The sequence below is a fragment of the Streptomyces sp. NPDC044719 genome (assembly GCF_056433405.1).
On the sequence record NZ_JBWKHE010000002.1, the window covers coordinates 57,672 to 173,014 of the forward strand.

Annotated in this window: 87 protein-coding genes and 3 pseudogenes (2 of these 90 cut by a window edge); 61 read left to right on the forward strand and 29 right to left on the reverse strand. The window is 71.6% G+C overall.

The genetic code is table 11. The features are described from left to right. The 3 genes in view from AC07DF_RS06980 to AC07DF_RS06990 are tightly spaced (at most 53 nt apart) and all read left to right on the forward strand, a layout consistent with a single transcriptional unit that may run on beyond the window. Positions 1-238 carry the 3' end of an esterase/lipase family protein gene (locus tag AC07DF_RS06980; protein WP_478967709.1) on the forward strand. 1,256 nt of this gene lie to the left of the window's left edge, so 238 of the gene's 1,494 nt are visible here — the last part of the coding sequence; its start codon lies beyond the left edge, outside the window; the stop codon is at positions 236-238. Then, positions 219-5,624, forward strand: coding sequence for a tetratricopeptide repeat protein (locus AC07DF_RS06985; protein WP_478967711.1), 5,406 nt, complete (start codon positions 219-221; stop codon positions 5,622-5,624). Before AC07DF_RS06980 ends, AC07DF_RS06985 begins: the two co-directional genes overlap by 20 nt. 53 nt (positions 5,625-5,677) lie before the next feature. Further along, positions 5,678-6,232, forward strand: coding sequence for a hypothetical protein (locus tag AC07DF_RS06990; protein WP_478967712.1), 555 nt, complete (start codon positions 5,678-5,680; stop codon positions 6,230-6,232). A gap of 91 nt (positions 6,233-6,323) precedes the next feature. Here AC07DF_RS06990 and AC07DF_RS06995 read toward each other — a convergent pair whose 3' ends face one another. Then, on the reverse strand, positions 6,324-7,271 hold the full coding sequence (locus AC07DF_RS06995; protein ID WP_478967714.1) for a methionyl-tRNA formyltransferase: 948 nt from the start codon (positions 7,269-7,271) through the stop codon (positions 6,324-6,326). Positions 7,272-7,518: 247 nt separating this feature from the next. Between AC07DF_RS06995 and AC07DF_RS07000 the strand changes: the two genes are divergently transcribed. From AC07DF_RS07000 to AC07DF_RS07035, 8 genes are all read left to right on the forward strand, one after another. Further along, positions 7,519-8,862: a lysine N(6)-hydroxylase/L-ornithine N(5)-oxygenase family protein gene (locus tag AC07DF_RS07000; RefSeq protein WP_478967716.1), complete on the forward strand. Its 1,344-nt coding sequence runs from the start codon at positions 7,519-7,521 to the stop codon at positions 8,860-8,862. Between the two features lie 82 nt (positions 8,863-8,944). Further along, the gene (locus tag AC07DF_RS07005) at positions 8,945-10,006 is read left to right on the forward strand and encodes a FecCD family ABC transporter permease (RefSeq protein ID WP_478967718.1); all 1,062 of its coding nucleotides are present in this window, start codon (positions 8,945-8,947) and stop codon (positions 10,004-10,006) included. Next, on the forward strand, positions 10,003-11,094 hold the full coding sequence (locus AC07DF_RS07010) for a FecCD family ABC transporter permease (protein WP_478967720.1): 1,092 nt from the start codon (positions 10,003-10,005) through the stop codon (positions 11,092-11,094). Before AC07DF_RS07005 ends, AC07DF_RS07010 begins: the two co-directional genes overlap by 4 nt. A gap of 38 nt (positions 11,095-11,132) precedes the next feature. Beyond that, a complete protein-coding gene (locus AC07DF_RS07015) occupies positions 11,133-11,981 on the forward strand; it encodes an ABC transporter ATP-binding protein (protein ID WP_478967722.1) in 849 nt (282 codons plus the stop codon). A 102-nt stretch (positions 11,982-12,083) separates the two neighbouring features. After that, on the forward strand, positions 12,084-13,145 hold the full coding sequence (locus AC07DF_RS07020) for an iron-siderophore ABC transporter substrate-binding protein (protein ID WP_478967724.1): 1,062 nt from the start codon (positions 12,084-12,086) through the stop codon (positions 13,143-13,145). Next, positions 13,146-14,933, forward strand: coding sequence for an ABC transporter ATP-binding protein (locus AC07DF_RS07025; RefSeq protein ID WP_478967726.1), 1,788 nt, complete (start codon positions 13,146-13,148; stop codon positions 14,931-14,933). It abuts the gene before it with no gap. A 57-nt stretch (positions 14,934-14,990) separates the two neighbouring features. Next, on the forward strand, positions 14,991-25,907 hold the full coding sequence (locus AC07DF_RS07030; protein ID WP_478967728.1) for a non-ribosomal peptide synthetase: 10,917 nt from the start codon (positions 14,991-14,993) through the stop codon (positions 25,905-25,907). Then, positions 25,897-27,597 (forward strand): ABC transporter ATP-binding protein, encoded by a 1,701-nt coding sequence (locus AC07DF_RS07035; protein ID WP_478967730.1) that lies wholly within the window; start codon positions 25,897-25,899, stop codon positions 27,595-27,597. Before AC07DF_RS07030 ends, AC07DF_RS07035 begins: the two co-directional genes overlap by 11 nt. A gap of 53 nt (positions 27,598-27,650) precedes the next feature. On the opposite strand, the gene AC07DF_RS07040 is transcribed toward AC07DF_RS07035, so the two are convergent. Further along, positions 27,651-28,757 carry an alpha/beta hydrolase-fold protein gene (locus AC07DF_RS07040; RefSeq protein ID WP_478967732.1) on the reverse strand — a complete coding sequence of 369 codons (1,107 nt, stop codon included), beginning with the start codon at positions 28,755-28,757 and terminating at the stop codon, positions 27,651-27,653. Positions 28,758-28,851: 94 nt separating this feature from the next. On the opposite strand from AC07DF_RS07040, the gene AC07DF_RS07045 reads away from it, so the two are divergent. Genes AC07DF_RS07045 through AC07DF_RS07055 form a run of 3 tightly spaced genes read left to right on the forward strand, consistent with a single transcriptional unit; the run spans position 28,852 to position 31,202 of the window. Beyond that, entirely contained in the window at positions 28,852-29,064 is a 213-nt protein-coding gene (locus AC07DF_RS07045; RefSeq protein WP_478967734.1) for an MbtH family protein, read from the forward strand. A gap of 8 nt (positions 29,065-29,072) precedes the next feature. After that, positions 29,073-30,647 (forward strand): amidohydrolase, encoded by a 1,575-nt coding sequence (locus AC07DF_RS07050; protein ID WP_478967736.1) that lies wholly within the window; start codon positions 29,073-29,075, stop codon positions 30,645-30,647. Between the two features lie 36 nt (positions 30,648-30,683). Next, a complete protein-coding gene (locus AC07DF_RS07055; RefSeq protein WP_478967738.1) occupies positions 30,684-31,202 on the forward strand; it encodes a GNAT family N-acetyltransferase in 519 nt (172 codons plus the stop codon). On the opposite strand, the gene argB is transcribed toward AC07DF_RS07055, so the two are convergent. Together argB and AC07DF_RS07065 are read right to left on the reverse strand one after the other, a co-directional pair. Beyond that, positions 31,189-31,995 (reverse strand): acetylglutamate kinase, encoded by an 807-nt coding sequence (gene argB / locus AC07DF_RS07060; protein WP_478969429.1) that lies wholly within the window; start codon positions 31,993-31,995, stop codon positions 31,189-31,191. The two genes, AC07DF_RS07055 and argB, sit on opposite strands and share 14 nt — an antisense overlap. Before the next feature lie 128 nt (positions 31,996-32,123). Continuing rightward, on the reverse strand, positions 32,124-32,750 hold the full coding sequence (locus AC07DF_RS07065; protein WP_478967740.1) for an isochorismatase family protein: 627 nt from the start codon (positions 32,748-32,750) through the stop codon (positions 32,124-32,126). A gap of 581 nt (positions 32,751-33,331) precedes the next feature. Here AC07DF_RS07065 and AC07DF_RS07070 point away from each other — a divergent pair. Together AC07DF_RS07070 and AC07DF_RS07075 are read left to right on the forward strand one after the other, a co-directional pair. Continuing rightward, the gene (locus tag AC07DF_RS07070) at positions 33,332-34,219 is read left to right on the forward strand and encodes an ATP-binding cassette domain-containing protein (protein WP_478969431.1); all 888 of its coding nucleotides are present in this window, start codon (positions 33,332-33,334) and stop codon (positions 34,217-34,219) included. Then, positions 34,216-34,875, forward strand: a complete 660-nt coding sequence (locus AC07DF_RS07075; protein ID WP_478967742.1) for a hypothetical protein — start codon at positions 34,216-34,218, stop codon at positions 34,873-34,875. The genes AC07DF_RS07070 and AC07DF_RS07075 overlap by 4 nt, the downstream gene beginning before the upstream one ends. Before the next feature lie 205 nt (positions 34,876-35,080). Here the strand turns inward: AC07DF_RS07075 and AC07DF_RS07080 are convergent, their stop codons facing one another. The 3 genes and pseudogenes from AC07DF_RS07080 to AC07DF_RS07090 form a co-directional block, all read right to left on the reverse strand. After that, entirely contained in the window at positions 35,081-35,815 is a 735-nt protein-coding gene (locus tag AC07DF_RS07080) for a response regulator (RefSeq protein ID WP_478967744.1), read from the reverse strand. 20 nt (positions 35,816-35,835) lie between these two features. Continuing rightward, a complete protein-coding gene (locus AC07DF_RS07085; protein WP_478967746.1) occupies positions 35,836-36,318 on the reverse strand; it encodes a sensor histidine kinase in 483 nt (160 codons plus the stop codon). 30 nt (positions 36,319-36,348) lie between these two features. Then, positions 36,349-36,426, reverse strand: a pseudogene (locus AC07DF_RS07090) (hypothetical protein); the annotation flags it as partial. On the opposite strand from AC07DF_RS07090, the gene AC07DF_RS07095 reads away from it, so the two are divergent. The 3 genes from AC07DF_RS07095 (at position 36,397) to AC07DF_RS07105 (ending at position 37,683) form a co-directional block, all read left to right on the forward strand. Continuing rightward, positions 36,397-36,666 carry a hypothetical protein gene (locus AC07DF_RS07095; protein WP_478967748.1) on the forward strand — a complete coding sequence of 90 codons (270 nt, stop codon included), beginning with the start codon at positions 36,397-36,399 and terminating at the stop codon, positions 36,664-36,666. The pseudogene AC07DF_RS07090 and the gene AC07DF_RS07095 overlap by 30 nt on opposite strands. A gap of 221 nt (positions 36,667-36,887) precedes the next feature. Beyond that, on the forward strand, positions 36,888-37,307 hold the full coding sequence (panD, locus tag AC07DF_RS07100) for an aspartate 1-decarboxylase (RefSeq protein ID WP_478967750.1): 420 nt from the start codon (positions 36,888-36,890) through the stop codon (positions 37,305-37,307). Positions 37,308-37,338: 31 nt separating this feature from the next. After that, complete coding sequence (locus tag AC07DF_RS07105) at positions 37,339-37,683, forward strand: GNAT family N-acetyltransferase (RefSeq protein ID WP_478967752.1); 345 nt, start codon at positions 37,339-37,341, stop codon at positions 37,681-37,683. A gap of 452 nt (positions 37,684-38,135) precedes the next feature. On the opposite strand, the gene gndA is transcribed toward AC07DF_RS07105, so the two are convergent. Further along, positions 38,136-39,575: an NADP-dependent phosphogluconate dehydrogenase gene (gene gndA / locus AC07DF_RS07110; protein WP_478967754.1), complete on the reverse strand. Its 1,440-nt coding sequence runs from the start codon at positions 39,573-39,575 to the stop codon at positions 38,136-38,138. 347 nt (positions 39,576-39,922) lie between these two features. Here gndA and AC07DF_RS07115 point away from each other — a divergent pair, with 347 nt between their 5' ends. After that, positions 39,923-41,155, forward strand: a complete 1,233-nt coding sequence (locus AC07DF_RS07115) for a transglycosylase family protein (protein WP_478967756.1) — start codon at positions 39,923-39,925, stop codon at positions 41,153-41,155. An 840-nt stretch (positions 41,156-41,995) separates the two neighbouring features. On the opposite strand, the pseudogene AC07DF_RS07120 reads toward AC07DF_RS07115, so the two are convergent. Then, positions 41,996-42,821, reverse strand: a pseudogene (locus AC07DF_RS07120) (DMT family transporter); the annotation flags it as partial. A 210-nt stretch (positions 42,822-43,031) separates the two neighbouring features. On the opposite strand from AC07DF_RS07120, the gene AC07DF_RS07125 reads away from it, so the two are divergent. From AC07DF_RS07125 to AC07DF_RS07150, 6 genes are all read left to right on the forward strand, one after another. Beyond that, positions 43,032-43,787 (forward strand): (2Fe-2S)-binding protein, encoded by a 756-nt coding sequence (locus tag AC07DF_RS07125; protein ID WP_478967758.1) that lies wholly within the window; start codon positions 43,032-43,034, stop codon positions 43,785-43,787. A gap of 39 nt (positions 43,788-43,826) precedes the next feature. Continuing rightward, a complete protein-coding gene (glgA, locus tag AC07DF_RS07130) occupies positions 43,827-44,978 on the forward strand; it encodes a glycogen synthase (protein WP_478967759.1) in 1,152 nt (383 codons plus the stop codon). Positions 44,979-45,029: 51 nt separating this feature from the next. Beyond that, positions 45,030-46,250, forward strand: coding sequence for a glucose-1-phosphate adenylyltransferase (gene glgC, locus AC07DF_RS07135; RefSeq protein WP_478967761.1), 1,221 nt, complete (start codon positions 45,030-45,032; stop codon positions 46,248-46,250). A gap of 102 nt (positions 46,251-46,352) precedes the next feature. Continuing rightward, the gene (locus AC07DF_RS07140) at positions 46,353-48,971 is read left to right on the forward strand and encodes a PA14 domain-containing protein (protein WP_478967763.1); all 2,619 of its coding nucleotides are present in this window, start codon (positions 46,353-46,355) and stop codon (positions 48,969-48,971) included. 145 nt (positions 48,972-49,116) lie between these two features. Beyond that, on the forward strand, positions 49,117-50,460 hold the full coding sequence (locus AC07DF_RS07145; RefSeq protein WP_478967765.1) for a wax ester/triacylglycerol synthase family O-acyltransferase: 1,344 nt from the start codon (positions 49,117-49,119) through the stop codon (positions 50,458-50,460). A 105-nt stretch (positions 50,461-50,565) separates the two neighbouring features. Then, positions 50,566-52,068, forward strand: coding sequence for an SDR family NAD(P)-dependent oxidoreductase (locus tag AC07DF_RS07150; RefSeq protein ID WP_478967767.1), 1,503 nt, complete (start codon positions 50,566-50,568; stop codon positions 52,066-52,068). On the opposite strand, the gene AC07DF_RS07155 is transcribed toward AC07DF_RS07150, so the two are convergent. Continuing rightward, positions 52,047-52,883 (reverse strand): SDR family oxidoreductase, encoded by an 837-nt coding sequence (locus AC07DF_RS07155; RefSeq protein WP_478967769.1) that lies wholly within the window; start codon positions 52,881-52,883, stop codon positions 52,047-52,049. The genes AC07DF_RS07150 and AC07DF_RS07155 overlap by 22 nt on opposite strands. A gap of 25 nt (positions 52,884-52,908) precedes the next feature. Further along, the gene (locus AC07DF_RS07160; protein ID WP_478967771.1) at positions 52,909-53,358 is read right to left on the reverse strand and encodes a hypothetical protein; all 450 of its coding nucleotides are present in this window, start codon (positions 53,356-53,358) and stop codon (positions 52,909-52,911) included. A 453-nt stretch (positions 53,359-53,811) separates the two neighbouring features. Here AC07DF_RS07160 and AC07DF_RS07165 point away from each other — a divergent pair, with 453 nt between their 5' ends. Together AC07DF_RS07165 and AC07DF_RS07170 are read left to right on the forward strand one after the other, a co-directional pair. Further along, the gene (locus AC07DF_RS07165; protein WP_184587767.1) at positions 53,812-53,985 is read left to right on the forward strand and encodes a hypothetical protein; all 174 of its coding nucleotides are present in this window, start codon (positions 53,812-53,814) and stop codon (positions 53,983-53,985) included. A gap of 57 nt (positions 53,986-54,042) precedes the next feature. Continuing rightward, entirely contained in the window at positions 54,043-54,525 is a 483-nt protein-coding gene (locus tag AC07DF_RS07170) for an N-acetyltransferase family protein (protein WP_478967774.1), read from the forward strand. A gap of 33 nt (positions 54,526-54,558) precedes the next feature. Here AC07DF_RS07170 and AC07DF_RS07175 read toward each other — a convergent pair whose 3' ends face one another. Both AC07DF_RS07175 and AC07DF_RS07180 read right to left on the reverse strand, forming a co-directional pair. After that, positions 54,559-54,978, reverse strand: coding sequence for a VOC family protein (locus tag AC07DF_RS07175; protein WP_478967776.1), 420 nt, complete (start codon positions 54,976-54,978; stop codon positions 54,559-54,561). 205 nt (positions 54,979-55,183) lie between these two features. Then, positions 55,184-56,527: pseudogene (locus AC07DF_RS07180) on the reverse strand (amidase). A 226-nt stretch (positions 56,528-56,753) separates the two neighbouring features. On the opposite strand from AC07DF_RS07180, the gene AC07DF_RS07185 reads away from it, so the two are divergent. Further along, on the forward strand, positions 56,754-58,610 hold the full coding sequence (locus tag AC07DF_RS07185; protein WP_478967778.1) for a family 20 glycosylhydrolase: 1,857 nt from the start codon (positions 56,754-56,756) through the stop codon (positions 58,608-58,610). Positions 58,611-58,622: 12 nt separating this feature from the next. Continuing rightward, positions 58,623-60,161, forward strand: coding sequence for an alpha-L-fucosidase (locus tag AC07DF_RS07190; protein ID WP_478967780.1), 1,539 nt, complete (start codon positions 58,623-58,625; stop codon positions 60,159-60,161). 6 nt (positions 60,162-60,167) lie between these two features. On the opposite strand, the gene AC07DF_RS07195 is transcribed toward AC07DF_RS07190, so the two are convergent. Beyond that, positions 60,168-61,226, reverse strand: coding sequence for an alpha/beta hydrolase family protein (locus AC07DF_RS07195; RefSeq protein ID WP_478967783.1), 1,059 nt, complete (start codon positions 61,224-61,226; stop codon positions 60,168-60,170). A 63-nt stretch (positions 61,227-61,289) separates the two neighbouring features. Further along, the gene (locus tag AC07DF_RS07200) at positions 61,290-62,300 is read right to left on the reverse strand and encodes a LacI family DNA-binding transcriptional regulator (RefSeq protein ID WP_478969432.1); all 1,011 of its coding nucleotides are present in this window, start codon (positions 62,298-62,300) and stop codon (positions 61,290-61,292) included. 271 nt (positions 62,301-62,571) lie between these two features. Between AC07DF_RS07200 and AC07DF_RS07205 the strand changes: the two genes are divergently transcribed. From AC07DF_RS07205 to AC07DF_RS07235, 7 genes are all read left to right on the forward strand, one after another. After that, positions 62,572-63,861 (forward strand): ABC transporter substrate-binding protein, encoded by a 1,290-nt coding sequence (locus tag AC07DF_RS07205; protein ID WP_478967785.1) that lies wholly within the window; start codon positions 62,572-62,574, stop codon positions 63,859-63,861. A 6-nt stretch (positions 63,862-63,867) separates the two neighbouring features. Next, entirely contained in the window at positions 63,868-64,761 is an 894-nt protein-coding gene (locus tag AC07DF_RS07210; RefSeq protein WP_478967787.1) for a carbohydrate ABC transporter permease, read from the forward strand. Then, a complete protein-coding gene (locus AC07DF_RS07215) occupies positions 64,758-65,663 on the forward strand; it encodes a carbohydrate ABC transporter permease (RefSeq protein WP_478967789.1) in 906 nt (301 codons plus the stop codon). The genes AC07DF_RS07210 and AC07DF_RS07215 overlap by 4 nt, the downstream gene beginning before the upstream one ends. Positions 65,664-65,692: 29 nt before the next feature. Next, positions 65,693-66,949, forward strand: a complete 1,257-nt coding sequence (locus AC07DF_RS07220) for a glycoside hydrolase 5 family protein (RefSeq protein ID WP_478967791.1) — start codon at positions 65,693-65,695, stop codon at positions 66,947-66,949. Then, positions 66,946-68,952 (forward strand): endo-beta-N-acetylglucosaminidase, encoded by a 2,007-nt coding sequence (locus tag AC07DF_RS07225; protein WP_478967793.1) that lies wholly within the window; start codon positions 66,946-66,948, stop codon positions 68,950-68,952. The genes AC07DF_RS07220 and AC07DF_RS07225 overlap by 4 nt, the downstream gene beginning before the upstream one ends. Before the next feature lie 24 nt (positions 68,953-68,976). Next, on the forward strand, positions 68,977-71,991 hold the full coding sequence (locus tag AC07DF_RS07230; RefSeq protein WP_478967795.1) for an alpha-mannosidase: 3,015 nt from the start codon (positions 68,977-68,979) through the stop codon (positions 71,989-71,991). A 92-nt stretch (positions 71,992-72,083) separates the two neighbouring features. Next, a complete protein-coding gene (locus AC07DF_RS07235) occupies positions 72,084-72,557 on the forward strand; it encodes a carboxymuconolactone decarboxylase family protein (RefSeq protein ID WP_478967797.1) in 474 nt (157 codons plus the stop codon). A 43-nt stretch (positions 72,558-72,600) separates the two neighbouring features. Here the strand turns inward: AC07DF_RS07235 and AC07DF_RS07240 are convergent, their stop codons facing one another. Next, positions 72,601-73,305: a FadR/GntR family transcriptional regulator gene (locus AC07DF_RS07240; RefSeq protein WP_399017087.1), complete on the reverse strand. Its 705-nt coding sequence runs from the start codon at positions 73,303-73,305 to the stop codon at positions 72,601-72,603. 166 nt (positions 73,306-73,471) lie between these two features. Between AC07DF_RS07240 and AC07DF_RS07245 the strand changes: the two genes are divergently transcribed. The 8 genes from AC07DF_RS07245 to AC07DF_RS07280 are packed head-to-tail and all read left to right on the forward strand — an operon-like array spanning position 73,472 to position 81,308. Then, positions 73,472-74,545, forward strand: coding sequence for a sugar ABC transporter substrate-binding protein (locus AC07DF_RS07245; protein ID WP_478967800.1), 1,074 nt, complete (start codon positions 73,472-73,474; stop codon positions 74,543-74,545). Beyond that, on the forward strand, positions 74,542-76,032 hold the full coding sequence (locus AC07DF_RS07250) for a sugar ABC transporter ATP-binding protein (RefSeq protein WP_478967802.1): 1,491 nt from the start codon (positions 74,542-74,544) through the stop codon (positions 76,030-76,032). Before AC07DF_RS07245 ends, AC07DF_RS07250 begins: the two co-directional genes overlap by 4 nt. Further along, a complete protein-coding gene (locus tag AC07DF_RS07255) occupies positions 76,025-77,053 on the forward strand; it encodes an ABC transporter permease (RefSeq protein WP_478967804.1) in 1,029 nt (342 codons plus the stop codon). Before AC07DF_RS07250 ends, AC07DF_RS07255 begins: the two co-directional genes overlap by 8 nt. Positions 77,054-77,085: 32 nt before the next feature. Beyond that, a complete protein-coding gene (locus AC07DF_RS07260; protein WP_478967806.1) occupies positions 77,086-78,429 on the forward strand; it encodes an L-fuconate dehydratase in 1,344 nt (447 codons plus the stop codon). Next, positions 78,426-79,181, forward strand: a complete 756-nt coding sequence (locus AC07DF_RS07265) for an SDR family NAD(P)-dependent oxidoreductase (RefSeq protein WP_478967808.1) — start codon at positions 78,426-78,428, stop codon at positions 79,179-79,181. Before AC07DF_RS07260 ends, AC07DF_RS07265 begins: the two co-directional genes overlap by 4 nt. Continuing rightward, entirely contained in the window at positions 79,178-80,164 is a 987-nt protein-coding gene (locus AC07DF_RS07270) for an aldo/keto reductase (protein WP_478967810.1), read from the forward strand. Before AC07DF_RS07265 ends, AC07DF_RS07270 begins: the two co-directional genes overlap by 4 nt. Continuing rightward, entirely contained in the window at positions 80,161-80,475 is a 315-nt protein-coding gene (locus AC07DF_RS07275) for an L-rhamnose mutarotase (RefSeq protein ID WP_478967812.1), read from the forward strand. The genes AC07DF_RS07270 and AC07DF_RS07275 overlap by 4 nt, the downstream gene beginning before the upstream one ends. Beyond that, a complete protein-coding gene (locus AC07DF_RS07280) occupies positions 80,475-81,308 on the forward strand; it encodes an amidohydrolase family protein (RefSeq protein WP_478967814.1) in 834 nt (277 codons plus the stop codon). Before AC07DF_RS07275 ends, AC07DF_RS07280 begins: the two co-directional genes overlap by 1 nt. On the opposite strand, the gene AC07DF_RS07285 is transcribed toward AC07DF_RS07280, so the two are convergent. Continuing rightward, positions 81,296-82,717: a lipase maturation factor family protein gene (locus AC07DF_RS07285; RefSeq protein ID WP_478967816.1), complete on the reverse strand. Its 1,422-nt coding sequence runs from the start codon at positions 82,715-82,717 to the stop codon at positions 81,296-81,298. The two genes, AC07DF_RS07280 and AC07DF_RS07285, sit on opposite strands and share 13 nt — an antisense overlap. Positions 82,718-82,849: 132 nt before the next feature. Between AC07DF_RS07285 and AC07DF_RS07290 the strand changes: the two genes are divergently transcribed. From AC07DF_RS07290 to AC07DF_RS07300, 3 genes are all read left to right on the forward strand, one after another. Beyond that, on the forward strand, positions 82,850-83,959 hold the full coding sequence (locus tag AC07DF_RS07290; protein ID WP_478967819.1) for a DUF6777 domain-containing protein: 1,110 nt from the start codon (positions 82,850-82,852) through the stop codon (positions 83,957-83,959). A gap of 76 nt (positions 83,960-84,035) precedes the next feature. Continuing rightward, positions 84,036-86,123 carry a SpoIIE family protein phosphatase gene (locus AC07DF_RS07295; protein ID WP_478967822.1) on the forward strand — a complete coding sequence of 696 codons (2,088 nt, stop codon included), beginning with the start codon at positions 84,036-84,038 and terminating at the stop codon, positions 86,121-86,123. A gap of 22 nt (positions 86,124-86,145) precedes the next feature. Further along, complete coding sequence (locus AC07DF_RS07300; RefSeq protein ID WP_478967824.1) at positions 86,146-87,009, forward strand: Fpg/Nei family DNA glycosylase; 864 nt, start codon at positions 86,146-86,148, stop codon at positions 87,007-87,009. Between the two features lie 7 nt (positions 87,010-87,016). On the opposite strand, the gene AC07DF_RS07305 is transcribed toward AC07DF_RS07300, so the two are convergent. The 4 genes from AC07DF_RS07305 to AC07DF_RS07320 form a co-directional block, all read right to left on the reverse strand. Next, positions 87,017-88,198: a PP2C family protein-serine/threonine phosphatase gene (locus tag AC07DF_RS07305; RefSeq protein WP_478967825.1), complete on the reverse strand. Its 1,182-nt coding sequence runs from the start codon at positions 88,196-88,198 to the stop codon at positions 87,017-87,019. Positions 88,199-88,314: 116 nt separating this feature from the next. Then, positions 88,315-88,974: a zf-HC2 domain-containing protein gene (locus AC07DF_RS07310; protein ID WP_478967827.1), complete on the reverse strand. Its 660-nt coding sequence runs from the start codon at positions 88,972-88,974 to the stop codon at positions 88,315-88,317. 150 nt (positions 88,975-89,124) lie between these two features. Next, positions 89,125-89,637 carry a hypothetical protein gene (locus AC07DF_RS07315; RefSeq protein ID WP_478967829.1) on the reverse strand — a complete coding sequence of 171 codons (513 nt, stop codon included), beginning with the start codon at positions 89,635-89,637 and terminating at the stop codon, positions 89,125-89,127. A 152-nt stretch (positions 89,638-89,789) separates the two neighbouring features. Next, a complete protein-coding gene (locus tag AC07DF_RS07320; protein ID WP_193477437.1) occupies positions 89,790-90,335 on the reverse strand; it encodes a sigma-70 family RNA polymerase sigma factor in 546 nt (181 codons plus the stop codon). Positions 90,336-90,557: 222 nt separating this feature from the next. Between AC07DF_RS07320 and AC07DF_RS07325 the strand changes: the two genes are divergently transcribed. Beyond that, complete coding sequence (locus AC07DF_RS07325; RefSeq protein ID WP_478967832.1) at positions 90,558-91,715, forward strand: CapA family protein; 1,158 nt, start codon at positions 90,558-90,560, stop codon at positions 91,713-91,715. 36 nt (positions 91,716-91,751) lie between these two features. Here AC07DF_RS07325 and AC07DF_RS07330 read toward each other — a convergent pair whose 3' ends face one another. Together AC07DF_RS07330 and AC07DF_RS07335 are read right to left on the reverse strand one after the other, a co-directional pair. Next, the gene (locus AC07DF_RS07330) at positions 91,752-92,189 is read right to left on the reverse strand and encodes a pyridoxamine 5'-phosphate oxidase family protein (protein WP_478967834.1); all 438 of its coding nucleotides are present in this window, start codon (positions 92,187-92,189) and stop codon (positions 91,752-91,754) included. Positions 92,190-92,284: 95 nt separating this feature from the next. Then, entirely contained in the window at positions 92,285-92,746 is a 462-nt protein-coding gene (locus AC07DF_RS07335; protein WP_478967836.1) for a universal stress protein, read from the reverse strand. Between the two features lie 87 nt (positions 92,747-92,833). Between AC07DF_RS07335 and lysX the strand changes: the two genes are divergently transcribed. Together lysX and AC07DF_RS07345 are read left to right on the forward strand one after the other, a co-directional pair. Further along, entirely contained in the window at positions 92,834-96,124 is a 3,291-nt protein-coding gene (gene lysX / locus AC07DF_RS07340) for a bifunctional lysylphosphatidylglycerol synthetase/lysine--tRNA ligase LysX (RefSeq protein ID WP_478967841.1), read from the forward strand. 89 nt (positions 96,125-96,213) lie between these two features. Then, complete coding sequence (locus tag AC07DF_RS07345; protein ID WP_478967844.1) at positions 96,214-97,047, forward strand: polysaccharide deacetylase family protein; 834 nt, start codon at positions 96,214-96,216, stop codon at positions 97,045-97,047. A 39-nt stretch (positions 97,048-97,086) separates the two neighbouring features. On the opposite strand, the gene AC07DF_RS07350 is transcribed toward AC07DF_RS07345, so the two are convergent. Continuing rightward, positions 97,087-97,755 carry a class F sortase gene (locus AC07DF_RS07350; RefSeq protein ID WP_478967847.1) on the reverse strand — a complete coding sequence of 223 codons (669 nt, stop codon included), beginning with the start codon at positions 97,753-97,755 and terminating at the stop codon, positions 97,087-97,089. 351 nt (positions 97,756-98,106) lie between these two features. Here AC07DF_RS07350 and AC07DF_RS07355 point away from each other — a divergent pair, with 351 nt between their 5' ends. Next, entirely contained in the window at positions 98,107-98,595 is a 489-nt protein-coding gene (locus tag AC07DF_RS07355; RefSeq protein WP_478967848.1) for a hypothetical protein, read from the forward strand. 117 nt (positions 98,596-98,712) lie between these two features. On the opposite strand, the gene AC07DF_RS07360 is transcribed toward AC07DF_RS07355, so the two are convergent. The 3 genes from AC07DF_RS07360 to AC07DF_RS07370 form a co-directional block, all read right to left on the reverse strand. Further along, positions 98,713-99,273 carry a hypothetical protein gene (locus AC07DF_RS07360; RefSeq protein ID WP_478969434.1) on the reverse strand — a complete coding sequence of 187 codons (561 nt, stop codon included), beginning with the start codon at positions 99,271-99,273 and terminating at the stop codon, positions 98,713-98,715. A 222-nt stretch (positions 99,274-99,495) separates the two neighbouring features. Beyond that, positions 99,496-100,260: a bestrophin-like domain gene (locus AC07DF_RS07365; RefSeq protein ID WP_478967851.1), complete on the reverse strand. Its 765-nt coding sequence runs from the start codon at positions 100,258-100,260 to the stop codon at positions 99,496-99,498. Positions 100,261-100,284: 24 nt separating this feature from the next. Continuing rightward, positions 100,285-100,413: a hypothetical protein gene (locus AC07DF_RS07370; RefSeq protein WP_454447615.1), complete on the reverse strand. Its 129-nt coding sequence runs from the start codon at positions 100,411-100,413 to the stop codon at positions 100,285-100,287. Positions 100,414-101,182: 769 nt separating this feature from the next. Between AC07DF_RS07370 and AC07DF_RS07375 the strand changes: the two genes are divergently transcribed. From AC07DF_RS07375 to AC07DF_RS07385, 3 genes are all read left to right on the forward strand, one after another. Next, positions 101,183-102,175 (forward strand): SCO0930 family lipoprotein, encoded by a 993-nt coding sequence (locus AC07DF_RS07375; RefSeq protein WP_478967853.1) that lies wholly within the window; start codon positions 101,183-101,185, stop codon positions 102,173-102,175. Between the two features lie 331 nt (positions 102,176-102,506). Then, positions 102,507-103,319 (forward strand): SAM-dependent methyltransferase, encoded by an 813-nt coding sequence (locus tag AC07DF_RS07380; protein WP_478967856.1) that lies wholly within the window; start codon positions 102,507-102,509, stop codon positions 103,317-103,319. After that, the gene (locus AC07DF_RS07385; protein ID WP_478967858.1) at positions 103,316-105,460 is read left to right on the forward strand and encodes a putative bifunctional diguanylate cyclase/phosphodiesterase; all 2,145 of its coding nucleotides are present in this window, start codon (positions 103,316-103,318) and stop codon (positions 105,458-105,460) included. Before AC07DF_RS07380 ends, AC07DF_RS07385 begins: the two co-directional genes overlap by 4 nt. Before the next feature lie 124 nt (positions 105,461-105,584). Here AC07DF_RS07385 and AC07DF_RS07390 read toward each other — a convergent pair whose 3' ends face one another. Continuing rightward, positions 105,585-106,469 (reverse strand): LysR family transcriptional regulator, encoded by an 885-nt coding sequence (locus tag AC07DF_RS07390; RefSeq protein WP_478967860.1) that lies wholly within the window; start codon positions 106,467-106,469, stop codon positions 105,585-105,587. Between the two features lie 118 nt (positions 106,470-106,587). Between AC07DF_RS07390 and AC07DF_RS07395 the strand changes: the two genes are divergently transcribed. The 6 genes from AC07DF_RS07395 to AC07DF_RS07420 all read left to right on the forward strand — a co-directional run bounded on the left by AC07DF_RS07395 (position 106,588) and on the right by AC07DF_RS07420 (position 113,125). Further along, positions 106,588-107,259, forward strand: a complete 672-nt coding sequence (locus AC07DF_RS07395) for a succinate dehydrogenase (protein WP_478969436.1) — start codon at positions 106,588-106,590, stop codon at positions 107,257-107,259. 1 nt (position 107,260) lies between these two features. Beyond that, positions 107,261-109,210, forward strand: coding sequence for a fumarate reductase/succinate dehydrogenase flavoprotein subunit (locus tag AC07DF_RS07400; RefSeq protein WP_478967862.1), 1,950 nt, complete (start codon positions 107,261-107,263; stop codon positions 109,208-109,210). Then, the gene (locus AC07DF_RS07405) at positions 109,207-109,956 is read left to right on the forward strand and encodes a succinate dehydrogenase/fumarate reductase iron-sulfur subunit (RefSeq protein WP_478967864.1); all 750 of its coding nucleotides are present in this window, start codon (positions 109,207-109,209) and stop codon (positions 109,954-109,956) included. Before AC07DF_RS07400 ends, AC07DF_RS07405 begins: the two co-directional genes overlap by 4 nt. A gap of 187 nt (positions 109,957-110,143) precedes the next feature. After that, complete coding sequence (locus tag AC07DF_RS07410; protein ID WP_478967866.1) at positions 110,144-110,911, forward strand: GNAT family N-acetyltransferase; 768 nt, start codon at positions 110,144-110,146, stop codon at positions 110,909-110,911. Next, on the forward strand, positions 110,911-111,843 hold the full coding sequence (locus AC07DF_RS07415) for a lysophospholipid acyltransferase family protein (RefSeq protein WP_478967869.1): 933 nt from the start codon (positions 110,911-110,913) through the stop codon (positions 111,841-111,843). The genes AC07DF_RS07410 and AC07DF_RS07415 overlap by 1 nt, the downstream gene beginning before the upstream one ends. 106 nt (positions 111,844-111,949) lie before the next feature. Continuing rightward, the gene (locus AC07DF_RS07420; RefSeq protein ID WP_478967871.1) at positions 111,950-113,125 is read left to right on the forward strand and encodes an alanine--tRNA ligase-related protein; all 1,176 of its coding nucleotides are present in this window, start codon (positions 111,950-111,952) and stop codon (positions 113,123-113,125) included. Positions 113,126-113,152: 27 nt separating this feature from the next. Here the strand turns inward: AC07DF_RS07420 and AC07DF_RS07425 are convergent, their stop codons facing one another. Then, positions 113,153-115,343, reverse strand: the 3' portion of a protein-coding gene (locus AC07DF_RS07425) for an excinuclease ABC subunit UvrA (RefSeq protein WP_478967873.1). 170 nt of this gene lie beyond the right edge of the window; only the last 2,191 of its 2,361 coding nucleotides appear in the window; the start codon falls outside the window, past its right edge; the stop codon is at positions 113,153-113,155.

Below are 115,343 nucleotides of genomic sequence, written 5' to 3' on the forward strand. Positions count from 1 at the left end.
TGTAGACGCCGCGCGGGCCACGGCGTGGGCCGGCGCGGAACCGGTGAGGGAAGACGCCCCGCCGCCCTGGCCCCGGGCCGATGTCCGGCTGGAGTGGGACGCCGGGCAGGGCGCCTTTCACGGCCGGCTGCCCGGACTGCCGCCCGGCCTGGTGAAGGTGAGCGTCGTCGCCCGGGACCTGACCGACGCGACCGCCGTACAGACGGTGCAGGTGCTCGATGACACCGGCCTCGAGTGACCGCCGGGCCGCGTGGCCGCCCTGGTCGGCCGACGCGGTCCCCGCCGACCTGGCCCGCTACGTCGTGCCGCACGCCGTACGCATGCACGCGCGGATTCCCGGGCCTTCGGACGCCCCGGTCCTGCGGCGGGTGCGCGTGGTCTGGGACCGGCTGCGACAGGCCGGGATCGGCTACGCGCACGAGCCCGTCGACAGCAGGCCGGACGGGCAGTGGATCAGGCCCCCGGCCGAGGTGCTCGTAGCGCCCCGCAACGGCACGTGTCTCGACCTCGCCGTCCTGCTCGCCGGCGCTTTCCGGCACGCGGGGCTGCGCACGGCGGTCGTGGTTCTGGACGCGGCCGAACCGGGGCGGCCCGGGCATGCCCTGGTGGCGATCGCGCTGACCGGTACCTGGCCCGCCGGACTGCCCGGCGAGGGCGTGTGGTCCGCCCCACCGCGGGAGTTGCCGGACGAGGTACAGGCCGGGCTGGACGGCCCGCCGCGCAGCATGCTGGTCCTGGACCCGAACGGGATCTCCCACCCCGTGGGCGTGGCCGGACCCGGCACGGACACCGACCTCGCCACAGCCGCGGCGGCGGGATACGCCCAGCTCACCTCGAACGCGTACCGCTGGCGTGTCGGTGTGCCCGCGGATCCGGACGTGACGCCCTACACCCCCGCGCCACTGCCCGCGGTGCTGCCGCTGCGAGACCCGTACCGCGAACCGGGCACGGCCGAGTCGGCACTGCGACTGCTGAGGGCCGAATTCCAGGTCACGCCCTTCCAGAGCCGCGACGAGCTGACCGTGCTGTCGGGGCTGTGCGAGGACACGGTCCGCGCTCCGCACACCACGATCGCCGTCATCACCGGTCGCGGCGGCTCCGGGAAGACCCGGCTCGGTCTGGAGCTGGTCGACCGGGCGGCCCGAGCCGGCTGGTACGCGGGCGTCCTGCGGGAGCAGGCCGGCACGGACCGGTCGTGGGAGTGGCTGGCCGAGGTCACCGCACCCCTGCTCGTCCTCGTCGACTACGCCGACGCCCGGGCCGGCTCCACGATCGACCTCCTGCGCGTGGTGGCACGCCGCCCCCGCCCGGCGGTCGTCGTGCTCACCGCGAGGGAACGCGAGGGGGAGTGGCTGACCCGGATCACCGACGCGCTGGAGTCCGACGCCCACCCCCACCGGCTGGAGAACATCGAACTGCCGGACGCCCACCCCCGGCCCGAGGACCTCTTCCTGCGTACGTGCACGGCGGTCCGGCAAGGCCCCCACGACCACCCGCCCCGTCTGCCGGACCCGGACCGGGGGACCCGGTGGACCAGCCTGGACCTGGTGCTGCTCGGCTGGCTCGCGGCCCGCGGCGGGGATCCGCTGCCGGTCACCTCCGCCGCCCTGTACGACGAGGTGCTGCGTCACGAACGCCGGTACTGGAACACCACCTTCGAGCACCGCACGGGTACGCCCCTGCGGTACACCGGCCTCATCGCCGAGGCCGCGGCATGCCTGACCCTCCTCACCCCCGCCCCGCACCGGGCCGCCGAAGCCCTCACCGCCGTGGCCCTGCTCGCCGAAGCCGACGACCTCCGGGAGCAGATCGCCGACACCCTCGTCACCTGTATGGACCCCGGGCCGGGTGAGTACGTCGCGATCCGGCCCGATCCGGTGGGCGACCACCATCTGCTGACCACCCTCGAACAACGCCCGGACCTCCTGGAGCGCTGCCTGCACATCGGCACCCGGCTCGACGAGGACGACCTCGGAGAGGGGCTGCGCGGCGCCCTCACCGTGCTGACCCGCGCCGGACGCAACGACGAACCGGCCGCCGCCGCCCACATCGAGGCGCTACTGCGTTCCGAGCCGGGGCGCTGGCCGCTGGCCGCCGCCGTGGCCGCGGCGCTGGGAGGCGCCGCGCGGAACGTGCTCGAGGAACTCGCCGCCGCCTCCGACACCCCTCTCCCTCTGGACGACATCTCCGCGGCCCTTCCGTTCGGGGCGGCCAGCCTGTGGCGGCTGGCCCTGATCGTCGACGAACGCAGGCTGGAGGAAGGCCGGGCCGGCGGCGCGGAGCCGGACGAGCTGGGTGAACTGCTGTTCCTGGCCAGCAGACGCCGTGACGACGCCGGGGACCGCTCCGGCGCACTCGAGGCGATCGAGGAAGCCGTCCCCCTGTACAGCGACCTCGCTCTCCTCGATCCCGGACTGCATCTCCCCAACCTCGCGGGCGCGTTCAACGACCTGGCCACTCACCGTGGCGCCACGGGCGATCGGTACGGTGCCGTGGACGCGGCCGAGAGTGCCGTGCGGTTGCAGCGAAGGCTCGTGGCCGAACTGGGACCGGAACACGAGGAGTCCCTGGCGAGGTCGCTGAACACTTTGGCGACCAGCCGGGCCGCGACCGACGACCGGGCCGGCGCGCTGTCCGCCGCCGACGAGGCCGTGCGGATCCACCGGGACCTCGTGCGCACGGCCTCCTCGGAAGACCTGCGCGACGCCTACGTGTCCGATCTGGCGGTGTCCCTCGGCAACCTCTCCCATTGCCGGTCGGCGATGGAGGACCGGGAGGGAGCCCGCGCCGCGGGGGAGGAGGCGGTCGCCCTGCGGCGCCGGCTGCTGTCGGGACAGACCGACGACACCGCCGCCGACCTGGCGCACGCGTTGAACAATGTGAGCGGCCACCGTTCCGGCACCGGTGACGATGCCGCCGCGCTGGAGGCTGCCGTTGAGTCCACCGCGCTGTACCGGCACCTGGTGGTCGTCAACCGCGCTGTCTTCACCGAGGAATTGGCGGCATCACTGAACAACTTGTCGGTGAGCCGCTCCCGCACCGGCGATTTCGAAGCGGCCCTGTCCGACGCCGAGGAGGCCACCGCGCTGTACCGCGCGCTGGCCTCGGACGACATGGGCGTGTTCGCCGCCGACCTGGCGATGTCGCTGAACACGCTGGGCAACCGGCGTGCCGAGACCGGCGACCGCCGGGGGGCGGTGGCGGCGGCCGGCGAAGCGGTGGACCTGTACCGGAGCCTGTACGACGGGGACGAGGACGTGTACGTGCTCGATCTCGGAGGGGCGCTAGGCAATCTGTCCGCCGGGCGGGCGGCCGACGGAGACGTCCGGGGCGCGCTGGAGGCGGCGGAGGAGGCCGCCCGGCTGTGCCGGCACGCTTCGGACACCAAGGGCGGTGCTTTCGCCGCCGAAACGGCCCGGGCGCTGAACACGCTGTCCCTCCGGCGCTCGGACGCGGGCGATCAGACGGGTGCGCTCGCCGTCGCCCGGGAGGCGGTGGCCGTACGGCGGAAGCTGGCCTTGGCCGAACCCGCCGCCTTCACCCGTGAACTGGCGATCTCGCTCAACAACCTGGCCCACCGCCTCTGGTTGGTGGGCGATCGCCCCGGGGCGGTGCAGGCGGGGGAGGAGGCCCTCACGCTGTACCGCCGTCTGGCAGCGGTCAACAGGGCGGCCGTGCTGCCGGATCTGGCCGCCGCGGTGAACAACCTGTCGGTACTGGTGGGCGATGTGGGTGATCGCGACCGTGCCCTGAACCTCGACGAGGAGGCGATCGGTCTCTTCCAGGAGCTGGCCGGAATCAACGGGGACGCCTGGAATCCCCACCTTGCCGGTGCGCTCAACAACCAGTCCGTGAAGCTGACCGAGACCGGTGACCACGAACGGGCGTCGGAGGCCGCCGAGGCGAGCGTCGCCCTCTACCGCGAACTGGCCACGGCCGACCGCGAGGGTTTCCTCCCCGACCTCGCCATGGCGGTGAACAACCTGTCCCGGTGCCGCTACGAGTCGGACCACCTCCCAGAGGCCGTGTCCGCGGCGGAGGAGGCGGTCGGTCTGTACCGGAAGACCGTGACGGAGAGAGGCGACGCGTTCACCGCCGATCTGGCCAGGGCGTTGAACAACCTGTCCGCTGTCCGGGCGGACACCGGGGACCACCAGGGGGCGCTCGACTCGGCGGAGGAAGCGGTGCGTCTGTATCGCGCGTCGGTGGCGGCCCACCCGACGGCCGTCGTGCCGGACCTGTGCAAGGCGCTGAACAACGTCTCCTCCGCTCGGCTGGCCCTGCGGGACCGCGGCGGGGCACTGGAGGCGGTCCGGGAGGCGACGGATCTGCTCCGCGCACTGGTCCTGGCCGAGCCCGCCTTCACCTCCGACCTGGCCGGCACCCTGAACGCCCTTGCCACGGCTCTCTACCTCACACAGGACTTCGAGGGAGCGCTGGCAGCCGGCCAGGAGGGTGTGGAACTCCTTCGCGGCCTCGCGGGCGACGATCCGGCGTCGTTCACTGAGGAACTGGCCGTGTCCACCTGGGACTTGGCGGAGCTGCTCATGATCCGATCGCCTGCCGAGGCGTCCGCCGCCTGGGAGGCCTCGGCGGATGCACTTCCCGAGGGTCACGGACGCGCGGAAGTCCGGGCGGGCGCGGCCGACTGGTACGCGAGCCGGGGTGACCGACCCGCGGCGGCGGAGGCCCTGGTCCGTGCCGCGGAGTCGGCCCACCGCGACGACGCCCGTTCACCCGCGTATCTGACCCGCCGGGTCCGGCAGCGGATCCGTGACGTCGCGCTGTCGTTCGAAACTCCACCGTCCGGTCTGCCCGAGTGGGCGGTGAGCCCGGTCGCCGAGGCCGATCTGGAACTGATCCGCTCGTGGCGGGCAGCCCGGAACTGGCCGGACGCGGAGGCCGTGCTGCGCGCCCGTGCCGATGTGGTCACAGGGGCCACCGTCGCCGCCGGTGTGGACCTTCACGTCATGCTGCGCCCGGACGACGACAGCCTGACGCGGCTGCGGCAGCTCGTGTCCGCCGTCGAACGCCATGGCCTCGAAGCCGTACTCGCCGAGCGCGGTGAGCGACACGCCGTCGAGGAACTCGTACGCGCCTGGATGGAGCAGCCCACCCAGGAGCAGAGGCTGGCCTATCTCGCCACGCATCGCGAGCGACTGTGCGCCGACGAGGCGGCCGAGGTCCTCGCCGCTTCGACCGCCGCGTCCGCACGAGAACACGCGGCGATGCTCGCGCTGGTCAGGACGATGTCCATGGAGACGGTGTCCGACCTCGTCAGCCACGCGGCGACGGCCGCGGACCATGCCCTGGAGGCGCTGGAGGGGGCGGAACTGACGCGGCTGAGGCTGCTCACCGAGGCCAACCCGGCGGCCTTGGACGAACCTGGCGCCGGCTGGGTGCTGCGGGCCGTTCTGGACCTGGAGCGAGGGGACGCCGAGCAGGCCGTACAGGGGATGCGGGCAGGTGCGGCCGTCGCCACGCCGATCCAGCGGCGGGCGCGAGCCGTGAACCTGGCCCGCTGGGCGGCGCGCGCGGACCCGGACCACCGGGCCGCGATCACCAAGCTCATCGACGCACTGGCCGACTCGGCCGACCCGGCCGACCCGGCCGCTCAGGAGTGAGCTCACCCACGGCCGTCGGTGCGCCCTGACGGCCGGTCAGCACAGGAGTGGCGATGTCCGACCGTCTGCACGTTCTCACCGCCATCTATCAGTCGGACCGTTCCGACCGCTCCACCGCTCTCACGGTGAGCCTCGCCACCGTCGCCGCCGCCGTCACCTACCTCATCGGCACCATCGCGTTCTACGACAAGCTCGACCTCCTGGGGTGGATCATCTGCCTGCTGCCGGCACCGCTCTTCTGCGTCGCCGCCTTCCAGGCCCACCTGGTCAACCTCGCCGCCGTCCGGGCCCGTTCCATCCTCACACTCGAACGGACCCTTCTCGACGCGGTCGAGCCGCCCGGCAGCACGCTGGACCGTGACATCATCGGTGTCACGGCGAGCGAACGAGCCGCCAACCTCCACACCGCCACGACCCCGCAGCGCGCGGTGATCCTCCTGGCCTACGGAGGCGTGGGCCTCATCTACCTCGCCTACACGGCCCTGCTGCTGGTCAAGGCGACCCGCCACATGGGCGCCTGGATCACCGTCCCGGCTGTCTCCTATGCCGTGCTGCTGGTGTTTCTCGTCCTGGCGTGGCGCGACTGTCTCAGGAGCCTCGTCCTCTGACCGGTGGGAACACGCGATCGCCGCCGCACGGACGGGAGTCCGCGCGGCGGCGATGTGCGACCGGCCCCGGGACCGTACCGGGGCCGGCACGTCAGGGGCGGTTGGTGAGGTAGCCGCCCATGGACGTGAAGTACTCGGCGGCGGGCAGTTCGCGGCCGTCCTCGGTCCGTACGCGGGTGATGGCGAGGCCCTGGTTGCGGCCGTTGCGGGCGTCGGCGCCGGCGACGATCACCACGCCGTCGCCCTCGCGGTAGAAGATCCGGCCCGGGGTGCCGCCGTAGCGGCCCTCGGACACGAACGCGGCCAGGACGTCGAGCCGCTTGCCGCGGTGGAAGGTGTAGGCGCTGGGGTACGGCTCGGACTGGGCGCGGACCAGGCGCTCCAGGTCCTCCGCGGGCCAGGTCCAGTCGATGCGGCTGTCCTCGTCGGCGCGCTTGTGGAAGAACGACGCCTGGGAGCGGTCCTGCTTGGTGAACTCGGTCCGGCCGGAGGCGATGAGGCCGAGCGCGCCGATGGTGACGGGGGCGATGAGGTCGACGGTCTTGTGGAAGAGGTCGGTGGCGGTGTCCGTCGGACCGACCGGTACCGCCTCCTGCCGGACGATGTCACCGGCGTCGAGTTCGTCGTTCATCATGTGCGCCGTGACGCCCACCTCGGGCTCGCCGTTGATGAGCGCCCAGATCAGTGGGGAGAAGCCGGCGTACTTCGGCAGCAGCGAGTCGTGCACGTTCAGCGTGCCGTGACGCGGGAGGCCGAAGATGCGCGGGGGGATCCACGTCCGCCAGTTGTTGGCCACGATGATGTCCGGGTCGGCCTCCTTGAGGCGGTCGAACAACTCGTCGTCGTCCGGGCGGTTGCGGATCAGCACCGGCACGCCGTGCTCCTCGGCGAGGTCGGCGACCGAGTCGCTCCAGATCTTCTCGTACGCGTGCTCGCTCTTGGGGTGCGTCACGACCAGCACGACGTCGTGCTCGGACTCCAGGAGGGCTTGCAGGGTGCGATGCCCCCAGGTCTGGTAACCGAACATGACGACCCGCATGGGGTTCCTCCTCAGAGCAAGGGTATGGCCGACGCAAGTAAAGCAAGCCTTACCTTAGTCTGCAACGGGTGCCCATGGTGCCCCAGTTGGGAGACCCCTGTCCGGCGGCTGTCCGTTTTGCCCTGTCGACACCTTCGCGGGTTTAGCTTAGGCTCACCTAAGTTCGCGGTGGTGCTGCTCCGTTGGCATGCCCACCACTCGTTCCTTCCACACCTGACACGCGGCTGCCCCGCACGATGGGAGTGACATGTCGCAGGTTCTTCCTGGTGACGCACAACCGGTCCACGACCTCATTGGCATCGGCTTCGGACCGTCCAATGTGGCCATGGCTATCGCGCTCCGCGAGCACAACGCGCGCGTCGGCAGGCAGGAGGCAGTCACCGCTCACTTCTTCGAGCAGCAGCCCCGCTTCGGCTGGCACCGCGGCATGCTCATCGACGACGCCACCATGCAGGTCTCCTTCCTCAAGGACCTGGTGACGCTGCGGAATCCGTCGAGCGAGTACAGCTTCCTCTGCTACCTGCAGAGCAAGGGCCGGCTGATCGACTTCATCAACCACAAGAACCTCTTCCCGCTGCGCGTGGAGTTCCACGACTACTTCGAGTGGGCGGCGGCCCAGGTCGACGACATGGTCTCCTACGGCCACGAGGTCGTCGGCGTCGCGCCCGTGACCCGAGACGGCGTCGTGGAGTACCTCGACGTGACCGTCCGGTCGGGGGAGGGGCTCGAGGTCCACCGGGCCCGCAACCTCGTCATCGGCACCGGGCTGCGCCCCCTCATGCCCGAGGGCGTGGAGCGCGGCGACCGCGTCTGGCACAACTCCGAACTGCTCGCGAAGGTCGACGAGCTGGAGGGCACGTCACCCGCCCGGTTCGTCGTCGTGGGCGCCGGACAGAGCGCCGCCGAGAACGTCGCCTACCTGCACCGGCGCTTCCCCGAGGCCGAGGTCTGCGCGGTCTTCTCCCGCTACGGCTACAGCCCCGCCGACGACAGCGCCTTCGCCAACCGGATCTTCGACCCCCAGGCGGTCGACGAGTACTTCTCGGCGCCCGAGGACGTCAAGCGCCGGCTGATGGACTACCACGGCAACACCAACTACTCCGTGGTGGACATCGACCTCATCGACGACCTCTACCGGCAGTCGTACCAGGAGAAGGTCCTGGGCACCGAGCGCCTGCGCTTCCTCAACGTCTCCAGGCTCACCGGGGTCAAGGAGACGCCGGCCGGCGCCCGGGCCACCGTGACGTCCCTCGTCACCGGCGAGGAGACCGACCTGGACGCGGACGTCGTGGTCTTCGCCACCGGCTACAGCCAGGCCGACCCGACCGGCCTGCTCGGCGAGGTCGCCGACCGCTGCGCCCGCGACGACGAGGGCCGGGTGCGCGTCGAGCGCGACTACCGCATCGCCACCGACCCCGACCTGCGCTGCGGCATCTATCTGCAGGGCGGCACCGAGCACACGCACGGCATCACGTCGTCCCTGCTGTCCAACACGGCGATCAGGGTGGGCGAGATACTGGACTCGCTCCTCGGCCAGGGCGTGGACAAGGCCCGCACGCTCGCCGACGGTACGGGCAGCACCGCCCGCTGAGCGCCGCGCCCCTTCAGGGCATGGGCGGACTGCACGGTCCTGGATCAACTCGCAGACAGCGCAAGGGATAACGTACGTCCACATGGGCACGACTGCTGTGGTTGAGCGCCCCGCGCCCGGGGGCACATCGGGGGCCCACCGACGGCGGGTCCTGGGTCTGGGCATTCTCGTGGCGGCCCTCGTGTCCGCCGCGGTGTTGTCGTTGGCCGTCGGCGCAAGGGCGCTGACTCCCGGCGAGGTATGGCACGCGCTCTTCGGAGCCCCGACGTCCGACCAGCGGCTGACCGAGATCCGGCTCATCGTGGAGACCGTCCGGGTGCCCCGGACGGTGCTCGGGATCGTCGCGGGTATCGCCCTCGGGGTCGGCGGGGCGTTGATCCAGGGGTACACGCGCAACCCGATCGCCGACACCGGCCTGCTGGGCGTGAACTCCGGAGCCTCGTTCGCGGTCGTGGTGGCCATCTCCGTGTTCGGGCTCGGCAACCCGTTCCAGTACGTCTGGTTCGGCTTCCTGGGGGCGGGGATCGCCGGAGTCGTCGTGTTCGGACTGGCGAGCATCGGCCGGGGCGCCGGCAACCCGCTGACGCTCGCACTGGCCGGACAAGGGGTCACGGTGTTCCTGGCGGCGATGACCACGGCGGTCTCGCTCTCGGACCAGCAGGCCCTGAACGCCCTGCGGTTCTGGAACTCGGGCTCCCTGAGCGGGGTCGGATTCGACGTCATCTGGCCGGTCACGGCCTTCATCGCCGCCGGTCTCGTGCTGGCCCTGACCATGCTGCCCTCCCTCAACCTGCTCAACCTGGGTGACGACGTGGCGCGGGGACTGGGCGTGAACATCGCGCTGAGCCGGACCGTCGGCATCGCGTCCATCACCCTGCTGGCCGGCGCGGCGACGGCCGCCTGCGGACCCATCGCGTTCCTCGGACTCATGGTCGCCCACGTGGCCCGGTACCTGACCGGGCCGGACTACCGCTGGCTGGTGCCGTACGCCGGTCTGCTCGGGGCGGTCGTCCTGCTGGTCTGCGACATCGTGGGCCGACTGGTGGTGCGGCCGGGCGAGTTGGACGCGGGCGTCCTGGTGGCGCTCCTCGGCGCCCCGTTCTTCGCGGTTCTGGTCTGGCGCGGAAAGTTCAGGAAAGCATGAACGTGACAGACACGAACGCGACAGACACGAACGCGACAGATGTGAAGCCGTCGGTGCTGCCGGGCGTACGGCTCGGTCGGGTGTCGTTCGTCTGGCGGCCCTGGGTCCTGTGCGTGACGCTGCTGCTGGCGATGGCGACCTTCCTGGTGTTCTGTCTGTCCATCGGCGTCGGGGACTTCCCCATCAGCCTCTCGCGGGTGATCGCGACGATCCTCGGGCGGGGCGAGCAGGTCGACCAGTTCGTGATCATGGACCTGCGGATGCCGCGTGCCCTGGCCGGGCTCGTCGTGGGCATCGCGCTGGGGGTGTCCGGTGCGATCACGCAGTCCATCGCCCGCAATCCCCTGGCCAGCCCGGACGTTCTGGGCATCATCCCGGGCGCCAGCGCGGTCGCGGTGTTCGCCGTGACCGTGTCGGGCGGAACCGCAGCCGCGGTCGTGGACGCCGTGGGCCTGTCCGCGGCGGCGCTCGCCGGCGGGCTCGGCACCGGCCTGCTGGTGTACTTCCTGGCCTGGCGGCGCGGGGTCGACGGCTTCCGGCTCATCCTCATCGGCATCTCGGTGAGCGCCGTGATGGAGGCGATCACGACCTGGTTGCTCGTCACGGCCGACATCAGGGACGTGGCCAAGGCCCAGGCGTGGCTGGTCGGTTCGCTGGAGGACCGTGCGTGGGACGAGGTCTGGGTGGCGCTCTGGTGCTCGCTCGTCCTGCTCGTCGTGGTGTCCTTCGTCGCGTTCCAGTTCAAGCCGATGCACTTCGGCGACGAGGTCGCCGCCGGCCTGGGCGTCCGGTACGCCGCGGTACGGGCGGTCCTCCTGCTGTGCGCGGTGCTGCTGGCCGGTGTGGCGGTGAGCGCGGCGGGCCCGGTCCCCTTCGTCGCGCTGGTGGCGCCGCAGGTGGCGATGCGTCTGGCACGGTGCCCGACACCGCCGATGGTGGCCTCGGGACTCGTGGGCTCGTTGCTGCTGATCGGCTCGGACCTGGTGGCGCGTACGGCACTGCCGGTCTCGCTCCCGGTCGGCGTGGTCACCGCCGCGATCGGCGGCCCCTTCCTGGTCTATCTGCTGGTGCGGGCGAACCGCAGATAGGTGTACAAGAGTCAGGCGAACCTAAGTAAGGGGGACTCGTGGTCGCACAGTCCGTCACCAAGCCCGAGTCCGGGGTCGATGACGCCTCCCGGCTGGCAGCCAGAGGCGTCACGGTCGGATACGGCGCCCGCACTGTCATCGACGAGCTCGACGTGGCGATACCGCCCGGGGTCGTCACGACGATCATCGGCCCCAACGGCTGCGGCAAGTCGACCCTGTTGAAGACGCTGTCCCGGCTGCTCAAGCCGACCGGGGGCTCCGTCGTCCTGGACGGTGAGGACATCGGCCGGCTCAGGACCCGGGACGTCGCGAAGAAGCTCGGCCTGCTGCCGCAGGCGCCGGTCGCGCCGGAGGGGCTGACGGTGGCCGACCTGGTCGCCCGGGGACGCCATCCGCACCAGAGCTGGCTGCGGCAGTGGTCCTCGGACGACGCCGACGTGGTGGAGCGCGCCCTGGCCATGACCGGTGTGTCCGATCTCGCGGACCGCCCGGTCGACGCGCTGTCCGGCGGGCAGCGCCAGCGCGTCTGGATCTCGATGACGCTGGCTCAGGGCACCGATCTGCTGCTGCTGGACGAGCCGACGACCTATCTGGACCTGGCGCACGCGATCGACGTCCTGGACCTCGTGGACGACCTGCACGAGTCGGGCTGCACGGTCGTCATGGTGCTGCACGACCTCAACCTGGCGACGCGCTACAGCGACAACCTCGTGGTGATGAGGGAGGGTTCGATCCTGGCGCAGGGCCACCCGCGCGATGTGATCACCGCCGAGCTGCTGCATGAGGCGTTCGGGCTGCGCGCCCGGGTCATCGACGACCCGGTGGGCGACCGGCCGCTCATCGTCCCGATCGGTCGCACACACGTCCAGTTGGACACATCCCGATAAAGGTGGAGAAGTGAGGCTAGGCTAACCTCACTTCCTCACGGTAAGGTTTGCCTGCCCTTAGGCGAGGGTGCAGTGAACTAGCGCGAAAGCAAGGGGTTTTGGATGCTCCTCCACCGAACGACGCTCAGAAGGCCCTGGCGGCGCATGGCGGCGACACTGGCCGCGGCCACCCTCGGCGTCGGTCTCCTCGCGGGATGCGGTTCCGACTCGCCGGACAAGACGGACCAGCAGAACGACGGCACGCAGGCCGCGGCCGCCGGCGCCTTCCCGGTGACCGTGGAGCACGCCTTCGGATCCACGACCGTCGACGAGGCGCCCAAGCGGGTCGTCTCCGTCGGCTACACCGACGACCAGAGCATCCTGGCGTTCGGCATCAAGCCCGTCGGCATGGTCGACCAGTACCCGAACCCCCCGGGCAAGAGCCCTGACATCAACACCCAGTGGCCCTGGGTGAAGGACAAGTGGGGCGACACCAAGCCCGAGGTCGTCATGGAGAACGGCGACTCCGGCCCCAACTACGAGAAGATCGCGGCCCTGCGCCCGGACCTGATCGTCGCGGTCTACTCCGAGATCGACAAGGCCGCCTACGACAAGCTGTCCAAGATCGCCCCGACGGTGGCGCGCACCAAGGCCGAGAAGGAGCCCTTCAGCGCCCCCTGGCAGGACAACGCCCTCCACATCGCCAAGGCCCTCGGCAAGGCCGACGAGGGCAAGAAGATGGTCGACGACATCCAGGGCCAGCTCGACACGGCCAAGAAGGACCACCCGGAGCTCGGCAAGCAGACCGCTGTCGCGCTGTCCTGGTACGAGAACTCGGTGGCGCCGTTCACCTCCACCGACGTGCGTGGCCGGCTCGTGTCGGGCATCGGCTACAAGTACCAGACCGAGATCGACAAGGTCGCCGACGGCAGCTTCTACACCAAGCTCTCGCCCGAGCGGATCGACCTCGTCGACGTCGACCACATCTTCGTCATCAACGACAAGGCCGACACCGAGGCGCTGAAGAAGTTCAAGCTCTTCGCCAACCTGGACGCCGTGAAGAAGGGCAACGTGTCGTACCTGCTCGACAGCGAGGGACCCGCGGTCGGCGCCGCCATCTCCCAGGGCACCCTGCTGTCCATGCCGTACGCGATCGACGAGCTCGTCAAGTCGGTCGATCAGTAAGTGAGCACCACCGCGACGCGCCCCGCCCCGGCGACCCTGCGCACGACGACCGGACGCGAGGCCACCCGATGGGTCACGGCACACTGCCGTGAGATGCCCTGGCTGACCGCCGCGACCGTGCTCACCACGGTCGCGGGGGCGGCGCTCCAGGTGCTCCCGGTGCTCCTGCTCGGCCGGGTGGTCGACGGGGTCGTCGGGGGCGAAGAACGATCGATCCTGGTCACGATCGGGGTGCTGATCGGAGCCGCCGCGCTGCTCGGCGCGGCGGCCACCGCGGTCTCGACCTATCTCATCGGGCGGCTGGGCGCGGATCTGCTCGCGCGGCTGCGCGAAGGCGCCGTCCGGGCGGTGCTCGGAATGCCGAGTGCCCGGATCGAGCAGGTCGGCAGGGGGGACGTGCTCTCCCGGGTCGGTGACGACGTGGCCGTGCTGTCCAAGGGCATCCGCACGGCCGTGCCCACCGTGTTCTCGGCGGGTGTGCTGGTCGTCATCGCCACCCTCGGCATGTTCGGTCTCGACTGGCGGCTCGGCCTGGCGGGCGCCGGGGCGCTGCCCGCGTACGCCCTGGCCCTGCGCTGGTATCTGCCGCGGTCCGCCCCGCTCTACCAGAAGCAGCGGGTGGCCCAGGCCGACCGGGCACAGGCGTTCATCAGCGGTCTGAACGGCATCGACACGGTCCGCGCGTACCGCCTGGAAGGCGCCTTCCGCGAGAAGGTCACCAGCGAATCGTGGCGGGTGCGCGACCTCGGCATCGAGGTGTTCCGCTTCTTCGGCCGGTTCGTCGGCCGGGAGAACCGCGCCGAGTTCATCGGTCTGGTCCTGATCCTCGTCGTGGGGTACGCCCTGCTGGAGGCCGACGCCGCCAGCCTCGGTGAGGTGTCGGCGGCTCCGCTGCTGTTCCACCGGCTCTTCACCCCGCTGGGCGCCATCATGTTCACCTTCGACGAGGCGCAGAAGTCCGGCGCGAGCCTGACCCGTCTGGTCGGGGTGCTGGGGGAGGCGGCCGAGGAGCGCCTGGTGGGTGACGACTCCGTCCCGGCGGCCGAGGCCGGCTCGTACCCGGTGGTGGTGCGGGGGCTGACGTTCCGTTATCCCGGCTCCGAGGATCCGGTGCTGCGGGACGTCGACCTGACCATTCCCGCCGGTGGTTCGCTCGCCCTGGTGGGGGCGACGGGCGCGGGCAAGACGACCCTGGCGGCGCTGATCGCCGGCATAGGGACCCCGGAAGCAGGGTCGGTGCGGGTCGGGCCGACCGATCTCGCCGACCTGGACGAGGCCGGGGCGCGGGCCCTGGTGAGCATCCTGACGCAGGAGACGCATGTGTTCTCCGGTCCGCTCGCCGAGGACCTGCGGCTGGCCGCGCCGGAGGCGACCGACGCCGAACTGATGGACGCCCTGCGCACCGTCGGCGCCGACGGCTGGGTCGACGCGCTGCCCGAGGGGCTGAACACCTCGGTCGGTGAGGGCGGTGAGCGCCTGGACGTCACCAAGGTCGCCCAGATCGCGCTGGCCCGGCTGGTGCTGGGCCGGGCACCGGTGGTGGTGCTCGACGAGTCGACCGCGGAGGCCGGCAGCGAGGGAGCCGCCGAGCTGGAGCGGGCCGTACTGGCCGCCTGCGCGGGCCGGACGACGCTGTTCGTGGCGCACCGGCTGACCCAGGCGATGGCCGCCGACCGGATCGCCGTACTGGACGCGGGACGCGTCGTCGAGCAGGGCACACACGAGGAGCTGGTGGCTCTGGGCGGCCGGTACGCACGACTGTGGCGGGCCTGGCGAGAGGGTAGTTAGGCAACCCTTATTTAGGTTAGCCTAACTCCACATTCTGGAAGGGACGCTGAGTCTTCGATGATGGAACCGCGCGCTCGTCTCGCACTGCTTTCTCCCACCCGCCTGGCAGATGTCCGCCGGCGCACAGGTGACTATCCGGACAGGACCATCGCCGAAGCCTGCGCCATCGGTCTGTCGTACTGGGCGACGGGGCAGAGCCCCGACGGCATCGACCTCACCCCCGGAACGCTCTTCGCCGACGTCCTCGGGTGGGTCGACAACGGCGGGACGGCGCCCGGGGGTTGGGACGTGAGCCCGGACGGCCGGAGCATCACCGTCCCGGAAGGCGTCACGCCGGCCGACGCGCAGCTCGCGCTGGACGACCTGGCCGACTTCCCCGACCGGCCCCTCGGCACCATCGGCCCGTCCAGCGTGGCCGCCCGGCTCCGCACCCTGGCCGAGTGGAACGACAACGAGGCCGACCGGGTCCGCCCGACCATCGTCGAGATGTTCCGGGAGCAGGCGCGGACCAGACCGGACGCCATCGCCATCGTGGACGAGCACCGCTCGCTGACCTACCGTCAGGCCGCCGAGCTCTCCAGCCAGCTGGCCCACCACCTCATCGCCCGCGGACTGGGCCACGAACAGGTTGTCGGCATCTCCCTGGCCCGCTCCGCCGACATGGTGATCGGACTGCTCGCCGCGCTCCAGGCCGGATGCGCGTTCGTCCCGCTCGACCCGCAGTGGCCCGCCGCGCGCCGGGCCGTCGTCATCGAGGACGCCCGGGTCGTCCTGCAGCTCAACGCCTCGGGCGAGCACGACCCGGCCGAACCGGAGGCCGTGGCCGTCGACCTCGGCGACTGGGGGTACGCCTCCTACCCCGCCGAGGGCACCGGCGTCACCGTCCTCGGCGACGCCCTGGCGTATGTGATCTTCACCTCCGGTTCGACCGGGCGGCCCAAGGGCGCGATGATCCGGCACGAGGCGATCAGCGAACGCCTGCTGTGGCAGGTGAACGAGATCCTGGGCTTCGGCCACGACGACGCCTCCCTGTTCAAGGCGCCGCTGTCCTTCGACATATCCATCAACGAGATCTTCCTGCCCCTGGTCTCCGGCGGCCGGCTGGTGGTCCTGCGCACCGGCGGTGAACGCGACCCGCACCATCTGCTGAGCGTCATCGCCGAGCAGCGCGTCACCTTCACCTACCTGGTGTCGTCCATGCTGGACGTGCTGCTGGAGATGGCCGGCGACACCGGCCGCCTGGACAGCCTGCGGCACGTGTGGTGCGGCGGCGAGGTGCTCACCCCCGAGCTGTACGAGCGGTTCCGCACCAAGCTCGACATTCCCATGTACCACGGCTACGGCCCCGCCGAGACGACCATCGGCGTCTCGCACGTCATCTACCGGGGCGCCGCGGAACGCCTGTCGACGTCCATCGGCAAAGCCAACCCCAACACCCAGCTGTACGTCCTGGACGAGGAGCTGCGCCCGGTCCCCGTCGGGGTCGGCGGCGAACTGTACGTGGGCGGCTTCCTGCTGGGCCGCGGCTACGTCAACGCCCCCGGCCTGACCGCCTCCCGGTTCGTGGCCAACCCCTTCGCCTCCGACGGCTCCCGGCTGTACCGCACCGGTGACCTCGCGCGGTTCGCCCCGGACGGATCGCTGGACTTCCTCGGCCGCGCCGACAACCAGATCAAGATCCGCGGCATGCGGCTGGAGATAGAGGACGTCGAGGCCGGCCTCGCCGAACACCCCCGGGTCCGGCACACCTGCGTCGTCGCGAAGAAGAACACGGCCGGCGGCACCTACCTCGTCGGCTACGTCATCCCGGCCGCGGGCAGCGAGGACCTGCGGGCGGACGAGGTCAAGGCGTGGGCCGGCGAGCACATGGTCGAGTACATGGTGCCGACCCACCTCGTCGTGATGGAGGAGTTCCCGCTCACCGCCAACGGCAAGCTCGACCGCAACGCCCTGCCCGAGCCCACGATCGACACGGGCTCGCTCGTCCGCCCCACCACCGACGACGAGCGCGCGGTGTGCGCCGCGGTCGCGCAGGTCCTGCGGCTCGACGAGGTCGGTGTCGACCAGGACTTCTTCCAGCTCGGCGGCGACAGCATCCTGGCGATCTCCCTGCTGAGCGCCCTGCGCGACGAGGGCCTCCATGTCACGGCACGGCAGATCTTCACCCACAGCACCGTGGGCGCACTGGCGGCGGTCGCCAGCCGTGAGGACGTCTCCACCGCGGACCACGGCGACGTCCCCACCGGAACCGTCGTCGGATCGCCCATCGTGCAGTGGCTCGGCGAGACCACCGACGCAGTCGACGGCTTCGTCCAGTCCGTGGTGCTCACCACCCCGGCGGACCTGACCGCGGACGCCCTCGACGACACCCTCTCGGCCCTCGTCCGGCACCACGACATGCTGCGCGCCAGGCTGGTCCGCGGCGACGGCTGGAGCTTCGACATCCCGGACGCGGACGGGGCGTCCGTGACCTGGCAGGAGAGTGATCTGCCGGTCGAGGAGTGCGTCGCGCTCGCCACCGAGGGGCTGGACCCCGAGGGCGGCGCCATGCTGCACGCCGTGTGGCGCCGCGCGGCACGGCAACTGGTCCTGGTCGCCCACCACGTGGTGATCGACGGTGTGTCCTGGCGCGTCCTGATGGAGGACCTGGCCACGGCCTGGCGCCAGTGCACCTCGGGCACGCCGATCGAACTGCCCCCGGTGGGCACGTCGTTCCGGCGCTGGACCCAGCTGCTGGAACGCGCCGCCTTCGACGCGGACAGCACCTACTACCGGCGCCCCCTGCCGGGAGAGGACCAGCCGATCGGCAGGCGCGCCCTGTCCGAGGCCGACACCGTCGCGCACGAGCGGCTGCGGACCGTCTCGGCCGGCCCCGAGATCACGGCCGCGCTGCTGGGCGAGATCCCCGCGAAGTTCCACGCGGGCGTCAACGACGTCCTGCTGACCGCGCTCTCCGTCGCCCTCGCCCGCTGGCGCCGCGACCTCGGCCAGGACCAGACGTTCGCCCATATCGAACTCGAGGGCCACGGCCGCGAAGGACAGTTCGTCGCGGGCTCCGCCGGCTTCGAACCGGAACTGTCCCGGACCGTCGGCTGGTTCACCACCCTCTTCCCGGTGACCGTCGACCCCGGCACCGCGGACGACCTCACCACCCCCGCGTATCTGGCCGCCGCCCTCAAGGCGGTCAAGGAAGACCTCGCCCGGGTGCCGGACAACGGCGTCTCCTACGGCGCCCTGCGCTACCTCGCCGGCAGCGAGTTCGACGCCCCCTCGCCGCAGGTGCTCTTCAACTACCTGGGCCGCTTCGCCGCCGGCGCCCCCGGCGACTGGCAGCTCGCGGGCACCACCGGCCAGTTGGGTGAGAAGCGCGACCCGGAGATGCGCCTGCCCCGCGCCCTGGAGTTCAACGCGATCGCCGAACCGGCCGCCTCCACCGGCGACTACGAGCTGGTCACCACCATCTCCTGGCCCGACGGCATGTTCACCGACGCCGACATCACGGCCATCGGCGACTACTTCCGGGAGGCCCTGGCCTCCCTCGCCGCACTCGACCAGGGCGGCCACACGCCCAGCGACTTCCCCCTGGTGCCGCTCACCCAGACCGACGTCGACGCCCTCGACGGCCCGGAGCTGCGGGACATCCTGCCGCTGACCCCGCTCCAGGAGGGTCTGTACTTCCACTCGGTCTTCGACGACGACTCGGCGGGCTCCTACGTCGAGCAGCAACTCCTCACCCTGGACGGCGAGGTGGACGCCGACCGGCTCGCGACGGCGGCCACCCGCCTGCTCACCCTGTTCCCGAACCTGGCCGCCCGCTTCACCGCCCTCGCCGACGGCCGCGTGGTCTCCGTGCTGGAGAACGGCGTAGAGGCACCCTTCGCCACGGTCGACCGTCCCGGCATCACCGACGAGGAGATACGCGACCTCGCCGAGCGGGACCGCCGCGCCGGATTCGACCTGGCCACCGGCCCGCTGATGCGGTACACGCTCGTCCGCGCGGGATCCGGCCGGAACGTCCTGGTGCAGACCGTGCACCACATCATCGCCGACGGCTGGTCGGTGCCGCCGATGCTCCGCGCTCTGCTGGCCGAGTACCACGCCCCGGGGACCGTCTACCCGATCGGCGGCTTCGCCGACTACGTGCACTGGCTCGCCGGACGGGACGACGACGAGAGCGACCGCGTCTGGCGCGCCGAACTCGCCGGCCTGCCCGGCCCCTCACTGGTCGCCGAGGACCACACCCCGTCCGACCGGTTCGCCGACACCGCCGTGGAGCCGGAGGGCGACCTCGACGCCGCCGTCCGCGAGGCCGGCGTGCCCCTGAGCGTGGCCGTGCACAGCGCCTGGGCCGTGACACTCGGCGGCATACTGCACGGCGGCGACGTCGTGTTCGGCTCCACCGTCTCCGGCCGGGACGCCGAGGTGCCCGGCATCGGGGACATGGTGGGCCTGTTCATCAACACCATCCCCGTACGGGCCCGTTGGGCCTCCGGGGCCACGGGGGGCGACCTGCTCGCCTCGGTGCGCGAGCACCAGAGCGCGGTCCTGCCGCACCAGCACGTGTCCCTGGCGAGGATCGGCCGCCAGGCCGGCGCGGGCTCCCTGTTCGACACCCTCGTGGTGTTCGACGTGGCCACCGACGTCGCAGCCCTGCGACGACCCGGCGACACCCTGGTCGTCACCGACCTCGTCAACGAGGGCGCCCCGCACTACCCGTTGACGCTGGTGGTCGAGCGCGCGCTCGACGGACGACCGCGCTTCAACCTGATCTACGACGCCGAACTGCTGCGGGAGACGACCGCCAGGGCGATCCTGCACACCTTCACCCACACCCTCACCGGCCTGCTCACCCGGCCGGACACCCCGGTCGGAGACCTGGCACCCGACAGCGAGCGGCGTCCCGCACCGATCACACCGACGACGCTGGGCGGATTGTTCGACGCCGCCGCGCACCGCGACCCCGCCGCCACCGCCGTCACCCAGTGCGGCCTCGACGGCGGCACCCGGTCCCTGACCTACGGCGAACTGGCCGACACCAAGAACCGATTGGCCTCCGCCCTGCGCGCGGCCGGCGTCGGCCCGGGCAAGCGGGTCGCGGTCGCTGTCCCGCGCTCCCTGGAGCAGGTCGTGGCCCTGGTCGCGATCGTCAGCGCGGGCGGCGCGTACGTCCCGCTCGACCTGGCGTACCCGGACGACCGGCTGGAGTACATCCTCGCCGACGCGGCCCCCCAGGTCGTCCTGGTGGACCGCGAACAGCGTGATCGCTTCACACAGCTGCTGGCCAGGGCGGAGGTACCGGCCCGGGTGCTCGTCCAGGGCGACGAGCTGCCGGTGGGCGACATCGCCACCGAGCCCGAGGTGAGCTGGCACAACCCCGCGTACGTGATCTACACGTCCGGATCGACCGGCAGGCCCAAGGGCGTGGCGGTCCCGCACTCCAGTGTGGTGACGCTGCTCGCCAACACCCAGCCCGACATGGACTTCGGCCCGCGGGACGTCTGGGTTCAGTTCCACTCCTTCTCCTTCGACTTCGCGGTCTGGGAGCTGTGGGGCGCGCTGGCGTACGGCGGTGAGCTGCTGGTGCCCGAGTACGGGCTGACGCGCTCCCCGGTCGACTTCCACCGGCTGGTCCGCGAGCGCGGGGTCACCGTGCTCAACCAGACCCCGTCCGCCTTCTACCAGTTCATCGAGGCAGACCGGCTCTCCGGCGAGCCGCTGCCCGCACTGCGCCGGATCATCTTCGGCGGCGAGGCCCTGGACCTCGGGCGGCTGCGCGGCTGGGTCGAGCGGCACGGCACGAGCGTGCCTGAGCTGGTCAACATGTACGGCATCACCGAGACCACCGTCCACGTCACCCACCGGGTGCTCACCGACGAGGACTTCGGCCCCGGCGACGACGTCAGCCCGATCGGCGGCCCGATCCCCGGCCTGGTCACCTACCTGCTCGACGACCGGCTCCGCCCGGTGCCGCCCGGCAAGGTCGGCGCCATCTACGTCGCCGGCGACCAGGTGTCGCTCGGCTACCTCGGCAGGCCCGGACTCACCGCCGGCCGCTTCGTGGCGAACCCGTTCGCGAACGACGGCTCCCGCATGTACCACACGGGCGACCTGGCCATCCGCACCCTCGACGGCGAGCTGCAGTTCACCGGCCGCGCAGACGACCAGGTCCAGCTCAAGGGCTTCCGCATCGAACTCGGCGAGGTCGAGTCCGCCGTACGGGAACTCGACGGTGTGGTGGACGTGGCCGTCACGGTGGCGGAGAGCGGCGATCACCTGGTCGCGCACGTGGTGGGCCAGATGCCGGCTGATTTCACCGAGCTGTTGTCCACGAAGCTGCCGGTGCACATGGTCCCGGGCCGGGTGATGACGGTCGACGCCCTGCCGCTGACGGTGAACGGCAAGCTGGACCGGAAGATCTTGACCGAGCGTGCGGCTATGTCCCTAAGGGGCGCGGGGAACTGCGCGACCAGCCCCCACGCACCCGCGGACAAGAACTCAGCGGTCACCACCCTCATCGAGATCTTCACCCAGACACTGCCCGGCTCGGACATAGCCGCCGACACCGACTTCTTCCACGCCGGAGGCGACAGCATCGTCGCCATCTCGGTCGTGAACAGGGCCCGAACCCTCGGCCTGCGGATCTCACCCCGGGACGTCTTCCTGCTCAAGACCCCCCGCGCACTGGCCGACAACCTGGCGACGAGCACACCGCGGACAGCCGCCCCCACCCCCGCCCGCCGCGAGGACGGCCCCCTCACCCCGACCCCGATCATCCTGCGCCAACGTGAACTCGGCGGCTCCCTCACCCGATTCGCCCAGGCCAGAACCCTCCAGGCCCCCGAAGGCGCCACCTTCACGGACGCCCGGCGCGCCGCGAACGCCGTGGTCGCCGCCCACCCGACCCTGCGACTGCGCCTGCGCACCACACACGGCGTGTGGGCCCTGCGCACCGAACCGGCCCACGAGGTCACCGTCGTACGACCGGACACCACCGACGCCACGGCCGTGGCGAACGAGGCCGCGGCACAGCTCGACCCCGAGTCCGGAAACGTCATCGCCTTCGCCTGGCTGGAAGCCACCCGCACCCTCGTCGTCACCGTGCACCACCTCGCCGTCGACTCGGTCTCCTGGCTGATCCTGCTGGACGACCTGGCCGCGGCACTCCGCGGCGAGACGCTCGCACCGCCGACCACGTCGTACGCCGAGTACGCCGAAGCACTGACGCTCCACTCCAACCACGCACTCGACGACCTCGGCCACTGGACCACCACGCTGCAGGCACCCGAACTGCTGCCCACGGTCGGCGGACTGCGCGAGACCACCGTCGTGCTCGCCCCCGACGTGAGCGACCGCCTCACCCGCACGGCACCCGCCGCACTCGGCGTCGGTCTCACCGAGCTGCTGTGCGGCGCCCTGCGCACCGCGCTGACCCGGATCCAGCCGTCGCCCACCGATCTCGCGATCGAACTGGAGCGGCACGGCCGGGTCCCGGTCCTCGAACAGCACGACTACACCCGTACCGTCGGCTGGTTCACCTCCATCGCCCCCGTACGGCTCACCGCGCACACCGACCCGGTCGCCGCGGCCCGCGAGGTCGCCGAACGACAGCCGGACGAGCGCGCCCACGTCGCCTACGGCCGGCTCAGGTACCTCGACCCGCAGACGGCCCCGCTGCTCACCGCCCGCCCGCAGGTGCTGTTCAACTACCTCGGCCGGGGCAGCGAGTCCCAGGCGCTGCACCTCACCGGCGGCGACCAGGGCAGCCCGTACGCCGTCGAGGTCAACGCCTGGACCGACGAGGCGACCGGCAGCCTGCTCGCCGAGTTCACCCTCGCCGAGGGCATACCCGACGAGATCACCGAGCACTGGCGCGGAGCGCTGGAGCACATCGCCGACGCCGCCACGACCGCCGAGCGCACCGCACAGGTCACCCCGCTCCAGCGCGGCCTGTTCTTCCAGGCCCAGCTGGCGGGCACGGCCGGACACTACGTCGCGCAGAGCTGGTTCACCTTCGACCGGCGCCTGGACACCGGCGCGCTGGCCGAGGCGATGGCGCACGTGATCGCACGGCACCCGGTCGTGGGCGCCGGCTTCACCACGGACGACGACGGAAACCCCGTCCAGGTCCTCAAGGCGGGCCGGCGGGTCGACGTCCGTACCGTCGCCCTGTCGACGGACGCGGAGGTCGACGCCCTGCGCGCCCGGGACCGCGACACCGGGTTCGACCCGGGGGAGCCGCCGCTGATCAGGCTGACCGTGGTGCGGCTGCCCGACGACCGCGACGGCCTGCTGCTCAGCTACCACCTGCTGCTGTGGGACGGGTGGTCCCGCGAGATCGTCCTGCGGGACCTGTTCGAGTCCTACCGTGCCGTCCTCGCGGGCGAGCCGCTCGACCCGACGCCGGCCACGCCGAGCTTCGAGGAGTACGCCCGGGCGCTCGACGCCAAGGACCCCGCCGTATCGGAACGCTTCTGGGCGGAGCACCTGGCGGCCCTTCCCGGCCCGACGCTGCTCGCCGGACCGGCGCCGGCCCTCTCGGACGACCTGCCGCGCGCACTCGTACACACGCTGTCCGCCGAGCAGTCGGAGACACTGCGTGCAGCGGCCAGCGTGCACGGCGTCACACTGAACTCGGTACTGACCGGCGCGTTCGGTCTGCTGCTCGGCGCGCACACCGGCCGCAGCGACGCCGTGTTCGGCGTGACCGTCTCCGGCCGCGACGGCGAGGGCCTGGACGACATCGTCGGCGTGCTGCTCAACACCGTGCCCACGTGGACGCGGGCCCGGCCGGAGCAGTCGGTCCGCGCGTACCTGTCGGCCGTACAGACGGCACGGGTCGAGGCGATGGAGCACGAACACCTGGGGCTCGGCGAGATCCAGCGGGCCAGTGGGCACGACACCCTGTTCGACAACCTGTTCGTGCTGCAGAACTTCCTGGACATGGACGCGTTCGCCGAGATGAACGCCCGGCACGGCATCACCTCGGTGAAGGCCGACGACTCCACGCACTACCCGTTCACCTGGGTCGTCACGCCCGGCGACCGGCTCACGGTCAAGCTGGAGTACCGCGACGGCGACACCGCGGGCGCCCGCCGTCTCCTCGACGACTACCTGAGCGTCCTCCAGGACCTGGCCCGGTCGACCGGGCCGGTGGGAGCGCTGCGGGGGCTGGGACCCGAGCCCGCTCCGGGCGAGCGTACGGATGTCGGTACCGACACCGTGGTCGACCGGTTCGACCAGGCCGCGGACCGAGACCCGCAGCGGGTGGCACTCGTCGCCCACGGCGCGACGATGACGTTCGCCGAGCTCCGGGACCGCAGCCGCGCGGTCGCCGGTGTGCTCGCGGCGCGCGGCATCGGCCCCGAGACGACCGTGGGCCTCGCGATCCCGCGCTCCCTCGACTGGATCGCGGCGCTGTTCGCCGTCCTGCGCGTCGGCGCCGCGTACGTGCCGCTGGAGCTGGACCACCCGGACGAGCGGATCGCCGCGATCGTCGACGACGCCCGCCCGGACGTGATCCTCACCGTGAGCGCCGTCTCGCCCCGGCTGACCGGCGACCTCATCGAACTGGACCGGCCTCTTCCCGAGGCCGAGCCGTACGTGACGTTCGCGCCGGACGACCCGGACCGGCTGCGGCACCCCGCGTACACGATCTACACCTCCGGGTCGACCGGAAAGCCCAAGGGCGTGGTGACCGAGTACGCCGGGCTCACCAACATGCTGATCAACCATCAGCGCCGGATCTTCGAGCCGGTGCTGGCGGAGCACGGCCACCGGACCTTCCGGATCGCGCACACCGTGTCGTTCGCGTTCGACATGTCGTGGGAGGAGCTGCTGTGGCTCGCCGACGGCCATGAGGTGCACATCTGCGACGAGGAGCTGCGCCGCGACGCGCCCGCGCTGGTGGAGTACTGCCTGGAGCACGGGATCGACGTCATCAACGTGACCCCGACCTACGCGCAGCAACTGGTGGCCGAGGGCCTGCTGGACAACCCGGAACGCCGGCCGGCGCTGGTGCTGCTGGGCGGCGAGGCCGTCACCCCGACGCTGTGGCAGCGCCTCGCCGAGACCGAGGGCACGGTCGGCTACAACCTGTACGGGCCCACCGAGTACACCATCAACACCCTGGGCGTCGGCACCTTCGAGTGCGAGGACCCGGTGGTGGGCGTCGCGATCGACAACACGGACGTGTACGTGCTGGATCCGTGGCTGCGACCCCTGCCCGACGGGGTGCCCGGCGAGCTGTACGTGTCGGGCATCGGGATCGCGCGCGGCTATCTCGGGCAGCCCGCCCAGAGCGCGCACCGCTTCGTCGCCTGCCCGTTCGGGGAGCCCGGGGAGCGCATGTACCGCACCGGGGACCTGGTGGTCCGCCGGCCCGACGGCAACCTGATGTACCTGGGCCGCACCGACCAGCAGGTCAAGATCCGGGGCCACCGGGTCGAACTCGGCGAGGTCGAGGCCGTGTTCGCCGCGCACCCGGCGGTCCGGTTCGCCGCCGCCGTCGCCCAGCCCGACCCGCAGGTCGACGGCGCCTACCGGCTGGCCGCGTACCTCGTGCTGGACGGCGCGGATCTGGCGGCGGTCGCCGCCGACGTGGGCGCAGGGCTGCCGGACTTCCTGCGGCCGACGCACTACGCCCAGGTCGACAGCATCCCGCTGACGGTGAACGGGAAGGCTGACACCAAGGCGCTGCCCGAGGCCAAGCCGCTCGGCGCGCTGACCACGGTGGGGGAGCGTGGCCCACGGACCGAGACCGAGACCGTGGTCTGCGAGTACTTCGCCGAGGCACTGGACCTGGACGACGACGAGGTGAGCGCGGTGAGCGACTTCGTGTCCCTCGGGGGACACTCCATGCTGGCGGTACGCCTGATCGGGCTGCTCCGCCGCGAGTTCGGCCCCGTGATCACCATCCGAGACCTGTTCACCCTGCGAACCCCCGAAGCGATTGCCCGCCACCTCGATGACAACTGACACGCAGCGGCCCCGCTTCGGGGCCGCCATCCTCCGCACGGCCCTGCGCCGCAACCTCGGCGCCATGGCCGGCGGCACCGTCCTCATGGGCCTCTACCAGGCCGGCGAGACGGCCTTCCCCATCGCGCTCGGCATGATCGTCGAGCACACGATGCGGGGTGAGCGGAGCCTCGGCGCGCTCGCCCTGTCGATCGCCGCGCTGGCCGTGATCATCACGACCGTGTCGCTGTCGTGGCGGTTCGGCATGCGGATCCTGCAGAAGGCCAACACGACCGAGGCACACCGCTGGCGGGTGAAGGTCGCGGCCTGCGGCCTGCAACCGGTGGCCAGGGACGTCGACCTCAAGTCCGGCGAGGTCCTGACCATCGCCACCGAGGACGCCGACCAGACCGCCGACATCATCGAAGTGGTGCCGCTGCTGATCAGCTCGCTGGTCGCGGTGCTGGTCGCGGCGGTCGCGCTGGGCCTCGCCGACATCCGGCTCGGCCTGCTGGTCATCGTGGGTACCGTCGCCATCCTGTCGATCCTGAGCGTGATGTCACGGCGGATCGGCAGCAGCACCCAGGAACAGCAGGCCAGGGTGGCGCGGGCCGGCGCGAAGGTCGCCGACCTGATCACCGGCCTGCGCCCACTGCACGGATTCGGCGGCAACCACGCGGCGTTCGGCTCCTACCGCAAGGTCAGCACCGAGGCGAGGCACCAGTCGATCGTCGTCGCCAAGGTGAACGGCGTGTACGCGGGCACCGCGCTGGCCCTCAACGCGGTCCTGGCCGGGGCCGTGACCCTGACGGCCGGCTGGCTGGCCTTCGACGGCCGGATCACCATCGGGGAACTCGTCATGGCCGTGGGCCTGGCGCAGTTCATCATGGAACCGCTCAAGCTGTTCTCGGAGATGCCCAAGTACGTGATGATCGCGCGCGCCTCGGCCGAGCGGATGGCGCTGGTGCTGTCGGCGCCGCCGGTCACGACCCCGGGGGCCGGGCGACCGGCCCCGGGCGCGGACCTGGAGATCGACTCGGTCCGCCATGGGTCCCTGAACAAGGTGCGTTTCCAGGTGGAGGCCGGCGAGTTCGTCGCCATCGCCGCCTACCAGCCGCGCGCCGCGGCCGACCTGGCGGCCGTCCTGGCCGTGAACGTCCCGCCCGACGCGTACGAGGGAGCCGTCCGGGTCGGCGGGCAGGAGCTGGCGGACCTGTCGGTCGAGGCGGTCCGCGAGCACATCCTCGTGAACCCGTACGACGGGGAGATCTTCGCCGGCACCCTGCGCACCAACATCGACCCCTCGGGCACCAGCGGCTCGGTCCCCGAGGCCGTCGAGGCGTCCATGCTGACCGACGTCGTAGCCCTGCACCGCGACGGCCTCGACTACGGCGTCCGCGACCGCGGCGCCAACCTCTCCGGAGGCCAGCGCCAACGCCTGTCCCTGGCCCGGGCGCTGGCGGCCGACTCGGACGTCCTGGTCCTGCACGACCCCACCACCGCGGTCGACGCGGTCACCGAACAACTCATCGCCCGCAACGTGGCGAAGCTGCGCCGGGGCCGCACGACCATCGTCATCACCAGCAGCCCGGCCTTCCTGGACGCCGCGGACCGGGTCCTGGTCCTGGACGACGGCACCATCACGGCCGAAGACACCCACCGCAACCTCCTGGCGAAGGACCAGGCCTACTGCTCGGCGGTTGCGAGGTGACCTCTCAGGGGCGCGGGGAACTGCGCGACCAGCCCCCACCGGCCCGCGGATGACTATTGCAGCGCCCAGGCCACATCCCTGACCAACGCATGCCGCCACCCCGCACGATCGTGGCCGGACGCGGCCCGCGAAACCCGCACGGTCGCCCCGGCCCGCTCGACCAGGCTCTCCACCAGGCCGCAGTGCGGCAGCATCCGCGTCTCATGCTCCCCGACATCGAACGCCACCCGTAGCCCCGACAGATCAACACCCGCCCGCAGCCGCTCGGCGATCACACCCCCCACCGGCCCTCCCAACGGATCAGCCGCCCGCAGGGCACCCGGCCGCCACCAGAACGACCCCGATTGGCAGGCAACCCGCGACACCAACTCGGGATACTCCAGTGCCGCGTACACCGCACTCAGCCCACCGAGGCTCTGCCCGGCGACCACCAGCCGGTCGAGATCGGCACGCACCCCCGACTCCGCCACCAACGGGAGCAGTTCGTCCCGCACCGCCTCCCACAACCCGGCCCGGCACGTGAACTCCTCGGCCCGGTCCTTGGCCGGCAGGAAGACCAGCGTCACCGGCGGCAACTCACCCGCCGCCACGGCCGAGTCGAACGCGGTCATGGCCGGGTGCAGATACAACCAGTCGTCCCCGTCGAGCAGCAGCACCACCGGCCCACCGCCCCCCACCGGATGGACCCGCACGGTCCGCCGCCCCCCGAGCCGTTCACTGGTCCAGCGAATCCGGGTAAGCGGCAGGGGCAGCACCTCGTCGGCACCGACAACCGGCCAGTGCGGCTGCTCCGGCGCGTCCGGCGTCGCCGCGATGGACCGGTCACCGCCCGCACCGGCCGGATTGAACGGGTCGGCGTACGCCGCGTCGTCCACCAGGAACTGGTAGGTCACCCGCAGCCGCTCGGGCATGCGCACCTCGGCGTACCAGCAGTCCGAGTCGGCCCAGCGGCGCAGGCGAACCGGCTCCGACCAGCTCTCGAAGCCGACCCTCGCCTCCGACCCGCGCCACAGGAACAGGGTCACCCAACCGCCGTCCTCGGCGGGTTTCGAGGCGGGCGCGCCCGCGGCGGCCCAGAACTCGTCGGTGCCGGGAACGCCGGGCAGCCCGAACCCGGCGAAGGCGTCGGCGTCCTCCATGTCGGCCGCGACCAGGCGCATGAACGTCTCCTTGTGAGAGGGAAGGGACAAAGGCTAAGCTCCAGTCAATTAGGCGAGCCTAACCTAATCTTGGCCTTCCGAGGAGGCATCGAGCATGAGCACCAACCCCTTCGACGACAACGAAGGCCGTTTCCTGGTCCTGGTGAACGACGAGGGCCAGCACTCACTCTGGCCGTCGTTCGCCGAGGTGCCCGGAGGGTGGACGGTCGCCTTCGCCGAGAACACCCGGGAAGCGTGCCTGGAGTACGTCGAGACCCACTGGACGGACCTGCGCCCCCGGTCCCTCGCCGCGACGATGGACGCCTGACCTCTCCGATGCTGTGCACCAGGCTGACCAACGCCCGTTTCCTCACCATGGACCCGGACCATCCGGTCGCTCATGACGTGGGCATCTGGCAGGGCCGGATCGCCGGCCTGGACGAGGCCGTGACCTCCCTGCCCGCCCGCGAGGTGATCGACCTGCAGGGTGCCACCGTGCTCCCCGGGTTCGTCGACGCCCATGTGCACCTCGCCTGGACCGGGTTCAAACAGAACACCCCGAGCATCGCGGGCCGCACCCGGATCGACGACGTACTCGAGGTCGTGGCGGAAGCCGTCACCCGCACCCGCGCGCCCGGCGACTGGGTGAGCATCGCCGGCTACGACCAGCGGGCCCTGGGACGCCATCTGACCGCCGCCGACCTCGACAAGGTCAGCGACGGACGCAAGCTCTTCCTGCTGCACGACTCCGGCCACGGCTGCGTCGTCAACACCGCCGTCCTGGACCTGCTGCCCGCCGACATCCCGCACGAGAACGGCTTCCTCGCCGAGCAGGCCATGGGCGCCGCCCGCGCACTGCGGCTGCCGCACTCCCAGGAGGACCTGGCCGAGGCGATCGGCCGGGCGGCCCGCACCTGCCTCGCGGAGGGCGTCACCGCCTGCGCCGAAGCGGGCATCGGCGGCACGCTCTTCGGCCACAGCCCCGTCGAACTCGGCGCCTACCAACTCGCCCGGGACAAGGGGCTGCTGCCGCTGCGCGTGCAGCTCATGGTGTCCGGGGACCGGCTGCGCCCGGTCGCGGCACACGAGACCGACGGCATCCCGCGGGCCCTCGACCTCGGCCTGCGCACCGGGTTCGGCGACGACCGGCTCTCCGTGGGCGCGCTGAAGATCTACACCGACGGCGGCATGATGGCCCGTACGGCCGCGCTGAGCAGCCCGTACGAAGGGCTCGACCACACCGGGCAGTTGCAGGACGACCCGCAGGCGCTCACGGACCTCATCGTGGACGGCCACCTCGCCGGCTGGCAGCTCGCCGTGCACGCGATCGGCGACCGGGCGGCCGACGTGGCCCTGGACGCCCTCGACCGTGCCCAGCGCCTGAGGCCCCGGCCCGAGGCACGCCACCGCATCGAACACGCCGGGCTGATCCGGCCCGACCAGCTCCCGCGCTTCGCGCGACTCGGTGTCAGCGCGGTGATCCAGCCCAACTTCCTGCGGTACTTCGGCGACGACTACGCGTCGATCATGGGCGCGGAACGCGCACCGTGGTTGTACCGGGGCAGGGCTTTCCTGGACCACGGCATTCCGCTGGTGGGCAGCTCCGACCGTCCCGTCGCCGACGGATCGCCCCTGCGGGCCGTCCAGTTCATGGTCGAGCGCGCCTCTGCCTCGGGACAGGTCATCGGCCCGTACGAGGCCGTCACCGTCGACGAGGCCCTGCACGCGTACACCGTCGCCGGCGCCCACGCCTGCCACTGGGAGAACAGCCTGGGGAGTCTCACCCCCGGCAAACGCGCCGACCTGGTCGTGCTCGGTGACGACCCCCGGCGCGTCGACACCTCCCGTATAGGCGACATCGAGGTGGTCGAGACCTACGTCGACGGCCGCCCGAGCCGTCCGAGCGTTTGATCCCGGGCCCGGTACCGGTACCGAGGAAGGAATCCCTTGACCACGGCTACGCCGCGCCCTGCCGCGCTGCCGCACGCACTTCTCGCGCCGTCGCCCTCGGTGCGCACCGCCCGCCCGGACGAGGCCGCCGCGCTCGCCGCCCTGTCCCGCCCCTTCGTACGCTCGGGTGCGCTGCGGGAACGCCCGCTCTCCGTCTACGCCGCTCACGCGGCCGGCTTCTTCGTGACGGAGGCCCCTGACGGCACCCTCGACGGGTGCGTGGGCCTGCGTGTGTACCCGGCCGCACCGGGGGAGGACGGGCCCGCGGGTGTCGTCTACAACTTCTGCGTCGCGGAGCACCGGCAGGGGAGCGGAGCGGGAGCCGGACTGCTGCGCGCGGTGCTGGCCACTGCCCGCGCCCGGTCGCTCCCCGCCCTGTTCACGGCGACCACGGGCGGTGGCGGCCTCTTCCTCCGCTACGGCTTCGCGCCCACGACCGCCCGACTGGCGCCCCGGGCCTGGTCGGAGTCCCTGGACCCGCGACGCAACGCCCGGGTCCTGGTCAAAACTCTGTGACGGTCGTGCCCGGGCTGGTCTCGGCGAGCACACTGCGCAGCACCGCGTGCGGCACGCGTCCGTCCACCACATGGGCCTTGCGCACGCCGCCGCGGACGGCCCGCAGACAGCCCTCCATCTTCGGCAGCATCCCGCTCGCCAGGCCGGGCAGCAGCGCGTCCAGCGCACCGGCCGTCAGCCGTCCGATCACCTCGGTGCTGCGCGGCCAGTCCGCGTACAGCCCCTCGACATCCGTGAGCATCACCAGCCGCTCGGCGTCGAGGGCGACGGCGAGGGCCGACGCCGCGAGGTCGGCGTTGACGTTGTAGACCTGCCCGTCCGCGCCGCGTGCCACGGGGGAGACGACCGGGATGTGCCCCTGCTCCAGCAGGGCGCGCACCATCGCCGGGTTCACGTCCACGATGTCGCCGACGAGCCCGATGTCCACCGGCTTGCCGTCGACCAGGGCCGGTCGCCGTACGGCGGTCATCGTGTGCGCGTCCTCGCCGGTCAGGCCCACCGCGAAGGGACCATGGGCGTTGATGTGGCCGACCAGCTCCCGCTGGACCCGGCCCGTCAGCACCATGCGCACCACGTCCATGGCCTCCGGCGTGGTGACCCTGAGACCCGCCTCGAAACGGGTCTCCAGGCCCAGCCGGTCGAGCATCGCGCTGATCTGCGGCCCGCCGCCGTGCACGACGACCGGGCGCAGACCCGCGTGCCACAGCTCCACCATGTCCTGGGCGAAGGCCCGTTGCAGACTCGCGTCCACCATGGCGTTGCCGCCGAACTTGACGACGACCGCGCTGCCCAGGAGGTCTCCCGGGGGCTGGGGAAGGCGGGGAGAGCCTGTCGCGACCGGGTCGGCCTGGGTCACGCTCACGGAGTCACTCCAATTCGGGGGTGTGTCGAGGAAGGCACCGGTGCTCCGCGCCGCGGGCGTCACGCGTTCCTCCGCTCCCGGTGCAGGAGCAGGGCGCGCAGCAGCCCGTCCGTCGTACAGACCACGCCGGTGCGCGCGGCCCACCGGAGTGCCAGGGTGTGCTCCTCGGCGGAGAAGTCGGCGACCGCGTCGGCGACGACGAACGGCTGGATGTCGTTCATGAAGGCGTCCGCCGCGGTCAGCAGGACACCGAGGTGCGCGTGCACCCCACAGATGATCAGCTGGTCCCGGTTCTGCGAACGCAGCAGCCTGCCGAGATGGCTGCGCAGGAAGGCGTTGTGGCGCACGTTCGCCAGCAGATGCTCGCCGGGCCGGGGGGTGAGGGGCGCGACGATCGCCGCGGCATCCGGCTCGTCCCCTATCCCCGGCCCCCACATGTCACCGACCAGCCCTCGCTGCGCGGGTGGCTGCCCGGCGGGCTCCGCGCTGAACACGACCGGCATGTCCAGGGTGTCGGCGAGTTCCCTGAGCGCCGCGATGTTGTCGACGAGTTCCACCACGGGGGCACGGCCGGCGGGGAAGGCCCGGACGAAGTGGTTCTGCATGTCGTGGACCAGAAGCGCGGCACGTGCCGGGTCGATCCGCCAAGAGACGTGCGACCGGGGGATCGCGGAGCGATCCGGCATGGGATAGGAGCCGATGGCCGGCAAGCCCATGGTGATTCTCTCCCCCCGATCACGCGACGCGGGTCCGGACCCCCACGAGAAATTTAGCTTAGCCTAACCTAAATTGAGCTCCGTGGGGCTGGAGTTGACGCACAACCGCCGCCGACCACACGGGTATCGGGTCCAGATCAAGCAAGACCATGCGTGATCTGTTCGGCGTCGAAGTCCTGACCGGCCTCACCAAGCCCGAAACTCCCACGGCGGACAAGGCGGGCCAGCCAATCCCGAACCGGCGGATCGCCGACAGCCAGAGCCAGTTGACCGCCATCGAGCAGCAGCACGGCACGGAAGTCGCCGCGGCGCGCAACACCATGTCAGCACGCGGGGAGCGGTCCAGATCGTCCGCCCGCGCGGCACCTCGCGGGCGGTGCCGTTCCCCGAACGAGTTGCGGCTCTCGGTGAGTGCGCTCCCCGCGGACGAGTTCGAGGACGGGCGGGACCGGCTCGCTGCCACTTTCGCGGATCGGGGCTGTGCTTCTGCCGCGAGCGCGAGGCCTAATCTGCAGGCATCCAGGGTCGCAACACCGGACAGAGGAGTTCACTTGTTACGACTTGAAGCAGTGGGCAAGCGCTATGGCCGTGGCGATTGGATTCTCAGAGACGTCGATGTCGATGCCCCGGCCGGAGAGGTCGTCGCATTCGCCGGTGGGAACGGTTCCGGGAAGTCGACACTGCTGCGCATCGCGGTGGGGCTGTCACGGCCGACCGCCGGCAGGGTGGCCGCCCGGCCACCGGTCGTGGGCTACGTCCCCGACCGCTTTTCCCCCAACGAACGCATGTCGGCCGTGGCGTACCTGACACACATGGGCCGGGTACGCGGTCTGACCACATCGGCCGCCTCGTCGCGGGCCAGCCGGCTGCTGGACCGGCTCGCCCTGGTGGGCGGCAAGCAGGCACCGTTGCGGAGCCTGTCGAAGGGCAACGCGCAGAAGGTCGCGCTGGCTCAGGCCCTGCTGCTGGAGCCGGGGCTGCTCGTTCTGGACGAACCGTGGTCGGGACTCGACGCGGACGCCCACGGCGTGCTCGCAGAGATCATGAGCGAGGTCGCGACTGCCGGAGGCACCGTGCTGTTCACCGACCACAGGGAGTCGGTGACCCGGGCCCGTGCCACGCGAACCTACGTCGTCAGCAAGGGCCGGGTCGCGTTGCGGGGCCCGGAGCCCCGGCCGATCGAGTACCGGCCCTCCTCCGACGTCGTTCTGACCCGGCTCCCGAGTGGCCCGGTGCCCAGCGACCTGGCATGGGAGGAACTGGAGGGTGTGCTGGCGGTGAGCCGGGACGTGCCCGGGGTGAGACTGAGAGTGACACGCGAGAGCACCGACGCCCTGCTGTACACCGCACTGCAGCACGGCTGGTCCGTCGAGCGGGTGACAGGGGCGGTGCTGAACCATCGTACGCAGGACGTCGCGACCGATGGAGACGTGCGGTGATCGCTCTCATCCGTTACACGTTCGCCACCGTGGTGCACACGCAGCGCTACCTCGCCCCCCTGCTTCTGTTCATGGGCCTGATGGGAGTGCTGACCGTCAACGGCAGCGGCCCGCTGCCCCCCGCCTACGCCTCTTCCGCCGGTGCGTTGTTCGTCTGCTCGACCTGGCTCACCGTCGCGCTGATGAGCCTGGACGACCCCACACAGCGGGCGATCGTCGTCGTCACCTCCGGCGGCCGGCCCCTGAGGGTCCTGCTGGCGGCTGTCGGTACGGCGCTGCTGAGCTGTCTGGTCCTGATGGTCTTCGGCTTGCTGTTCCCGTTGTGGATGGGAAGCTACGACGTCACCGTGGCCGATCTGGTCCTGGGAGTCGAGGCCCAGCTCACGTGTGCGCTCGTGGGCATTGCCATCGGCGTGCTGTGCTCCCGGCTCGTCTTCAAGCGACAGGGATACGCACTGGTGGCCGCGCTCGCCCTGGTGATGGGCGCCCTCTTCGCCAAGGGCATGCCCCCGGTGAACCGGCTGTTCACCCTGATGTCGACGACACCCGACGCGGCGGAACTGCTGGCCCCCACGAGCGGCATGCTCCTGACCTCCGTCCTGATCCTGGCCGCGTCCACGGCCGTCACACAGTTCGTCGCCGCACGCAGGGAGTAGGGCGCCGCGGGAGGCAACGCCCGCGTCCCGCGCCGAACCGAAGACCCGAAGACTGAGGGGGAGAGCCGGCGATCAGCCCTGTTCGCGCGCATCTGCTCAGGAACGTGGCGGCCCGGGAACTTGTGTGAACGCATCGCCAGCACGCTCGTACTGTCGAACAAGACCGTGCGCAACCACATCACCAGTCCGTTCGCCAAGCCGCGGGTCACCGACCGCGTGGCGGCAGCCGTCCGGGCCCGGGACGCCGGTCCGGGGTGAGGGACGGCCCCTCCGCCGCGACCAGAGCCGACTCGTAGGCGACGATGACGAGTTGGGCCCGGTCACGTGCGTCGAGCTTGGCGAGGAGCCGGCCCACGTGGGACTTCACGGTGGCCAGGCTCACGCACATCCGCTGCGCGATCTCGGGGTTGGACAGACCGCGAGCGATCAGCAGGAGCACCTCCCGCTCGTGTTCGGTCACGCCCGCCAAGTCGGCCGGGCGCACCTTCGCCGGTTCGGGCCGGGCGGCGAACTCGGCGATCAGACGGCGGGTCACCGAGGGCGCCAGCAGCGCCTCACCGGCCGCCACAACCCGGATGGCCCGCAGCAGTTCATCGGGCTGTGTGTCCTTCAGCAGGAAGCCGCTGGCCCCGGCGCGCAACGCGGCGTACACGTACTCGTCGAGGTCGAACATGGTCAGGATGAGGATCCGGGTATCAGCGCCCTCGGACGAGTCGCGGATGAGCCGGGTCGCCTCGATACCGTCCATCTGCGGCATCCGCACGTCCATCAGCAGGACGTCGGGACGCCGGCGCCGGGCGAGTTCCGCCGCCTCCGCCCCGGTCTCCGCCTCGTTGACCACCCGGAGGCCGGGCTCGCTGTCCACCAGGACCCGAAAGCTGCCCCGCAGCAGAGCCTGGTCGTCCGCCACCACGACGCGGATGTCGTCCTCGTGGCTCATGACAGCCTCATCCCGGGAACTCACCGGTCTCCCTCGGCAGCACTGAGGACACGTTCAAAGGGGATACGAGCCGCCACCCGGAACCCTCCTTCCGGCATGGTGCCTGAGGAGAACGTGCCGCCGTACGCCTCCACGCGTTCCCGCATCCCCACCAGCCCCTGCCCGCCCGGCCGCATCCGTGCGCTCACCCCGGTCCGCCCGTCATCGGTCACCTCGATGCTCACCTCGTCGGCGGCTGCCTCGACCACGACCCTGCACCGAGTGGGGGAGGCGTGCTTGACGACATTGGTCAGGGATTCCTGAACGATCCGGAAGACCGAGCGTCCCACCCCCTCCGGCAGCCGGTCCGCGTGGATGACCCGCAGGTCCACCACGACGCCCGCGGTACGCGCCTGCTCGGCCAGCTCCGGCAGAGCGTCCACGCCCAGCGCCGGGGCGGTCTCGGCGGCCACCGGGGCCTCGCCGGGGATCCCCGAGCGCAGCACCCCGAGCAGGACCCGCACATCGTTCAGCGCGCTGCGGCTGATCGACTCGATGACCCGGAGCGCGTCGTACGCCTCCTGGGGCCTGGACCGTGCGACGTGGTTGGCGATCGACGCCTTGACGACGATCTGTCGTCGCTGGTCATCCTGATCCCGCTCTTCTTCTTCGTCTCCCCCATGCTCAACAACATCTCCGCGCTGCGGCCCGTGGCACAGTTCCTGCCCGACCAGGCGGCCACGCGCATGATCGAGGTGGTGCCCAACGAGGAGTCGGTCCTGGGACCCGGCACCGGGCTGCTGGTGATGCTGGCCTGGAACGCGGTGGCCCTGCTGGGCGGTTATCTGGTGCTCAGGCGACGCGACGCCTGATCCCGTCGTCCTGGCCGCCCCGCCGTGGACGGCGGGCGAGCCACTGGGCGTGTCGAGGCGCTCCTTCAGGCGCTCTGCATCGACTGGAAGTCAGCAGTGGGTCCGTGTGAGCCCTGCGACAGCCGACGACAGCTGTCCGGACAGGCCAATCGATGTACCCTCCGGGCAACGCCTTTGACCTGCGGACGCAGGCAGGGAGCAGACAAATCGGGAGTCTTGCCGTGTTCCGTACCATGTTCAAGTCCAAGATCCATCGCGCCACCGTCACCCAGGCCGACCTGCACTACGTGGGATCGGTGACCATCGACGCCGACCTGCTCGACGCCGCCGATCTGCTGCCCGGCGAGCTCGTGCACATCGTGGACATCACCAACGGCGCCCGGCTGGAGACGTACGTCATCGAGGGCGAGCGCGGATCCGGGGTGATCGGGATCAACGGGGCCGCCGCGCATCTCGTGCACCCCGGCGATCTCGTGATCATCATCAGCTACGCACAGGTGACGGACGCCGAGGCGCGGGCACTCACCCCCAGGGTCGTGCACGTGGACCGCGACAACAAGATCGTGGCCCTGGGCGCCGACCCGTCCGAGCCAGTGCCGGGCTCGGACCAGCAGCGCAGCCCGCAGGCCGTCAGGGCCTGACCGGACGCACACGGGACAGGAGCACGTCCGTATGAAGGACCTGGAGATCCGCGACGACCGGGCGGCCGGCCGCCTGGAGGCGCTGACCGGCGGTGAAGTCGTCGGCCGTGTCGAGTACTTCGTTCTCGAGAGCCCCGAGCGAGCGCTCGTGCCCGTGCACACGATCGTCGAGCCGGCCCACGAGGGCCAGGGCATCGCGGGTTCGCTGGCACGCGAGCTCCACGCCGTCGCCGCACGTGAGCACAGCCCGGTCGTCTCGCTGTGTCCCTACGTCACCCGATGGGCCGAACGCCACCCCGACGAGGCCCGCCCGGCCGACCAGGACCTGCTGACAGCGGCGAAGGACTGGCTGGCCGCCCACCCCGGCCGCTTCTGACCCACCTGGACCCTTCCCCGTCCCGCGCCGGAGTGACTGGGGAAGCGGGTGCCGGGTAGGCGGGGGAGTAGTCCAGAGCCGGAGTCGATCGACTGGCTGGAGGGCCTCATGACGAATCCGTTTCCCGACCCCGTGCATCCGGGGCCGACGCCGGGCCCGGATCCCCAGCACCCGGAGCCCCGCCCCGACCCGGTGCCGGATCCGCAGCCACCGCCGGGCCCGGAGCCGACCCCACCGCCTCCGTCCCCGACCCCGCCCCCGGGGCCGGACCCCGTGCCGGGTCCCGACCCGTCACCGATTCCCCCGGGCCCGGAGCCCGTACCGAATCCCGAGCCGGGCCCGCCGCTGTCCTGAACGACACCGGAACGAGCACGAGAGAGAACGAGAAGGGGCCGGTGGACAGCCCATACGGCCGTCCACCGGCCCCTCACCGTTTCCTCAGCGGCGAGCGCCTACGCCGAGACCTCCGACCGGTCCCCGCCCCACAGCGTGTGGAACGACCCGTCCCGGTCCACCCTGCGGTACGTGTGCGCACCGAAGTAGTCCCGCTGCCCCTGCGTCAGCGCCGCCGGCAGCCGCTCCGAGCGCAGGGCGTCGTAGTAGGCGAGGGCCGCCGCGAAGCCCGGCGTCGGCACACCCTGCCGCGTCGCCGCGACCAGCACCTCGCGCCAGTCGTCCTGGGCGTCCGCGATCTCCTGCGCGAACGTCGCGTCCGACAGCAGGCTCGGCAGGTCCGGCCGGGTGTCGTAGGCGGAGCGGATCCGGTCCAGGAAGGCCGCGCGGATGATGCAGCCGCCACGCCACAGCGCGGAGACCGCACCGAGGTCGATGTCCCAGCCGTACTCGTCGCGGGCCGCGTCGATCTCGTGGAAGCCCTGCGTGTACGACACGATCTTCGACGCGTACAGCGCCTGCTCCACCCGGTCGGCGAAGGCCTGCGCCTCCGACTCGCTGAGCGCCTTGGCCTTCGGGCCGGCCAGCCCGCGCGAGGCCTCCCGCAGCGCCGCGTGGCCGGAGAGCGAGCGGGCGAAGACGGCCTCCGCGATACCGGACACCGGAACACCCAGGTCGAGGGCGATCTGGACGGTCCAGCGACCGGTGCCCTTCTGCTCGGCCTGGTCCACCACCACGTCCACGAACGGCTTGCCCGTCTCCGCGTCGACGTGCGACAGCACCTCGGCCGTGATCTCGATCAGGTAGGAGTCGAGACGGCCCTGGTTCCAGGTGCGGAAGATCTCCGCGATCTGCGCGGGGGAGTAGCCGGCGACATCGCGCAGCAGCTGGTACGCCTCGCCGATGAGCTGCATGTCGGCGTACTCGATGCCGTTGTGCACCATCTTCACGAAGTGCCCGGCACCGTCCGGACCGACATGGGAGACGCACGGCGAGCCGTCGGCCGCCTTCGCCGAGATCTTCTCCAGCATCGGGCCCAGCGAGTCGTACGACTCCTTCGGGCCGCCCGGCATGATGCTCGGACCGTTGAGCGCGCCCTCCTCGCCGCCGGAGACGCCCATGCCGACGAAGTGGATGCCCTGCTCGCGCAGCTCCCGCTCCCGGCGCCGGGTGTCCGCGAAGTGCGCGTTGCCGCCGTCGATGATCATGTCGCCGGGCTCCAGCAGCGGGGCGAACTCCTGGATCACCGCGTCCGTCGGCTCACCGGCCTTCACCATCACGACCAGCCGCCGCGGCCGCTCCAGCGCCGCGACGAACTCCTTGGCACTCTCGCACGCGACGAACTCCCCCTCGCCGCCGAACTCCTCCACCAGGGCGCGCATGCGCGCGGGCGTCCGGTTGTGCACCGCCACCGCGTAGCCGTTGCGGGCGAAGTTGCGGGCGAGGTTGCGGCCCATGACCGCGAGACCCGTGACGCCGATCTGCGCTGTACTGCTCATTCGGTTGGCTCCTAAAGACCTCGGTATCGGTGCTGCGGGTGTGTCCACCAGCATGCCCCCGTCGACCATCCTGACGTGCCGCTACTCCGGCCGCACGCGCGGGTCGTACGACGTCGCGCAGCGTGATACGCACGAGAGCCCCGTCCCGCTCAGTCGATGTACGCGTCCCCGCGCACGTCGCACCCGCGCACCGGGTGGCGTACACGGTGCACCGCCGTGGCGCACGTCGCGCAACAGGGGCCTCATACCGGCCATTTGGGCACCCGGGCGGCTGATAGCCGTCTTGTTCTGGCCGGTTCGCAGCGCTTACTTTTGCCCCTCCTGACGCATGTCTAGGGGGGCAATCCATGGCCGTACGCGGCCGGCACCGCCGGTATCAGCCGAACAGGATCAACCGCGCCTCACTCACCGTCACGGCGGGTGGCGCGGGCATGGCACTGCCGTTCATGGGCACCGGCGCCGCCCAGGCGGCGGACGTGGACACCTGGAACAAGGTCGCCGCCTGCGAGTCCACCAGCAACTGGAGCATCAACACCGGAAACGGGTTCTACGGCGGTCTGCAGTTCACCCAGTCCACCTGGGAGGCGTACGGGGGCCGGACCTACGCGGCACGCGCGGACCTGGCCACCAAGGACCAGCAGATCGCCGTCGCCGAGAAGGTGCTCGACGGGCAGGGTCCTGGCGCCTGGCCGGTCTGCTCGGTACGGGCCGGACTGACCCGGGGCGGAGGCGAGCCCGACATCCGGCCGGCCTCCGAGAGCACGAAGCGGGACGCGAAGAAGGATGCGAAGAAAGACGGGAAGAAGAGGGCGAAGACGTCCATCGAGGACGTGCGGCCGCAGTCCACGCCGCAGTCCCGGGCGGGCAGCGCCGAGATGTACACCGTGGTCCGCGGCGACACCCTCTCCGGTATCGCGTCCGACCAGGAGGTCAGGGGCGGCTGGCGGGGGCTGTACGCCGCGAACCGCTCGGCCATAGGAGCCGACCCCGACCTGATCGTGCCCGGTCAGCGGCTCGCGCTGAGCGGGGAGGGCGCCACGAAGACGCGTCCCGCGCACAAGCCGGCCCCGTCGGCCAAGCCGTCGCCCAAGAAGCCGGATCGTGCCAAGGAACGTGCCAGGGACCGCTCCGAGGAGGAGAGCAAGGAGCGCGCCGGAAGGTCCACGTCCGTCCGGCAGGGCCTCGTCGCTCCCGTCAGCGGCTCGCTGGGAACGCCCTACCGCAAGGCGGGCTCGTCCTGGTCGAAGGGCTACCACACCGGCGTCGACTTCCCCGTGCCCACGGGCACGTCCATCAGGTCGGTCGCGGCGGGCAGCGTCGTCAGCGCGGGCTGGGGCGGCTCGTTCGGCTACCAGGTCGTGGTCCGGCACGGCGACGGCCGCTACAGCCAGTACGCCCACCTGTCGGCGATCTCCGTACGGGACGGGCAGACGGTGACCGCCGGCCAGCGCATCGGCCGCTCCGGCTCCACCGGCAACAGCTCGGGCCCGCATCTGCACTTCGAGGTGCGGACGGGGCCCGGTTTCGGAACGGACGTCGACCCGGTGGCCTATCTCAGGGCCGGCGGCGTCACGATCTGACGCGCGTGCGGTGCCGGTCGACCATGGGCAGCGGGACGTACGGGATGCCGTAGAAGGGCACGTAGGAGAGCGGGCGGCGTCCGCCGGGACCTGAGGTCACCAGCGGTTCCCCGCTCTCGTACGGCACGTCCGGCGCGGCCTCGGACTCGGCGGCGGCCACGGCCACCGTTTCGTCCCCGGACCGGTTGAGCCCGGCCGCGCCACGGTCCCCTGCCCCGGCACGCGCCTGCGGCAGCGCACCCACGGCCACGGGCGGCGCCCCCACGGTCCCGGTCAGTGCGCCCAGGGGTTCGTCCGGACCGTCCACCGCTTCGGCCAGGCTGCCCGCGCCCGCGGCCGACGCCCCCACGATCTCGGGCCCTGCGGGCGACGCCCCCACGATCTCGGGCCCTGCGGGCGACGCCCCCACGATCTCGGGCCCTGCGGGCGACGCCCTCACGGTCTCGGGCGCTGCGCCGATCTCGGCCGGAGCGCTCCGGGGCCCGGGTGAGCCGTCCACCGCCCCGCCGGCCGCGCCCACGCCGGCGGGCGCGGCCAACACAGCCTCGCGCGGCGCGCTCAGGGGCTCCGGCAAACCGTTCACCGCACCGGCCAGGCTGCCCACTTCGACGGGCGACGCCCTCACCGTCTCGGGCAGCGAGCTCCTGCTTCCGGGCAGGCTGCCCACCGCCCCGACCGCATCGCCCTTGCCCGCGGACCCGGCACCCACCGGCTCCGGCCGGCCCCGTCCGCTTCCGGCAGGCCCGGGCAGCGATCCCGTCGCCCCGAGGCCCGTGTCGAGAGGGACCAGGCCCGTGCCCGCGACCTCCAGGCCCGTTCCCGGGCTCTCCGGCTGGGCCTGTGCGAGCCGTTCCGTCGTCAGGAGGATCAGGCCGCCCGCCGCCACCACGCCACAGCTCAGGGCGAGCGCCGTGCCCGTCGTGCCGTAGCGGAAGGTTTCTCCGAACATCGTGATGCCGACCGCGGCCGCCACCACCGGGTTCACGACCGTCAGCGTGGCCAGCGGGGCCGTGAGACCGCCGCCCCGGTACGCGGCCTGCGACAGCAGCATGCCCGCCGTGGCGAGGACACCGATCACGGCGAGCGAGGGCACGTCGGCCGCCGACACACCGCCGGTCCAGTCGACCGCGACGGTCTTGGTGAACACCGAGGACATACCGAACGCGATACCGGAGGCCGTCGCCAGCAGCATGCTGCGGACCGCCGGGTGCCGGTGCGCGGCCCGGGCGGCGATCATCAGCGCCACCACCGCACCCGCGGTGACGACGGCCACGGCCACCCGCTGGGCCGTGTCCAGCGACCGCGCGTCGGACGCGGCGACCAGGGACAGCAGACCGGCGAGCCCCACCGTCGCCATGATCGCGCCCCGCCAGGCCGTCGCACCCGCCTTGCGGCCTACGAACAGCGCCGCCATCGGCAGGGCCACCACGATCGTCAGCGCGCCCAGCGGCTGCACCAGGCTCAGCGGACCGTACGCCAGCGCCACCACGTGCAGCAGTCCGCCGAGACCGTTGAGCCCGACCGCCGCCCACCAGCCCGGCCGGCGCAGCGGCGCGTACTCCTCGCCCGGCGAGGACTCCGCCACCCGCTCCTGCACGATCGCCCCGCCCGCGTACGCGACGGCGGACACGAGGGACAGCAGGACGGACAACGCGAGGGCGCTCATCGGCTGCTCCTCTGCGTCAGGCGGGGGCTATCGGCCCGGCGCGGCGAAAGGTCGGCTTTCATGTCCAACACCCTGCCGTGTCCAGGTCTTCCCGTCGTCGTCCCTGAGCACTCATTGGGTCCTACTGCCGATGGAGTACGAGGGGAGCACCGTCATCCCCAGGGTGGGCGACCATGGTCGGGGGCCACCGGGTCGCGTCCCCTAGGGGCCTTGGTACTACTGGTCCTCGTGGACCTCGACCCCGGCCTCGCCGCGCTCCGCCCGCTCGGCGGCTTCTTCGTGCTGAGCACGGAAGGGGCGGCGGCCAGGCCTCTTCCCACTCTCGCACAGGCCTACCGCGAAACGTCACCGGACGTGTGCGGAAATCCCCTGATTTTTCGCGTCCGCAAGGTGGCCGGCGCCCTGCACGCCCCGGAGTTGCGCGTCGCGGCGTCCGTCGCCCACCTGGGCCTCGCGGCCCGTCTGTGGTCCGTCGCGCTCGGCTGCGCCGCCCTCCACGGCAGCGTCCCCGACCTCGACGCCCGGCTGCTGCGCTGGGACGCCGACGGCAGCGCCCCCGACGACCTGTGGCTCACGGACGTACGGCCGCTCCCCGGGGACGCGGCGACCGTCGCGGACACCGTCCTGCTCGGCCATCTCGAACCCCTGGCGGCGGCCCTGCGCGTCCACTACCGCCTCGCCCCCGGCCTGCTGCGCGGCAACGCCGCCTCCGCGCTGGCGGGCGCCGCCCGCGAACTCGACCGCTGGGCCCGGCGGCACGGCCGTACGGACACCGCCGCCCGGGCCCGCTCCCTGGCCGCCGAACTCCTCGCGCACCCCCTGCTCGCCGGCTCCGGAACCCGCACCGGCACCACCTTCCGGCGCCGCAGCTGCTGTCTGTACTACCGGGTGCCCGGCGGGGGCGTCTGCGGCGACTGTTGCTTCACGACACCGCCCCGCTCTTCCCCACACGCCCCATCTGGGTGACCATGAAGGGGAACGGCCGCTGAGAGCAGGGAGTTGCGGGTGCGAGTGGGACTGCTGACCCGGGAGTACCCGCCGGATGTGTACGGCGGTGCGGGCGTCCATGTCGAGTTCCTCGCCCGGGAGCTCAGAGCCCTGGTCGACCTGGACGTGCACTGCTGGGGCGAGGGCCGCGCCGACGGCGTGCGGCGCCACCGGCCCTGGTCCGCGCTCGACGGCGCCAACGAAGCGCTGCGCACCTTCTCCGTGGACCTCGCCATGGCCGCCGCCCTGGAGGGCCGGGAACTGGTCCACTCCCACACCTGGTACGCCAACCTCGGCGGCCACCTCGCCAAGCTGCTGTACGGCATCCCGCATGTGATGACCGCCCACTCCCTGGAGCCGCTGCGCCCCTGGAAGGCCGAGCAGCTCGGTGGCGGCTACGAGCTGTCCAGCTGGGCCGAACGCACCGCGATCGAGGCGGCGGACGCGGTGATCGCGGTGTCCGGGGCCATGCGCGAGGACATCCTCGGCTGCTACCCCGCACTGGACCCGGAGCGGGTCCACGTCGTGCACAACGGCATCGACACCGCCCTCTACCGGCCCGACCTCGGCACGGACGCCCTGGACCGGATCGGACTCGACCGCTCCCGTCCGTACGTGCTGTTCGTCGGCCGTATCACCCGGCAGAAGGGCGTGCCCCACCTGCTGCGCGCGGTACGGGACATCGACCCGGCCGCGCAGGTCGTGCTGTGCGCGGGCGCCCCGGACACGCCGGAGATCGACCAGGAGTTCCGCGAGCTGTTCGGGGAGCTGAGCCGGGTCCGCGACGGCGTGTTCTGGATTCCGCGGATGCTGCCGCGCCCGGAGGTGATCCAGCTCCTCACCCACGCCGCCCTGTTCGTCTGCCCCTCGGTGTACGAGCCGCTCGGCATCGTGAACCTGGAGGCGATGGCCTGCGGCACGCCCGTGGTGGCCTCGGCGGTCGGCGGCATCCCCGAGGTCGTGGACGACGGCAGGACCGGTCTGCTCGTCCCGGCGGGCGACGGCTTCGAGGCGGGTCTCGCCCGGGCCATGGACACCGTCCTGGGCGACCCGGAGACCGCGCGGCGGATGGGCGAGGCCGGGCGGGAGCGGGCGGTCGGGGAGTTCGGCTGGGACGCGGTGGCCCGCCGCACGGTCCGGCTCTACGAGGAGATCCTGAAACAGGCTTAGTACGTCCTGCTCAAGGGCAGGCATCGGGAAATCGGCGTGAGGGGAGCGGCCATGCGGCGTGGTGGTCCTTCGGTCCTGGGAATCGTGCTGGCCGGCGGCGAGGGCAAACGCCTGATGCCTCTGACGGCGGACCGCGCCAAACCCGCGGTCACCTTCGGCGGCACCTACCGCCTGGTCGACTTCGTGCTGTCCAACCTGGTCAACGGCGACATCCTGCGCATCTGCGTCCTGACGCAGTACAAGTCGCACTCGCTGGACCGGCACATCACCACCACCTGGCGGATGTCCAATCTGCTGGGCAACTACGTCACGCCCGTGCCCGCCCAGCAGCGCCTCGGCCCGCGCTGGTACCTGGGCAGCGCCGACGCGATCCTGCAGTCGCTGAACCTCGTCTACGACGAGCAACCCGAGTACGTAGCCGTCTTCGGCGCCGACCACGTCTACCGCATGGACCCCCGCCAGATGCTCGCCCAGCACATCGAGAGCGGCGCGGGCGTGACGGTGGCCGGGATCCGGGTGCCGCGCACCGAGTCCTCGTCCTTCGGGGTGATCACGCCGGGCTCGGACGGCCAGACGGTGGAGCGGTTCCTGGAGAAGCCGACGGATCCGCCCGGTCTGCCGGACGACCCCGACATGGTCTTCGCCTCCATGGGCAACTACATCTTCACCACCAAGGCCCTCATCGAGGCGCTCCGGCGGGACGCGGAGGACGAGTCCTCCGTGCACGACATGGGCGGCTCGATCCTGCCCCAGCTCACCGACCGGGGCGAGGCGGCGCTCTACGACTTCAGCGCCAACCATGTGCCCGGCGAGACCACCCGCGACCAGGGCTACTGGCGGGACGTCGGCACGCTGGACGCCTACTACGAGGCCCACATGGACCTGATCGCCGAGCGCCCCGCGTTCAACCTGTACAACCGCAGCTGGCCGATCTACACGCACTCGTACCAGCTCTCGCCGGCCCGCTTCAACGCCGGCGGCATCGCCAGCGAGTCCATCATCAGCGCGGGCTGCCTCGTGCGCGGGCAGGTCACGCGGTCCGTGCTGTCGCCGGGTGTCGTGGTGGACCCCGGGGCGGTGGTGCAGGGCTCCGTGCTGCACGACAACGTGCACATCGGCCGGGGAGCGGTGGTGCGGGGCGCCGTCCTCGACAAGAACGTCGAGGTGCCGCCGGGTGCGACGATCGGCGTCAACCCGGAGCGGGACGCCGAGCTGTACACGGTGTCCAAGGGCGGCGTCATCGCCCTGGGGAAGGGCCAGTTGGTCACCTGAGGCGGTCCCCGCCCGGGGACTTTGTCCTGCCTCTGGACGAAGAGCGGAATCCGTGTTGTCATGCCCTCGCCCGTTCATGACATCGTTGTAAACGGAGGTTCCGTGCGTACCGGACCCCTCAGAAACCGGCTCGCGTTACTGCTCGCCGCGCTCCTGGCCCTCACCGGCCTGACCGCGGCCCCCGCCCTGGCGGACGACCCCGCAGAGATCCACGGCCTCAAGGGCGAGTACTTCACCCACTCCGCCCCCGGCACCTTCGACTTCCACACTCTCAAGGCGACGACCGTCGACCAGGACCTCGACTTCGACAACCTGGAACCGCGCCTGAACTTCACCACCGGCCGCTCGGACGACGTCAGCGTCCGCTGGACCGGAAAGATCGTCCCGGAGAAGACCGGCCCCCACACGTTCTCGGTCATCGGCGACAACGGCTTCCGCCTCTGGATCGACGGAAAGCCCCTCATCGACCACTGGGTGGACGACTGGGACCGCGAACAGACGGCCCAGCCCGTCGACCTGACCGCCGGCAAGGCATACGACATCAAGGTCGAGTACTTCGAGCACTACGGCGGCTCCAACCTCCACCTCCGCTGGACCCGGCCGGGCGCCGGCAAGGAGCCGGTCCCGCAGTCGGCGTTCCGCCTCCCCGACGGCTTCGACTACGACGGAGCCCTCGCGGCCACCGTCCAGTCCACCGGCCGCACCCTGAAGCTCGACTTCGCCCAGCCCCTCGCCGTACCCCCGGCGGGCTTCACCGACCACCTCAAGGCGGTGATCGGCGGCGCCGAGTGGCCCCTGGGCGCGGCGCGACCGGACCCGTCCGACCCCACCTCGCTCCTGATCGCCCTCGACGAGCCGGTCGTCGGCAACAAGACCGGCACGGCCCGCGGCACCGCCGACCTCCGCTACGACGGGCAGGGTGGCCTCTCCGACGCCGAAGGCAACGTTGTCAGCGCGTTCATGACCAGCGGCCCGAACCGCTCCACGCACCAGCTGAGCACCCGCTGGGCGGACGAGGTCGGACCGGACAACGCCCACCCCGAGTACCCGCGCCCGCAGCTCACCCGGGACGCCTGGCAGGGCCTCAACGGCCGCTGGCAGTTCGCCGCCGCCGAGCCCGGCGAGCAGCCGCCCGCCGGCAAGAACCTGAAGGAACGCATCCTCGTCCCGTACCCGGTGGAGTCCCGGCTCTCCGGCATCGAACGCCACGAGGACCGCATGTGGTACCGCCGCACCTTCACGGTGCCCGCCGGCTGGGACATCGGCTCCGGCAAGCGGCTCAAGCTCAACTTCGGCGGCGTCGACTGGCGGTCCGAGGTGTACGTCAACGGCAGGAAGGTCGCCGAGCACGAGGGCGGCTACGACAAGTTCAGCGCCGACATCACCGACGCGCTGAAGCCCGGCCGCACCCAGGAGCTGATCGTCGGCGTCTACGACCCGACCGACGCGGCATCCGGCGAGAACCCGCCGCTCGGCAAGCAGCGCCTGGACCCCAGCGGCATCTGGTACACCCCGTCCTCCGGCATCTGGCAGACGGTCTGGATGGAGCCCGTGTCCCGCGACCACACGGACTCCCTCAAGCTCACCCCGGACGTGGCGGGCGAGAAGCTCACTGTGGAGGCCCGGGGCGTCCGGGACGGCGTACCGATCACGGCGACGGCGTACGACGGGAAGCGCGAGGTGGCCACGGCGAGCGGCCGCACCGGCCGGCCGTTGACCCTGACGATCCGCGACCCGCGCCTGTGGTCGCCCGACGACCCGTTCCTCTACAAGCTCAAGGTGAAGGTCGGCGCCGACCGGGTCGGCAGCTACTTCGGAATGCGCTCCATCGCCGTCGAGAAGGTGAACGGCGTCCCGCGCACGGTCCTCAACGGCGAGCCGGTCTTCATGATGGCCACCCTCGACCAGGGCTTCTGGCCGGACGGCCTGCACACCGCGCCCACCGACGAGGCACTCGCCTACGACCTGAAGGCGCACAAGCGGCTCGGCTTCAACTCCGTCCGCAAGCACATCAAGGTCGAGCCGGACCGCTGGTTCTACTGGGCAGACCGGCTCGGGCTGCTGGTGTGGCAGGACATGCCCGCGATGACGGCCGGGGTGAACCCGAGCGCGTCCTCCCGGGCGCGGTACGAGCGCGAGATGAAGGAGATGATCGACGAGCACATCAGCAGCCCGTCGGTCGTCATGTGGGTGACCTTCAACGAAGGCTGGGGCCAGTACGACGTGGGCCGGGTCGCCGAGCAGGCCAAGGCGTGGGACCCCACCCGGCTGGTCAACGGCCAGTCCGGGCTCAACCTGGGCGCCGACGGCGGCACCGGCGACCTCATGGACGAGCACGGCTATCCCAGCCCCGCCCTGCCACCGCGCCCCGACGGCGAGCGCGCCCTGGTCAGCGGCGAGTACGGCGGCCTCGGACTGGCGGTGCCCGGCCACGCCTGGTCGGTGCAGCAGTCCTACGTCGACGTCGACCCGGCCACCTACACCGAGGACTACCTGACCAAGCTCGACGAGGTCCGGGCCCTGGTCTGCCGGGGCAGCAGCGGTGCCGTGTACACCCAGATCGCGGACGTCGAGGGTGAGCTGAACGGCTTCCTCACCTACGACCGAGCCGTCCTGAAACCGGACACGGCCCGGCTCAAGGCGGCACACCAGGCGCTGATCCGTGACGCCTCCCGGGTGACTCCCACGGAGTGCCCGGCGCCGCAACCTGTGCTGGACTGACCACACATGCACCATAAGTCCCGCCCCTCTCGCCGGGGCGGGACTTAATCTGCTGTTAACTGTACGTAGCCTGATCGTACTTGACCGTAATCGGTTGGTGGCGGTTGACTGCTGACCCACCCCGTCGTCGACGCGAGGCAAGCCCTTGACTGCTGACCTGCTCGCTCCTCTCGACCTGGCGTTCTGGAACCTCGAGTCCGCCGAGCACCCGATGCACCTCGGGGCGCTCGGGATCTTCCCGGCCCGGTCGCCGGCCGCGGGTGCTCACGCCGCGGACCTGCTCGCGGCCCGTGCCGCCGGCGTCCCCGGACTGCGCATGCGCATCCGAGACGTGTGGCAGCCGCTGCCCTCGGCCCTGCGCCGGCCGCTCACCTTCGGCGGCGCGGCCCGGGAACCGGACCCGGACTTCGACCCCCAGCACCATGTGCGGCTGCACGACCCGACCGCGGACTTCCACGCGGCGGCGAGCCGGCTCATGGGGCGTCCGCTGGAACGCGGCCGGCCGCCCTGGGAGGCCCATGTGCTGCCGGGCGAGGACGAAGGCTCCTTCGCGGTGCTGTTCAAGTTCCACCACGCGCTCGCCGACGGGCTGCGGGCCCTGACCCTCGCCGCGGGCGTCATGGACCCGATGGACCTGCCCGCGCCCCGGCCCCGCACCGTCGAGCCCCCGCGCGGCCTGCTGCCGGAGGTGCGCGACCTGCCCGGGATGGTGCGCGGCGCCCTGTCCGACGTGGGCCGGGCCCTGGACATCGGCGCCTCGGTCGCCCGCTCCTCCCTCGATGTGCGCTCCACCCCCGCCCTCACCTGCGAGCCGAGCGGCACCCGCCGCACCGCCGGAGTGGTTCTCGACCTCGACGACGTGCACCGCGTCCGCAAGACCGTCGGCGGCACCGTCAACGACGTGCTGATCGCCGTCGTCGCGGGCGCCCTGCGCCGCTGGCTCGACGAGCGCGGCGACGGCAGCGAGGGCGTCGCGCCCCGCGCCCTGATCCCCGTCTCCAAGCGCCGTCCGCGCACCGCCTACCCACAGGGCAACCGGCTCTCGGGTTACCTGATACGGCTTCCGGTGCACGACGAGGACCCGCTGGCGCGCCTCGCCTCGGTCCGTACCGCCATGGACCGCAACAAGGACGCCGGCCCCAACCGGGGCGCGGGCGCCGTCGCCCTGCTCGCCGACCATGTCCCCGCCCTCGCCCACCGGCTCGGCGGGCCCCTGGTCGGCCAGGCGGCCCGGCTCTGGTTCGACATCCTGGTGACCAGCGTGCCCCTGCCCAGCCTCGGCCTGAAACTCGGCGGCCACCCGCTCACCGCCGTGTTCCCCTTCGCCCCGCTCGCCCCCGGCCACTCCCTGGCGGTGGCGGTCTCGACGTACCGGGGCAGCGTCCACTACGGCCTCGTCGCCGACGCCGAGGCCGTCCCCGACCTCGACCGATTCGCGACCGCCCTCTCCGAGGAGGTGCGGACACTGATCACGGCCTGCGAGTCGTGATCAGGAGCTGGTTTGGCGGTCCGGCGCGGCGCTCCGTAAAATTCGCCCTTCGAATGCGGGCGCGACCGGCGCGCCGCGACGGCAGAGCAGGGAACGACAACGGCGATGACGGTGACAGAGGACGGCCCGCAGGCCATGGACGAGGCGAGCGGGCTCTCGTACGGACCCGGCATCGACCCGGAGCGTCTGGCGGTCTGCCTCAGCGTGCTCGAGGAACTCGACAAGCTGGAGGTCGACCACCCGGACGCCATCGCCGTACGCCGGGCCACCGCGGGCATCTACCGCACGGTCAAGCAGCGCCGCCGCCAGGAGCGCCGGGCCGCCAAGACCGCCCACGACAAGGCGGTCACGGAGGCCACGGCGACCGGCTCCGCCCAGCGCATCGACGACGAGACCGAGGGCATCCTGCCGTCGTCGGCCACCGAGGCGGGCAGGATCGCGGGGATACTCCAGCGCCCGCGCTCCTGCTACACCTGCAAGTCCCGGTACGTGGAAGTCGACTACTTCTACCACCAGCTCTGTCCCGACTGCGCCCGCGTGAACCGCGAGAAGCGCGACGTCCGCGCCGACCTCACCGGCAAGCGGGCCCTGCTCACCGGCGGACGCGCCAAGATCGGCATGTACATCGCGCTCCGGCTGCTGCGCGACGGCGCGCACACGACGATCACCACGCGCTTCCCGAAGGACGCCATCCGCCGCTTCAAGGCGATGGACGACTCGGCGGACTGGATGCACCGCCTCGAGGTCGTCGGCATCGACCTGCGCGACCCGGCGCAGGCCGTGGCCCTCGCCGATCAGGTCGCCGAGGCGGGCCCCCTCGACATCCTGGTCAACAACGCCACGCAGACCGTGCGCCGGCTGCCCTCCGCCTACGCCGCCCTGGTCGACGGCGAGAGCGCGCCGCTGCCCGCCGGTGAGCTTCCCGCCCACCACGTCATCGGCGCCTTCAATTCCGGCGCGGTCGACGGCCTGGCCGCGCTGCCGCTGGGCACCAGCGGCCTCGACGCGCAGAAGGTCGCCGACCTCGCCCTGGTCGCGGGCAACGCCAGCGTCGAGCGGCACCTCGCCGGCACCGCGATCGACGCGGGCGGGCTCGTGCCCGACGTGGTCGACTCCAACACCTGGGTGCAGACCATCGAGCAGATCTCGCCGGTGGAGCTGCTGGAGACCCAGCTGTGCAACTACACGGCGCCGTTCATCCTGATCAGCAAGTTGCGGCCGGCGATGGCCGAGGCCGCGAAGAAGGCGGCGAGCGGGCGGGCCTACGTCGTGAACGTCTCGGCGATGGAGGGTGTGTTCGGGCGCGGGTACAAGGGGGCCGGGCATCCGAACACGAACGCCGCGAAGGCCGCGATGAACATGGTGACGCGGACCAGTGCGCAGGAGATGTTCCAGGGCGACGGGATTCTGATGACCTCGGTCGACACGGGGTGGATCACGGACGAGCGGCCGCACTACGACAAGCTGCGGCTCGCGGAGGAGGGGTTCCACGCGCCGCTGGATCTTGTCGACGGGGCGGCGCGTGTGTATGACCCGATCGTGCGGGGTGAGGCGGGGGAGGATCTGTACGGGGTGTTCTTGAAGGATTACGCGCCCGGGAAGTGGTAGGGGATGTGTCCGCGGGTTGAGTGTGGCTTGTCGCGCAGTTCCCCGTGCCCCTGAAAGGCCGGGCTGCGCGCTGCCCTTGCTCGGGTGCCGCCGTCGACCACCAGGTCGGCGCCCGTCACCCACTCCGCCGCGTCCGACGCCAGCCACACGACCGCCCTCGCGATGTCCTCCGGCTCCCCGATCCGGCCGAGAGGCAATCCGGCGGCCACCTGTTCCTCTCCCGGTTCCCATACGAACCGGGCCATCTCGGTGCGAACCAGGCCGGGGGAGACGGAGTTCACCCGGACCCGGGGGCCCAGTTCGCCCGCCAGTTGCTGGGTGAGGTGCAGCAGGGCGGCCTTGCTCGTGCCGTACGCGCCCACGTTCGGGCCGACGTGTCCGGCGCCCTCCGTGCACACGTTGATCACCGTGCCGCCGTGTTCCGACATCCAGGACCGCCACGCGCACTGCACGAGCCGTAGCGGTGCCTCGACGTTGACGGTGAAGGCCTCGCTCCAGGCCTCGGGGGCGGCGTCCATGAGCGGCCCGTAGGGCTGGTTCGTCGCCGCGTTGTTGACCAGGATGTCGAGGCGGCCGAACTCGCGCACGGCCAGCTCGGTCAGGCGCCGGGGATGGCCGGGGTCGGCGACACTGCCCGCGAGCCCGATGCCGCCCAGGTCCTCGGCGGTGCGCCGTACCTCGTCGGCGTCCCGCGCGGTCACACACACCGAAGCTCCGGCGTTCACCAGGTGGCGGGCGACGGCCAGCCCGATCCCGCGCGTCGCCCCCGTGACCACGGCGGCTCTGCCCTCCAGCCCGTACGACGAGGACCCCATCGACGTACCGTCTCATGACACACCGTCAGTCGACAGCCCCGAGACGGGAGTTGCGTGCCGCCAAGAGGTCCAGCACCGTGCGCCAGTCCTCCAGGACCCCGGCGTCGAACCCGGCCGTGCGGCCCTCCTCGGTCGCCTGGCGCAGGGTGAGGAGGTCGTCGTCGGCGGCGGCGTCCAGGCGGGGGCACCGGCGGACGAGACGCGAGACCCGCTCGCCCAGCAGGGAGCGCACCGCGTGCGCCGCGTGGTCGGCGCGCGCGGCCGGATCGCCGGGCCACAGCAGCCCGCCGACGGGCTGCACAAGACCCGCCACTTGGAGCTCCTTGTCGGCCGGGCGGCCGCGGCGCAGCAGCGCGGCGGTCCGCAGCGCGTGGTCGTGGAGGTCGACCGGCGGGCGGTCGCGCTCCGGGGCGTCCCTGGTGCCCCGGCAGGTGTACAGCAGATCCATCAGCTCCTCGACGCTGCGCAGCTCCATGCGTCAGTCCTCCTGCGAGACAGCCGTTGCCGTGCGGCAGCAGATCATGGCGAGCTTTCGACTCAGCCAACGGCACTTGAACTGCGCAACCGTGTCGAAAGCGCATACGCCCTTGTACGCCGTTCGGGTGGTACGCAAAACGCCTGTGAGTGAACAAATCGTTGTCTAAACCTGAGCTGAACACCAGATGACGCGCGATTGTTACCGGTCGTTTTCAGCCCCATCGAGCGGGGGGCCGCTCATTTGGTTAATCTGGTCCGGACGGACAGCAGTACGGGGTCCTACCCACACCCACGGTCCGTCATGGGACAAGCCGGAACACCACGGCCTCTCCCGTGAGTCGACCGGCGCCACCGCGACCGAACTGCTTTTGACATCAGACCCATACGGGCGTCAGGCGCAGCAGGAGCGGCGCGTGCGTCCCGAGGGTGACCGACACATAAGGAGTGCGCGGTGACACCGGAGAAGACGAATCGAGATCAGCGCCCCAAGGAACGCAGCGAGCGCGCCGGCCGGCGGGCCGACGAGCTCGGGAGCCTTGACGTGTGGGCCCGGTCGGCCCCGATCCGCCTCGCGGGCTACGAGGAGGACCTCGCAGAGCCCCACATCCTGCCCAGCGTCGACTGACGGCGGGCGCACCCCCTCCACGATCACCGAGCGCATGGGCGTGCCAGACTCGCGTCCATGCTGATCAGGGAAGCAACGGCTGACGACTGGCCGCGTATCTGGCCGTTCTGGCACCGCATCGTCGCCGCGGGCGAGACCTACGCATGGGACCCGGGTACCTCCGAGGAGGAGGCCCGGGTCCTGTGGATGAATCCGGCGAAACAGGTCTATGTCGTCGAGGACGACAGCGGCCGTGTCGTCGCCTCCGCCTATCTCACCCCCAACTACGGTGGCCCCGCCGCCCGTATCGCCAACGCCGGCTTCATGGTCGACCCCGGCCAGGGCGGCCGTGGCTACGGCCGCGCCCTCGCCGAACACCTCCTGACCGAAGCCAGGGCCGCCGGCTACCGGGGCATGGTGTTCAACGCCGTCGTCGAGACCAACCCGGCCGTGAAGCTGTGGACCTCCTTGGGCTTCACGGTCCTCGGCACGGTGCCGGAAGCGTTCGACCATCCCCGGGACGGCCGGGTGGGGCTGCACATCATGTACCGGGCGCTGTAAGGATCCGAGAGCACCGGCACCCCCGGGCCGCCGTCAGGGCCGGACGTACGGCCGGGTCATGATCTCCATGTTGTGCCCGTCCGGGTCGTCGAAGTAGGCGCCGTGCCCCCCGAAGAGGTCGTTGACGCGGCCGGGTTCGGTGTGGTTGGGGTCGGCGTAGTAGGTGACCCCGAGCGCCTCCAGGCGGCCGATCATGGCGTCGAACCGCTCCTCGGGCACGAGGAACGCGTAGTGCTGGGCCTGGATCGGCTCGTCGCGCTTCTCGTAGTAGTCGAGAGTCACGCCGTTGCCCAGGTCGATGGGCAGGAACGGTCCGAAGGGGGCACCGACCTCCAGGCCGAGGACGGCCGCCAGGAACTCCGCCGACAACCGGCGGTCCGAGGCGAAAACGGCGGTGTGATTGAGGTGAGCGACGGTGGTCGGCAGGTCAGGCGTGTGCTGTGCGGGGGACATGAGTGGGTTCGTCTCCGGTTTCGGGATCCGTGGTGAAGCGCCGTCGCGGCGCGGGGAACGGGGAAACGGAGACGGGAGGCGGGGCTCGTGCCCTCTCCGGCTCTCGGACGGGCCCGGGCGGGGTCACCCCCGCCGCGCTCACGTCGAGGCCGGGCGCCTCACTCGTGCATGGCCTACGGCCGACCCGGCAGTCACCCGGCCGACTCTAGTTCACCGGCGCCGTACGCCGCCACGGGGTTTTCTCCTCCAACTGCTCGGCCAGAGACAGGAGTCGGGACTCCGTGCCCGGGCGTCCCACCAGCTACACGGCACAGGGAGCGCCGGAGGGGAGGGTTCCGCAGGGGACGGACATGGCGGGCCATCCGGTCAGGTTCCACGCGGGCGTCAGCGGCGAGTAGTTCGTGTTCGTCAGCACATTGCGCAGCCAGCCCCGCTCGTGCCAGGGCGCGGCCTTCGGGGAGCGGCGGGCGAGCGCGGGGGTGAGCAGCACGTCGTACTCGGCGAAGAAGGGCTCCCTCCGCCGGCGCAGTTGTTCCCGGCTCGTCCCGGCGCGCGCCGTGCCCACGAAGGGCCGGCCGAGTGTGGAGTGGACCCGGGTGCGGCGCGTGAGCAGACGCCGGTCGAGGTGCCGGGCGTCCGCGGCCGTGCCCGCCGTCCAGTGGATCAGTGAGGTCAGGGCGAGCGACAACGGGTAGGGCGGGTCGGCGCGCCGGACCTGATGGCCGGCCTTCATCAGCACCTCGGCCGCCTCCCGGGCGGCGGTGGTGTACGGCCGGCTGATGGTGACCCCGGCCAGGGGGCTGCGCAGCGACACGGCGACCCGGAGGCCGCCCGGCTCCGACCGGGCCCCGGGCTCGGTGCCCGCGAGGACCGAGAGCATCAGACGGGCGTCCTCGACCGTCGTGGCGAGGGGCCCGTTCTCCGACATGCCGAACCAGTCGCTGTCCCCGACGCCCGTCGGGACCACCCCGTGGCCCGGCTTGATGGTGACGAGGCCGCAGTTGGCGGCCGGTATGCGCAGCGAGCCCATGCCGTCGTTGCCGAGGGCGATGGGCACCATCCCGGCGGCGACCGCGGCGGCGCTGCCGCCCGACGAACCACCCGCCGAACGCGTCGGGTCCCAGGGGTTGCGGGAGATGCCCAGCACGCCGTCCGTCGTGCCGAAGACACACAGTTCCGGGACGTTCGTCAGCCCCACCACCACCGCTCCCGCCGCCCGCAGCCGGGCCACCGTCACATGGTCCTCGGCCGCCGGTGTACCGGGGGTGGCGGCCGAGCCGACGCGCCGGGACTCGCCGCGCACCGTGAGGTTGTCCTTGACCGCCACGGGCACCCCGGCGAGGGGCAGACCGGCGAAGTCCCCGCGCGCGGCCACCTCCTCGGCCTCGGCCAGCGCCGCCTCGGCACGCACCGTGCGGAAGGCCCCGATCCGGCCGTCGAGCCGCCCGATCCGGTCGAGGTGCTCGGCGACCACCTCGCGAGGGGTGACCCGCTTCTCACGGACGGCGGCGGATATCTCGGCGGCGGTGCGGCCGGCCCAACTGGTCACGGAGAACTCCTCGGAGGGGAGAGGCACGGGCTTACTGGCGAGTACGTAGGGAGAACTGTGCACCGGCAGGGGGCGCACGTCGAGGTCACCGGCCGGACAGCGCCCCTCGGTACGCCCCATGCGCCCCCGGACATCCGATCAATGGCTCAACTTTCATGCCTGCATGCCCCATTGACAGCCGTCGACGCCAGCTCAATGATCAGACGTCCGATGAATGGGGAGCCGTATGACTGAGCGCAGAAGACGGCGAACGTGGTGGCCCGGAGTCCTGGCGGCACTGGCGCTGCTGGTCACCTCGGCACCGGGGACACCCGCGGTGGCGCGCGAGGAGCCGCGGACACCGGTCACCGTGCCCGCGCTCACCGACTGGTCCCCGGAATCCGGGAGTTACGCCTACGGCCGGGGCACCCGGCTGGTGGCCGGCACCGGGGCCGAGCGCCGGGTCGCCGGCACCCTCGCGGCCGACCTCCGGGCGGCCGGTCACGGCACGGTCCCCGTCGTCGGCGGCGGCGGAGCCCGGGCCGGTGACATCGTCATCGACATCCAGCCCGGCAGATCCTCGCTCGGCCCGGAGGGCTACGAACTCCACGCGGGCCGACGGCTGTCGGTGACCGGCGCGACCGAGACCGGTGCCTTCTACGGCACCCGGACCCTCCTCCAGTTCCTCGCCCAGGGCGACCGCGTCCCCGCCGGCCGCACCGTAGACGTGCCGCGCTACAAGGAACGGGGCGTCGGCGTCTGCGCCTGCTACGTCCATGTCTCCCTGCCCTGGCTGGAGAACCTGGTGCGCGAGATGGCGTACCACAAGCTCAACCAGCTGCTGCTCGAACTGAAGGTGAAGAGCGACGCCCACCCCGAGGCCAACACCTGGGGCTACTACACCAAGGACGAGATCCGCCGGCTGGTCGCGCTCGGCGCGAAGTACCACGTCGAGATCATTCCCGAGATCAACTCCCCGGGCCACATGGACCCGTGGATAGAGAACCGCCCCGACCTCCAGCTCACCGACACGGACGGCGCCAGGCAGCCCTCCCGGCTGGACATCACCCGGCCCGAGGCCTTCGCCTACTACACCAGCCTGATGGACGAGTACGCCGAGGTCTTCCCCGGGCCGGACTGGCACATGGGCGCCGACGAGTACATGCTCGGCTCCGACTTCGCCAAGTACCCGCAGGTCCTCGAGTACGCGCGGAAGAGATACGGCCCGGACGCCACCCCCCAGGACGCGTTCGTCGACTTCGTCAACCGCGTCCACGCCCACGCGGCCGCCAAGGGCAAGCGGTTGCGCATCTGGAACGACGGGCTCACCGGCGCCAACACCGTGCCGGTCGCGGCCGGTACGACGGTCGAGCACTGGCTGAACGTGGCCGTCAAGCCGAGTCAACTCATCGCCGACGGCCACCCCTTGATGAACGCGGCGTACGCGCTCTACCTCGTCCGCGGCGGCTTCCACACCGACACCGAGGCGCTCTACGACCAGAGCTGGGACCCGCGCATCTTCGAGGGCGAGAAACTCACCTCCAGCGAAGGCATCACCGGCGCGAAGATCAGCCTGTGGCCCGACAACGGCCGCGGGGAGACCGAGAACGAGGTGGCCGTCGCCCTGTGGCCCGCCCTGCGGCACATCGCCCAGGCCACCTGGGGCGACCCGCACCCCGACGCCACCTACGACGGGTTCACCAAGCGCGGTACGGCCGTGGGCCAGGCGCCCGGCTTCCGTGACCTGACCCGGGTGCCGGTCGCGGACGGGACGTACACGTTCCGGGCGTCCGGCAGGTCCTTCACCGCCGCCGTCCGGCGCACGGCCGACGGCTACGTCACCCTGCGGACCCAGGACGGCTGTCTGGAGGTGCGGGGCGGGAAGCTCACGCTCAACGTGCCCCTCCAGCCGGGCGTCGAGGTGACGCCGCAGACCTGTGACCCCGCCGGCACCCTCCAGCGCTGGGCGCTGGAGCCGGCCGGCGAAGGCGGCTACCGGCTCGTCAACGCCATCACCCGGATGACGGTGAGTGCGACGGACGACGGCCGGATCGCGCAGTACCCGCCCGACCAGCGCACCCCCGCCGTCTGGCAGCTGACCTGAGGAGTCGTCGCCATGGCCGTGTCCCGACGTGTGTTCGTCGCATCAGCCGCCGTCCTCGCCGCGACCGCCGGCATGACGGCACCCGCACTCGCGGCCCCGCCGGATCCTCGTCGCAGCCGCATCCCCGTCGGCCCCGACGACACTCCGGAGGACCTGGTCCGCAAGGCCTCCCAAGTACGCCCCACCGCAGGGCAGATCGCCTGGCAGCGTCTGGAGCGCACCGCCTTCCTGCACTTCGGCGTGAACACCTTCACCGGCCTGGAATGGGGCACCGGCGACGAGGACCCGGACGTCTTCCAGCCGGCCGGCCTCGACACCGACCAGTGGGCCCGCGCCCTGCGCGACGGCGGCTTCAAGCTGGCCATCCTCACCGTCAAGCACCACGACGGCTTCGTCCTCTACCCCTCCCGCTACACCGGCCACACGGTGGCGTCGAGCAGCTGGCGCGACGGCCGGGGTGACGTCCTGCGCGACTTCGCCGACTCCATGCGGCGGCACGGCATCAAGGTCGGCGTCTACATCTCGCCCGCCGACGAGAACCAGTACCTGCACGGTGTGTACGCCAACGGCAGCGCCCGCGCCGACCGCACGATTCCCACCCTCGTCGACGGCGACGACCGCACCCCCTCCCGCTCGTACACGCTCCCCGCGACCGACTACGGCGCCCATATGCTCAACCAGCTCTACGAGGTGCTCACCGAGTACGGCCCGGTCGACGAGGTGTGGTTCGACGGGGCCCAGGGGCACATCCCCCCGGACAAGGTCGAGAAGTACGACTGGGACAGCTGGTACGCCCTCGTGCGGTCCCTCGCCCCGGACGCCGTCGTCGCCGTGACGGGGCCGGACGTCCGCTGGGTCGGCAACGAGGGCGGGCTGGCCCGGGAGGACGAGTGGAGCGTCGTTCCCGTCCAGGAGAAGGACTACGGACGGACCGACTACGCCCTCTCCTACGACGCCCCCGACATGGGCAGCCGGGACGCTCTGGTCGCGGCCCGGCCCGTCGCCGACTACCTCCAGTGGTGGCCCGCCGAGTGCGACGTGTCGATCCGGGACGGCTGGTTCTACCACGCCGACCAGCAGCCCAAGAGCGTCGAGCAGTTGGCGGACATCTACTTCCGCTCCGTCGGCCGGAACTCGGTACTGCTCCTCAACATCCCGCCGGACACCGAGGGGTTGCTGCCCGCCGCCGACGTCACACGCCTGCGGGAGTTCCGTGAGCGCATCGACCGCGAACTGCCCGAGGACCTGGCGCACGGTGCCCGCACCAGCGGCTCGCCGGGCCGGGTCACCGTCGACCTCGGCCGGGAGCGGGAGGTGGACCGGGTCCGGCTGGCGGAGGACATCAGGTACGGCCAGCAGGTGGAGAGCTTCGTGGTGGAGGCGTATCGCGACGGCGGCTGGGGGGAGGTGGCCCGGGCGGGGGCCGTCGGCGCCTGCCGCATCCTGCTGCTGCCCAGGGCCGTGCGGGCCCGGCGGTGGCGGGTCCGGGTGACCGGGGCGCGAGGGGTTGTACGGATCGCGGAGTTCGGGCTGTACCGATCCCGGGTCTGAACGCGCTCAGCGCAGGTGGCGTGCCAAGAAGGCCTCGGTGACGTCCATTTCCGAGGCCCACCGCGGCCCGAACGTGTGCCCCTCGCCGGCGACGGTGCGGAGCTCGACGTCCTTGCCGGCCTCCTCGAACGTACGGGAGACCTCCCGCGACCAGGCGAGGGGGCAGGTGTCGTCCGCTGTGCCGTGCTGGATCAGCAGGAGATCGCTCACGCGGTCGGCGTAGGTGAGGGGCGAGACGCCGCGCCAGAAGTCCGGGTCCTCCTCGGGAGTGCCGTGCTTCTCCTCGATCTCGGCCACCAGAGGGTCGCCGTCGGGCCGCTGGAACTGGTCGATGTTCTCCTGCGGGCGCGCGCTCACCGGCGCGTACGCCACGGCCGCGTCGAAGAGACCGGGCGCCACGACCAGCGTGTTGTACACGACTCCGCCGCCCATCGACCGGCCGAACAGACCGAGGCGGTCGCCGTCGATCTCCGGGCGCCCCGAGTCGCGCAGGGCCAGGGCGGCGCCGATGACGTCCTCGGTGTAGCCGAGCCGCAGGTTCTCGTCGTTCTCGGGGTCCTTGCCGGAGCGGGCGTGGTTGCGGTAGTCGGTGTGCAGCACGACATAGCCGTCGCGGGCCAGGCGGTCCTGCTCGCGTGGCATGCCCTGGCCGCTGAAGTAGACGTCCGGGTCGATGTACCCGTGCGCCAGCACGAGCGCCGGGAAGGGGCCCTCGCCCTCCGGGATGTTCATGATCCCGGAGATCGTCAGGCAGTTGGCCTCGTACGTGACGGCGTAACGGGTGTAGGCGGAGTTCCGGTCGAGCACGTCGCCGAGACGCAGCCCGGAGCCGGTGTGCTCGCGACGCATCAGGGCGGGGAGGGAGACGGGGTCGGCGGCTGAGGGGGTGGGGGAGGGCGTGCCGCGAGGTGGTTCGCTCGTGGCGGGGGCCGAGGTTTCAGCGGCCTCGGCCGTTTCCGACGCCGGAGCGCTCTCGGGCGCGCCTTCGTCCCCACCGCCGGTGCAGCCGGTCGCGACGGCCAGCAGCAGCCCGGCGGTGGCCCAGGCGGTACCCCGTAGCCGCATACGGTCCATTGTGACTCCGCCGGGCCCAGGAGGGCAGGTCCCTGCCGCCCGGCCCGGGCAGGCTCAGGTGCCCCGCGCCACCCCCGTACTGTCCCGCTCGATCAGCCGCGGTACCGGCACCCGCACCGCCCGGGCCGGCCCGCCGTCGAGGAGGGCGGTCAGTTCCCCGGCCGCCGTGCGGCCGAACTCGACGCTGTCCCGGGACAGCGCGGACAGCCACGGTTTGACCAGACGGCACAGGGCGGAGTCCTCCCAGGCCACCACCGACACGTCGGCAGGCACCGCGTAGCCGAGCTCGGTCGCGGCGGCGACCCCGGCGACGGCCATCACGTCGTTGTCGTAGATCAGGGCCGTCGGGGCGGCGGGACCGTCCAGGACCCGGCGGGTGACGGCCGCGCCCGCCTCGTCCGAATAGTCGGTCGGCACCGACTGCACCTCCGACAGGCCCCGGCGCTCGGCCTCCGCGCGCAGCGTCCGGATGCGGCGCTCGGTGTGGGCCAGCCCGGGCAGCCCGGCGATGTGCGCGATCCGCCGATGGCCGAGCGCGTACAGCCCGTCCACCACAGCGGCCATCGCGCCCGCGTCGTCCGCCCACACCGTCGAAAGGCCCGGGTGCCGTTCGTCCGGGGCACCGCCGATCACCACGGCGGGCAGCCCGAGTTCGTCGAGGAGGCCGGGCCGGGGGTCGTCGGTGCGCGGGTCGACGACCAGCACACCGTCCACCCGGTGCTCGGCCCACCACCGCCGGTACACCGCGCACTCGTCGTCGATGTCCTCGGCGATCTGGAACAGCAGACCGAGATGACGCTCGGCCAGCACCTCCTGGATACCGGAGACCAGTTGCAGGAAGAACGAGTCCACGCCCAGCGTGCCCGCCGGCCGGGCCAGGACGAAGCCGACCGTCGCCGCGCCCTCCCCGGACAGGGCGCGCGCCGCCGTGCTGGGCCGCCAGCCCAGTTGCTCGGCGACCCGGCGCACCCGGTCCCGGGTGACCTCGGAGACCCCGGGCCTGCCGTTGAGCGCGAAGGAGACCGCGCTCTCGGAGACCCCGGCCCGCCGGGCGATGTCCTTCATCGTCGGCCGGCGCGCCGGTGAGCGCTTTCCCACGCTTGCTTCTCCATTCGACTCACGCTGTGCACTAATGCGCTTGAGCTTCCCTACCCTAAAGCGCATTAGTGATCGAACACAAGAAGTCGCCTGACTCCTCGTTGACCTGCGGGTATGCCCAACTAAAGACTTTAGCTGAGCAGAATCCATTGACTTCCCCGAAGAGAACGATGCAAGGTCTGGCCCGGCGCCATTTCCGCCGCCCTCTCCCACCCTGCCTTCGAAGGAGCCGGTCACCGTGCGCATCTCCCGCAGAGCCTTCGCCGCCGCTGCCGTCGCTGTCCTGCTGCCCCTGAGCGCCTGCGGTTCCGGGGGCGACGGAGGCGGTTCGAGCGACGCCTCGGGCAAGGTCGAGGGCGACATCACGTTCCAGACGTGGAATCTGCGCGCCAACTTCAAGCCGTACTTCGAGGGCCTGATCGCCGAGTTCGAGAAGAAGTACCCCGGAACCAAGGTGAAGTGGGTCGACCAGCCCGCCGAGGGCTACGCCGACAAGATCAGCGCCGACGCGGCGGGCGGCACCCTGCCCGATGTCGTCAACGTCTCCCCGGACCTCGTCGCCCCGCTCGCCAAGGCCGGACTCGCCCTCGACCTGGACAAGGCCGCGCCGCAGTACCAGAAGGAGTACCTGCCGGGCGCCTGGGCGGGCCATCAGATACCGGGCATGACCGGTACGTACGCCTTCCCCTGGTACCTCAACACCGGCCCGCTCTTCTACAACAAGACCCTGTTCAAGGAGGCCGGGCTCGACCCGGAGCAGCCGCCGAAGACGTACGACGAAGTCTTCTCCGCCGGCCTGGAGATGGCGGAGAAGAGCGGCGGCAAGGTCGCCACCCTCGCCAACGTGCCCACCATCGAGGACTTCGGCCGCTACGGCGTGCAACTGATGAACAAGGAGGGCACCGCCTTCTCCTTCAACGACGACAAGGGCGTGCGACTCCTCACCAAGTACAAGGAGCTGTACGACGCGAAGGCCCTCGACCCGCAGGCGCTGACCGCCACCCCGGAGTCGTCCGGCAAGAAGTTCCTCACCGGCGCCGTCGCCATGAACCCCGGCAGCGCCCTGGATCTCGGCAACTTCAAGAAGCAGGCGCCGAGCCTGTACAAGAACATCGGCATCACCGACCAGATCACCAGCACCGGGCACGTCAACATGTACGTGATGGGCGTGATGGTCAACTCGCAGTCGAAGCGGAAGCCCGCTGCCGTCGCCTTCGCGCACTTCGTCACCGACGCGGCCCACCAGATGTCGTTCGCCAAGAAGGTCGCCATCTTCCCGAGCACCGCGGGCTCGCTGGACGACCCGTACTTCACCAAGGAGGACGGAACCGACGAGACGCGCGTGCGGGTGGCCGCCGCCAAGTCCCTGAAGACGGCGGTCAACTACACGCCGGTGCTGTTCAGCGAGCAGATGAAGATCGCGCTGCGCAACCAGATCGCCAAGGCGCTGCAAGGCAAGCAGAGCCCGAAGGAAGCTCTCGACAACGCTGTCAAGGAGTGCGACCGGCTCCTGCAGCAGCAGGGCTGACCCACGATGGCTCTCACCGGCATCTCCCGGGTACGGCGCCAACTGCCCACCAGCCCCTGGCTGTTCGCCGCTCCTGGGCTGCTCGTCACCGGCGCCTTCGTCCTCTACCCGTTCGTCTCCACGCTGGTCAACGCCTTCACCGACCGCCGCACCCTGATCCCCGGGCGGTTCGTGGGGCTCGCCAACTTCCGGGAACTGCTCCAGGACGACATGTTCTGGACCGGCCTGCGCAACAGCACGCTCTACGTCCTCGGGGTCGTCCCCCCACTCGTCGTGCTGCCGCTGCTGCTCGCCCTGCTCGTGCAGAAGAACCTCCCCGGCATCACCTTCTTCCGGTCCGCCTTCTACACCCCGGTCGTCGCCTCGATCGTCGTGGTCGGGCTGATCTGGGTGTGGCTGCTCGACGACCGCGGACTGGTCAACGCCCTCCTGGAGACCCTCGGTGCCGGCCCGGTCGGCTTCCTCAGCGACCAGTGGCTGCTCCTGCTGAGCGCCATGGCCGTCACCGTGTGGAAGGGCCTCGGCTACTACATGATCATTTATCTGGCGGCGCTGGGGAACGTGCCGCGCGAGCTGCACGAGGCCGCCGCCGTGGACGGGGCGGGCGCGGTGCGCCGTTTCCTGACCGTCACCGTCCCCGCCGTCCGTTCCACCATGGTGCTGGTCGGCGCGCTCTCCTCGGTCGCCGCGTTCAAGGTGTTCTCCGAGGTGTACCTGCTGGCGGGGCCGAGCGGCGGACCGGCGGGCGAGGACACCACCCTCGTCATGCTCGTCCAGCGCACCGGCACCGGTCTGACCGGCCGCGTCGGCTACGCCTCCGCGATCTCCGTCGTCGTCTTCGCCGTCACCGTCGCCCTGATGCTGCTGGTGCTGCGCGCCGACCGGAAGGAGGACTCGTGAGCGTCCTCGAGAAGCCCCGAATCCCTGAAGCGGCGAGTGCCGTCCGCGAACCCCGGATCACCGACGAGCACGGCCGCCGCGTCCGGGTGTGGGAACTCGCCCTGCGCTACGTCCTGCTGCTCGCCGTACTGGCCCTGACCATCGGCCCGTTCCTGTGGCAGCTGTCCACCTCCCTCAAGGGCCCCACCGAGGACATCTACAGCTCCCCGCCGACGTTCCTGCCGGGCGATCCGACCCTGCACAACTACGAGCGGGTCGCCGACACCATCCCCGTCTGGGACTACGCCCTCAACTCCCTGAAGGTCGCCACCGCCAACGTCGTCACCAACTGCGTCGGCGCGGCCCTCGCCGGCTACGCCCTGGCCCGGCTCCGCTACCGGGGCCGCCGCGTCGCCACCCTGGCCTTCATCCTGGCGATGCTCGTGCCCGTCGAGGGCATCATCATCGCCCAGTTCACGACCATGCGGGAGCTCGGCCTCAACAACACCCTGATCGGCGTGGTGCTGCCCGGCTGCGTCGGCGCGATGAACGTGCTGCTGATGCGCAACGCCTTCCTCAACCTGCCCTACGAGATCGAGGAAGCGGCCTTCGTCGACGGCGCCAACGTCTGGCAGCGCTTCCTGCGCATCGCCCTGCCGTCGGTGAAGGGCACCCTCGCCGTCGTCGCGATCTTCGCCTTCATGGGCGCCTGGGACGACTTCCTGTGGCCACTCATCGTGCTGAGCGACCCGTCCAAGTTCACGCTGACCATCGGCCTCAACTATCTGCACGGCACCTTCGCCAACGACGAGCGCCTCGTGGCCGCGGGCACGATCATCGCCGTCGCACCGCTGATCGCCCTCTTCGCCTGCCTCCAGCGGTACTTCTTCCGCGGCGTGGGCGAGGGCGCGGTGAAGGGCTGAACCTCCCCCACGGACCGCAAGGACACCGCATGTCTCCAGCCGTGCGCTTCGGCGTCAACTACACCCCCAGCGAGGGGTGGTTCCACCACTGGCTCGACTTCGACCTCGACTCCGTCCGCGCCGACCTGGACTCGATCGCCGCGCTCGGCCTCGACCACGTCAGGGTCTTCCCGCTCTGGCCGTACTTCCAGCCCAACCGCACCCTGATCCGGCCCCGGGCCGTCGAGCAGCTCGTCGCACTGGCCGACGCCGCCGCCGAACGCGGCCTCGACGTCAACGTGGACGGCCTCCAGGGGCACCTGAGCAGCTTCGACTTCCTGCCCGCCTGGACCCGGACCTGGCACCGGCGCAACCTCTTCACCGACCCCGACGTCCTCGACGGCCAGGAGAACCTCCTGCGCACCCTCGCCGCCGCCCTCGCCGGCCGGCCCAACTTCATCGGCATGACCCTCGGCAACGAGGTCAACCAGTTCTCGTCCGGGCCCCATCCGGACCCCGACCGGGCCACGTCCGACGAGATCGACAGCTGGCTCGCGCGCATGCTCGCCGCCTGCGAGGAGGGCGCCCCGGGCCGGCTGCACCTGCACGCCGAGTACGACGCGACCTGGTACCAGGACGACCAGCCCTTCACCCCGGGCCAGGCCGCCCGGCACGGTGCCGTCACGGCCGTGCACTCCTGGGTGTTCAACGGCACGGCCCAGCGCCATGGCCGCACCTCCGTCCCGACCGAACACCATGCCGCGTACCTCGTCGAGCTGAGCAAGGCCTGGGCCGGCGACCCGCACCGGCCGGTCTGGCTCCAGGAGGTCGGCGCGCCCGCGCCCCTGGTCCCGGCCGAGCACGCCGCCGCCTTCACCGAGGCCACCGTGGCGAACGCCCTGGACTGCCCCGGCCTGTGGGGCATCACCTGGTGGTGCTCCCACGACGTGTCCCGCGACCTCGCCGACTTCCCGGAACTGGAGTACGGACTCGGCCTGCTGACCAACGACCGCAAGCCCAAGGACATCGCCCGGGCGCTGGAACGGGCGGCGCGCGGACCGTCGCAGGCACCCCCGGCCCGTACGACGGCGCTGGTCGTCCCCGCCGACCCTGCCGTCCGCTCGCTCTGCGCCCCCGGCGGTCCCGTCTTCGACGCCTTCTTCCGGCTGGTCGCCGACGGAGCCCGCCCCACCACCGTCCTCGATGTGCGCGCCGCCGACCAGGAACACCTGGCCGCGCGAGGCATCACCGAGGTCGTCACTCCCGACCAGGTACTTCCCCACCCACCAGGAGGCACCCGCTCGTGACACCCACCAGACGCACCGTCCTGCTCGCCGGCGCCGCGGCCGCCCTGCTCCCCTCGGTGCCGGCCACGGCGGCCCAGAAAGCCGCCGCGACCCAGCCCTACGCGTCCTACTGGTACCCGGACTCCCTCCCCGCGGGCAGTCCAGGCCCCGGTATCACCTGGCGCAGCCTGAAGTCCTGGCGTGCCGAGACCGACCCGGACCTCGCCTGCAACGCCGCGTCCGTGCCCCTGGCCGCCCGCTTCACCCCGGCCCCCGCCAACCCGACCGCCCGCGCCGGCCAGGCCCGCGTCCAGTCCCTGGTCTCCTTCGGGCCGACGGCGAGCAACCCCTCCCAGGGCTCGGCAACCGCCGACTACTACGCCCTCACCCACTGGGCCTACATCGACGAGCTGGTGTTCTGGGGCGGCTCGTCGGGCGAGGGGCTGATCCTCGCCCCGAACGCGCCGATCGTCGACGCCGCCCACCGGCACGGCGTGCCCGTCCTCGGCAATGTCTTCCTGCCGCCCGTCGCCTACGGCGGTCAACTGCGCTGGACCCGCGACCTGGTGCAGAAGGACGCCGCCGGGCGCCATCCCCTCGCCGCGCGGCTGGTCGCGGTCGCCGAGGCATACGGGTTCGACGGATGGTTCGTCAACGCCGAGACCGCAGGAGGCGACGCCGCGCTCGGCCGGGACATGCTGAGCTTCGTACGGGAGCTGAAGTCGCTCGCGGCGGCCAGGGGACAGCGGGTCACCTGGTACGACGCGATGACGGTGAACGGCTCGGTGAGCTGGCAGGGCGCGCTGAACGCGCAGAACGAGGCGTTCTTCCGGACCTGCGACGACATGTTCGTCGACTTCCGCTGGTCGGCGGGCAGTCTGGCCTCCTCGGGGCAGCGGGCGGAGCAACTCGGCCGCAGCCGCTACGAGTTGTGGGCGGGCGTCGACGTCGAGGCGAACGGCTGGAACTCCTCCGTGCGGTGGGACGCGATCGTGCCCGCCAACCAGACGCACATCGCGTCGGTCGGCCTCTACCGGCCCGAGTGGACGCGCAACCACCTGCCCTCCGACCAGCGGGGTCCAGCCGCCTTCCACGCCGCCGACGACCGGTTCTGGACCGGACGCTCCCTCGACCCGTCCCGGCCGGACGGCACCGACAGCTGGCGGGCGCCCGCCGTGTCCGTCGCCGACCGCTCCACGGTCACCTCGGTGCCCTTCGCCAGCGTGTTCAACACCGGGCACGGGCTGCGCTGGTACGAGAACGGCGAGGTGACGTCGGACGCGCCCTGGAACCACCTCGGGCTCCAGGACCGGTTGCCGTCCCGGCGCTGGGTCGTGCACACCGAAGGCCGCCGCCCGGCCGTTAACTTCGACTTCGAGGACGCCTGGCGGGGCGGAAGCAGTGTGCTGGCCGACGGCGACCTCGACGAACCCGCCGTCCTGGATCTGTACGCCACCCGGCTGCCGCTCAGCGCCGACACGGTCGTCGAACTGACCCACCGGACCGACTCCGGCCGTGTGAACGTCGAACTGGCCGTCGCCACCGCCGATCCGGACACGCCGGGGGCGACACCCCCGTACACGTACTTCCCCGTCGACTCGGCCGGCACCTGGCAGACCTCGACCGTGCGCCTCACCGGCCTGACCGGCACCGCGCACGCGATCGGCGTGCGGCTCACACCGGCGGACGGTGGCGGCCCGGTGCGGTGGCGGATCGGTGGACTCGCCGTCCGCACCGCGCCCCAGGCCACCCCGGCCGCCCCCACGGGGCTGCGCGTGAGCGCCGCGGCCGGTGGTGACCTGCGCCTGGCGTGGAACCCGGCCCCCGGCGCCGTACGCCACTACTCGCTGCACCGCCTCCTTCCCGACGGCACCCGCCGCTTTCTCGGCGGCACCTGCCAGCGGGCGTTCTTCGTCGCTGGCCTGAAGCCCGAGCAGGGCGAGCGGGCCGCACGGTTCGAAGTGCGTGCCGTGGGGGAGCTCTACACCTCGTCGGCACCCTCGACCCTGACCCACCCCTGGTAACCACCCCTCTAGGGAGCACTCCGCATGCATGACGACCGCAGCCTGGTCGAAGCCCGCCTCAAGCGCGTCCTCGACGAGCGCGTCCGCCCCGCCGTGTACCCCGAGTCCGTGCCGCTGGAGGTGGCGGTGTGGCACGCGCCCGGCGAACCGGTGCCGGTCGCCGAGGGACTCGCGGCCGAGCCCGAGCCCATCGAGACGGGCGCCCGGTGGGGTGCTCCCTGGGGCACCAGCTGGTTCCGTGTCACCGGCACCGTCCCCGAGGCGTGGGCCGGGAAGACCGTCGAGGCGATCCTCGACCTCGGCTTCGACGAGAACATGCCCGGCTTCCAGTGCGAGGGCCTGGTCTACCGGCCCGACGGCACCCCGGTGAAGGGCCTCAACCCGCGCAACCAGTGGGTGCGCGTCGGCGCGCCCGTCGAGGGTGGTGAGCAGGTGCGTCTGCACATCGAGGCCGCCTCCAACCCCGTCATCCTCGACTACCACCCCTTCCTGCCGACGCGGTTGGGCGACAAGGAGACCGCCGGAACCGAGCCGCAGTACACCCTCACCCGCATGGATCTCGCGGTGTTCGACGAGACCGTGTGGCAGCTCGTGATCGATCTGGAGGTGCTCGGCGAGCTGATGGCCGAGCTGCCGGTGGAGTCGGCCCGCCGCTGGGAGATCCTCCGGGCCGTGGACAAGGCGCTGGACGCCCTGGACCTCCAGGACGTCAACGGATCGGCGGCCCGGTCCCGTTCGCGGCTCACCGACGTCCTGGCGACCCCCGCCGCTCCCTCCGCCCACCGCATCAGCGCCGTCGGTCACGCCCATATCGACTCGGCGTGGCTGTGGCCGCTGCGCGAGACCGTGCGCAAGGTGGCCCGGACGACCTCCAACATGACCGCGCTGCTCGACGACGAGCCGGAGTTCGTCTTCGCCATGTCGCAAGCGCAGCAGTGGGCCTGGGTGCGCGACCACCGGCCCGAGGTGTGGGCCCGGGTGAAGAAGGCCGTGGCCGACGGTCGGTTCGTGCCGGCCGGCGGCATGTGGGTGGAGTCGGACACCAACATGCCGGGCTCGGAGGCGATGGCCCGGCAGTTCGTGCACGGCAAGCGGTTCTTCCTCGACGAGTTCGGCATCGAGAACGACGAGGCCTGGCTGCCCGACACCTTCGGCTTCGCCGCCGGACTGCCGCAGATCATCAAGGCGGCGGGCTCCAAGTACCTGCTGACACAGAAGATCTCCTGGTCGCAGACGAACAAGTTCCCCCACCACACCTTCCGGTGGGAGGGCATCGACGGTACGCGGATCTTCACGCACTTCCCGCCCGTCGACACCTACAACTGCTCCATGAAGGGCGGCGAGATCGCCCACGCGGCCCGCAACTTCAAGGACAAGGGCGTCGCCCGCCACTCCCTCGCCCCCACCGGCTGGGGTGACGGGGGCGGGGGCACCACCCGCGAGATGGTCGCCAAGGCGGCGCGCCTGCGCGACCTCGAAGGCTCGGCGACGGTGACCTGGGAGACCCCGCAGGCCTTCTTCGAGAAGGCCGCCGCCGAGTACCCCGAGCCGCCGGTGTGGGTCGGCGAGCTCTACCTCGAACTCCACCGCGCCACCCTCACCAGCCAGGCCAAGACCAAGCAGGGCAACCGCCGCAGCGAGCACCTGCTCCGGGAGGCCGAACTGTGGGCGGCCACGGCGGCCGTACGCACCGGCTTCCCCTACCCGTACGAGGACCTGGACCGCGTCTGGAAGACGGTGCTGCTGCACCAGTTCCACGACATCCTGCCCGGTTCGTCCATCGCCTGGGTGCACCGGGAGGCCCGGCGGACGTACGAAAGGGTGGCCGAGGAGCTGACCGGGATCATCGACGCGGCTCAGCGGGCGCTGGCGGGGGAAGGCACGCGGGACCTCGTGTTCAACTCGGCACCCCACAGCCGGGCCGGCATCCCCGCCGGCGGTGCCGGTGCCGCGCGGCTGCCGAGCCCTGCCGGGCTGTCCCCACGGGCCGAGGGCGGGTTCGTCCTGGGCAACGGCCTGCTCAGGGTCGAGATCGACGCCCGGGGACTCGTGACGTCCGTGTACGACATCGAAGCCGACCGCGAGACCGTCGCCCCGGGCCGGGCCGCCAACCTCCTCCAGTTGCACCCCGACTTCCCGAACATGTGGGACGCCTGGGACGTCGACGAGTTCTACCGCAACACGGTCACCGACCTCACCGACGCGGACGAGGTCGTGCCGGACGGGAACGGCGTGCGGATCGTACGGACCTTCGGCGCCTCCCGTGTCACCCAGCTGCTGTCCCTCGCGCCGGGGGAGCGGCGGCTGACGGTGGACACGGAGGTCGACTGGCACGAGACGGAGAAGTTCCTCAAGCTCGCCTTCCCGCTCGACGTGCACGCCGAACGGTACGCGTCCGAGACCCAGTTCGGGCACTACCACCGGCCCACCCACACCAACACCTCCTGGGAGGCCGCCAAGTTCGAGGCGTGCAACCACCGCTTCGTCCACCTGGAGGAGCCCGGCTGGGGCGTGGCGCTCGTCAACGACTCGACGTACGGCCACGACGTGACCCGCACGGTCCGCACCGACGGCGACCAGGGCACGACCACGACCGTGCGCGTCTCCCTGCTGCGCGCCCCGCGTTTCCCCGACCCGGAGACCGATCAGGGCGTCCACCGCTTCCGGCACGCGCTCGTGCCGGGCGCGGGCATCGCCGACGCGGTGCGCGAGGGCTGGCGGATCAACGTGCCGGAACGGCGGCTCACCGGTGCCGCAGAGGTGGCGCCGCTGCTGACGGCCGACCAGGACGCCGTGGTCGTCACGGCGGTGAAGCTCGCCGACGACGGCAGCGGGGACGTCGTCGTGCGGTTCCACGAGGCCTTCGGCGGCCGGACGCGCGCCACGCTCACGGCCGGGTTCGAGGTCGCGGGCGTGGCGGTCACCGACCTGCTGGAACGACCGCTGGCCGAGGCGACGGCACCGGAGGTCCAAGACGGGCGGATCGCGGTGCGGCTGCGCCCGTTCGAGCTGATGACGCTGCGGCTGCGACGCGGATAGCCGGTGACGCAGGTCACAACTGTCGATGTCACATCTCGGTGAGCCGCTGACTCATAGGGGTGTACGCAACGACAGCGACTCAGGAGTTCACCATGAACGCGCGTCTGAACGTCTTCGCCCTTCCCGGCGCCGGAAAGGTCATCAAGCAGTTCACCGCCCTCGGGCGGCTGGTCGTGGAGTCACCACTGCCGGCCGCCACCCGGGAACTGGTCTCGCTCCGCGTGAGCCAGATCAACGGATGCGCGGTCTGCATCGACATGCACACCAAGGAGGCGACCGCGGCGGGCGAGAGCTCCGTACGGCTCCATCTGGTCGCGGCCTGGCGGGAGGCCACGGTGTACACCGAGGCCGAGCGGGCCGCGCTGGAGCTGGCCGAGCAGGGGACCCGTATCGCGGACGGGGCCGGCGGCGTCCCGGACGAGGTCTGGGAGCGGGCCGCCAAGCACTATGACGAGGAGCAGCTCGCCGCCCTCGTGACCCTGATCGGCTTCATGAACACCGCCAACCGGCTGAACGTCATGCTCGAGCAGCCGGCGGGCGACTACCAGGCCGGTCAGTTCAAGTAGGACGGCGCACCGGGCCCTGGGCCGGTCCCGAGTGGGACACGGCCTAGGGCCCGAGCTGCGCCCGCAGCCACTCCTCCACCTCGCCCACGTGCGCGGCCGCCGCCGCGCGGGCCGCCTCCGGGTCGTGGGCGGCCAGGGCGCGGTGGATCGCGGCGTGTTCACGACGGGTGCGTTCGAAGGCGCCTTCCTCCTGGTAGCCGCGCCAGACCCGGGCCCGGAACGTCCGCGAGGACAGGCCCTCCAGGATCGCGGCCATGGTCTCGTTGCCCGCCGCCGCCGCGATCTCCCGGTGGAAGGCCAGGTCGTGGGCGAGGATCTCCTCCGGATCGTCCGTGGCGTTCATCGCCGCCAGATGCTTCTCGACCTCGGCCAGCCGGTCGTCGGTGATCCGGGCGGCGGCCAGCGCGGTCGCCGTCGACTCCAGGATCCGCCGGATCTCCAGCAGCTCCACCAGACGCGGACCGCGCGACAGGTCCGCCACGACGCCGAACGTCTCCAGCAGGTCCCCGGCCTCCAGCTGGGTGACGTAGATGCCCGAGCCGTGCCGGGCCTCCAGTACGCCCAGCACCGTGAGCGCGCGGATCGCCTCCCGCATCGAGCTGCGGGAGATGCCGAGCTGGGCGGCCAGATCACGCTCGGTCGGCAGCCGCTGGCCCGGCTCCAGCCGGCCCTCGCCGATCATCGCCTTGATCCGCTCGATGGCGCGCTGCGTCACGGTGCCCTTCTGCGGGGCCGTCTCGTCGTCCACGCCGTTCCTCCGATCACAGGCTCCGGCGCAGTCTAACCAGCGAGGTGGTCGGACCACTATGAGCCCGGAGCGGGAAAATATGCCGTAGAAGGGTGTTCCGGCGAGGGAGTGGTCTGATAAGTATGCGGTCATCTGCTCGAACACCGGTCGATGGGAGCCCCCTGAGATGCCCGGAAGCACAGTGCGGAAGCGGAACAGGTCCCGGACCGTCGGCGCGGTGGCGCTGGCCGCCGGTGCCTCCCTGGTGCTCGCCGCGTGCGGCAGTACCAAGGACACCGGCGCCTCCGGTGCCGGCGGCGGGGACGGCAGCGGCAAGGTCGGCGTCGTCCTGCCTCTGCTGACCTCGCCGTTCTGGCAGTCGTACAACGACTACGTGCCCAAAATGGCGAAGTCCGAGGGCGTGGACGCGATGAAGACCGTCAACTCCAACAGCGACCCTTCGCAACAGATCACCGACATCAACAACCAGCTCAACCAGGGCGTCGAGGGCCTGGTCGTCGCCCCGCTGGACAGCGCCGCCATCGAGGCGGGCCTCGACCAGGCCGAGCGCAAGGGCGTACCGGTCGTCGCCGTGGACGTGGCGCCCGACAAGGGCAAGGTCGCGATGGTGGTCCGAGCGAACAACGTGGCGTACGGCGAGAAGGCCTGCCAGTACCTCGGCGAGCACATCACCTCCGGCAAGGTCGTGCAGATCATGGGCGACCTCGCCTCGGTCAACGGCCGCGACCGCTCCGAGGCGTTCCGCGCCTGCGTGAAGAAGAACTTCCCGAAGCTCAAGGTCCTGGAGATCCCCGCCAAGTGGGAGTCCGACACGGCGGCTTCCAAACTCGACACGCTCCTCAACGCCAACCCCGACATCAAGGGCATCTACATGCAGGCGGGCGGCGTCTACCTCGCGCCCACCCTCCAGACCCTCAAGTCCAAGAAGATGCTGAAGAAGGCCGGGGAGCCGGGCCACATCGCCATCGTCTCCAACGACGGCATCCCGCAGGAGTTCGACGCGATCCGCAAGGGCGAGATCGACGCGACCGTCTCCCAGCCCGCCGACGCCTACGCCAAGTACGGCATGTACTACATCAAGGCGGCGATGCAGGGGAAGAAGTTCAAGCCCGGCCCGACGGACCACGACTCGACGATCGTGAAGCTGCCCAGCGGCATCCTGGAGGACCAGCTGCCCGCGCCGCTGGTGACGAAGGACAACGTCGACGACCCCAAGCTCTGGGGCAACACGGTCAAATGACGACGCCACTCGTTCAAGCACGGGACGTCGTCAAGCGGTACGGCCCCACCACCGCCCTCGCCGACGGACGGCTCTCTGTCCTGCCGGGCGAGTCCCACGCCCTCGTCGGCCGCAACGGCGCCGGCAAGTCGACGCTGGTCAGGATCCTCACCGGCCTGGAAGCCCCCGACGAGGGCACCGTCCGCTTCGACGGCGACCCCGCGCCCCCGCTCACCGACCGGGACGCCTGGCGCCGCAAGGTCGCCTGCGTCTACCAGCACCCGACGGTCGTCCCCGAACTGACCGTCGCCGAGAACCTGTTCATCAACCGGCAGCCGCTCAGGCGCGGGTTCATCAGCTGGCGCCGTCTGAAGTCCGAGGCGGCCCGGCTCCTCGACACCTGGGACGTGCGCGTCGACCCCGAGGCCCGCACCGCCGACCTCAAGGTCGAGGACCGGCAGATGGTGGAGATCGCCCGGGCGCTGAGCTTCGGCGCCCGCTTCATCATCCTCGACGAACCCACCGCGCAGCTCGACAACCGGGAGATCGAGCGGCTGTTCACCCGCATGCGCGCCCTGCAGGACTCGGGCGTCACCTTCCTGTTCATCTCGCACCACCTCCAGGAGGTCTACGAGGTCTGCCAGACCGTCACGGTCCTGCGCGACGCCCGCTGGATCACCACGGCGCCGGTCGCCGAGCTTCCGCGCCAGGCCCTGGTGGAGGCCATGGCGGGGGAGACGATCGCCGACCAGGCCGAGCGGCAGCGGACCCTCGGGGCCAGTGGCTCCGTCCTGCTCGACGTCAGCGGCCTCACCTCGACCGCGTACGAGGACGTCGACCTCACCGTCCGGCGCGGCGAGGTCGTCGGACTCGCCGGATCGAGCGCCAGCGGCAAGATCGAGCTCGCCGAGTCGTTCACGGGCCTGCACACCCCCACGAGCGGGACGGTCCGGCTGGACGAACAGCCGCTGCCGTTCGGCGACGTCCGCAAGGCCTTGGAAGCCGGCGTCGGCTTCGTGCCCCGCGACCGGCACGAGCAGGGCCTGGTCTTCGGCATGTCCATCGGCGACAACGCCACCCTCAGCGTCCTGGACCGGCTCGGCCGCTTCGGCTTCGTCGGCACCGACCACAGGCGCGATGTCGCCACCGCGCTGATCGAACGCCTCGACATCCACGCGGCGGGTCCCGAGCAGCCCGTCTCGGACCTGTCCGGCGGCAACGCGCAGAAGGTCGTCATGGCCAGGGCCCTCGCCTCCGACCCGCGGCTCCTGGTCCTCGTCAACCCGACCGCGGGCGTCGATGTGAAGTCCAAGGAGTCCCTGCTCGCCCGCGTCGACACCGCCCGCGAGGACGGCACCGCCGTGCTCGTCGTCTCCGACGAACTCGACGACCTCAGGCGCTGTGACCGGGTCCTCGTCCTCTTCCACGGCCGGGTCGTCGCCGAGCACCCGGCGGGCTGGCGCGACCACGAGCTCATCGCCTCCATCGAAGGAGTGGACCATGGCTGACACCAAGGCGGCCCCGCCGCTCGCGCCCGCGCGAGCCACCGACCCGCGCGCCGCCAAGGCCGTCCTGCTCCGCCGGGCCCGCGAACTGGCCCTGGTACCCGCCCTGTTGCTGCTCCTGGTGCTCGGCTCCGTCGTCAACGACTCGTTCCTCACCGAGCGCAACATCGTCTCGATCCTCGGTGCCTCCGCCGCCCTCGCGATGGTGGTGCTCGCCGAGTCGCTCGTGCTGATCACCGGCAAGTTCGACCTGTCCCTGGAATCGGTCGTCGGTATCGCGCCCGCCGTGGGCGCGCTGCTCGTCCTGCCCGCGGCCCAGTCCGGCTGGGGCACCGAACTTCCCGCCGCCCTTGCTCTGTTGGCGATCCTCGTCGCGGGCGCGGCCGTCGGCGCCTTCAACGGCATCCTGGTCGTGAAGTTCAAGCTCAACGCGTTCATCGTGACGCTGGCGATGCTGATCGTGCTGCGCGGACTGCTGGTCGGTGCGACCAAGGGCAAGACGCTGTTCGGGATGCCCGACAGCTTCTACTCGCTGGCCACCACCACCTTCCTCGGTGTGCCGCTGTCCGTGTGGCTCGCCGCGATCGCCTTCGCGGCCGCCGGGCTGGTGCTGAAGTACCACCGGGTCGGACGCGCCCTGTACGCCATCGGCGGCAACGCGGACGCGGCCCGGGCCGCGGGCATCCGGGTGGAACGCGTCATGCTCGGCGTGTTCGTGGTCGCGGGTGTCCTCGCCGCGGTCGGCGGCATCATGCAGACCGGATACGTCGGCGCGATCAGCGCCAACCAGGGCCAGAACATGATCTTCACGGTGTTCGCGGCCGCGGTGATCGGCGGCATCGCCCTCGACGGCGGCAAGGGCACCATGTTCGGCGCCCTGACCGGCGTACTCCTTCTGGGTGTCGTGCAGAACCTGCTCACCCTCGCGCAGGTGCCGTCGTTCTGGATCCAGGCCATCTACGGCGGGATCATCCTGGTCGCCCTCATGATCGCCCGGGTCACCACCGGCCGGGCCCAGGACTGACACCCCCGCCCCCTGCAACCGAAAGGCCCTCCGTGTCCTCGACGCCCGCCCGCATCATCGCGGTCGACACCCACGACATCCGCTTCCCCACCTCGCGCGAGCTCGACGGCTCCGACGCGATGAACCCGGACCCCGACTACTCGGCGGCCTACGTCGTCCTGCGCACGGACGCGGCCGACGGACACGAGGGGCACGGGTTCGCCTTCACCATCGGGCGGGGCAACGAGGTGCAGGTCGCCGCGATCGACGCGCTGCGCGGGCACCTGATCGGCCGCTCGGCAGACGACCTGTGCGCCGACCCGTCCACCCTGAACCGCGACCTGATCGGCGACAGCCAGCTGCGCTGGCTCGGGCCCGAGAAGGGCGTGATGCACATGGCGATCGGCGCGGTCGTCAACGCCGTGTGGGACCTGGCCGCCAAGCGCGCCGGCCTGCCGCTGTGGCGGCTGCTCGCCGAGGCCGAGCCCGCATGGCTGGTGCGCCAGATCGACTTCCGCTACCTCACCGACGCCCTCACCCCCGAGGAGGCCCTGACCCTGCTGCGCCGGGGCCGGCAGGGCGCCGAGGAGCGCACGGCCCGGCTGCTGGAGCACGGCTACCCCGCTTACACCACCTCACCCGGCTGGCTCGGCTACGACGACGAGAAGCTCACCCGGCTCGCGGCCCGGGCCGTCGCCGACGGCTTCCGGCAGATCAAGCTGAAGGTCGGGGCCGACCTCGAGGACGACATCCGCCGCTGCCGCGTCGCCCGTTCCGTCATCGGCCCGGACATCCGCATGGCCGTCGACGCCAACCAGCGCTGGGACGTCGACGAGGCGATCCGCTGGACCAAGGCCCTCGCCGAGTTCGACCCGTACTGGATCGAGGAGCCCACCAGCCCGGACGACATCCTCGGCCACGCGGCGGTCCGCAGGGCCGTCGCCCCCGTGAAGGTCGCCACCGGCGAGCACGTGCACAACCGCATCGTCTTCAAGCAGCTCCTCCAGGCCGGCGCACTCGACGTCGTCCAGATCGACGCGGCCCGCGTCGGCGGCGTCCCCGAGAACCTCGCGATCCTGCTGCTCGCGGCCAAGTTCGGCGTGCCGGTCTGCCCGCACGCGGGCGGCGTGGGCCTGTGCGAACTGGTCCAGCACCTGTCGATGTTCGACTACGTGGCCCTGTCCGGCACCACCGAGGACCGCGTCATCGAATACGTCGATCATCTGCACGACCACTTCCTCGACCCGGTGGTGATCCGCCAGGCTCACTACACGGCACCCACCGCGCCGGGCTTCTCGGCCGCCATGCGGCCCGAGTCACTGGCGCGATTCACCTACCCGGGCGGCGAGTTCTGGGCCGCCGACCTCGACGAGCGGAAGAAGGGCCAGGCCGTATGAGCGACTTCGAGGGCATCACAGCCCTGGTGACGGGCGGCGCCTCCGGCATCGGCCGGGCCACCGCCGACCTCCTGGCGGAGCGCGGCGCCCGGGTCGCCGTCCTCGACCTGGACCCGTCGCCGGTCGACAAGCCGCTGCTCGCCTACCGCGCGGACGTCACCGACGACGCGTCTGTGCGCGCGGCCGTGGCGTCGGCGGTCGCCGACCTCGGCGGCCTTGACGTCCTGGTCAACAACGCGGGCATCGGCGCCCAGGGCAGCGTCGAGGACAACTCCGACGACGAGTGGCACCGCGTCCTGGACGTCAATGTCGTCGGCATGGTCCGCACCGCCCGCGCCTGCCTGCCCCATCTGCGCGCCTCCGCGCACGCCGCGATCGTCAACACCTGCTCCATCGCCGCCACCGCGGGCCTGCCGCAGCGTGCCCTGTACAGCGCCACCAAGGGCGCCGTGTACTCCCTCACCCTCGCCATGGCCGCCGACCATGTCCGCGAGGGCATCCGCGTCAACTGCGTCAACCCGGGCACGGTCGACACGCCCTGGGTCGGCCGCCTCCTCGACGCCGCGCCCGAACCGGCAGCCGAACGCGCCGCCCTGGAGGCCCGCCAGCCCACCGGCCGGCTGGTCTCGGCGGCCGAGGTCGCGGGCGCCATCGCCTATCTGGCCGGCCCCCTCTCCGGCGCCACCACGGGCACCGCCCTCGCCGTCGACGGCGGCATGCAGGGCCTGCGGCTGCGCCCGGTGGCCCGGTGAACCGGCTCGGCCGCAGCCGCGTCGAGGTCAGCGCCCTGTCCTTCGGCGCCGCCGCGATCGCCAACCTGTACTCCGAAGTCGGCGAGGCACAGGCGCACGACGCCGTGGAGGCTGCCTGGCAGCGGGGCATCCGCTACTTCGACACCGCCCCGCACTACGGCCTCGGTCTCTCCGAACGCCGCCTCGGCGCCGCCCTGCGCGACCGCCCCCGGGGCCAGTACACGATCTCCACCAAGGTGGGCCGCCGGCTGGAGCCCTCGGACGGCAGCGGCGACGACCTGGCCCACGGGTTCGCCGTGCCCGCCACCCACCGCCGCGTGTGGGACTTCAGCGCCGACGGCGTACGCCGCACCCTGGAGGCCAGCCTGGAACGGCTCGGCCTCGACCGGGTCGACGTCGTCTACCTCCACGACCCCGACGAGCATGCCGAAGAGGCCTTCCGGGAGGGCTATCCGGCCCTGGAGAAGCTCCGCGGCGAGGGCGTGGTCGGCGCGATCGGCGCCGGCATGAACCAGGCGGAGATGCTCACCCGCTTCGTCCGCGACACCGACGTCGACGTGGTGCTGTGCGCCGGCCGCTACACCCTGCTCGACCAGAGCGCCCTCACCGGCCTGCTGCCCGCCGCCCAGGAACGCGGCACGTCCGTCGTCATCGGCGGCGCCTTCAACTCCGGACTGCTGGCGAACCCGCGGCCGGGCGCGACGTACAACTACACCGTCGCCCCCTCCGAACTGGTCGAGCGTGCCCTGCGGCTGAAGTCCGTCGCCGACCGCCACGGCACCACGCTGCGCGCCGCCGCCCTGGCCTTCTGCGCCGCCCACCCGGCCGTCGCCAGCGTCCTCGTCGGGGCCCGCTCGGCGCACGAGGTCCGCGACTGCGCCCACCAGTTCGCCGCGCGCGTGCCCGCCGCGTTCTGGCACGACCTGCGCGCCAAGGGACTGCTGCCCGTCGACGCCCCCGTCCCCACCGAGGAGCCGTCATGAGAGTCGCCCTGCACACCAAGGTCCGCGCCGACCGCGTGGCCGAGTACGAAGCCGCCCACCGCGAGGTCCCCGAGGAACTCACCGACGCCATCCGCGCCGCCGGCGTCGGCTCCTGGACGATCTGGCGCAGCGGCACCGACCTGTTCCACCTCCTGGAGTGCGAGGACTACGCCCGTCTCCTCGCCGAACTGGAGAAGCTCCCGGTCAACGTCGCCTGGCAGGCCCGCATGGCCGAGCTGCTGGACGTGGTGCACGACTACTCCGGCGAGGGCGCCGACGCCGGCCTGCCGGTCGTCTGGGAGCTGCCGTGATGACCGTCGTCGACGCTCACCACCATGTGTGGGACCTGTCCGTACGGGACCAGGACTGGATCAGCGGCCCCGAACTCTCGTCCCTGCGCCGCGATTTCACCATGAAGGACCTCGAACCCGAGGCGAGAGCGGCCGGGGTGGAGCGCACGGTCCTCGTCCAGACGATCACCGTGCCCGAGGAGACCCCGGAGTTCCTGGCCCTGGCCGAGGAGCACGACCTGATCGCGGGCGTCGTCGGCTGGACCGATCTCACCCGCCCCGACGTCGCGGAGGAACTGGCCCGGCTGCGGGAACTCCCCGGCGGCCGCCACCTCAAGGGCATTCGCCACCAGGTCCAGGGCGAACCCGACCCGGAATGGCTGCTGCGCCCGGACGTCACCCGGGGACTGGCCGCGGTCGCCGACGCCGGGCTGGTCTACGACCTCGTGGTCCTGCCCCATCAGCTCCCGGCCTGCGCGCGGGCCGCCGCGGGCCTGCCGGGCCTCACCTTCGTCCTCGACCACCTGGGCAAACCGCCCATCGCCTCCGGCGACCTCGAACCCTGGGCATCCGGCCTGCGCGCCCTCGCCGCCCTGCCCAACACGGTCGCCAAGCTGTCCGGCCTGGTCACCGAGGCCGACCTCGCCTCCTGGACCGTCGAGGACCTGCGCCCGTATGCCGACGCGGCCCTGGAGGCCTTCGGCCCGGACCGTCTGATGTACGGCTCGGACTGGCCGGTGTGCACGCTCGCCACCTCGTACGGCGGCACACTGGACCTCGTACGCCGCCTGACCTCCGAGCACGATCACGAGCAGATCCTCGCGACCACCGCCACCCGCGTCTACGACCTCTGAGCCGACTCCGCCAGCCGCGTCGGCGGCAGGTACTCCCGTACGTACGTCCGCTCCCAGCACGCGCCCGTCTCCCGCAGCTCGCGCCAGGTCGTGTAGCGGTAGCGGAACAGGCGGGCGCGCACGTACCGCGGGGGCTCGTCCGGCGGGAACGGCGAGCGGCGCAGCAGCTTCAGCGTGGCCCGGTCGTTCTCCAGCAGCCGCTCCACCAGTGTGCCGAACCAGGAGCCGGCGTAGGCGGGGGAGAGCGCCGCGAACCACATCATCCAGTCCAGCCGCAGATGGTACGGCGCGAACTGCCGGGGCCAGCGCCGAGGATCGCCCGGCTTGCCCCTGAACTCGTACTCCCGCCAGTCCGAGTCCGGGCGCGGCACGTCGTCCGCGGTGCCCTCGACCACCACCTCGTAGCGGACCCGGCTCACACTGCCGAACGCCCCGTAGGTGTTGACCAGATGGACCGGGTCGAAGGAGCGGTTCATCACCTGGCGTCGGGAGAGCATGTTGCGGACCGGCTGGTAGCTGAGGCCCACGAGCAGCGCGGCCACCGCCAGCACCACGACCAGGTACCAGAGCGGGGCGCCGGGCACGTCCGGCGGATCGGCCGGGAACCGTACCGCCGACAGGGCCAGCACGATCGTGATCCAGTTCAGCCAGGAGAAGTTGCCCGACAGCACCAGCCACAGCTGGGTGACGATCATCAGCGCGGCAGCGGCCGTCGCGACCGGCTGCGGGGTGAACAGCAGGAACGGCACCACGAGTTGGGTGACATGGTTCGCGGCCACCTCGACCCGGTGCAGGGGTTTGGGCAGATGGTGGAAGAACCAGCTCAGCGGACCCGGCATCGGCTGGGTCTCGTGATGGTGGTCCAGGCACGTCAGCTTCCGCCAGCACTCGTCGCCACGCATCTTGATCAGCCCCGCGCCGAACTCCACCCGGAACAGGATCCACCGCAGCAGGAACAGCACGACGACCGGCGGCGCCACCTCGTCGTTGCCGAGGAACACGGCGAGGAAGCCGACCTCCAGCAGCAGCGACTCCCAGCCGAACGAGTACCAGGTCTGCCCGACGTTCACGATCGACAGGTACAGCACCCACGGCACCAGCCACAGCAGCATGCCGCCCCACAACGGCAGCAGCGAGTCGAGCCCGGCCAGCAGCGCCGCCGACACCGCGCAGCCCGCCCAGGCACAGAGCGCGAAGAAGCGGTCCGAGTAGTACAGCTGGAACAGGCTCGGCGCCCGCTTGAACGGCACCCGCTCGACGAACCCCGGCACCGGCAGCATGCCGCGCTGTCCGATCAGCGCCCGGAACTGCGAAGCCGCCGTCAGGAACGCGACCAGATACACGGCGGCCAGCGCCCGCTGGAAGACCAGCCGGCTCAGCCAGTAGTCGGATGCGGTGAACCAGTCCACGGCCGTGCGCTCCTCCCGATGCCGAGCCGGACCCCAGTGTCACGCTCCGTGCGGCCCCGTTCCGGTTGCGTAACCCAAGTGAGTGAAGCAAACAATAGGGACGAATGGCCGGAAACGAGGCAGGAGGGCTGGGTGCGGACACACACCGGGACCCTCGTCATGGCCTGTCTGCTCTCGACGGCGCTCCTCCTCTCGGGCTGCGGCACCGACGGCGACGGCGACGGTGACGACGCGGACGCCGGCGGAGAGCTCTTCCTCCAGCCGGCCGCGGCCCGGGGACCGGACCCCTTCACGGCCTCCACGGCCACCACGACGGCTACCCCGTCCCCCGCCCCGCGAACGCCGGGACGAGCCGGCCCGGACGGCCCGTCCCGGATCCTTGCCGGCCCCGGCGGACCGCGCTCGCTCTCCGGCGGGACACCCGGCCTGTACGGCGGCATCGAGCGGACCGGCAGTTGCGACATCGCGCGGCAGATCGGCCACCTCACCCGCGACCGGGCCAGGATCCGCGCCTTCGCCCGGGTCGCGGGCGTCTCCCCGGCGGCCGTCCCGGACCACGTGCGCCGGCTGACCCCCCTCGTGCTGCGCGCCGACACCCGCGTCACCAACCACGGCTTCCGGGCCGGACGGGCGAGCGGCTACCAGTCCGTCCTCCAGGCGGGCACCGCCGTCCTGGTCGACGACCGGGGCGTGCCGCGCGTCCGCTGCGCCTGCGGCAACCCGCTGCGTCCGCCGCTGGCGATGCGGGGCACGCCGCGCGGCCACGGCAGCCCCTGGCCCGGCTACCGGCCCGGCGAGGTGATCGTCGTGACCCCGGCCCCGCAGGTGATCACCGACTTCACCATCATCGACCTCGCCGCCCGCACCTGGATCGAACGGCCGACCGGCCACGACGTACGCCACGACCGGCCCCTGCCGCCACCGCTCTGGGCGCGGCGACCTCCGGTGTCCCGCGCGCCCTCGTCCCTCCCCCCGGTCGCGCCCGAAGCCACTCCGCGCGAGCCCCGGGGCACCCCGCCCGAGCCCGGCCTCTCCCCGGGCGTGGACGGTACGGCTCCCCGGGACACGGACTCCCCGGCAGACGCGGTCGCACCGCCCGTGGCACCGCTCGACGAGGCCGCCCCGCTTCCCGACGAACCGGATCCGGTGGACCCCGGCGGCTCCGGCGAGGTCGGCCCCGACACCGTGCCGGACAGCCCCGACCTGCCCGACGGAGCCGGTCTGATCCCCGATGGCGACTGAGGAACGCTCCGCCCGGGAGACCCGTACGCTCGGCACATCGGTCGAAGAATCGGATGATTACTGGCAAGGTGGGCCCATGGCTGATCGGGGAGGGAGCGCCCTGTCACTCCCGGACGACTGGCCCGCCCACCCGGATCCGATCCTCGCGCTCAACCGGATGGGCAGTTTCGACTGGGATCTGGACACCGGCCTGATGCAGATGGACGCCCAGGCCCACGACGTCTTCGACGTGCGCCTCGACGAGTACGACGGCCACCCCGCGACGCTCGCCAAACGGGTCCCGCCCGGCGAGGCACGGCGCCTGGACACCGCGGTCTCCCAGGCCCTGAAGGACGGCAGCGAGAACTACGGCGCCTACTTCCGCATGCGCCGCCGCGACGGCACCCTGCGCTGGACCCACACCCAGGGCTACATCCGGCGCGACGACACCGGACGGCCCCGCCGCATCATCGGCATCGTCCGGGACGCCACCCAGGAACTCGGCGAGAGCGAGGCCCGCCTCGACCAGGCCGCCCGGGACCAGGCCAGCCGGGAGCAGACCAGCGTCGTCGAACTCACCACGGCCGCCCTCGCCCACGCCCGCACCGTCCAGGACGTCATCGACGTCCTGAAGGACACCCACGGCCTCGTCCACCTGGGCGCCACCAGCCTGGTCATGGGCCTGGTCGAGGCCGGGCGCATCCGCCTGGTCGCCGAGGGGCCCTCGGACAGCTTCGTGCCGGGCACCCGCGTCACCCGGATCGACGAGCCCTACCCCATGAGCGAGGCCGTGCGGACCCTCGGCCCCCGCTTCATCGAATCGCCGGAGGAGTTCGCCGAGCGCTACCCGATCCTGTGGCCGCACATCACCGACCTGAACATCACCTCGGCCGCCTATCTGCCGCTCATCGTCCAGGCCCAGCCCATCGGCGCGATGGGCCTGCTCTACAGCGACCGGTACGGCTTCACCCCCGAGGAGCGCAACATCCTCGTCGCCCTCGGCAGCAGCATCGCGCAGAGCCTGCAGCGGGCCATGTTCTACGAGCAGGAGATGGACCTCGCGCAGGGCCTCCAGCAGGCCATGCTGCCCCGGACCATCCCGAGCGTGCCCGGGGCCGACGTCGCCGTCCGCTACCGCGCCGCCACCATCGGCGGCTCCGTCGGCCGTGACATCGGCGGCGACTGGTACGACCTCATCCCGCTGCCCGGCGGCCGGGTCGGCGCCGTCATCGGCGACGTCCAGGGCCACGACACGCACGCGGCCGCCGTCATGGGCCAGCTGCGCATCGTGCTGCGCGCCTACGCCGCCGAGGGGCACACCCCGGCCACCGTGATGGCCCGCGCCTCCGTGTTCCTGCACGAACTCGACACCGACCGCTCCGCGACCTGCCTCTACGCCGAGGCCGACCTGTCGACCGGCGTGCTCCAGGTGGTCCGGGCCGGCCACATCGACCCGCTCGTGCGCCGGCCCGACGGGTCCTGCCGCCGCGTCACCGTCCCGGGCGGTCTGCCGCTCGGTCTGTCCGCCGAGTTCGGCCGCCTCGAGTACCCGGTGGGAACCGTGGAGCTGGACCCCGGCGACACCCTGCTGCTGTGCACCGACGGACTGGTGGAGCAACCCGGCGCCGACCTCGACGACGGCATGCGCACCCTCACCGCGCTCGTCGCCACCGGCCCCGACGACGTACGCGACCTCGCCGACCGGCTCATCGACGTGGCCGCCGAGCGCTGCGGCGACGACGACGTGGCGCTGCTCCTGCTGCGCCGGCGCGGGCCCGACGGCCCGCAGTCCGGCCAACGGCTCCAGCGGCACGTGGCCCCCGGCGACCCGACGGCCCTCGCGGAGGCCCGGCACATGATCCGCACCGCGGTCGGGGCGTGGGGAGCCCGGGACCGCGCCGACGAGATCGAACTGGCCGCCGACGAGCTGATCACCAACGCCCTGATGCACACCGAGGGCTCCGCGATCGTCACCCTGCGGGTCCTTACCGGCTCCGGCCGCCGGCTGCGCGTCGAGGTCGAGGACTCCTCCAGCGCCCTGCCGCGCCGCCGCGAGGCCGGCGAGTCGGGCGTCTCCGGACGGGGCCTGCTCCTGGTGGAGCTGCTCACCGACGTATGGGGCGTGGAGGCGCGCGGCGGCGGCAAGGCCGTGTGGTGCGAGTTCGTGGTGCCCGACCAGCGTTGACCCCGCGTGGCACTCTGGACTCATGCCGGAACTCCCCGAGGTCGAGGCGCTCAAGGACTTCCTGGCCGAGCACCTCGTCGGCCACGAGATCGTCCGGGTGCTGCCCGTCGCGATCAGCGTCCTGAAGACGTATGACCCGCCCCTGTCCGCGCTGGAGGGACACGAGGTCGCCGCCGTACGCCGGTACGGCAAGTTCCTCGACATCGCGACCGCGGACGGCCCGCACTTCGTGACGCACCTGGCCCGCGCGGGCTGGCTGCACTGGAAGGACCGTCTGCCCGACGGCCCGCCCCGCCCCGGCAAGGGCCCGCTCGCGCTGCGCGTGGCCCTGGAGACCGGCTCCGGCTTCGACCTGACCGAGGCCGGCACCCAGAAGCGGCTCGCCGTGTACATCGTGGGGGACCCGCAGGAGGTCCCGGGCGTCGCCCGGCTCGGCCCGGACCCCCTCGCCGGCGACTTCGACGAGCGGCGCTTCGCGGAACTCCTGGCCGGTGAACGGCGGCAGCTCAAGGGCGCGCTCCGCGACCAGAGCCTGATCGCGGGCGTGGGCAACGCCTACAGCGACGAGATCCTGCACGCGGCGAGGATGTCGCCCTTCAAACTGGCCGCGTCCCTGAGCGAGGAGGAGACCCACCGTCTGTACGAGGCCCTGCGCGACACGCTCACCGAGGCCGTCGAACGCTCCCGGGGCGTGGCGGCCGGGCGGCTGAAGGCCGAGAAGAAGAGCGGCCTGCGCGTCCACGGCCGTACCGGCGAGCCCTGCCCGGTGTGCGGCGACACCGTGCGGGAGGTGTCCTTCAGCGACTCCTCGCTGCAGTACTGCCCGACCTGCCAGACGGGCGGCAAGCCGCTGGCGGACCGCAGGATGTCCCGGCTGCTGAAGTGACGCGCGGTCACCGGGCCGGGGGCGACCACTCGAACATGAGGATGGTCGCGTCGTCCCGCAGCCGGCTGCCGGAGGAGTCGAGGATGGAGTGGATGAGCCGCCGCAGCGTCTCGGGCGCCAGCTCGCCGGCCGCCGTCGCCCGGATGATGTAGTCGGCGAACTGCTCGAGACCGAACTCCGCGCCGTCGCCGGCCCTGGCCTCCGTGACCCCGTCGGTGTACATCAGGACCCGGTCGCCGGGCTTCAGAGCGATCTCGTGCGTCCGCCGCTTCAGCCCGGCCAGCCGGGAGGGCAGACCCATCGGCGGCTCCGGCTCGCGCCGCATGGCGCCGGCGTCCGGCCGTCTGTCACGGATGAGCAGCGGGGTCGGATGCCCGCAGTTGCACCACCGCAGCACCCCGGTGGCCAGGTCCAGCTGGGCCAGGACCCCCGTGCAGAACTGGTCGGGAAGCCACTGTGCCAGCGCGTCGTCGACGCTCTGCACCAGGTCGGGCAGGTCCGCCCCGGCCCGCCGGGCATTGCGGCTCGCGGCCAGGCACACGGCCGTGGTGAGCCCGGAGGCCAGGTCGTGCCCCATGGCGTCGAGGACCGTGGCGTGCAGGGCCGTCTCGGTGAGGGAGTGGTCGAAGGCGTCGCCGCCGAGCTCGTAGGCCGGCTCCAGCACGGCCGTGGACACGACCCGCGCGGTGCCGATCGTGCGCGGCGGCAGAAACGCCCGCAGCATCTCGGCGGGCAGCCGCATCGGTTCGGTGCGCGTACGCCGGACGAAGGAGTCCTGGAAGGCCCGGTTGGACGTGATCATCATGGCGAGGAGCGTGGCGAGGGCCTTGCTGCGGCGCAGCACGGCCGGGGTCAGCGAGTCCGAGTGCACGGCGAGGACACCGAGGCGTTCCGCGCCGTCCACGAGGGGGACCCAGGCCGTCATGCCGCCCGACTCGGACTCCTCCACGCGCAGGGACTGGGTGCGGTAGGTCCAGCCGGCGAGCGAGTCGTCGACGAGCAGGGGCGAGGCCACGTCGGTGAGCGGCACGAGCCGGCGCTGCTGGATGTCGGCGAGGTACACCGCGGAGTCCTGGAGCCCCAGGGCCTCGGTGCAGCGAGCCACCGCGGTGGTCAGGTCCAGCGCCCTGTTCCCCGGATCACCGAGGTACTCCTCCAAGCGGCCGTCGCCGTCCTGTGACGCCGCCACCTCGTCTCCCCTCGTCGCGACCGCGGACACCCGGCTGCCTCCCGGGTGCGCCAACCAGCAGTGTCACACCGGCGCACGCGGTATGCCCGGCGACAGGGGCGGACGGACGACACCCGCTAGCGGGGCTGAAGCCTCACCAGGACCTCCCCGGACGCCGAGCGGACCTCGTAGCGGGCGGTCTCGTCCGGGTGTTTGGAGGAGCTGGCCATCATCGTGTTGGGGTGGGTGTCGTGGCCGGGGCCGTGCCAGCTGGTCGCGGTCTCCTCGGAGCCGTCGCGGCCGATGATGACCAGGTGGCAGGAGCGCGGACCGGCCGCGTCCTTGACCTTCAGCTCGACCTGGCTGCCCGAGGCCTTGTCCTCGACGGTGACCTGGGCCCAGACGCCGGAGCGCGCGTCGGTCGCCGCGACCGTCAGGGGCCCCTCGTCCGTGCTGCTGCCCTGGGCCATCATCGCGACGCCGGGTACGGACACCGCGAACGCCACCGAGGCGGCCAGGGCGAACATCAGGCGTCTGCGTCCGGCCCGGCGCCGGGTCGCCACCTCGGCCAGCAGCCGGTCCAGCATGCGCGGCCCGGGCTGCGCCATCGGGTGCACGAACCGTGGTGTCGCCCGCCGGTACAGCATCAACTGCCGTGTCGTGGCGCCGAATTCCGTCACCTCTGCAGCGCACCGAGGGCACTCCATGAGGTGGTCCTCGAAGCGGAAGGCCTCCGCCTCGTCCAGCACGCCGAGCGCGTAGGCGCCGACGTCGCGATGCCGTTCCAGGGACCTCATGCCGAATCCTCGTGCCGTTGGGTGCGGGTGGGGTTACTCCTTGCTCCCACCGGTACGGACCAGGCAGCGGAATCACTCAAGGCGGTGACACAATCGCAACCTATGGATTCGGAGCCCTCCGCGCAGCGGATTGGTCTCAGACGCGGAAATCTAAAAAAGATGGATCGCGAGGTGTCCCAGCGGCAGTCCGAGCTGCCAGGCGGGCGTCCAGACCTTCGGCCCCTCGTCCTCCCCTGTCACCGGCGCACCACCCGGCACCGCGTTCAGATCGGGCGCGAGCAGCTCCGTCTCCTGCAGCCAGCGCCAGGCCTCGTCCGCCAGGTCCAGGTCCGGGGCGGGCCGCCCCTCCCGCGCGGCCGCGCCGGTCAGCTCGGCCAGCCGTTCGCGCACCCACTCCTGCCACGGCTGGTCGTACGCGGTCAGTGACAGCCACGTCTCCAGCTGGGTGACGACCCGGATGCCGGACAGTTCCCCGTCGGTGTCGGAGAGGAAGATGGTCAGCGCCAGGGCGTCCCGCCCCGCCCGGAACTCGAAGGACGTCGGCGGCATCAGATCGCCCGTCCGCAGCAGCTCGTCGGCGATGTACTCGGCGTACAACCACGCCATGGGGACGGTCAGTTCACCGCCGGCGCCGTCCGTGCTCTCTTCACCTCTGTGCAGCATCCCTTCCTGCCTTCCTCCGGTACGTGCGCGTAGCCCGACACCGGGCCCCGGGGGCACTGTCGGCCCTCTCCGGAACACGGATGAGAACAGCCGATTACTCAACCGGGGTGTTCAGCAAGGCGCTTTACGGAGGCTTGACCCGCCCATTGGTTTCAGCGCAGGTCGGCGGCGTATCCGGGAAGCACCCGGCGCAGGGCGCGCAGCGCGTAGTACGCGCGGGACTTCACCGTACCGGGCGGGATCCCGAGGGTCGCCGCGGCTTCCGCCACACTCGCCCCCTGGAAGTACACGAGCACCAGGACTTCACGGTGCTCCGGAGTGAGTGTCTTCACAGCCTGGCGGACGTCGAGCATCGCCGCGGCCCGCTCGGCGTGGTCGGAGATGACCCGCGCGTTCTCCAGCACCGCGTCGCCGACCTCGGCCGGACGCGCCTGCCGGGCTCGCCGGGCGTCGATCGCGAGGCGCCGCCCGACGGTCATCAGCCAGGGCCGTACGGACTCGAAGTCGTCGGCGCGCAGGGCCTCGGGGTGCTGCCAGGCGCGTACGAGCGTCTCCTGCACCAGGTCCTCCGCGCGCTGCCGGTCGCCGTCGCAGAGCCGGAGCAGGAGCGCGAAGAGTGGCCGGCCGTGCTCCCGCTGCAGTGCGGCGAGCTCGTGCTCGGCGGTCGTTCCGTTCGTGAGAGTGGATCCGGCCGTCATGGCCGTATGCCACCGCAGGGCGCGGCCGGGGGACAGGGCACGTATCGGCCCGTGCGGCGGACGGTCGATCGCGTCGACGAACGGTTCGACGAACGGTCACCGCGCCCGGACCAGTGTGTTCCGGATGGGCTAATGAGCGTGTCGGAGCCGCGTGGGACGGGATGAGCCTTCTTTCCTGATGGTGCGTAAATACGACCACAACGCCCACAAAGGGGTGAATGGATGATCGCTCGCAGTCGACAGGTGGCCCTGGCCCTGACCGTCGTCCTCGCCGCGGGCGCGGCCTGCCAGGCCCGCGGCGGCCATGAACCGCGCGGCCCGGGACGCCCGGCACCGTCCTCCGCCGTGCCCCGCGGTTTCACACTGGTCGCCTCCGGTGACGTCCTCCCGCACAGCTCGATCATCGACCGGGCCCGCTTCGACGCCGGCGGCACCGGCTACGACTTCCGGCCGATGTTCGCGGGGATCCGCTCCGTCGTCGCCCGCGCCGACGTGGCCCTGTGCCACATGGAGACCGTCTACGGCGAGAACGGCGCCTACACCGGCTACCCCACCTTCAAGTCCCCGCCCGAGGTGGCCCAGGCCCTCGCCGTCACCGGCTACGACGGCTGCTCCACGGCCTCCAACCACACGCTGGACGACGGCGCCGACGGCATCAGGCGCACCCTCGACGCCCTCGACCGCGCGGGCGTACGGCACGCGGGCTCGGCACGCGCCGAGGAGGAGGCGCGCGCGGTGACCGTCCTCCAGGCGGGCCCGGCGAAGATCGCCCATCTCGCCTACACCTACGACACCAACGGCATCCCGCTCCCGGCCGGACAGCCCTGGGCCGTGAACCTCATCGACGAGGGCACGATCCTCGCGGACGCCCGGGCCGCGCGCCGGGCGGGCGCCGACGTGGTCGTCGTCTCCCTGCACTGGGGCACCGAGTGGCAGGACGCGCCCGACGAACAGCAGCTGACCCTGTCCCGGAACCTCACCGCCGCGCGCAGCGGCTCACGCCCCGACATCGACCTGATCCTCGGCACCCACGCGCACGTCCCGCAGGCCTACGAGAAGGTCAACGGCACCTGGGTGATCTACGGCATGGGCGACCAGATCGCCGGCGAGATGATCAACCACCAGGGCGCCAAGGACCCGCGCGGCAACCAGTCCACCCTCGGCCGCTTCACCTTCGCCCCGCCCGCACGGCCGGGCGGCCGCTGGGAGGTGACGAAGGCCGAGTTCGTCCCCCAGCTGTTCGACGTCGACGCCGGCCGCGTCGTGAACCTCAACCGCGCCATCGCCCAGGGCGCCGACGGACAGGCCGTCCGCGACCGCATCCGGGACGTCGTACTCGCCAGGGGCGCGGCCGGGGACGGACTGGTGATGGGGGAGTAGGGCGGAGCACCGCCCGGCCGTGCGCCCGTGGCCGTCTCAGGGCGCGACGGCGTAACTCAGGTCGTGCGCGACGAGGGACGCGGGCCGCAGCCGCAGCCACACCGTCCCGCTCCGCGCCGGATCGTCGTGGAGGTAGTGCACGAACCGCTCGTCCCACCGTTCCTCGTCCGTGCCCAGATAGCGGACCAGTTTGCGCCGTCCCCGCTCGACGTCGAAGGGCACAAGCTCGGCCCGTCCCCGGGCGATCACCTGCCGGACCAGACCGGTCGCCGGGTCGCACTCGTCCACCACCAGCGCGACCCGGGGATCGGCCCGCACCCGGTCGAAGAGGCGGGCCCAGGGCCCGGTCAGAACCCAGAACGCGTCCTCCTCCCAGAGGAACCACACAGGGCGGACCGTCGGCCCGTTGGTGGCGAGGCGTGCGGTGAGGGGCCGGGACAGGAAGGCGTCCACGTCGAAGGCGAAGGAAGTCACGGCAGCATCCTCGGGCCCTCACGAACCCGTGCCTACCGACCAGGGACCTAGGTCGTGTCCGCAAAATCCCGTCTTCCCGCGACGGCCTGGTCCTCCTACGGCACCACCGTCACCGGCCACCGCCCGGCCTTCACCAGCCGGACCGCCACCGACCCGACGATCCGGTGGCCCGCCTGCTCGGACGCGCCCACGACCACGGCGTCCGCCTTGAGTTCGTCGGCCGCCTGCACCAGGCCGTTGTACGGATCGCCGGGGAACGTGTGGAACTCCCAGCGGACCTCGAATATCCCCTTGAGCCGCTCGGCCGCGTCCCGGATCTGCGCCACCAGCTCCTCGGCTATCTCGTCGGTCGTCCCGGCCACCGGCGCCCCCAGCGCCGCCCCCGCCGCCAGCACCGGCTGCACGTACACCACGGCGAGCAGCGCGTGCTGCCGCCGGGCCAGGCCACCGGCGTAGGCCACGGCCCGCAGGGAGGAGTCGGAGCCGTCCACCCCGACCACGATCACCTTCGGCCCGTCCGTGCCCCGCTCGAACTGATGGGCGTGCTGTTCCGTCACGCCGCGAGGCTATCGGAAGCCGCAGGTCCGGCCGCCCGGCGGGAGGCTCGAGGGGCGAGAAGAGGCGCGTGTTCCTAGAGTCGATACATGAGCGCCATCGCGGACACCGGGACGGCCGAGAAGGACACCGGGGGTCCGATACGGGCGCCCCGCGGCCGGGCCCACGGCCTCCTGGGCCGGGTGCCCGAGGGCTTCGCGGTCTTCTTCGGCGTCCTCGGCCTGCTCTGCGCCCTGCTGGCGCTCATCCCGCCGCTGCGCACCGGGCTGCGTCCGCTCGTCCGCTTCCTGGACCTGCTGCTCGTCCCCGTCAGCGCCAACCTCGCCTACGCGGTCTTCCTGTTCCTGCTCGCCGCCGCGACGGGCGCCCGCAAGAAGATCGCCTGGTGGCTGGTCGTCGTCTACCTCGGCCTGCTGGTCCTGTCCGACATCCTCGGCATGGCCGTCGGCCAGTTCGCCGAGTCCGTCCCGTCCTTCGTGGTGTGCGGGCTCGCCCTCGCCCTGCTGATCGTCGCCCGCGGGGAGTTCTACGCCGCCTCCCGCCGCGCCGCCGTACGCCGCGCCCTCGCCGTCCTGGTGGCCGGTCTTGTCGTGGCGATCCTGGCCGGCTGGGCCCTGGTGGCGGCCTTTCCCGGCACACTGCCCGGCGACCAGCGTCTGGCCTGGGCCGCCAACCGGGTCCTGGGCGGCCTGGTGCCCGCGGGCAGCTTCGACGGCCGCCCGCCGCACGCCCTGTACTTCCTGCTCGGCCTGTTCGGCGCGCTCGCCCTGCTGAACGCCGCCGCCACCCTCTTCCGCTCCCAGCGCCTGGAAGCCGCCCTGCACGACGACGAGGAGGCCCGCATCCGCGCCCTCCTCGGCCGCTACGGCGACCAGGACTCCCTCGGCTACTTCGCCACCCGCCGCGACAAGGCCGTCGTCTTCTCGCCCAGCGGCAAGGCCGCCGTCACCTACCGCGTCGAGGCCGGCGTGTGCCTGGCCAGTGGCGACCCGGTGGGCGACCGGGAGGCCTGGCCGCACGCGATCGCCGCCTGGCAGGACGTGGCCCGCCGATACGCCTGGGTCCCGGCCGTGATGGGGGCCTCCGAAGAGGGCGCCCGGGCGTTCGTGCGCGCCGGGCTCGGCGCGCTCCAGCTCGGCGACGAGGCGATCCTGCACGTCCTCGACTTCGACCTCGACGGCCGCGACATGCGCGTCACCCGCCAAGCCGTCAACCGGGTCCGCCGCACCGGCGCCGGCTGCCGCGTCCGCCGCCACTCCACCCTGAGCGAGGAGGAGATGCGGCAGATCGTCCAACGGGCCGACGCCTGGCGCGACACCGAGACCGAACGCGGCTTCTCCATGGCCCTGGACCGGCTCGGCGACCCGGCCGACGGCGACTGCCTCCTCGTCGAGGCCCACGACAAGGACGGCCGGCTCCTCGCGATCCAGTCCTTCGTGCCCTGGGGCAAGGACGGCGTCTCCCTGGACCTGATGCGCCGTGACCGCACCGCCCCCAACGGCGTCATGGAGTTCATGGTCGCCGAACTGTGCCACGCAGCCCCGAAACTCGGCGTACGCAGGGTCTCGCTGAACTTCGCCGTGTTCCGCTCCGTGTTCGAGGAGGGCGCCCGCATCGGCGCCGGACCGGTCCTCCGCCTCTGGCGCCGCCTGCTGCTCTTCTTGTCCAAGTGGTGGCAGCTGGAGGCCCTGTACCGGTCCAACGCCAAGTACCGCCCCGAGTGGTACCCCCGCTTCCTCTGCTACGCGGAGGCCGCCTCCCTCGCCAAGGTCGGTCTCGCCTCCGGCATCGCCGAGGGCTTCGTGTCCGTACCGTCGATGCGCAAGTTGTGGGGAAGAGGGCACCCGAAGGGCGGACAGCGGCCCGTCACCACGAAGGGGCTGCCGTCCTTGGCGGCGCTCGGCCTCGCCGGAGGGGACGGGACCGAGCCCGCCGACCCCCTCTCCGGCCTGTCCGACCAGGTCCGTGTCCGGCACCGCAAGCTCGACCGGCTGCGCGCCGCCGGCACCGACCCCTACCCGGTGGGCCTCCCGCCCCGCACCCACACCCTCGCCGAGGTCGTGAAGGGCGAAGAGGTCACCGTCGCCGGCCGGATCATGCTGGTCCGCGACTTCGGCGGCATCGTCTTCGTCGTGCTGCGCGACTGGTCCGGCGACCACCAACTCGCCCTCACCCGAGACCGCTCCGGCGATGCCCTCGACCGCTTCACCGCCGACACCGACATCGGCGACCACATCACCGCCACCGGCCGCGCCGGCGTCAGCGACAGGGGCGAACCGACCGTCTTCGTCACCTCCTGGCAGCTCACCGGCAAATGCCTGCGCCCCCTGCCCGACAAACGCCGGGGCCTCGCCGACCCCGAGGCCAAGGTCCGCCGCCGCTATCTCGACCTGGTCGCCGGCCCCGGCGCCCGCGAGGTGATCCGCGCCCGCTCCACCGCCGTCCAGGCCCTGCGCCAGGGCCTGCTGGAACGCGGCTACCTCGAGGTCGAGACGCCGATGCTCCAGCAGATCCACGGCGGCGCCAACGCCCGGCCCTTCACCACCCACATCAACGCCTACGACCTCGACCTGTACCTGCGCATCGCCCCCGAGCTGTACCTGAAGCGGCTGTGCGTCGGCGGTATGGAGAAGGTCTTCGAAATGGGCCGCACCTTCCGCAACGAAGGCGTCTCCTACAAGCACAACCCCGAGTTCACGATGCTGGAGGCCTACCAGGCCTTCGCCGACTACGACGTGATGCTCGACCTCGTCCGCGAACTCGTCCAGGGCGCCGCGACCGCCGCCTTCGGCAGCCCCGTGGCCCGCAAGGACGGCAAGGAGTACGACATCTCCGGGCAGTGGCCCGTCAAGACCGTCCACGGCGCCATCAGCGAGGCCCTCGGCGAGGAGATCCATGCCGGCACCGGCCTGCCCGAGCTGCTCCGGCTGTGCGACCGCGCGGGCGTGCCGTACACCGCCGACGACGGCCCCGGCGACGTCGTCCTGGAGATGTACGAACGGCTCGTCGAGGAGCGGACCCAGCTGCCCACCTTCTACAAGGACTTCCCCACCGACGTCTCCCCGCTCACCCGGCAGCACCGCACCGACCCGCGCCTCGCCGAACGCTGGGACCTCGTCGCCTTCGGCACCGAGCTGGGCACCGCCTACTCGGAGCTGACCGACCCCGTCGAGCAGCGCCGCCGCCTCACCGCCCAGTCCCTGCTCGCCGCCGGCGGCGACCCCGAGGCGATGGAACTCGACGAGGACTTCCTCGACGCCCTCGAATACGCCATGCCGCCCACCGGCGGCCTCGGCATCGGCGTCGACCGGCTGGTCATGTTCCTCACCGGACTGACGATCCGGGAGACCCTGCCGTTCCCCCTGGTGCGCCGCCGCTGACCCGTCTGCGTGGGCCGTCCGGGTGAAACCGCGCCGCCGCACCGGTGTTGCTCAGGTGCGCCGGTGTCCCGCCGGGCGACTCATGAGTCATGAAGAAGGATCAGTTGCTCACCCGTCGCCGGGTGTTGCTCGCCGGCTCCGGCTTCGTGGGTGCCGCCGCCACGGCCGGTGTGTTCGCGGGGGTCACCGGGGGCGGCCCCGCCGGGACCGCCCCGGCCGCCGGACCCCAGGTCCGCCGCCCGCTCAGCTCCTCCGCGTACCGGCTCCAGCCCCTGACCGGATACGGCCCGGCGCACGCCGCGCCCCGCCGGACCCTGGTACGGCGCGCACCGCTGCTGCGCTTCTCCGGGCGCGGCCGCCGCATGGTGCTGACCTTCGACGACGGCCCCGACCCCCGCTACACCCCGGCCGTCCTGGACACCCTCGCCAAGTACGACGTGCGCGCGATGTTCTTCGTGTGCGGCGGCATGGTCGCCGGCAACAGGGAACTGCTGGCGCGGATGGGCGAAGAGGGCCACGTCGTCGGGAACCACACCTGGTCCCACCCGCTGCTCACCCGCCTCACCCGCCGGGAGATCCGCTCCGAGATGGAACGCACCTGCGACGTCATCGAGGACGGCTACGGGGAGCGCCCCGAGTGGTTCCGCGCCCCCTACGGCGCCTGGAACCGCACCGCGTTCCGGATCGGCGCCGAACTCGGCATGGAACCCCTCGCCTGGACGATCGACACCCTCGACTGGACCAGCCCCGGCACCCGGACCATCGTCCGCCGGGTGGAGAACGGCGCCGCCCCCGGCGTCGTGGTGCTCTCCCACGACGCCGGGGGCGACCGTTCGCAGAGCGTGCGGGCCCTGCGGCGCTATCTGCCCGAACTGCTGGACGCCGGCTACCACGTCACCGTCCCCCGGCGGCATTACGCGTGACAGGGGCCGGCATGCCTTCGCCCGCCCGGAAGGGAACGCTCAGCGCACCTCGACCGCGCGGGCGAAGACCACGACGTTGCCCGCGTAGCCGTTCTGCTGCGAGAAACCGCCGCCGCAGGTGATGACCCGCAGTTCCGCCGCGCCCTTGGACGCGTACACACGGTCGCCCGGGAAGTTGTCCTTCTCGAACACCTCGACGCCGTAGATCTCGAACACGACGGTCTTTCCGTCCTGCCGGGCGACCTCGACGCGGTTTCCCTTCTTCAGGGCGCCGAGCGCGTAGAACACGGCTGGGCCCAGCTGGTTGTCGACATGGCCGACGACGACCGCGGTGCCCTTCTCGCCCGGGGTGACGGCCCCGGTGAACCAGCCCGCCAGGTTCGGGTCCTCCGGTGGGGGCGCGCCGACCCAGCCGTCCGCGTCCAGGCCCACGGGGATGATCGGCGTGTCGACCTGGATCGCCGGGATCCTGACCCGGTCCGGGAGGGAGTAGGGCAGGGGCTGTACGGTCCCGGCGAAGGTGGCGCCGGGCACCCGGCTGTCCGTGGCGGCCGCCGTCGCCGGCTGCGGCGGACCCTCGTCGAATTCCCCCGAACCATTCCGGATGAGGGCGAGGCCGGTCAGCAGAACCAGCGCTATCACGCCCCACGGGGCGCGCTTCTTCGGCCGCGCCTCCTCTTCGGCCTGGGCCAGCTCGGACGCAGACATTCGCCATCCCCTCTCGACGCGGCCGTCGCCCTGCCTTTCGCGCATATCAGAACGCTAAGTGCCGTGCACGGAACCGGCGACGGGACGGGGGCGAACGGGTGGCCCGGGTCCGCGTTCGGTGGCCCGGGTATTTCAGGTGCGCCATCCGAGTTGCCGCCGCGAGGAAATTTCTGACGGTCCGTGACCTGCGGCGATATCCGATTGCGCGGATTTCTCGCGGTATCCGCTCTCACCAGGACGGACCATTCCCAAAATGCGGGTCCGGGGAGAGCAACTGACTGTCTTTCTGGGAGGCGCTTTCTCGCCGATCGACCGGGGACGGGTCCCGGGGCGTCTTCCGCGGAGGTTCACATGCGTAACACTCGTGCTCTGGCGGTCGCCGGCGCGGCGGTCGCCGCCCTCGGGCTCTCCGCCCCCGCGGCCGTCGCGTGGGACAGACCGAGCAACATCGTCGCCCTGCCCAGCGTGATCGCCCGCGGCGGTCAGCTGACCATCACGGTCGACGGCTGCCGCAACGGCGGCACGGCGACCTCCGATGCGTTCACGATGCCGGCGAGGCTCTCGCCCATCCGGGGCGCCAACGAGACGGCGAGGGGCACCGCCACCATCAGGAACAACGCCCGCCCGGGTCCGTACGACATCACGGTCAGGTGCGACGGCAGGACCCTCACCAAGCCGCAGGCCTTCACCGTCATCGGCGGTGTCCGCGGCGGTATCGGCGGCAGCAGCACCACCGGTGCGACGCCGACCGACGTGGCCATCGGCGGTGGCCTCGTGACGGCGGCGGCCGTCGGCGGCGGCGTGTTCTGGATGCGCCGCCGGGCCGAGCGGCGCGTCTGACGCCTCGCTTCCGGCTCGTTCGGCGAGCCGCGTCGCACCTGAAACGGTCCTCGCCCCGGTTCCCTCGAGGGCCCGGGGCGAGGACAGGACCCGCGGGCGGCGGCTGCGCCGGGCCGGTCAGCCGGTTTCCTCGTCGGTGCGGCGGCGTGCGAGGTGGTAGGTCGTCCCCAGCGCGCCGGCGATGAGCGCGGCGCCGAGGCCGATCTCCTTGAGGTCGAAGCCCGCGAGGGTGCCGCCCTCTCCGGCGTGCGCGCCCTTCGACGGGTGCCGGTGGTGGTCCGCTGGGTGGTGCGGGGAGTGGTGCGTCGGCTGGTTGGTGGGGTGGTGCGTCGGACGGCCGCCCGCGATGGTCAGGCGCGCGGTGCCGCTCGACTCGTCACAGACGAACTCCACGTCGTACACGGCGCCGGGCTTGGCGTCCCAGTCGACCACGGCCCGCGCCGACGACTCCCGGGGCGGGATGGCGACCAGGTCGAAGACCCGTGAGGAGACCACCGCCTCTCCCCGGCACGCCGCGTTGCGGACCACCCGCAGGGTGACCCGTTCGCCCGCCGCGACGGTGGAGGGCTCGACGCTGAAGCCGAAATCGGTCCGGACCGCCGCGTAGGCGGTCGGCATGCAGGAGGCGAGGGCGCCGGCGCCCAGCAGTACGGCCGAAGCGACGCGTATCGCGCGCATGGTGACCTCCGGGTCCCCGAGGAGCAGCCGCGGACCTGTTCCGCTCACGTCAGACATGCACCTCGATGCCCGAAACGCTAGGAAGGGGCGCGTCGTAGCGCGATCGCAGTAGCGCGAATGGGGCATGCGTGTGGGCCGCCCGGGGGAACTGCGGTACCGCGGCCGGGGGACGGCGACGGAGTGTCGCGCGCCCCCCGGCCCGGATCCGTGGTGCGGGCGCCGTCAGTCCCCGGCGCCCGGGAAGAGATTGAGGAACGGGTCCGCCGACGCGGTCACGCCCCTGCTGTACGGCGAGTCGAAGTCCCAGATCAGGAACAGCAGGAAGGCGATCAGCGCCGAGAACAGCCCGGCGAGGACCAATTCACGTGTCGTTCTGCGGATCTGCAGGGCGAAGATCATCCCGATGGTGACGACGGCTCCGGCGATCAGACCGAACCACACCACGCCCGGCATGGTCTCCCCGGTCGACTCGGCCCGGGCGATCCGGGCCTGGTTGGCCGCGGTCACCTGGTCGAGGAGCGGCTGGTAGGCCTGGGCCTGGAAGTCCGTCTTCGGCTCATAGTCGGTGACGTCCTGGCGGATGCGCTCGAAGAGCCGGTGACCGCGCTCGGTGACCCGGCCCTCGTCGGCCATGGTGTCCCACTCGGTGGTGACGACGTGTCCCACATAGGCCTCGATGTCGTCCCGGATCCGGTCGCGCACGTCGGCCGGGTAGACCCGGACCCGCTCCGAGATCTCGTGCAGCGCGGTGGCCTCGGCCTGGACGTGGTCCTGGGCGGCGCTGCGCCCCTCCCAGACACCGGCGATCGCCAGGCCCAGGACGATGGCGTACACCACGCCGATCCACATCGTCATGTACTCGATGACGTCCGGGGTCTCGCTGGGGTCCTCGTCGTCGGACGCCGTGCGGTGGCGTACGAGGGTGATGATGACCACCACGGCGCAGGCGGCCAGCATCGCGAGGGTGAGAACAAGCCATTCCGGCAAGAGGTACCTCCAGGGCTTCAGGGATCAGCGCGCGCGCAGCGCGGCGACGGCGACCACCGCGGGCACCGTGACGAGCAGGACGAAGGTGAGCGGCGACATCGTGTTGCTCGTCCGCCGTGGCCGCGGCGCGGCGCGATACCGCGGGTAGTGCACGGGCGAGGCGGACGGACGCGGGGTGGGCGTGGCCGACGGTTTTGGTGCCGGAGCCGGGGGAGGGGGCGGCGGTGGCACGGGCCTGGGGGCCGGCGAGGGCGGGGGCGCCGCCGGGCGTGGAGCGGGCGGAGGCGGCGGAGGCGGCGGCTCGGGCCTGGCCGTGGGCGTCGGCTTTGGAGGCGGTGGCTTCGGGTCCGGAGACGGACTCGGCGTCGGCGTCGGCGCCGGGGGTGTCGGAGTCGGTGTGGGCGTGGGCGTGGGCGTCGGTGTGGGTGTCGGGCACGGCGGCTTGGTCGGCCAGGTCTTGCTCCCGGCGTACGCCACCGCTTTCGTGCCGTCCGGCCCCGTCGAGGCGTACGCGCAGGCGGTGGCCACCGCCACTGAACCCGGTGCGCCGACGAGCGCCCACGTCAGCGCAGCCGCCGCCAAGGCCCTTACGGCGACGGCGGGTTGGATCGAGAGGGGTCCATACACGACGAAGATCATGAGCCTTGTTCCGCCGGGACGTGCCGGAGCGCAAGGGGATTGCCCCGAAAGAGGGATATCCGGGTGCCGTTGGTTTGATCAGCGGTCGCCCGCGGGGAGCCCGGCGCGCACGTGCGTGCGACGGCGGAGGGTGCTCCTCACAGGTTCCGGAGGGTGCTCCTCACAGGTTCCGGAAAGAAATTTGGCCGGTCGTTGAACACAATCGCCGCCCCCGTGCGTACTCATGGCCGTGCGGCGGCGCAGCAGGGCGCTGCAACACCCTTGCGATTATGGGGAGTTGACGATGAAGACCTCCTGGCGGAGCGCCTCACTCGTGGCGAGCGCCGCGGCGGTCCTGGCGCTGACGACGGCGTGCGGTCAGGACAGCCCTCCGGCGGCCAGCCAGAACGTGGGCGCCACGGCGGCGCCCGGGGACTACGGAAGCATCGGCGCAGGCGCCGGGACCGCGGGTGCGGGCGGCACCGCGAGCAGCCCGGCTGCCGTGCCGAGCGCTTCCAGCCCGTCCAACCCCGCGGGCAAGCTGTCCGTCTCCACCGCCGATGAGATCGGCAAGGTGGTGACCGACAGTCTCGGCCTCACCCTGTACCGGTTCGACCAGGACACCGAGCAGCCGCCCAAGTCGAACTGTGACGGCGACTGCGCCAAGACCTGGCCACCGGTCCCCGCGGACGACGCCGAGGCCGGCGAGGGCATCGACAAGGCGCTGCTCGGCTCGGTCACCCGGGCCGACGGCACCAAGCAGCTGACCGTCGGCGGCTGGCCTGCCTACCGCTACGCCAAGGACGTCAACGCCGGTGACGTCAAGGGCCAGGGCGTGGGCGGCAAGTGGTACGCGCTGGCCCCCGACGGCAAGAAGGCGCAGGAGGGCGGTGCGGGCGCCGCCGGCGGCGGCGGGGCCGAGGCCCAGGCCGGGCTGTCCACCCGTGAGGACCCCAAGCTCGGCGAGATCGTCGTCGACAAGAACGGCATGACCGTCTACCGGTTCAAGAAGGACGAGGCCTGGCCGAAGCCGGTCTCGAACTGCAGCGGTGAGTGCCTGAAGAAGTGGCCGCTCGTGGAGCCCGTCGACTTCGCCGACACCAAGGGCATCCAGGAGAAGGGCTACATGATCTTCGACCGGACCGACGGCAAGGGCAAGCAGCAGACGATCAACTGCTCGCCGATCTACACCTTCGCCGGCGACAAGGCTCCGGGCGACACCAACGGCCAGGGTGTGGGCGGCACTTGGTTCGCCGTGCGCCCCGACGGAAAGCTGGTCGGCGCGTCGGAGAAGTAGAGAAACCTCCCCAGGGTTGATCATCTCGTCCACCCGGCGGCGTTGACCCGGTCCGTCCCTCCGTGCCCCACGGAGGGACGGACCGTTTTGCCGTGCTTCACCTGAACTCATCGAATTCTCAACACTCTTCCCCTTCCGGGCCGGAACTCTCCGGAATGCCTCGAACACGGTTGGTCATATGTTCGAAGGGTATGCGGGCGGGTATCAATTCGGCACGTGCCGCAGGCAGTGACCGGGAACGGATGGTCAATTTCCGTTTCGGGTCGCTCCATTGGCGGGCGATCAGTAGCCTCTGCTCGAACACCGGATCGCCTACGCCTTGGAGAGATAGATGGAGCGTCCCGCCTGGGCCCCACGGAGCATCGACATCTCGGTGCCCTCCGTTTCCCGGATGTACGACTTCTATCTGGGCGGATCGCACAACTTCGAGGTCGACCGGGAAGCGGCCCGCCGGGCCATGGAGTTCCTGCCGGGACTCCCCAAGATCATGCAGGCGAACCGGGCGTTCATGCGCCGCGCCGTGCGCTACGCGGCCGACGAGGGCATCACCCAGTTCCTGGACATCGGCTCCGGCATCCCCACCTTCGGCAATGTGCACGAGGTGGCCCAGGCCGCCAGTCCGGACGCGCGCGTGGTGTACGTCGACCACGACCCGGTGGCCGTGGCGCACAGCCAGGCGGTCCTGGAGGGCAACGACGGCGCGGGCGTCGTCGCCGCGGATCTCCGCAAGCCCCAGGACATCCTGGGCAGCCCCGAGGTGGAGCGGCTGATCGACCTGAATCGGCCAGTGGCTCTGCTCCTCGTTGCCATACTTCACTTCGTGGAAGACGAGGACGACCCGTACGGGGCGGTGGCAGAGCTGCGGGACGCGCTCGCGCCCGGCAGCCTGCTCGTGCTCACCCATGCCTCCTACGAGGGGATCCCGCTGCCGCCGGAGCGGGCCGGGGGTGCGGTGGACGTGTACGAGGAGATCCGCAATCCGCTGATCATGCGCTCGCGCGAGGAGATCGCGCGGTTCTTCGAGGGGTACGACATGGTGGAACCCGGACTGGTGGCGATGCCGAGCTGGCGGCCCGACACCGCACCGGAGGACGAGGATCCGTATGCGTTCTCCGGTTTCGCGGGCGTGGGGCGTACGGCGTGATCGCGGAACCGGACGGGCCGGAGGACAGACTGCGCAGATTCGCGACGATCTGGAGCCGGGCGGTCTACCCGGTGACCTCGACGTCGTCGACCCGCCCGGAGTTCGAGGAGCAACTGCTGCCGCTGGCCCGTCGGCTGAGCGAGGCGCTGGTGGCCCGGGCCTTCGACTCCGACGAGGGCAAGGCCGTGGGCGCCGCCCTCGTCGACGCGCACTGCACCGACCCCGAGGCACTCAGCCACACCCTGGACTGCGTGGACGCCTACCTGGTGCTGTACTGCGGTGGCGACGGCGACCAGGAGGACCTGCGGGCGCGCTGCGCGCGACTCCAGCACGCGATGTCCGCCGGCTTCGCCCGGGCGCTGCGCGAGCGGACGTTGGCCGAACAGGAGGCCATCGCCGAGGCGGCCCTCCAGGCGCAGGGCGTGGTGGCGCAGGCCCTGCACGCGAGCGAGGCCCGGTTCCGGGCGGTCTTCGAGGGCGCGGCCATAGGCATCGGCATGGCCGACCTCGAAGGCAACATCCTCCAGGTCAACGGCGCGCTGCTGCGCATGTTCGGGATCTCCGGGCAGGCGTTGCGCAGCCGCAACGTCAGGGAGTGGACCCACCCCGACGACGCGCCGCAGACCTGGCGGCTCTACGACGAGCTCGTACGTGGCGAGCGTGAGCACTACCACCTGGAGAAGGCGTTCTACCGCCCTGACGGAACGGTCCTGTGGACCAATCTGACGGTCTCCCTGCTGCGCGACGCCGACGGCGAACCGCAGTATCAGCTCGCCCTCATGGAGGACACCACCGAGCGGCGGCTGCTCAACCTGAGGCTGCGCTACGAGGCCACGCACGACGCGCTGACCGGCCTGCCGAACCGCACCTTCTTCTTCGAGCGCCTGGAGAAGGCACTGGGAGCGGGGGAAGGCCAGCGGTTCGGTCTGTGCTACCTCGACCTGGACGGCTTCAAGACCGTCAACGACAGCCTGGGCCACGCGGCCGGCGACCGGCTGCTGGTGGAGGTCGCCGACCGGCTGCAGTCCTGCGCCACCGCGCCCGGCGAGATGGTCGCCCGGCTCGGCGGCGACGAGTTCGTGGCGCTGACCACCGGCCGCGACACCCAGCGCGAGGTCGACGAACTCGCCGGCCGCATCATGAACGCGCTGCTCGCGCCGATCAGCGTCGACGGCCGGGAGCTGACCGTGCGCGGCAGCATCGGCATCGTCGAGGGCCCGGCCGGGGAGCGCAGCCCGGCCGAGGTGCTGCGCAGCGCGGACATCACCATGTACCGGGCCAAGTCGGCGGGCGGCAACCGCTTCGAACTCGCCGACCCGGAGGCGGACGCCCGCGCCATCACCCGGCACGGACTGACCACGGCCCTGCCCACCGCGCTGGAGCGGGGCGAGTTCTTCATCGAGTACCAGCCGCTGGTCCACCTCGGCGACGGCAGCGTCCGGGGAGCCGAGGCCCTGGTGCGCTGGCTGCACCCGCAGCACGGTGTGCTCGGCCCGGACCGCTTCATCCCGCTCGCCGAGCACACCGGGCTGATCGTGCCGCTGGGCCGCTGGGTGCTGGAACAGTCCGTACGGCAGGCCCGCGAGTGGCGGGAACTGCACGGCGGCGCCGAGGCCGTCGGCCCGCTGCGGATCAACGTCAACCTCTCGCCCTGCCAGCTGACCCACCCCGGTCTGGTGCAGGACACCGTCGACATCCTGGAGCGCACGGGCATCGAACCGGACGCGCTCTGCCTGGAGGTCACGGAGTCGGCGCTGATCGGCGCGGACGACGACCTGCTGAAGCCGTTGCGCCGGCTGGCGGAGATGGGCGTCGACATCGCCCTGGACGACTTCGGCACGGGCTACTCCAACCTCGCCAACCTCCGTCGGCTGCCCGTCAGCATCCTGAAACTGGACCGCTCCTTCACCCAGAGCATGCAGCAGTTCCCGGCCGACCCCGTCGACCTCAAGATCGTCGAGGGAATCGTCTCCCTGGCCCACAGTCTGGACCTCGCGGTCACGGTCGAGGGCGTGGAAACGGGCGCCCAGGCCGAGCAACTCCGCATCCTGGGCTGCGACACGGCCCAGGGCTGGTACTACGCAAGGCCGGGCCCCCCGGAGCGCCTGCACGAACTGGCCCTGGTGGACGCGACGGGGTAGGGGGTCATGCCCTCAGGGGCGCGGGGCTGTATGAATGTGCGGCTCCGCCGCGTGGGCGCGACCAGCCACACACAACCCGCGCCCTTGAACGGTGCTCACACACAACGGCGCCCCCAAAACCGCCTCATCGCTCAAGCAACATCCGCTGCAACTCCCGAGCGGCCCGAGGCGGAGCCACATCACTACGATGCGCCAAGGCAATCGTGCGATGAAGCCCGGGCCGCGCCAGCGGAGTGACCCGCAGCCCGCGACCCGACCTCGCCGCCACCATCCGCGGTACGACAGCCACCCCCAACCCGGCCCGCACAAACCCCAGCACCGCATCCATCTCCCCACCCTCCACCGCGAAGTCCGGCTCGAAGCCCTCCGCACGGCACGCGGCCACCGTCAGTTCCCGCAGGTCGTACCCGTGCCGGAACATCACCAGCCGCTCACCCTCCAGATCGGCGACGCGCACGGTACGCCGACCCCCGCCGGGCCTCGCCGCGTCGGGTGAGGAGACCACCACAAGATCCTCCCGCAGCAGCTCCACCGTGGTCAGCGCCGGCGACGGCGTCGGCAGCGGCAGCACGACCAGCGCCAGGTCCAGCGCACCCCGCGCCAGCTCCCGCACCAGATCATGGGAGCCGCCCTCCTCGATCAGCAGCCGGATCCCCGGGTAGCGATCATGGAACGCGCGCAGCACATCCGGCAGCAGCCCCGTGCACACACTCGGCGTCGCCCCCAGCCGCACCCGCCCCCGCCGCAGCTGCGCCAGCTCCTGCACCTCCTGCCGTGCCGTGTCCGCGTCGGCCAGGATCCGCCGGGCCAGGGGCAGCAGCGCCTCACCGGCGTCCGTGAGCGTGATGTTGCCGCGTGCGCGCCGGAACAGGTCCGCGCCCAGTTCCCGCTCCAGCGCCTTGATCTGCTGCGACAACGAGGGCTGCGCGACATGGACCAGATCGGCGGCCCGGGTGAAGTGCCGGGTCTCGGCGACGGCCACGAAGTACTGGAGCTGCTGGAACTGCATACTCGTACGATAGCCCTGGCCTATGGAATCAAGCCGGACCATGTCTTGGACCGATCGGCCGTGCGTCCGTAGCGTTCTGGCCATGGCTCTGGCAACGCGGACGGACCGACGGCCGTCCCTGGCACGCACCGTGTGGGACTCCACCCTCGGCAAGAAGACCGTGATGGCGGTCAGCGGGCTGATCATGCTGCTGTACTTGGTCGTCCACATGATCGGAAATTTGAAGATCTTCTTCGGGGCCGGCGAGTTCAACGACTACGCGCACTGGCTGCGGGTCGTCGGCGAGCCGTTCATGCACTACGAGTGGACGCTCTGGCTCGTCCGGATCGTGCTGGTCGTCGCCGTCGTCGCGCACGCCACCTCGGCGTACCAGCTCAGCCGCCGCGACATCAGGGCACGGCCCAGCAAGTACGTGCACAAGAAGCCCCGGGCCTCCTACGCCACGCGCACCATGCGCTGGGGCGGCATCATCCTCGGGCTGTTCATCGTCTGGCACATCCTGGACCTGACGACCGGTACCGTGCATTCCGGCGGCTTCCAGGAGGGCCGTCCGTACCAGAACGTCGTGGACACCTTCTCCACCTGGTACGGCAACGTCATCTACATCGTCGCGATGCTCGCGCTCGGCCTGCACATCCGGCACGGCTTCTGGAGCGCCGCCCAGACCCTCGGCGCCGGCAGCCGCAGCCGCGACCGCGCCCTGAAGGCCACGGCCGACATCCTCGCGCTGCTGCTCACCGCCGGCTTCATCGCCGTACCCGTGGGCGTCATGACCGGATTGGTGAGCTGACATGTCAACCTACGCCGAGTACACGACCGGCGAACCGGTCGTCGACACCAAAGCCCCCGCCGGGCCCGTGGCCGAGCGCTGGGACAAGCGCCGCTTCGAGGCCAAGCTGGTCAACCCCGCCAACCGGCGCAAGCACACGGTGATCGTGGTCGGGACGGGCCTGGCCGGCGGCTCCGCGGGCGCCACCCTCGCCGAACAGGGCTACCACGTCGTCCAGTTCTGCTACCAGGACTCCCCGCGCCGCGCCCACTCCATCGCCGCGCAGGGCGGCATCAACGCCGCGAAGAACTACCGCAACGACGGCGACTCCATCCACCGGCTGTTCTACGACACCGTCAAGGGCGGCGACTTCCGGGCCCGCGAGTCCAACGTCCACCGGCTCGCCCAGATCTCCGTCGAGATCATCGACCAGTGCGTGGCCCAGGGCGTCCCGTTCGCCCGTGAGTACGGCGGGCTGCTCGACACCCGCTCCTTCGGCGGCGTCCAGGTGTCGCGCACGTTCTACGCCCGCGGCCAGACGGGCCAGCAGCTCCTCCTCGGCGCCTACCAGGCCCTCAGCCGGCAGATCGCCGCCGGGAACATCGAGATGCACCCGCGTACCGAGATGCTCGACCTGATCGTGGTCGACGGGCGGGCGCGCGGGATCGTGGCCCGCGATCTGATCACCGGCAAGATCGACACGTACTTCGCGGACGCCGTCGTCCTCGCGAGCGGCGGCTACGGCAACGTCTTCTACCTGTCGACGAACGCCATGAACTCCAACGCCACCGCCATCTGGCGCGCCCACCGGCGCGGCGCCTACTTCGCCAACCCCTGCTTCACCCAGATCCACCCCACCTGCATCCCGCGCACCGGCGACCACCAGTCCAAGCTGACGCTGATGAGCGAGTCGCTGCGCAACGACGGGCGTATCTGGGTGCCGAAGGCGAAGGGGGACCAGCGGCCCCCGAACGAGATCCCCGAGGACGAGCGCGACTACTACCTGGAGCGCATCTATCCGTCCTTCGGCAATCTCGTGCCACGAGACATCGCCTCCCGTGCCGCGAAGAACGTGTGCGACGAGGGCAGGGGCGTCGGCCCCGGAGGCCAGGGCGTGTACCTGGACTTCGCCGACGCGATCGCGCGGATGGGCCGCGAGGCCGTCGAGGCCAAGTACGGCAACCTCTTCGACATGTACCAGCGGATCACCGACGAGGATCCGTACGAGGTGCCGATGCGGATCTACCCGGCCGTGCACTACACGATGGGCGGCCTGTGGGTGGACTACGACCTGCAGACCACCGTCCCCGGCCTGTTCGCGATCGGCGAGGCCAACTTCTCCGACCACGGCGCCAACCGGCTCGGCGCCTCGGCGCTGATGCAGGGCCTGGCCGACGGCTACTTCGTCCTCCCGGCGACCATCAACGACTACCTGGCCCGCAACCCGCACCACGACGCGGTCACCGACGAACACCCCGTCGTCCAGGAGGTGCTGGCCGAGACCCAGGACCGGATCAGCCTGCTCCTCGCCGTCGACGGCGACCGCACGCCCGACTCCTTCCACCGGGAGGTCGGCGAGCTGATGTGGGAATTCTGCGGCATGGCCCGCACGGACTCCGGCCTGCGCAAGGCCCTGGAGCGCATCCCGCAGATCCGGGAGGAGTTCTGGCGGCGGATCAAGGTGCCGGGCACCGGCGAGGAGTTCAACCAGTCGCTGGAGAAGGCCAACCGCGTCGTCGACTACCTGGAGCTGGCCGAGCTGATGTGCCTCGACGCGCTGCACCGCGCCGAGTCCTGCGGCGGCCACTTCCGCGAGGAGTCCCAGACGCCCGACGGCGAGGCCGAACGCAAGGACGAGGAGTTCGCCTACGCGGCCGCCTGGGAGTTCACCGGCACCGGTGAGGCTCCGGCCCTGCACAGGGAAGACCTGGCCTTCGAGTACGTCCACCCCACTCAGCGGAGCTACGCATGAAGCTCACCCTGCGCGTCTGGCGGCAGCGGAACGCCGACGCCGACGGCACGATGTCCACCTACCAGGTGGACGACATCTCGCCCGACATGTCCTTCCTGGAGATGCTCGACACGCTCAACGAGGAGCTCATCCTGCGGGGTGAGGACCCCGTGGCCTTCGACCACGACTGCCGCGAGGGCATCTGCGGCGCCTGTTCCCTCGTGATCAACGGGGACGCGCACGGGCCGGAACGCACCACGACCTGCCAGTTGCACATGCGGTCCTTCGAGGACGGCGACACGATCGACATCGAACCGTGGCGGGCGTCCGCCTTCCCGGTCATCAAGGACCTGGTCGTGGACCGGTCCGCCTTCGACCGGATCATCCAGGCCGGCGGCTACATCACAGCGCCGACGGGCGCGGCTCCGGAAGCGCACGCCACGCCGGTGCCGAAGCCGGACGCCGACTTCGCCTTCGAACATGCCGAGTGCATCGGATGCGGGGCGTGTGTCGCCGCGTGCCCGAACGGGGCGGCGATGCTGTTCACGTCCGCCAAGGTCAACCATCTCAATGCGCTGCCGCAGGGGGCGCCCGAGCGGGAGACGCGGGTCCTGGACATGGTGGAGCAGATGGACGAGGAGGGGTTCGGGGGGTGCACGCTCGCCGGGGAGTGTGCCACGGCTTGTCCCAAGGGAATTCCGCTGATGTCCATCACCGGTATGAACAAGGAGTGGTTGCGGGCCACTCGGCGGGTGGGTAAGCGCTAGTTGCCGGGTGCGGGCTGACTGTGGCTGGTCGCGCAGTTCCCCGCGCCCCTGAGGGGCACGCACTTCTGGCATTCAATCTCCTGGCATCCGCGATCCTGGCAGTGGTTACTCGGTGGTCAGGCGGCATGGGCACAACAGTGGGCGGCGGCACCGCTCGCCGCCTCCGGCCCGTGACCAGGAGAGAGCCATGACCGGCGTACTGACCGTCGACCGTCCCGCGCAGCCCACGGCCCCCACCCGCTACACCGTCGCCCTCGCCCGGAACGAGGAGGACGTGCGTGCCGCGCAGCGGCTGCGGCACGATGTCTTCGCAGGGGAGCTGGGCGCCCTGCTGACCGGCCCGCAGCCGGGCCTGGACGTCGACTCGTTCGACGCGTACTGCGACCACCTGCTCGTCCGCGAGGAGACGACCGGCCAGGTCGTCGGCACCTACCGGCTGCTGCCGCCCGAGCGCGCGGCGGTCGCCGGGCGGCTGTACTCCGAGAGCGAGTTCGATCTGACGTCCCTCGGCGGGATCCGGCCGGAACTCGTCGAGGTCGGCCGCTCCTGTGTGCACCCCGACCACCGTGATGGCGCGGTCATCAGCCTCATCTGGGCCGGTATCGCCCGCTACATGGTCGACCGCGGCCACGAGTGGCTCGCCGGCTGCTGCTCCATCCCGCTCGCCGACGGCGGCGCCCTCGCCTCCGCCACCTGGGACCGGGTGCGCGACAAGCACCTGTCGCCGCAGGAATACCGCGTCCAGCCGCTGCTGCCGTGGATCCCGGGCCCCGCACCCGCCGCCCGCGTCGAACTGCCCGCCCTGCTCCGCGGCTACCTGCGCCTCGGCGCCTGGGTCTGCGGCGAGCCGGCCCACGATGCGGACTTCGGCGTGGCCGACCTGTACGTGCTGCTGCCGATGAGCCGGGTCAACTCGCGCTACCTGCGCCACTTCCTCTCCCTCGTACCGGCCTGATGAGCGCCTGGCTGCCCCTCGCGCCCTGTACGCCCCGGGCGTGTGTCGAGCCGGTGGCGAGGGCCGTGCCCTGGGCCGTGCTGCGGCTCACCGCGGTTGTCCTGCTCCTCCTCGCCGGGATCGTGCTGACGCCGTTCGGCGCACGGATCCCGGCGTCCCTGGTCCGGCGGTGGTGCCGGTGGATCGTGCGGGCCGCAGGGGTCCAGGTCCGCGTCACCGGCGCCGCCGCCCCCACCGGCGGACTGCTGCTGGTCGCCAACCACATCTCCTGGCTGGACATCCCGTTGCTGGCCGCCGTACGTCCCGCCCGGATGCTGGCCAAGACCGAGGTGCGGCAGTGGCCCGTCGCCGGGCCGCTGGCCGCGCGCGGAGGCGTCCTGTTCATCGACCGGGACCGGCTGCGGGCCCTGCCGGGCACCGTCGCCCGCATCGCCGAGGTGCTGCGCGAAGGCCGGGCCGTCGGCGTCTTCCCCGAGGGCAGCACCTGGTGCGGCCGCTCCCAGGGGGTCTTCCGCCGGGCCGTCTTCCAGGCCGCCCTGGACGCGGGGGCCGCCGTCCAGCCCGTGCACCTTCAGTACCGGATCGCCGGCGGGTCCACGAGCACCGCGCCCGCCTTCGTCGGCGACGACACGCTGCCGGCCTCGGTCTGGCGTGTGGTGTCGGCACGCGGACTGGTGGCCGACGTCGACGTACAGGCCGTCATACCCCCGGGTGCCCACCCCGACCGGCGCTCGCTCGCCCGGGCCGCCCAGCCGGCGCCACCCGCACAGCCCGCCTGGACACACGCCGCCCTGGTGACCCGGCCGTACGGCGGCGCGAAAAATCCGGTGACCGTCCCCGCGCCCGCTGTTACCGTCGCATCCATGGAGGTCATCAAGCGCACCGAGACCGCAGCCGCGCGAGCGACCAGCTCACCGGCTGCCGACGCCTGACCTCGTCACCCCTTCCCGGCGGCCGGAAACGGACCGCCAGGACCCCCGTACTCTCCGGCTTCCCCGACGCGGTTCGTTCCGGTCCCCTGACCTCAAGGAGACCACCATGGACACGGACCGGACCGTACGGACGTTCAACGACTTCTTCCGTGAGCGCGGGCACCGGCTCGTCACCGGCAGCACCCTGCTGCCCCCGCCCTCGGACCCGGTGCTCTTCACCACGGCCGGCATGCAGCCCCTCACGCCGTACCTGCTGGGACGCCCGCATCCGCAGGGGCGGCGGCTGGTCAACCTCCAGCGCTGCCTGCGCACCACCGACCTGGACGAGATCGGCGACACCACACATCTGACGGTGTTCGAGATGCTCGGCTCCTGGTCACTGGGCGACTACGACCACGCCCAGTCGCTCCGCTGGGGGTACGAACTGCTGCGCGACGGTTTCGGCATCCCGCACGAGCGGCTGCACGTCACGGTCTTCGGCGGATCCGACCAGGTCGGCCCCGACACCGAATCGCTGCGCGTCTGGGAGAACCTGGGGCTGCCGGTGGAACGGGCCGGGGACGAGAACTGGTGGTCCAACGGCCCGGCCGGCCCGTGCGGCCCCGACTCGGAGATCTTCGTCTGGACCGGCGAGCCCGGCACCCCGCCCCGGGGCACCCCCGGCACCGACCCGCGCTGGACCGAGCTCTGGAACCACGTCCACATGCGCTACGAGCGCCACACCGACGGCACTCTCGTCCCCCTGCGACAGCCCGGCGTCGACACGGGCATGGGGCTGGAACGCCTGGTCGCCGTACTGCAGGGGCACCGGTCGGTCTACGACACGGACGTCTTCGAACCGTGGATGCGGACCGTGCCCTCGCTGTGGGGCCTGGACGGCCCGTCGACCCGTCTGGTCAGCGACCACCTGCGCGCCGGCATCGTCGTGCTCGGTGACGGCGTACGGCCCTCGAACACCGGCCGCGGCTACGTCCTGCGCCGGCTGATCCGCCGTCTCCTGACCACACTCGGGCGCGGCGACTCCTCCCGCACCCTCGCCGACCTGCCCCCGGAGCCGATCGAGCACACCCTCGACCACTTCCGCCAGTCCGCCGGCCGGGACCTCGTCCGGGAGGTCCTCCTCGACGAGGAACAGCGGTTCGGCAGGCTCCTCGAACGGGGAAGGCGCCTGCTGTCCCGGCCCGAATACCAGGGACCGCTCAGCGAAGAGGACTACGGCTACCTCCACGACACCCACGGCCTGCCCCGGGACCTCGTCGCCGGTCTGCTCGCCGCCCGCTGACCGGCTGTGACCGGGCCCGTCGGCCGTCTACGACGGGCCCGAGCCGAGCGCCCGGCCCAGATACCGTGCCGTGGCGCCCGGCTCCGCCCGGGCCACCTGCGCGGGCGGTCCCGCCGCCACGATCCGGCCGCCCGCGTCGCCGCCGCCCGGGCCGAGGTCGATCACCCAGTCGGCACGTGCGACGACGGACATGTCGTGCTCGACGACGATCACCGTGTGCCCGGCGTCGACCAAACCGTGCAACTGGCGCATCAGGACGTCCACGTCGGCCGGGTGGAGACCGGTCGTCGGCTCGTCGAGGAGGTAGAGCGTGTGGCCCCGTCGGCCGCGCTGCAGCTCGCTCGCCAGCTTGATGCGCTGCGCCTCGCCGCCGGACAGTTCGGTCGCGGGCTGGCCGAGGCGCAGATAGCCGAGACCCACGTCCAGCAGGGTGCCGAGGCTGCGGGCCACAACCGGGGTGTCCGCGAAGAACTCCGCAGCGCTCTCCACCGTCAGGTCCAGCACCTGCGCGATGTTCCGTCCCCGGTACGTCACCTCCAGCGTCGCGGGGTTGTACCGTGCCCCGCCGCAGTCCGGGCAGGGCGCGTACGTGCTCGGCAGGAACAGCAGCTCCACGCTGACGAACCCCTCGCCCTGGCAGGTCTCACAGCGCCCGCCCGCCACGTTGAAGGAGAACCGGCCGACACCGAAGCCGCGTTCGAGGGCGCCGTCCGTCGCCGCGAACACCTTGCGCACCACGTCGAAGAGTCCGGTGTAGGTCGCGAGGTTCGAACGCGGGGTGCGCCCGATCGGCCTCTGGTCGACCGAGACCAGCCGGCCCACCCCCGCCGTGTCCGCCCTGTCCTCGGTGATCTCACCGAGGAGCGTGGACTTGCCCGAACCGGACACCCCCGTGACGGCGGTGAACACGTTGAGCGGGAAGTCGGCGGTCACGCCCCGCAGGTTGTGCCGGGTGACCGGGCCGGTCCTCAGCCACCCGCTCGGTTCGCGGACCTCCCGGGCCGGGGCGGGGGAGCGGTCGAACAGGTAGCGGGCCGTCGCCGAGTCCGCGACGGCGGCCAGTTCCGCCACCGGGCCGCTGTGCAGCACCCGCCCGCCGTGCTCGCCCGCGTCGGGGCCCACGTCCACCAGCCAGTCGGCGCCGCGTACGACATCCAGGTGGTGCTCCACCACGAACACCGAGTTCCCGGCCGACTTCAGCCGCTCCAGCACCGTGAGCAGCGCCTCGGTGTCCGCCGGGTGCAGCCCGGCCGACGGCTCGTCGAGGACGTAGACGACGCCGAACAGGCCGGAGCGCAGCTGGGTGGCGAGGCGCAGGCGCTGCAGTTCGCCGGCCGAGAGGGTGGGGGTGGGCCGGTCGAGGCTGAGGTAGCCGAGGCCCAGCTCGACGACCGGTGCGATCCGGGAGGTGAGGTCGCCGGTGAGGACCCGGGCGGTCTCCGACGTCGCGTCGAGACCGGCGGCCAGCTCCACCAGCGGCAGCGCCGCCAGCTCCGCGATGGTCCGGCCGCCGAACGTCACCGCCATCGCCTCGGGACGCAGCCTGCTGCCGCCGCAGGCCGGGCAGGGCGCACTGGTCAGGTACCGTTCGGCCTTCGTCCGCAGGGTGGGACTCTTGGAGTCCGAGAAGGTCTTCATCACGTACCGCCGGGCGCTCATGTACGTGCCCTGGTACGGCCGCTGGATGCGGTCCGCGTCCCGCACCGGGTGCACGGTGACCACCGGCTGCTCGTCCGTGAACAGGATCCACTCCCGGGCCGCGGCGGGAAGCTCCCGCCACGGCCGGTCCACGTCGTGGCCGAGCGCGTCGAGGATGTCCCGCAGGTTCTTGCCCTGCCAGGCGCCCGGCCACGCGGCGATCGCGCCCTCGCGGATCGACAGCGACGGGTCGGGGACCAGCGACTCCTCGCTCGTACGGTGCACTTGCCCGAGCCCGTGGCACTCCGGGCAGGCCCCGGCCGCCGTGTTGGGCGAGAACGCGTCGGAGTCGAGGCGCTCGGCGCCGGGCGGGTAGGTGCCGGCCCGGGAGAACAGCATGCGCAGGGAGTTGGAGAGGTTGGTGACGGTGCCGACGGAGGAGCGCGAGGTGGGGGCGGCGCGGCGCTGCTGGAGCGAGACGGCCGGCGGCAGGCCGGTGATCTCCCCGACCTTCGGCGCGCCGACCTGGTGGATCAGCCGGCGCGCGTACGGCGCGACGGACTCGAAGTAGCGCCGCTGG

Bases quoted from the DNA above. Each gene is read 5' to 3' on its own strand.
- AC07DF_RS06985 (WP_478967711.1), top strand. From the start codon at position 219: ATGACACCGGCCTCGAGTGACCGCCGGGCCGCGTGGCCGCCCTGGTCG.
- AC07DF_RS06990 (WP_478967712.1), top strand. From the start codon at position 5,678: ATGTCCGACCGTCTGCACGTTCTCACCGCCATCTATCAGTCGGACCGT.
- AC07DF_RS06995 (WP_478967714.1), bottom strand. From the start codon at position 7,271: ATGCGGGTCGTCATGTTCGGTTACCAGACCTGGGGGCATCGCACCCTG.
- AC07DF_RS07000 (WP_478967716.1), top strand. From the start codon at position 7,519: ATGTCGCAGGTTCTTCCTGGTGACGCACAACCGGTCCACGACCTCATT.
- AC07DF_RS07005 (WP_478967718.1), top strand. From the start codon at position 8,945: ATGGGCACGACTGCTGTGGTTGAGCGCCCCGCGCCCGGGGGCACATCG.
- AC07DF_RS07010 (WP_478967720.1), top strand. From the start codon at position 10,003: ATGAACGTGACAGACACGAACGCGACAGACACGAACGCGACAGATGTG.
- AC07DF_RS07020 (WP_478967724.1), top strand. From the start codon at position 12,084: ATGCTCCTCCACCGAACGACGCTCAGAAGGCCCTGGCGGCGCATGGCG.
- AC07DF_RS07030 (WP_478967728.1), top strand. From the start codon at position 14,991: ATGATGGAACCGCGCGCTCGTCTCGCACTGCTTTCTCCCACCCGCCTG.
- AC07DF_RS07035 (WP_478967730.1), top strand. From the start codon at position 25,897: ATGACAACTGACACGCAGCGGCCCCGCTTCGGGGCCGCCATCCTCCGC.
- AC07DF_RS07040 (WP_478967732.1), bottom strand. From the start codon at position 28,757: ATGCGCCTGGTCGCGGCCGACATGGAGGACGCCGACGCCTTCGCCGGG.
- AC07DF_RS07045 (WP_478967734.1), top strand. From the start codon at position 28,852: ATGAGCACCAACCCCTTCGACGACAACGAAGGCCGTTTCCTGGTCCTG.
- AC07DF_RS07050 (WP_478967736.1), top strand. From the start codon at position 29,073: ATGCTGTGCACCAGGCTGACCAACGCCCGTTTCCTCACCATGGACCCG.
- AC07DF_RS07065 (WP_478967740.1), bottom strand. From the start codon at position 32,750: ATGCCGGATCGCTCCGCGATCCCCCGGTCGCACGTCTCTTGGCGGATC.
- AC07DF_RS07080 (WP_478967744.1), bottom strand. From the start codon at position 35,815: ATGAGCCACGAGGACGACATCCGCGTCGTGGTGGCGGACGACCAGGCT.
- AC07DF_RS07105 (WP_478967752.1), top strand. From the start codon at position 37,339: ATGAAGGACCTGGAGATCCGCGACGACCGGGCGGCCGGCCGCCTGGAG.
- gndA (WP_478967754.1), bottom strand. From the start codon at position 39,575: ATGAGCAGTACAGCGCAGATCGGCGTCACGGGTCTCGCGGTCATGGGC.
- AC07DF_RS07115 (WP_478967756.1), top strand. From the start codon at position 39,923: ATGGCCGTACGCGGCCGGCACCGCCGGTATCAGCCGAACAGGATCAAC.
- glgC (WP_478967761.1), top strand. From the start codon at position 45,030: ATGCGGCGTGGTGGTCCTTCGGTCCTGGGAATCGTGCTGGCCGGCGGC.
- AC07DF_RS07150 (WP_478967767.1), top strand. From the start codon at position 50,566: ATGACGGTGACAGAGGACGGCCCGCAGGCCATGGACGAGGCGAGCGGG.
- AC07DF_RS07155 (WP_478967769.1), bottom strand. From the start codon at position 52,883: ATGGGGTCCTCGTCGTACGGGCTGGAGGGCAGAGCCGCCGTGGTCACG.
- AC07DF_RS07160 (WP_478967771.1), bottom strand. From the start codon at position 53,358: ATGGAGCTGCGCAGCGTCGAGGAGCTGATGGATCTGCTGTACACCTGC.
- AC07DF_RS07170 (WP_478967774.1), top strand. From the start codon at position 54,043: ATGCTGATCAGGGAAGCAACGGCTGACGACTGGCCGCGTATCTGGCCG.
- AC07DF_RS07175 (WP_478967776.1), bottom strand. From the start codon at position 54,978: ATGTCCCCCGCACAGCACACGCCTGACCTGCCGACCACCGTCGCTCAC.
- AC07DF_RS07185 (WP_478967778.1), top strand. From the start codon at position 56,754: ATGACTGAGCGCAGAAGACGGCGAACGTGGTGGCCCGGAGTCCTGGCG.
- AC07DF_RS07190 (WP_478967780.1), top strand. From the start codon at position 58,623: ATGGCCGTGTCCCGACGTGTGTTCGTCGCATCAGCCGCCGTCCTCGCC.
- AC07DF_RS07195 (WP_478967783.1), bottom strand. From the start codon at position 61,226: ATGCGGCTACGGGGTACCGCCTGGGCCACCGCCGGGCTGCTGCTGGCC.
- AC07DF_RS07200 (WP_478969432.1), bottom strand. From the start codon at position 62,300: ATGAAGGACATCGCCCGGCGGGCCGGGGTCTCCGAGAGCGCGGTCTCC.
- AC07DF_RS07210 (WP_478967787.1), top strand. From the start codon at position 63,868: ATGGCTCTCACCGGCATCTCCCGGGTACGGCGCCAACTGCCCACCAGC.
- AC07DF_RS07220 (WP_478967791.1), top strand. From the start codon at position 65,693: ATGTCTCCAGCCGTGCGCTTCGGCGTCAACTACACCCCCAGCGAGGGG.
- AC07DF_RS07230 (WP_478967795.1), top strand. From the start codon at position 68,977: ATGCATGACGACCGCAGCCTGGTCGAAGCCCGCCTCAAGCGCGTCCTC.
- AC07DF_RS07235 (WP_478967797.1), top strand. From the start codon at position 72,084: ATGAACGCGCGTCTGAACGTCTTCGCCCTTCCCGGCGCCGGAAAGGTC.
- AC07DF_RS07245 (WP_478967800.1), top strand. From the start codon at position 73,472: ATGCCCGGAAGCACAGTGCGGAAGCGGAACAGGTCCCGGACCGTCGGC.
- AC07DF_RS07250 (WP_478967802.1), top strand. From the start codon at position 74,542: ATGACGACGCCACTCGTTCAAGCACGGGACGTCGTCAAGCGGTACGGC.
- AC07DF_RS07255 (WP_478967804.1), top strand. From the start codon at position 76,025: ATGGCTGACACCAAGGCGGCCCCGCCGCTCGCGCCCGCGCGAGCCACC.
- AC07DF_RS07265 (WP_478967808.1), top strand. From the start codon at position 78,426: ATGAGCGACTTCGAGGGCATCACAGCCCTGGTGACGGGCGGCGCCTCC.
- AC07DF_RS07275 (WP_478967812.1), top strand. From the start codon at position 80,161: ATGAGAGTCGCCCTGCACACCAAGGTCCGCGCCGACCGCGTGGCCGAG.
- AC07DF_RS07280 (WP_478967814.1), top strand. From the start codon at position 80,475: ATGACCGTCGTCGACGCTCACCACCATGTGTGGGACCTGTCCGTACGG.
- AC07DF_RS07295 (WP_478967822.1), top strand. From the start codon at position 84,036: ATGGCTGATCGGGGAGGGAGCGCCCTGTCACTCCCGGACGACTGGCCC.
- AC07DF_RS07300 (WP_478967824.1), top strand. From the start codon at position 86,146: ATGCCGGAACTCCCCGAGGTCGAGGCGCTCAAGGACTTCCTGGCCGAG.
- AC07DF_RS07310 (WP_478967827.1), bottom strand. From the start codon at position 88,974: ATGAGGTCCCTGGAACGGCATCGCGACGTCGGCGCCTACGCGCTCGGC.
- AC07DF_RS07315 (WP_478967829.1), bottom strand. From the start codon at position 89,637: ATGCTGCACAGAGGTGAAGAGAGCACGGACGGCGCCGGCGGTGAACTG.
- AC07DF_RS07320 (WP_193477437.1), bottom strand. From the start codon at position 90,335: ATGACGGCCGGATCCACTCTCACGAACGGAACGACCGCCGAGCACGAG.
- AC07DF_RS07325 (WP_478967832.1), top strand. From the start codon at position 90,558: ATGATCGCTCGCAGTCGACAGGTGGCCCTGGCCCTGACCGTCGTCCTC.
- lysX (WP_478967841.1), top strand. From the start codon at position 92,834: ATGAGCGCCATCGCGGACACCGGGACGGCCGAGAAGGACACCGGGGGT.
- AC07DF_RS07345 (WP_478967844.1), top strand. From the start codon at position 96,214: ATGAAGAAGGATCAGTTGCTCACCCGTCGCCGGGTGTTGCTCGCCGGC.
- AC07DF_RS07350 (WP_478967847.1), bottom strand. From the start codon at position 97,755: ATGTCTGCGTCCGAGCTGGCCCAGGCCGAAGAGGAGGCGCGGCCGAAG.
- AC07DF_RS07355 (WP_478967848.1), top strand. From the start codon at position 98,107: ATGCGTAACACTCGTGCTCTGGCGGTCGCCGGCGCGGCGGTCGCCGCC.
- AC07DF_RS07360 (WP_478969434.1), bottom strand. From the start codon at position 99,273: ATGCGCGCGATACGCGTCGCTTCGGCCGTACTGCTGGGCGCCGGCGCC.
- AC07DF_RS07375 (WP_478967853.1), top strand. From the start codon at position 101,183: ATGAAGACCTCCTGGCGGAGCGCCTCACTCGTGGCGAGCGCCGCGGCG.
- AC07DF_RS07380 (WP_478967856.1), top strand. From the start codon at position 102,507: ATGGAGCGTCCCGCCTGGGCCCCACGGAGCATCGACATCTCGGTGCCC.
- AC07DF_RS07390 (WP_478967860.1), bottom strand. From the start codon at position 106,469: ATGCAGTTCCAGCAGCTCCAGTACTTCGTGGCCGTCGCCGAGACCCGG.
- AC07DF_RS07400 (WP_478967862.1), top strand. From the start codon at position 107,261: ATGTCAACCTACGCCGAGTACACGACCGGCGAACCGGTCGTCGACACC.
- AC07DF_RS07405 (WP_478967864.1), top strand. From the start codon at position 109,207: ATGAAGCTCACCCTGCGCGTCTGGCGGCAGCGGAACGCCGACGCCGAC.
- AC07DF_RS07410 (WP_478967866.1), top strand. From the start codon at position 110,144: ATGACCGGCGTACTGACCGTCGACCGTCCCGCGCAGCCCACGGCCCCC.
- AC07DF_RS07415 (WP_478967869.1), top strand. From the start codon at position 110,911: ATGAGCGCCTGGCTGCCCCTCGCGCCCTGTACGCCCCGGGCGTGTGTC.
- AC07DF_RS07420 (WP_478967871.1), top strand. From the start codon at position 111,950: ATGGACACGGACCGGACCGTACGGACGTTCAACGACTTCTTCCGTGAG.